This window comes from Pseudomonas sp. BIC9C (assembly GCF_034541995.1).
GTDB classification, from domain to species: Bacteria; Pseudomonadota; Gammaproteobacteria; order Pseudomonadales; family Pseudomonadaceae; genus Aquipseudomonas; species Aquipseudomonas fluorescens_CC.
This window is the reverse complement of sequence record NZ_JAWDGM010000005.1, coordinates 230,687-343,215: the sequence shown is the minus strand read 5'-3', so window position 1 is coordinate 343,215 and position 112,529 is coordinate 230,687. Positions and strand designations below refer to the sequence as shown.

Annotated in this window: 113 protein-coding genes and 9 pseudogenes (1 of these 122 cut by a window edge); 61 read left to right on the top strand and 61 right to left on the bottom strand. The window is 59.3% G+C overall.

The window, feature by feature from the left end:
- The 9 genes from RS887_RS22465 to RS887_RS22425 all read right to left on the bottom strand — a co-directional run.
- Window positions 1-849: the 5' portion of an MFS transporter gene (locus RS887_RS22465; protein WP_322617086.1), read on the bottom strand. Its footprint begins 450 nt before the window's first position; the window shows 849 of its 1,299 coding nt (coding positions 1-849); it begins with the start codon at window positions 847-849; the stop codon falls past the left edge of the window.
- Between the two features lie 71 nt (window positions 850-920).
- A complete protein-coding gene (locus RS887_RS22460; protein ID WP_322617085.1) occupies window positions 921-1,955 on the bottom strand; it encodes a sugar kinase in 1,035 nt (344 codons plus the stop codon).
- The gene (locus tag RS887_RS22455) at window positions 1,948-2,730 is read right to left on the bottom strand and encodes a sugar phosphate isomerase/epimerase family protein (RefSeq protein WP_322617084.1); all 783 of its coding nucleotides are present in this window, start codon (window positions 2,728-2,730) and stop codon (window positions 1,948-1,950) included. Before RS887_RS22455 ends, RS887_RS22460 begins: the two co-directional genes overlap by 8 nt.
- A gap of 169 nt (window positions 2,731-2,899) precedes the next feature.
- Complete coding sequence (locus RS887_RS22450) at window positions 2,900-3,925, bottom strand: LacI family DNA-binding transcriptional regulator (RefSeq protein WP_322617083.1); 1,026 nt, start codon at window positions 3,923-3,925, stop codon at window positions 2,900-2,902.
- A gap of 140 nt (window positions 3,926-4,065) precedes the next feature.
- Window positions 4,066-4,674, bottom strand: a complete 609-nt coding sequence (locus RS887_RS22445; RefSeq protein ID WP_322617082.1) for a LysE family translocator — start codon at window positions 4,672-4,674, stop codon at window positions 4,066-4,068.
- Window positions 4,675-4,726: 52 nt separating this feature from the next.
- A complete protein-coding gene (locus RS887_RS22440; RefSeq protein WP_322617081.1) occupies window positions 4,727-5,566 on the bottom strand; it encodes an AraC family transcriptional regulator in 840 nt (279 codons plus the stop codon).
- A gap of 77 nt (window positions 5,567-5,643) precedes the next feature.
- Complete coding sequence (locus RS887_RS22435) at window positions 5,644-6,285, bottom strand: DUF1345 domain-containing protein (RefSeq protein ID WP_322617080.1); 642 nt, start codon at window positions 6,283-6,285, stop codon at window positions 5,644-5,646.
- A gap of 193 nt (window positions 6,286-6,478) precedes the next feature.
- Window positions 6,479-9,577, bottom strand: coding sequence for an efflux RND transporter permease subunit (locus RS887_RS22430; protein ID WP_322617079.1), 3,099 nt, complete (start codon window positions 9,575-9,577; stop codon window positions 6,479-6,481).
- A 15-nt stretch (window positions 9,578-9,592) separates the two neighbouring features.
- Window positions 9,593-10,750 carry an efflux RND transporter periplasmic adaptor subunit gene (locus tag RS887_RS22425; RefSeq protein ID WP_322617078.1) on the bottom strand — a complete coding sequence of 386 codons (1,158 nt, stop codon included), beginning with the start codon at window positions 10,748-10,750 and terminating at the stop codon, window positions 9,593-9,595.
- A gap of 291 nt (window positions 10,751-11,041) precedes the next feature.
- Between RS887_RS22425 and RS887_RS22420 the strand changes: the two genes are divergently transcribed.
- Window positions 11,042-11,743, top strand: coding sequence for a response regulator transcription factor (locus RS887_RS22420; protein ID WP_007985461.1), 702 nt, complete (start codon window positions 11,042-11,044; stop codon window positions 11,741-11,743).
- A 4-nt stretch (window positions 11,744-11,747) separates the two neighbouring features.
- Entirely contained in the window at window positions 11,748-13,049 is a 1,302-nt protein-coding gene (locus RS887_RS22415) for an ATP-binding protein (protein WP_322617077.1), read from the top strand.
- Between the two features lie 24 nt (window positions 13,050-13,073).
- Here the strand turns inward: RS887_RS22415 and RS887_RS22410 are convergent, their stop codons facing one another.
- The 8 genes from RS887_RS22410 to RS887_RS22375 form a co-directional block, all read right to left on the bottom strand.
- Window positions 13,074-13,835, bottom strand: coding sequence for a transcriptional regulator (locus RS887_RS22410; RefSeq protein WP_322617076.1), 762 nt, complete (start codon window positions 13,833-13,835; stop codon window positions 13,074-13,076).
- Window positions 13,835-14,317, bottom strand: coding sequence for an RNA polymerase sigma factor (locus RS887_RS22405; protein WP_376739150.1), 483 nt, complete (start codon window positions 14,315-14,317; stop codon window positions 13,835-13,837). The genes RS887_RS22410 and RS887_RS22405 overlap by 1 nt, the downstream gene beginning before the upstream one ends.
- Before the next feature lie 66 nt (window positions 14,318-14,383).
- Window positions 14,384-14,926, bottom strand: coding sequence for a tetratricopeptide repeat protein (locus tag RS887_RS22400; protein WP_322617075.1), 543 nt, complete (start codon window positions 14,924-14,926; stop codon window positions 14,384-14,386).
- Between the two features lie 317 nt (window positions 14,927-15,243).
- Entirely contained in the window at window positions 15,244-16,197 is a 954-nt protein-coding gene (locus tag RS887_RS22395; RefSeq protein ID WP_322617074.1) for a D-2-hydroxyacid dehydrogenase family protein, read from the bottom strand.
- A 13-nt stretch (window positions 16,198-16,210) separates the two neighbouring features.
- Window positions 16,211-17,236, bottom strand: a complete 1,026-nt coding sequence (locus tag RS887_RS22390; protein ID WP_322617073.1) for an alpha/beta hydrolase — start codon at window positions 17,234-17,236, stop codon at window positions 16,211-16,213.
- An 85-nt stretch (window positions 17,237-17,321) separates the two neighbouring features.
- Window positions 17,322-17,756 (bottom strand): YqaA family protein, encoded by a 435-nt coding sequence (locus RS887_RS22385; RefSeq protein ID WP_322617072.1) that lies wholly within the window; start codon window positions 17,754-17,756, stop codon window positions 17,322-17,324.
- A complete protein-coding gene (locus RS887_RS22380; protein ID WP_322617071.1) occupies window positions 17,756-18,202 on the bottom strand; it encodes a DUF411 domain-containing protein in 447 nt (148 codons plus the stop codon). Before RS887_RS22380 ends, RS887_RS22385 begins: the two co-directional genes overlap by 1 nt.
- Before the next feature lie 632 nt (window positions 18,203-18,834).
- Window positions 18,835-19,830 (bottom strand): aldo/keto reductase, encoded by a 996-nt coding sequence (locus tag RS887_RS22375; RefSeq protein WP_322617070.1) that lies wholly within the window; start codon window positions 19,828-19,830, stop codon window positions 18,835-18,837.
- 117 nt (window positions 19,831-19,947) lie between these two features.
- On the opposite strand from RS887_RS22375, the gene RS887_RS22370 reads away from it, so the two are divergent.
- A complete protein-coding gene (locus RS887_RS22370) occupies window positions 19,948-20,874 on the top strand; it encodes a LysR family transcriptional regulator (protein ID WP_322617069.1) in 927 nt (308 codons plus the stop codon).
- 7 nt (window positions 20,875-20,881) lie between these two features.
- On the opposite strand, the gene RS887_RS22365 is transcribed toward RS887_RS22370, so the two are convergent.
- Window positions 20,882-21,019 carry a hypothetical protein gene (locus tag RS887_RS22365; RefSeq protein WP_322617068.1) on the bottom strand — a complete coding sequence of 46 codons (138 nt, stop codon included), beginning with the start codon at window positions 21,017-21,019 and terminating at the stop codon, window positions 20,882-20,884.
- A 159-nt stretch (window positions 21,020-21,178) separates the two neighbouring features.
- Here RS887_RS22365 and RS887_RS22360 point away from each other — a divergent pair, with 159 nt between their 5' ends.
- Window positions 21,179-21,367, top strand: coding sequence for a hypothetical protein (locus RS887_RS22360; protein ID WP_111283688.1), 189 nt, complete (start codon window positions 21,179-21,181; stop codon window positions 21,365-21,367).
- An 8-nt stretch (window positions 21,368-21,375) separates the two neighbouring features.
- Here RS887_RS22360 and RS887_RS22355 read toward each other — a convergent pair whose 3' ends face one another.
- Window positions 21,376-21,747 (bottom strand): fe2+ zn2+ uptake regulation protein, encoded by a 372-nt coding sequence (locus RS887_RS22355; RefSeq protein WP_322617067.1) that lies wholly within the window; start codon window positions 21,745-21,747, stop codon window positions 21,376-21,378.
- A 249-nt stretch (window positions 21,748-21,996) separates the two neighbouring features.
- Between RS887_RS22355 and RS887_RS22350 the strand changes: the two genes are divergently transcribed.
- On the top strand, window positions 21,997-24,339 hold the full coding sequence (locus RS887_RS22350) for an acylase (RefSeq protein ID WP_322617066.1): 2,343 nt from the start codon (window positions 21,997-21,999) through the stop codon (window positions 24,337-24,339).
- Window positions 24,340-24,397: 58 nt separating this feature from the next.
- On the opposite strand, the gene RS887_RS22345 is transcribed toward RS887_RS22350, so the two are convergent.
- Complete coding sequence (locus RS887_RS22345) at window positions 24,398-25,399, bottom strand: FecR family protein (protein ID WP_322617065.1); 1,002 nt, start codon at window positions 25,397-25,399, stop codon at window positions 24,398-24,400.
- Window positions 25,400-25,731: 332 nt separating this feature from the next.
- Between RS887_RS22345 and RS887_RS22340 the strand changes: the two are divergent.
- Window positions 25,732-26,770 (top strand): annotated as a pseudogene (locus RS887_RS22340) (Ldh family oxidoreductase).
- 131 nt (window positions 26,771-26,901) lie between these two features.
- Here RS887_RS22340 and RS887_RS22335 read toward each other — a convergent pair.
- A pseudogene (locus RS887_RS22335) lies at window positions 26,902-27,218 on the bottom strand (DUF883 family protein).
- Between the two features lie 163 nt (window positions 27,219-27,381).
- On the opposite strand from RS887_RS22335, the gene RS887_RS22330 reads away from it, so the two are divergent.
- Complete coding sequence (locus RS887_RS22330; protein WP_057400121.1) at window positions 27,382-27,636, top strand: hypothetical protein; 255 nt, start codon at window positions 27,382-27,384, stop codon at window positions 27,634-27,636.
- Between the two features lie 9 nt (window positions 27,637-27,645).
- On the opposite strand, the gene RS887_RS22325 is transcribed toward RS887_RS22330, so the two are convergent.
- Window positions 27,646-28,554, bottom strand: a complete 909-nt coding sequence (locus tag RS887_RS22325) for a LysR family transcriptional regulator (RefSeq protein ID WP_111283700.1) — start codon at window positions 28,552-28,554, stop codon at window positions 27,646-27,648.
- 84 nt (window positions 28,555-28,638) lie between these two features.
- Here RS887_RS22325 and RS887_RS22320 point away from each other — a divergent pair, with 84 nt between their 5' ends.
- The 6 genes from RS887_RS22320 (at window position 28,639) to RS887_RS22295 (ending at window position 35,402) form a co-directional block, all read left to right on the top strand.
- Entirely contained in the window at window positions 28,639-29,562 is a 924-nt protein-coding gene (locus tag RS887_RS22320) for a carbon-nitrogen hydrolase family protein (protein WP_322617064.1), read from the top strand.
- Between the two features lie 135 nt (window positions 29,563-29,697).
- Window positions 29,698-31,362 (top strand): AMP-binding protein, encoded by a 1,665-nt coding sequence (locus RS887_RS22315; protein ID WP_322617063.1) that lies wholly within the window; start codon window positions 29,698-29,700, stop codon window positions 31,360-31,362.
- Window positions 31,363-31,378: 16 nt separating this feature from the next.
- A complete protein-coding gene (locus RS887_RS22310) occupies window positions 31,379-32,140 on the top strand; it encodes an SDR family NAD(P)-dependent oxidoreductase (RefSeq protein ID WP_322617062.1) in 762 nt (253 codons plus the stop codon).
- A 12-nt stretch (window positions 32,141-32,152) separates the two neighbouring features.
- A complete protein-coding gene (locus tag RS887_RS22305) occupies window positions 32,153-33,346 on the top strand; it encodes an acetyl-CoA C-acyltransferase (RefSeq protein ID WP_322617061.1) in 1,194 nt (397 codons plus the stop codon).
- A 141-nt stretch (window positions 33,347-33,487) separates the two neighbouring features.
- Window positions 33,488-34,615, top strand: coding sequence for an acyl-CoA dehydrogenase (locus tag RS887_RS22300; RefSeq protein ID WP_322617060.1), 1,128 nt, complete (start codon window positions 33,488-33,490; stop codon window positions 34,613-34,615).
- 13 nt (window positions 34,616-34,628) lie between these two features.
- Window positions 34,629-35,402, top strand: a complete 774-nt coding sequence (locus RS887_RS22295; protein WP_322617059.1) for an enoyl-CoA hydratase — start codon at window positions 34,629-34,631, stop codon at window positions 35,400-35,402.
- Between the two features lie 432 nt (window positions 35,403-35,834).
- Here the strand turns inward: RS887_RS22295 and RS887_RS22290 are convergent, their stop codons facing one another.
- The 3 genes and pseudogenes from RS887_RS22290 to RS887_RS22280 all read right to left on the bottom strand — a co-directional run bounded on the left by RS887_RS22290 (window position 35,835) and on the right by RS887_RS22280 (window position 39,153).
- Window positions 35,835-36,986 carry an acyl-CoA dehydrogenase family protein gene (locus tag RS887_RS22290; RefSeq protein WP_322617058.1) on the bottom strand — a complete coding sequence of 384 codons (1,152 nt, stop codon included), beginning with the start codon at window positions 36,984-36,986 and terminating at the stop codon, window positions 35,835-35,837.
- Between the two features lie 3 nt (window positions 36,987-36,989).
- Complete coding sequence (locus tag RS887_RS22285; protein ID WP_322617057.1) at window positions 36,990-38,096, bottom strand: enoyl-CoA hydratase/isomerase family protein; 1,107 nt, start codon at window positions 38,094-38,096, stop codon at window positions 36,990-36,992.
- A gap of 164 nt (window positions 38,097-38,260) precedes the next feature.
- A pseudogene (locus RS887_RS22280) lies at window positions 38,261-39,153 on the bottom strand (LysR family transcriptional regulator).
- 101 nt (window positions 39,154-39,254) lie between these two features.
- Here RS887_RS22280 and RS887_RS22275 point away from each other — a divergent pair.
- From RS887_RS22275 to RS887_RS22265, 3 genes and pseudogenes are all read left to right on the top strand, one after another.
- Window positions 39,255-40,346: a polyamine ABC transporter substrate-binding protein gene (locus RS887_RS22275; RefSeq protein ID WP_111283716.1), complete on the top strand. Its 1,092-nt coding sequence runs from the start codon at window positions 39,255-39,257 to the stop codon at window positions 40,344-40,346.
- A 21-nt stretch (window positions 40,347-40,367) separates the two neighbouring features.
- Window positions 40,368-41,327 carry an agmatinase gene (speB, locus tag RS887_RS22270; RefSeq protein WP_322617056.1) on the top strand — a complete coding sequence of 320 codons (960 nt, stop codon included), beginning with the start codon at window positions 40,368-40,370 and terminating at the stop codon, window positions 41,325-41,327.
- A gap of 251 nt (window positions 41,328-41,578) precedes the next feature.
- Window positions 41,579-42,566, top strand: a pseudogene (locus RS887_RS22265) (IS110 family transposase).
- A gap of 47 nt (window positions 42,567-42,613) precedes the next feature.
- Here the strand turns inward: RS887_RS22265 and RS887_RS22260 are convergent.
- Window positions 42,614-43,666 (bottom strand): aldo/keto reductase, encoded by a 1,053-nt coding sequence (locus RS887_RS22260; protein ID WP_322617055.1) that lies wholly within the window; start codon window positions 43,664-43,666, stop codon window positions 42,614-42,616.
- A 158-nt stretch (window positions 43,667-43,824) separates the two neighbouring features.
- On the opposite strand from RS887_RS22260, the gene zapE reads away from it, so the two are divergent.
- The 3 genes from zapE (at window position 43,825) to RS887_RS22245 (ending at window position 46,161) form a co-directional block, all read left to right on the top strand.
- Complete coding sequence (gene zapE / locus RS887_RS22255; RefSeq protein ID WP_322617054.1) at window positions 43,825-44,943, top strand: cell division protein ZapE; 1,119 nt, start codon at window positions 43,825-43,827, stop codon at window positions 44,941-44,943.
- 26 nt (window positions 44,944-44,969) lie between these two features.
- Window positions 44,970-45,551 (top strand): DinB family protein, encoded by a 582-nt coding sequence (locus RS887_RS22250; RefSeq protein ID WP_322617053.1) that lies wholly within the window; start codon window positions 44,970-44,972, stop codon window positions 45,549-45,551.
- Window positions 45,552-45,669: 118 nt separating this feature from the next.
- Window positions 45,670-46,161, top strand: coding sequence for a GNAT family N-acetyltransferase (locus RS887_RS22245; protein WP_322617052.1), 492 nt, complete (start codon window positions 45,670-45,672; stop codon window positions 46,159-46,161).
- A gap of 350 nt (window positions 46,162-46,511) precedes the next feature.
- Here RS887_RS22245 and RS887_RS22240 read toward each other — a convergent pair whose 3' ends face one another.
- From RS887_RS22240 to RS887_RS22230, 3 genes and pseudogenes are all read right to left on the bottom strand, one after another.
- On the bottom strand, window positions 46,512-46,721 hold the full coding sequence (locus RS887_RS22240; RefSeq protein WP_008023098.1) for a hypothetical protein: 210 nt from the start codon (window positions 46,719-46,721) through the stop codon (window positions 46,512-46,514).
- A gap of 160 nt (window positions 46,722-46,881) precedes the next feature.
- Window positions 46,882-47,388 (bottom strand): annotated as a pseudogene (locus RS887_RS22235) (sulfatase-like hydrolase/transferase); the annotation flags it as partial.
- A gap of 179 nt (window positions 47,389-47,567) precedes the next feature.
- Complete coding sequence (locus RS887_RS22230) at window positions 47,568-47,750, bottom strand: DUF6026 family protein (protein ID WP_111283728.1); 183 nt, start codon at window positions 47,748-47,750, stop codon at window positions 47,568-47,570.
- 272 nt (window positions 47,751-48,022) lie between these two features.
- Between RS887_RS22230 and gnd the strand changes: the two are divergent.
- Together gnd and zwf are read left to right on the top strand one after the other, a co-directional pair.
- Window positions 48,023-49,004, top strand: a pseudogene (gnd, locus tag RS887_RS22225) (phosphogluconate dehydrogenase (NAD(+)-dependent, decarboxylating)).
- A pseudogene (zwf, locus tag RS887_RS22220) lies at window positions 49,001-50,513 on the top strand (glucose-6-phosphate dehydrogenase). The pseudogenes gnd and zwf overlap by 4 nt, the downstream one beginning before the upstream one ends.
- Window positions 50,514-50,559: 46 nt before the next feature.
- Here zwf and nhaB read toward each other — a convergent pair.
- The 3 genes from nhaB to RS887_RS22205 all read right to left on the bottom strand — a co-directional run bounded on the left by nhaB (window position 50,560) and on the right by RS887_RS22205 (window position 53,983).
- Window positions 50,560-52,062, bottom strand: a complete 1,503-nt coding sequence (gene nhaB / locus RS887_RS22215; RefSeq protein WP_322617051.1) for a sodium/proton antiporter NhaB — start codon at window positions 52,060-52,062, stop codon at window positions 50,560-50,562.
- 78 nt (window positions 52,063-52,140) lie between these two features.
- Window positions 52,141-53,430: a hypothetical protein gene (locus tag RS887_RS22210; RefSeq protein WP_322617050.1), complete on the bottom strand. Its 1,290-nt coding sequence runs from the start codon at window positions 53,428-53,430 to the stop codon at window positions 52,141-52,143.
- 286 nt (window positions 53,431-53,716) lie between these two features.
- Window positions 53,717-53,983, bottom strand: coding sequence for a hypothetical protein (locus RS887_RS22205; protein WP_007983639.1), 267 nt, complete (start codon window positions 53,981-53,983; stop codon window positions 53,717-53,719).
- Window positions 53,984-54,324: 341 nt separating this feature from the next.
- Here RS887_RS22205 and RS887_RS22200 point away from each other — a divergent pair, with 341 nt between their 5' ends.
- On the top strand, window positions 54,325-55,650 hold the full coding sequence (locus RS887_RS22200) for a sigma-54 dependent transcriptional regulator (protein WP_322617049.1): 1,326 nt from the start codon (window positions 54,325-54,327) through the stop codon (window positions 55,648-55,650).
- Window positions 55,651-56,283: 633 nt separating this feature from the next.
- On the opposite strand, the gene RS887_RS22195 is transcribed toward RS887_RS22200, so the two are convergent.
- From RS887_RS22195 to pnuC, 8 genes are all read right to left on the bottom strand, one after another.
- Window positions 56,284-57,597 carry a hypothetical protein gene (locus RS887_RS22195; RefSeq protein WP_322617048.1) on the bottom strand — a complete coding sequence of 438 codons (1,314 nt, stop codon included), beginning with the start codon at window positions 57,595-57,597 and terminating at the stop codon, window positions 56,284-56,286.
- 46 nt (window positions 57,598-57,643) lie between these two features.
- Complete coding sequence (locus RS887_RS22190) at window positions 57,644-58,405, bottom strand: hypothetical protein (RefSeq protein ID WP_322617047.1); 762 nt, start codon at window positions 58,403-58,405, stop codon at window positions 57,644-57,646.
- 26 nt (window positions 58,406-58,431) lie between these two features.
- Window positions 58,432-59,112: a C39 family peptidase gene (locus RS887_RS22185; RefSeq protein ID WP_322617046.1), complete on the bottom strand. Its 681-nt coding sequence runs from the start codon at window positions 59,110-59,112 to the stop codon at window positions 58,432-58,434.
- A gap of 61 nt (window positions 59,113-59,173) precedes the next feature.
- Complete coding sequence (locus RS887_RS22180; RefSeq protein WP_322617045.1) at window positions 59,174-60,001, bottom strand: heme utilization protein; 828 nt, start codon at window positions 59,999-60,001, stop codon at window positions 59,174-59,176.
- 65 nt (window positions 60,002-60,066) lie between these two features.
- Entirely contained in the window at window positions 60,067-60,645 is a 579-nt protein-coding gene (locus RS887_RS22175) for an adhesin (protein WP_322617044.1), read from the bottom strand.
- A 1-nt stretch (window position 60,646) separates the two neighbouring features.
- The gene (locus tag RS887_RS22170) at window positions 60,647-61,093 is read right to left on the bottom strand and encodes a hypothetical protein (protein ID WP_416339998.1); all 447 of its coding nucleotides are present in this window, start codon (window positions 61,091-61,093) and stop codon (window positions 60,647-60,649) included.
- Window positions 61,094-61,592: 499 nt separating this feature from the next.
- Window positions 61,593-62,117: an AAA family ATPase gene (locus tag RS887_RS22165; RefSeq protein WP_322617043.1), complete on the bottom strand. Its 525-nt coding sequence runs from the start codon at window positions 62,115-62,117 to the stop codon at window positions 61,593-61,595.
- Window positions 62,114-62,677: a nicotinamide riboside transporter PnuC gene (gene pnuC, locus RS887_RS22160; RefSeq protein ID WP_322617042.1), complete on the bottom strand. Its 564-nt coding sequence runs from the start codon at window positions 62,675-62,677 to the stop codon at window positions 62,114-62,116. The genes RS887_RS22165 and pnuC overlap by 4 nt, the downstream gene beginning before the upstream one ends.
- Window positions 62,678-63,082: 405 nt before the next feature.
- On the opposite strand from pnuC, the gene RS887_RS22155 reads away from it, so the two are divergent.
- Window positions 63,083-63,913, top strand: a complete 831-nt coding sequence (locus RS887_RS22155) for an undecaprenyl-diphosphate phosphatase (RefSeq protein ID WP_322617041.1) — start codon at window positions 63,083-63,085, stop codon at window positions 63,911-63,913.
- Entirely contained in the window at window positions 63,910-64,341 is a 432-nt protein-coding gene (locus tag RS887_RS22150; protein ID WP_322617040.1) for a DUF1294 domain-containing protein, read from the top strand. The genes RS887_RS22155 and RS887_RS22150 overlap by 4 nt, the downstream gene beginning before the upstream one ends.
- Before the next feature lie 8 nt (window positions 64,342-64,349).
- On the opposite strand, the gene RS887_RS22145 is transcribed toward RS887_RS22150, so the two are convergent.
- Entirely contained in the window at window positions 64,350-64,709 is a 360-nt protein-coding gene (locus RS887_RS22145) for an MmcQ/YjbR family DNA-binding protein (protein ID WP_322617039.1), read from the bottom strand.
- On the bottom strand, window positions 64,706-65,614 hold the full coding sequence (locus tag RS887_RS22140) for a LysR substrate-binding domain-containing protein (protein WP_322617038.1): 909 nt from the start codon (window positions 65,612-65,614) through the stop codon (window positions 64,706-64,708). Before RS887_RS22140 ends, RS887_RS22145 begins: the two co-directional genes overlap by 4 nt.
- A 131-nt stretch (window positions 65,615-65,745) precedes the next feature.
- Between RS887_RS22140 and RS887_RS22135 the strand changes: the two genes are divergently transcribed.
- The gene (locus RS887_RS22135) at window positions 65,746-66,357 is read left to right on the top strand and encodes an FMN-dependent NADH-azoreductase (protein ID WP_322617037.1); all 612 of its coding nucleotides are present in this window, start codon (window positions 65,746-65,748) and stop codon (window positions 66,355-66,357) included.
- A 168-nt stretch (window positions 66,358-66,525) separates the two neighbouring features.
- A complete protein-coding gene (locus RS887_RS22130) occupies window positions 66,526-67,563 on the top strand; it encodes a dienelactone hydrolase (RefSeq protein ID WP_322617036.1) in 1,038 nt (345 codons plus the stop codon).
- Between the two features lie 60 nt (window positions 67,564-67,623).
- Here RS887_RS22130 and RS887_RS22125 read toward each other — a convergent pair whose 3' ends face one another.
- The 11 genes from RS887_RS22125 to RS887_RS22075 form a co-directional block, all read right to left on the bottom strand.
- The gene (locus RS887_RS22125) at window positions 67,624-68,820 is read right to left on the bottom strand and encodes an MFS transporter (RefSeq protein WP_322617035.1); all 1,197 of its coding nucleotides are present in this window, start codon (window positions 68,818-68,820) and stop codon (window positions 67,624-67,626) included.
- A gap of 247 nt (window positions 68,821-69,067) precedes the next feature.
- A complete protein-coding gene (locus RS887_RS22120; RefSeq protein ID WP_033044478.1) occupies window positions 69,068-70,654 on the bottom strand; it encodes an ABC-F family ATPase in 1,587 nt (528 codons plus the stop codon).
- Window positions 70,655-70,674: 20 nt separating this feature from the next.
- Complete coding sequence (locus RS887_RS22115) at window positions 70,675-71,868, bottom strand: tyrosine-type recombinase/integrase (protein WP_322617034.1); 1,194 nt, start codon at window positions 71,866-71,868, stop codon at window positions 70,675-70,677.
- 602 nt (window positions 71,869-72,470) lie between these two features.
- Window positions 72,471-73,013 carry a phosphohydrolase gene (locus RS887_RS22110; protein ID WP_322617033.1) on the bottom strand — a complete coding sequence of 181 codons (543 nt, stop codon included), beginning with the start codon at window positions 73,011-73,013 and terminating at the stop codon, window positions 72,471-72,473.
- Window positions 73,010-73,231 carry a hypothetical protein gene (locus RS887_RS22105; protein WP_322617032.1) on the bottom strand — a complete coding sequence of 74 codons (222 nt, stop codon included), beginning with the start codon at window positions 73,229-73,231 and terminating at the stop codon, window positions 73,010-73,012. The genes RS887_RS22110 and RS887_RS22105 overlap by 4 nt, the downstream gene beginning before the upstream one ends.
- Window positions 73,228-73,647, bottom strand: a complete 420-nt coding sequence (locus RS887_RS22100) for a hypothetical protein (RefSeq protein WP_322617031.1) — start codon at window positions 73,645-73,647, stop codon at window positions 73,228-73,230. Before RS887_RS22100 ends, RS887_RS22105 begins: the two co-directional genes overlap by 4 nt.
- 57 nt (window positions 73,648-73,704) lie before the next feature.
- Window positions 73,705-74,022, bottom strand: coding sequence for a pyocin activator PrtN family protein (locus RS887_RS22095; protein WP_322617030.1), 318 nt, complete (start codon window positions 74,020-74,022; stop codon window positions 73,705-73,707).
- On the bottom strand, window positions 74,019-74,384 hold the full coding sequence (locus RS887_RS22090; RefSeq protein ID WP_322617029.1) for a hypothetical protein: 366 nt from the start codon (window positions 74,382-74,384) through the stop codon (window positions 74,019-74,021). Before RS887_RS22090 ends, RS887_RS22095 begins: the two co-directional genes overlap by 4 nt.
- A gap of 140 nt (window positions 74,385-74,524) precedes the next feature.
- Window positions 74,525-74,809: a phage antirepressor KilAC domain-containing protein gene (locus RS887_RS22085; RefSeq protein WP_322617028.1), complete on the bottom strand. Its 285-nt coding sequence runs from the start codon at window positions 74,807-74,809 to the stop codon at window positions 74,525-74,527.
- A gap of 9 nt (window positions 74,810-74,818) precedes the next feature.
- Window positions 74,819-75,409, bottom strand: a complete 591-nt coding sequence (locus tag RS887_RS22080) for a hypothetical protein (protein ID WP_322617027.1) — start codon at window positions 75,407-75,409, stop codon at window positions 74,819-74,821.
- The gene (locus RS887_RS22075; protein WP_322617026.1) at window positions 75,406-75,582 is read right to left on the bottom strand and encodes a hypothetical protein; all 177 of its coding nucleotides are present in this window, start codon (window positions 75,580-75,582) and stop codon (window positions 75,406-75,408) included. Before RS887_RS22075 ends, RS887_RS22080 begins: the two co-directional genes overlap by 4 nt.
- A gap of 183 nt (window positions 75,583-75,765) precedes the next feature.
- Between RS887_RS22075 and RS887_RS22070 the strand changes: the two genes are divergently transcribed.
- Window positions 75,766-76,788: a DUF2806 domain-containing protein gene (locus tag RS887_RS22070; RefSeq protein ID WP_322617025.1), complete on the top strand. Its 1,023-nt coding sequence runs from the start codon at window positions 75,766-75,768 to the stop codon at window positions 76,786-76,788.
- A gap of 4 nt (window positions 76,789-76,792) precedes the next feature.
- Here RS887_RS22070 and RS887_RS22065 read toward each other — a convergent pair whose 3' ends face one another.
- Window positions 76,793-77,524, bottom strand: coding sequence for a LexA family protein (locus RS887_RS22065; protein WP_322617024.1), 732 nt, complete (start codon window positions 77,522-77,524; stop codon window positions 76,793-76,795).
- Window positions 77,525-77,603: 79 nt separating this feature from the next.
- On the opposite strand from RS887_RS22065, the gene RS887_RS22060 reads away from it, so the two are divergent.
- The 6 genes and pseudogenes from RS887_RS22060 (at window position 77,604) to RS887_RS22035 (ending at window position 82,360) form a co-directional block, all read left to right on the top strand.
- Window positions 77,604-77,864 carry a hypothetical protein gene (locus tag RS887_RS22060; protein WP_322617023.1) on the top strand — a complete coding sequence of 87 codons (261 nt, stop codon included), beginning with the start codon at window positions 77,604-77,606 and terminating at the stop codon, window positions 77,862-77,864.
- A gap of 331 nt (window positions 77,865-78,195) precedes the next feature.
- On the top strand, window positions 78,196-78,714 hold the full coding sequence (locus RS887_RS22055; RefSeq protein ID WP_322617022.1) for a phage regulatory CII family protein: 519 nt from the start codon (window positions 78,196-78,198) through the stop codon (window positions 78,712-78,714).
- Window positions 78,599-78,922 (top strand): TraR/DksA C4-type zinc finger protein, encoded by a 324-nt coding sequence (locus RS887_RS22050; RefSeq protein ID WP_322617021.1) that lies wholly within the window; start codon window positions 78,599-78,601, stop codon window positions 78,920-78,922. Before RS887_RS22055 ends, RS887_RS22050 begins: the two co-directional genes overlap by 116 nt.
- A pseudogene (locus tag RS887_RS22045) lies at window positions 78,912-81,127 on the top strand (VapE domain-containing protein). The gene RS887_RS22050 and the pseudogene RS887_RS22045 overlap by 11 nt, the downstream one beginning before the upstream one ends.
- Entirely contained in the window at window positions 81,120-81,485 is a 366-nt protein-coding gene (locus RS887_RS22040) for a hypothetical protein (RefSeq protein WP_322617020.1), read from the top strand. The pseudogene RS887_RS22045 and the gene RS887_RS22040 overlap by 8 nt, the downstream one beginning before the upstream one ends.
- 526 nt (window positions 81,486-82,011) lie before the next feature.
- A pseudogene (locus RS887_RS22035) lies at window positions 82,012-82,360 on the top strand (phage holin family protein).
- A 99-nt stretch (window positions 82,361-82,459) separates the two neighbouring features.
- Here the strand turns inward: RS887_RS22035 and RS887_RS30645 are convergent.
- Window positions 82,460-82,600, bottom strand: a complete 141-nt coding sequence (locus RS887_RS30645; RefSeq protein WP_416340006.1) for an ECs_2282 family putative zinc-binding protein — start codon at window positions 82,598-82,600, stop codon at window positions 82,460-82,462.
- Window positions 82,601-82,721: 121 nt separating this feature from the next.
- Between RS887_RS30645 and RS887_RS22025 the strand changes: the two genes are divergently transcribed.
- From RS887_RS22025 to RS887_RS21900, 26 genes are all read left to right on the top strand, one after another.
- Window positions 82,722-83,453, top strand: coding sequence for a hypothetical protein (locus RS887_RS22025; RefSeq protein ID WP_322617018.1), 732 nt, complete (start codon window positions 82,722-82,724; stop codon window positions 83,451-83,453).
- A 189-nt stretch (window positions 83,454-83,642) separates the two neighbouring features.
- The gene (locus RS887_RS22020) at window positions 83,643-84,125 is read left to right on the top strand and encodes a hypothetical protein (protein WP_322617017.1); all 483 of its coding nucleotides are present in this window, start codon (window positions 83,643-83,645) and stop codon (window positions 84,123-84,125) included.
- Window positions 84,100-86,181: a phage terminase large subunit family protein gene (locus RS887_RS22015; RefSeq protein WP_322617016.1), complete on the top strand. Its 2,082-nt coding sequence runs from the start codon at window positions 84,100-84,102 to the stop codon at window positions 86,179-86,181. Before RS887_RS22020 ends, RS887_RS22015 begins: the two co-directional genes overlap by 26 nt.
- Before the next feature lie 3 nt (window positions 86,182-86,184).
- Window positions 86,185-86,406: a DUF6148 family protein gene (locus RS887_RS22010; protein WP_085715656.1), complete on the top strand. Its 222-nt coding sequence runs from the start codon at window positions 86,185-86,187 to the stop codon at window positions 86,404-86,406.
- Window positions 86,403-87,554 (top strand): phage portal protein, encoded by a 1,152-nt coding sequence (locus tag RS887_RS22005; protein ID WP_322617015.1) that lies wholly within the window; start codon window positions 86,403-86,405, stop codon window positions 87,552-87,554. The genes RS887_RS22010 and RS887_RS22005 overlap by 4 nt, the downstream gene beginning before the upstream one ends.
- The gene (locus RS887_RS22000) at window positions 87,548-88,012 is read left to right on the top strand and encodes a hypothetical protein (RefSeq protein WP_322617014.1); all 465 of its coding nucleotides are present in this window, start codon (window positions 87,548-87,550) and stop codon (window positions 88,010-88,012) included. Before RS887_RS22005 ends, RS887_RS22000 begins: the two co-directional genes overlap by 7 nt.
- 2 nt (window positions 88,013-88,014) lie before the next feature.
- Window positions 88,015-89,367 (top strand): S49 family peptidase, encoded by a 1,353-nt coding sequence (locus RS887_RS21995; RefSeq protein ID WP_322617013.1) that lies wholly within the window; start codon window positions 88,015-88,017, stop codon window positions 89,365-89,367.
- A 40-nt stretch (window positions 89,368-89,407) separates the two neighbouring features.
- Window positions 89,408-89,824 (top strand): hypothetical protein, encoded by a 417-nt coding sequence (locus RS887_RS21990; RefSeq protein ID WP_322617012.1) that lies wholly within the window; start codon window positions 89,408-89,410, stop codon window positions 89,822-89,824.
- A gap of 62 nt (window positions 89,825-89,886) precedes the next feature.
- Window positions 89,887-90,831 (top strand): Mu-like prophage major head subunit gpT family protein, encoded by a 945-nt coding sequence (locus RS887_RS21985; RefSeq protein ID WP_322617011.1) that lies wholly within the window; start codon window positions 89,887-89,889, stop codon window positions 90,829-90,831.
- Window positions 90,832-91,101: 270 nt separating this feature from the next.
- The gene (locus RS887_RS21980) at window positions 91,102-91,314 is read left to right on the top strand and encodes a hypothetical protein (protein ID WP_322617010.1); all 213 of its coding nucleotides are present in this window, start codon (window positions 91,102-91,104) and stop codon (window positions 91,312-91,314) included.
- Window positions 91,307-91,594, top strand: a complete 288-nt coding sequence (locus RS887_RS21975; RefSeq protein WP_322617009.1) for a hypothetical protein — start codon at window positions 91,307-91,309, stop codon at window positions 91,592-91,594. The genes RS887_RS21980 and RS887_RS21975 overlap by 8 nt, the downstream gene beginning before the upstream one ends.
- Before the next feature lie 5 nt (window positions 91,595-91,599).
- Window positions 91,600-92,052 carry a hypothetical protein gene (locus RS887_RS21970; protein ID WP_322617008.1) on the top strand — a complete coding sequence of 151 codons (453 nt, stop codon included), beginning with the start codon at window positions 91,600-91,602 and terminating at the stop codon, window positions 92,050-92,052.
- A gap of 10 nt (window positions 92,053-92,062) precedes the next feature.
- Window positions 92,063-92,818 carry a hypothetical protein gene (locus RS887_RS21965; protein WP_322617007.1) on the top strand — a complete coding sequence of 252 codons (756 nt, stop codon included), beginning with the start codon at window positions 92,063-92,065 and terminating at the stop codon, window positions 92,816-92,818.
- Window positions 92,815-93,162 carry a hypothetical protein gene (locus RS887_RS21960; protein ID WP_322617006.1) on the top strand — a complete coding sequence of 116 codons (348 nt, stop codon included), beginning with the start codon at window positions 92,815-92,817 and terminating at the stop codon, window positions 93,160-93,162. Before RS887_RS21965 ends, RS887_RS21960 begins: the two co-directional genes overlap by 4 nt.
- A gap of 65 nt (window positions 93,163-93,227) precedes the next feature.
- Window positions 93,228-93,419, top strand: a complete 192-nt coding sequence (locus RS887_RS21955) for a hypothetical protein (protein ID WP_143492081.1) — start codon at window positions 93,228-93,230, stop codon at window positions 93,417-93,419.
- An 82-nt stretch (window positions 93,420-93,501) separates the two neighbouring features.
- Window positions 93,502-93,732, top strand: coding sequence for a hypothetical protein (locus tag RS887_RS21950; RefSeq protein WP_322617005.1), 231 nt, complete (start codon window positions 93,502-93,504; stop codon window positions 93,730-93,732).
- Window positions 93,708-96,275: a hypothetical protein gene (locus tag RS887_RS21945; protein WP_322617004.1), complete on the top strand. Its 2,568-nt coding sequence runs from the start codon at window positions 93,708-93,710 to the stop codon at window positions 96,273-96,275. Before RS887_RS21950 ends, RS887_RS21945 begins: the two co-directional genes overlap by 25 nt.
- Before the next feature lie 8 nt (window positions 96,276-96,283).
- The gene (locus RS887_RS21940) at window positions 96,284-96,934 is read left to right on the top strand and encodes a DUF2460 domain-containing protein (protein WP_322617003.1); all 651 of its coding nucleotides are present in this window, start codon (window positions 96,284-96,286) and stop codon (window positions 96,932-96,934) included.
- Window positions 96,931-97,794: a DUF2163 domain-containing protein gene (locus RS887_RS21935; protein ID WP_322617002.1), complete on the top strand. Its 864-nt coding sequence runs from the start codon at window positions 96,931-96,933 to the stop codon at window positions 97,792-97,794. The genes RS887_RS21940 and RS887_RS21935 overlap by 4 nt, the downstream gene beginning before the upstream one ends.
- Window positions 97,791-98,249: an NlpC/P60 family protein gene (locus RS887_RS21930; RefSeq protein WP_322617001.1), complete on the top strand. Its 459-nt coding sequence runs from the start codon at window positions 97,791-97,793 to the stop codon at window positions 98,247-98,249. Before RS887_RS21935 ends, RS887_RS21930 begins: the two co-directional genes overlap by 4 nt.
- Window positions 98,233-100,770 (top strand): phage tail protein, encoded by a 2,538-nt coding sequence (locus RS887_RS21925; protein WP_322617000.1) that lies wholly within the window; start codon window positions 98,233-98,235, stop codon window positions 100,768-100,770. The genes RS887_RS21930 and RS887_RS21925 overlap by 17 nt, the downstream gene beginning before the upstream one ends.
- Window positions 100,771-100,782: 12 nt before the next feature.
- On the top strand, window positions 100,783-103,737 hold the full coding sequence (locus RS887_RS21920; protein ID WP_322616999.1) for a hypothetical protein: 2,955 nt from the start codon (window positions 100,783-100,785) through the stop codon (window positions 103,735-103,737).
- 98 nt (window positions 103,738-103,835) lie between these two features.
- On the top strand, window positions 103,836-104,261 hold the full coding sequence (locus RS887_RS21915; RefSeq protein ID WP_322616998.1) for a cell wall hydrolase: 426 nt from the start codon (window positions 103,836-103,838) through the stop codon (window positions 104,259-104,261).
- Between the two features lie 120 nt (window positions 104,262-104,381).
- The gene (locus RS887_RS21910) at window positions 104,382-104,540 is read left to right on the top strand and encodes a hypothetical protein (RefSeq protein ID WP_322616997.1); all 159 of its coding nucleotides are present in this window, start codon (window positions 104,382-104,384) and stop codon (window positions 104,538-104,540) included.
- Window positions 104,541-104,802: 262 nt separating this feature from the next.
- On the top strand, window positions 104,803-105,597 hold the full coding sequence (locus RS887_RS21905; protein ID WP_322616996.1) for a DNA adenine methylase: 795 nt from the start codon (window positions 104,803-104,805) through the stop codon (window positions 105,595-105,597).
- Window positions 105,598-105,677: 80 nt separating this feature from the next.
- Window positions 105,678-106,196, top strand: coding sequence for a hypothetical protein (locus RS887_RS21900; RefSeq protein WP_322616995.1), 519 nt, complete (start codon window positions 105,678-105,680; stop codon window positions 106,194-106,196).
- A gap of 131 nt (window positions 106,197-106,327) precedes the next feature.
- On the opposite strand, the gene RS887_RS21895 is transcribed toward RS887_RS21900, so the two are convergent.
- The 6 genes from RS887_RS21895 to RS887_RS21870 form a co-directional block, all read right to left on the bottom strand.
- On the bottom strand, window positions 106,328-106,993 hold the full coding sequence (locus tag RS887_RS21895) for a hypothetical protein (protein ID WP_322616994.1): 666 nt from the start codon (window positions 106,991-106,993) through the stop codon (window positions 106,328-106,330).
- Window positions 106,993-107,868 (bottom strand): nucleotidyltransferase, encoded by an 876-nt coding sequence (locus RS887_RS21890; protein WP_322616993.1) that lies wholly within the window; start codon window positions 107,866-107,868, stop codon window positions 106,993-106,995. The genes RS887_RS21895 and RS887_RS21890 overlap by 1 nt, the downstream gene beginning before the upstream one ends.
- A 430-nt stretch (window positions 107,869-108,298) precedes the next feature.
- Complete coding sequence (locus tag RS887_RS21885) at window positions 108,299-108,547, bottom strand: helix-turn-helix transcriptional regulator (protein WP_322616992.1); 249 nt, start codon at window positions 108,545-108,547, stop codon at window positions 108,299-108,301.
- 382 nt (window positions 108,548-108,929) lie between these two features.
- Window positions 108,930-109,586 (bottom strand): MAE_28990/MAE_18760 family HEPN-like nuclease, encoded by a 657-nt coding sequence (locus RS887_RS21880; RefSeq protein ID WP_322616991.1) that lies wholly within the window; start codon window positions 109,584-109,586, stop codon window positions 108,930-108,932.
- Window positions 109,587-109,596: 10 nt separating this feature from the next.
- The gene (locus RS887_RS21875; protein WP_322616990.1) at window positions 109,597-110,703 is read right to left on the bottom strand and encodes a DUF262 domain-containing protein; all 1,107 of its coding nucleotides are present in this window, start codon (window positions 110,701-110,703) and stop codon (window positions 109,597-109,599) included.
- 45 nt (window positions 110,704-110,748) lie between these two features.
- Window positions 110,749-110,949: a hypothetical protein gene (locus RS887_RS21870; RefSeq protein WP_322616989.1), complete on the bottom strand. Its 201-nt coding sequence runs from the start codon at window positions 110,947-110,949 to the stop codon at window positions 110,749-110,751.
- 357 nt (window positions 110,950-111,306) lie between these two features.
- Between RS887_RS21870 and RS887_RS21865 the strand changes: the two genes are divergently transcribed.
- Complete coding sequence (locus RS887_RS21865; protein ID WP_322616988.1) at window positions 111,307-111,870, top strand: hypothetical protein; 564 nt, start codon at window positions 111,307-111,309, stop codon at window positions 111,868-111,870.
- A gap of 303 nt (window positions 111,871-112,173) precedes the next feature.
- Window positions 112,174-112,443: a hypothetical protein gene (locus tag RS887_RS21860; protein WP_322616987.1), complete on the top strand. Its 270-nt coding sequence runs from the start codon at window positions 112,174-112,176 to the stop codon at window positions 112,441-112,443.
- Window positions 112,444-112,529 lie beyond the last annotated feature (86 nt).

Here is a 112,529-nt window from a genome sequence, read left to right as displayed (position 1 = left end):
ACCGATCACCGCCGCCAGGTACGGCAGCGCCGACAGCCAGCCGGCCTGGACCATGTCCATCTGCGCGCCGGCCTTGAGGATCGACGGCAGCCACAACACGAAGCCGTACACGCCAATGCTCCAGCAGAAAAACTGCAGGGCCAGGATGATCACTTTGGGCGAGCGGAACGCTTCGGCGTAGTTCTTCACGGCCTTGATGCCCACCTGTTCAGCGGCCAGTGCGCTTTCCAGGTCCTGCTTTTCCTGATCGTTGAGCCACTTGGCTTGTGACGGACGATCATCGGCCAGGCGCCACCAGATGAATGCCCACAACACCGCTGGCAAACCTTCGACGATGAACATCCAGCGCCAGCTGTAGTGCTGCACCAGATAGCCCGAGACCACCGACATCCAAAGCATGGTCACCGGGTTGCCGAGGATCAGGAAAGTGTTGGCCCGCGAGCGTTCGGCACGGGTGAACCAGTGGCACAGGTAGATCAGCATCGCCGGCATCACTGCCGCTTCGACCACGCCGAGCATGAAGCGGATGACGATCAGCCAATAGGCATTGGAGACAATCCCGGTTAACGTCGCCAGGCTGCCCCAGAGGATCAGACTGACGAAAATCAGCTTCTTCACACTGTGTTTCTGCGCGTAGATCGCGCCGGGTACCTGGAAGAAAAAGTAGCCGAGGAAGAACAGCGCGCCGAGCATCGACGACAGGCCTGGTGTAATCATCAGGTCCGCCGCCATGCCGGACGCGGCGGCGAACCCATAGTTGGCGCGATCGAGATACGCCAGGCTATAGGTGATGAACACGATGGGCATGATGTACCACCAGCGGCGGGTGGCGAGCGTTGCGGTTTTCATGGTGGTGCTCCTGAGCTTGTTGTTTTTGTCGCAGCAGGTAACGGTTCTGAATATTCAGTGACTGTGCCGGCCTATTCGCGAGCAAGCCCGCTCCCACAGGGGATTTGTGTCGGACCTAGATCCAATGTGGGAGCGGCGGTGCGGCGACCCGACTTGCTCGCGAAGACGGCCTCGAATTCAATGGACATTTCGGATCTGCTGGGCAACCCCTCCATATCCCCCCGGCTCTGCACCGCACGGCTGCCAATCCAGTTGGCGCGTTTCACGGCGTCGGCGATGCTGTGGTTTTCCAGCAGCGCGCTGATCATGCCGACGGCAAACCCGTCACCGGCGCCCACGGTGTCGACCACCGTCTCCACGGGCACGCCCGCCACGAAGCCTTCATCCAGCTGCGTGCGGTAATACGCCCCGTGTGGGCCAAGCTTGATCGCCACGGCTTCGGCGCCTTGGTCGAGGTAGAAGGCGGCGATGTCGGCCGGGTCCTCGAAACCGGTGAGCAAGCGACCTTCGCTCAATCCCGGCAGCACCCAGTGGGCGAGGGCAGCGAGGCGGTTGATCTCAGTGATCATTTGTCGCTCGCTGGCCCACAGGCTCGGGCGCAGGTTCGGGTCGAAGGACACACTGCGCCCGGCCTCGCGCATGCGGGTCATCAATTCGAACGACATCTGCCGTGCCGACTCCGACAGTGCCGGGGGAATGCCGGTGGCGTGCAGGTGTCGGGCCTTGAGCAATTCGGGCACGATCGAGTGCGGCGACAGGTGACTGGCCGCCGAGCCACGGCGGAAGTACTCGACCACCGGATCGCTGCCATCGTCGGTGCGGGACTTGAGTTGAAAACCGGTCGGGTGGGCGGTGTCGATGTCGACGTGGCGGCAATCCAGGCCTTCTTTTTCCAGGGTGTCGACCACGAACCGACCCAACGAATCGGCACCGACACGGCTCAGCCATGCCACGTTGAAGCCCAGCCGGGACAGGCCAATGGCGACGTTGCTGTCAGCCCCGGCAATGCGTTTGTGGAAAGCGCCGACGCTGGCCAGATCACCCGCCTGCTCGGCGACGAACATCGCCATGGTTTCGCCGAAAGAAAGAATATCGATCTCAGACATGAGCACTCTCCAGCTGCGATTGGCCGAGGTGGGCGAGGGCCGCGACGTGCTCGGTGGTCAGTTGCACCAGGTCATCACCTTGCAGCGGATACTCCGCGGCCCGCATGACGCCCTGGGCCATGTGCCGCAGCAGGTGTTCCCACTGTTGCAGATCACTGACGGCGGGCGGGATGGCGACCAGTTTGCCGTCGGTACGGCGCGTGACTGCTTTGCAGTGCACATAACCGACATGGCGACCGAGCAACCGCGCGGCGCTGGCGGCGGACTGGTCCTGCCAGTGCCAATTGCCGATATCGAAGGTCATTTCGATCGGCAGCTTGTGCTGCTCGACGTCCGCGAAAAAACGCTGGAAGGGTTCGATGCGGCCGCCGTGCAGGGTCTGGTCGTTTTCCACCAGCAACTGCACGGCGCTTTCGCCCAGCACACGGGCAAGGGTTTGCAGATCGCAGTTGTCGGTGAAATAGCCCAACGACACTTTCAGCCATTTGGCGCCGAACGCCTGGGCGCGTTGCAGGGCGATAATCAGTTCGGGGTTGGGCAAGGATTGCCCGGCCAGCCATAGCTCCAGGGGCGACGAATACACACTCTCCAGGCCTTCTGCTTGAGTGGCATCGGCCAGTTGAGCGGGGTCCTCGGTGGTCAGCAATTCTTCGCGCCACTCAATACGCGTGGCACCGGCGGCGGCCAGTATTTCGATGAAGCTGCCCTGGCCGCGTTGACGCACGAGGTCGGCACCGTAGCTGGAAAGGCTGATGGAAACGGCTGGTTTGCTCATTGTTGTTTTACCTCTGAAACCGGTTTCATTTTTGTTCAAAAAAATAGGTGGTGATCTTTCGGGCCTCTTCGCGGGCAAGCCCGCTACCACAGGAGTCTCTGCTCTGCACTGCACTTGTGCACGACACAAAACACTGTGTGCGGGCTTGCCCGCGAAGGCGTCGGAACATTCACCGAAAAACTCCACGGGTCGACCCACGAACGATCAACCGCGCCGAAAAATCCAGCGTCCGCACCGCCCCGTCATCCCCGCGCAGCCGCTTGAGCAGACACTCAAACGCACTGGCGCCCATCTCGGTGGTCGGCTGCGCGAGTGCGGTAATGCCAGTGCCCACCAACGGGTACCAATCCAGGTCATCGAGGGCGATCAGGCCAACGTCTTCAAACAGATTGCACTGGAGTTCACGCAACGCATGGGTGCTGGCCAGCGCAGCGATGCCGTTGGCACAGAACAGCGCTTTCGGGCCGGGGCCGGATGAATCGAGAAAGGTTCTGATGTTCGCGGTGAGTTCGCTGCCTGTTTCGCTGATCGTCCCTCGCAGCGTCGGGCGTTGTCCGATTTGTGCCTTGAAGCTGTTGACCCGCTCGATCCGCGAACTGGTGCCATCGAACGGCTCGGTCACCAGCAGCACATCGCGATAGCCTCGCTCCTCAAGGTGAGCAAGGGCCATTTCGACGGCTGCCGGGTTATCCAGCCCGACCATATCGCTTTCAAGGTGCTCCACCTTGCGATCCACCAGTACCAGGGGCATTTCCCGGTGCAGTTCGTGCAATTCGTCAGGGTGATGACCGAGGGTGTTCACGATCAGGCCCTCGATGTTGTACGAGCGCAGCAGGGCCAGGTGCTGGCGCTCCTGCTCGTCGTCGCGGTCGGTGTTGCACACCACCAGGCTGTAGCCGTGCTGACGGCAGGCGGTTTCCACCCCGTGCATCACGGCAATTGAATAAGGGTTGCGGATATCGGCCACCAGCATGCCAATCAGGCGGGTGCGCCCGCGTTTCAGGCCCCGGGCCATCTGGTTCGGGCGATAGCCGAGTTCGGCAATGGCTTGTTCGATGCGCTGGGCGGTGGCATCGGAGAGCAGGGCGCGATCATCGCCAATGAACCGCGAAACGCTGGCCTTGGAGACCTTGGCGTATTCGGCCACGTCGAGCATGGTCACGCGGCTGCGTTGGGCGGCGGAGAAATCGTTCACGGTCTGAAACCTTCTTATTGGATTTATAAGGTCGAGCACTTTGTGAGATAGTGCTGAAACCGGTTTCAGGAGACACCAAAAGCCAATTCGCCGTCAAGCCCCGGATGATGGATTGTCGAACAATGATCGAGAAGTGGCTGTCAGGCCAGCACGCTCAACCATGCCGAACCCAGCAGCAACAGCGCCATGCAGCGATTGAAGCGTTGCATGGCACGGGATGAGCGCAACCAGCGGCTGGAACCGGCACCGAGCATTGCCCAGACCGTGAGACATGGCAGGGAAACCAGAAAAAACACCAGCGACAGATACACCACCCGCACAGCGCGATGCTCGTCACCTGCGGCGAATACGCTGACCACTGCCAGTGCCATCATCCAGGTTTTCGGGTTAACCAGTTGCAGGCTGGCGGCGCCCATCCATCCGAGGCGTGCTTCGCTGTTGCGGGCGGCAATGGCCGTCGCCGGGGCACTGTAAATCTGCCAGGCCAGATAGCTCAGCCACGCCACCCCGACCCACTGCATGGCGCTTTGCACGGCGGGCCATGCGCTGATCGATGAGCCAACGCCTGTGCCCACCAGCAATACAAGGGTCGCCGCGCTGGCCCAGGCGCCGAAGATGATCGGTACGGCCGCGGCCAGCCCATGGCGGGCGCTGTTGCTCAGTACCAGAATGTTGGTCGGGCCGGGGGTGATCGAGGCCACGAAGGCAAACAGCAGGAACGGCAGCAAGGTCGGGAACGAGGGCAGCATCGCGGGCTAACTCCAGTGAAGATCAGTGAATCCGATCTTCACAATCCGCAGGCTACCTGTCTGGAAGATTTGAGCAGCGTTTGCGGTACAGCGCCGGCGTCAGGCCGTAGGCGCGCATGAACCAGCGCCCCAGATGGCTCTGGTCGGCAAAGCCCAGTTGCATCGCCACCGCCGCCGGTTGTTCGCCACGGGCCAGCAGGCGTCGGGCGGTTGCCAGGCGCAATTGCACCAGATACGCGTGAGGCGCCATGCCGTAAGCGGCCTTGAACGCGCGGGTCAGGCGGAAGCGGTCGACGCCTGTGGCGGCTGCCAGATGATCGAGGCCGATGTCGTATTGCGCGTTGGCATGCAGGTATTCCCGGGCCTTCTGCGCCACTCGCGGCAGACGCGGATCCTCGCCATAACGGGCGCGCCAGTGTAGATGGCTCGTCAGTCGTTCAAGCAGGCCGTCGAGGGCTGTTTGACGGACAATCTTGAGTTCGCCGTGATGCAGGGTTTCAAAGGCCAGGCTGGTGGCCTGAGCCAAACGTACGTCACTGGCCAAGGTGTTGGCGAAACTCAATTCACTGTTGTCCGGGGCGTTGTCGAACACTGCGCCGAGTTCGCGCTGCAACCACTGCGGGTCGAGGTACAGCATGCGGTAGGTGAAACCGTCGGCGGTCGGCGCTTCACCGTCGTGAATGTCCCCTGGCTCCAGTAAAAACACCTTGCCCGGCGTGCTTTGATGTTTCGTCCGCCGACAATTGAATTGCTGGACCCCTTGCTCGGTGACGCCCACCAGATAGCTGTCATGCCAGTGCGGGTCATAGGCGTGACCTTCGAAATGCGCGCGCAGGGTCTCGATGCCGGTATCGGCATCCTTGGCCAGATCGAGCCAATTGTGAGAAATCATGCTGCACCTGCACGGCAAATTGACCGCCCCATTTAACGCCCGCGCCGAGGGCGATGACTAGAACGTTTGTGCAGCTTTCAATTGAACAGCCCGGCGGCGATGTTGATCGAGAACCCGAGAATGGCCGTGTTGAACAGAAAACCGATCAACGACTGTGCCAGCACGATCTTGCGCAAGTCACGGGTGGCCACGCCGACATCCGAGGTCTGCACCGCCACGCCGACGGTGAACGAGAAGTACAAAAAGTCCCAGTAGTTGGGTGTCGTCAGACCTTCGGCAAAACGCAGTGCCGGCTCCTTGCCGTCCCAGGTGTAAAACAGGCGCGCGTAGTGCACGCTGAAAATCACCCCGATCAGCAGCCACGAACCGATCACCGTCAAAGCAGTGAAGCCGTAGTGGAGGAGCTTGCGCGTGGTTTCCAGGTCTTTGCTGCCGGCCAGTTCGAAGGTAATGGTCGCCAGGCTGGCCAGAGCCGCAATGCAAACCAGCGTCAGCACCAGCCCGGCGTTTTCGTCTTCGATTTCGGCAATGCGTTTCACATCAGTGGCTTTCGAACGAACGACGAGCCAGGACATCAGGATCAGGTAAGTCCAGACCCCGGCATTCCAGCCGATGAGTATTTTGCCGATGACCGAATCGGCCGGTACCAGGATACCCGCTGCGATACCGAGCGTCGTGGCAGCGGACAGGCGAGGGTGGGTGCGGGTGAGGAAGGACATGGAGGCTCGATGGGTCGAAGTATTGCAAATACCTTAGCCCAGCGTGGTCAATCGTGACCACAATCCTGAGGCCAATGAAATCGGATGTGGGAGCGGGCTCGCTCGCGAAGGGGCCATCACATTCAACATCCATGTCGACTGACCATCCGCCTTCGCGAGCAAGCCCGCTCCCACATTGGGTAGGTGCTGTTTGCTAAATTTCTTTATGGCGCTTGCGCACCAGCTTCATCACCACCACAAAAAACACCGGCACGAACACCACGGCCAGGGTCGCCGTGATCATCCCGCCGATTACCCCGGTGCCGATGGCCTGCTGGCTCGCCGAGCTGGCGCCGGTAGCCATCGCCAACGGCAATACGCCAAGGATGAACGCCAGCGAGGTCATGACAATCGGTCGCAACCGCAGGCGTGCCGCTTGCAGCGTCGCGTCGATCAGGTCATGGCCTTCGTCGTACAGGCTCTTCGCGAACTCGATGATCAGAATCGCGTTCTTCGCCGAAAGGCCGATGATGGTGATCAGCCCGACCTTGAAGAACACATCGTTGGGCATCCCGCGCAAGGTCACGGCCAGCACCGCGCCGAGCACGCCCAGCGGCACCACCAGCAGCACCGAGGTCGGGATCGACCAGCTTTCGTACAGCGCCGCCAGGCACAGGAACACGATCAGCAGCGACAGCCCCAGCAGGATCGGCGCCTGGCTGCCGGATAGCCGTTCCTGCAACGACAACCCGGTCCATTCCTGGCCCAGGCCTGCCGGGCCTTGCGCCACCAGGCGCTCGATCTCGGCCATGGCCTCACCGGTGCTGTGGCCCGGTGTCGGTTCACCGGAAATGCTGATCGCCGGGTAGCCGTTGTAGCGGGTCAACTGCGCCGGGCCCTGGGTCCATTTGGCCCGGACGAAGGCCGACAGCGGCACCATTTTTTCTTGGGTGTTACGTACGTGAATGTTCAGCAGGTCTGCCACCTGACTGCGTTGATCGCCTTCGGCCTGCACCACGACGCGCTGCATCCGTCCCTGATTGGGGAAGTCATTGATGTAGGCCGAGCCCACGGCCGTGGACAGCACGCCGCCGACATCGGCAAAGGACACACCCAGCGCGTTGGCCTGCTTGCGGTCGACGATCAGTTGCACCTGCGGTGCCTCGGCCAGGGCGCTTTCCCGCACGTTCATCAGGATCGGACTTTTTTCGGCCGCTGCGAGTAGCTCGGTGCGGGCCGCCATCAACTTCTCATGACCAAGGCCACCGCGATCCTGCAGGCGGAACTCGAATCCGCTGGACGTACCCAGGCCATCCACGGGCGGCGGCAGTACGGCAAACGTCACCGCATCCTTGATCTGGCTGAGGGCGACGTTGGCCCGGTCGGCAATCGAGGAGGCCGAGTCGTCGCTGCCGCGCTCGGACCAGTCTTTGAGCGTGCTGAACGCCAGTGCCGCATTCTGACCGCTGCCAGAGAAGCTGAATCCGAGAATCACCACGCTGTCGCGGATACCCGGTTCCCCGGCGTTGTGCGCTTCAACCTGCTCGGCCACCTGCACCGTGCGGTTCTTGCTTGCGCCAGGCGGCAACTGGATGTCGGTGATGGTGTAACCCTGGTCTTCCACCGGCAGGAACGACGAGGGCAGGCGAGCGAAGCACACGCCTAGACCTACCAGCAACACGCCGTAGATCAGCAGGAAACGCCCGCTGCGTTTCAGTGCATGGGCGACCCAGCCCTGGTAGCGCTCGGTCAGTCGCTCGAAGCGACGATTGAACCAGCCGAAGAACCCGGTCTTTTCGTGGTGTTCGCCTTGGGCAATCGGCTTGAGCAACGTCGCGCACAGGGCCGGGGTCAAGGTCAGGGCGAGGAATGCCGAGAACAGGATCGAGGTGGCCATCGACAGCGAGAACTGCTGGTAGATCACCCCGACCGAACCCTGCATGAACGCCATCGGAATGAACACCGCGACCAGCACCAGGGTGATGCCGATAATGGCCCCGGTGATCTGCTGCATGGCCTTGCGCGTGGCCTCCCTGGGTGACAAACCCTCGGTGGCCATGATGCGCTCGACGTTCTCCACCACCACGATGGCGTCGTCCACCAGAATGCCGATCGCCAGCACCATGCCGAACATGGTCAGCACGTTGATCGAAAACCCGAGGGCCAGCATCGTCGCAAAAGTGCCCATCAACGCCACCGGCACCACCAGCGTCGGAATCAGTGTGTAGCGGATGTTTTGCAGGAACAGGAACATCACCGCGAACACCAGCAGCATCGCCTCGCCGAGGGTGTAGACCACTTTGGTGATCGAGACCTTGACGAAGGGTGAAGTGTCGTACGGAATCGAGTACTCGACGTTCGCCGGGAAGTAGCGCTTGAGTTCGTCCATCTTCGCCCGCACCAGGGTCGCGGTGTTCAGCGCGTTGGCGCCAGGCGACAACTGCACGGCGACGGCGGTGGACGGTTTGCCGTTCAGGCGCGTGGAAAACTGGTATTCCTGGTTACCGATCTCGACCCGGGCCACATCGCTGATGCGCACGGTCGAACCGTCCGGGTTTGCCTTGAGGACGATGTCGGCAAACTCTTCGGGGGTCGACAACTGGCCCTTGACCAGAATGGTCGCGGTGATTTCCTGGGTGGTGCGGGTCGGCAGATCGCCGATGCTGCCGGCCGATACCTGGGCGTTTTGCGCGACGATGGCGGCGTTGACGTCCGCCGGCGTCAGGTTGAAGGCGAGCAGTTTGCGCGGGTCGATCCAGATCCGCATCGCCCGTTCGGCGCCGTACAGCTGCGCCTTGCCGACGCCGTCCAGACGCTTGATCTCGTTCATCACGTTGCGCGCCAGGTAGTCGCTGAGCGCCACGTCGTCGAGTTTGCCGTCGCTTGACGTCAGGGTGATCAACAGCAGGAAACCGGAGGAGACTTTCTCCACCTGCAAACCTTGCTGGTTCACGGCTTGCGGCAGGCGTGACTCCACGGCCTTGAGGCGGTTCTGCACATCCACCTGAGCCAGCTCCGGGTTGGTGCCCGGCTGGAAGGTGGCCTTGATGGTGGCGCTGCCCAGGCTGCTCTGGGATTCGAAGTACAACAGGTGGTCGGCGCCGTTGAGCTCTTCCTCGATCAGGCTGACCACGCTCTCGTCCACGGTTTGTGCCGAAGCGCCCGGGTACACGGCGTAGATTTCGATCTGTGGTGGCGCCACGTCGGGGTATTGCGCCACTGGCAGTTGCGGAATGGCCAGTGCCCCGGCCAGCAGGATGAACAGGGCAACCACCCAGGCGAACACCGGGCGGTCGATAAAGAACTGCGGCATAAAAAAGCGTCCTGCTTACTGACCAGTTACCTGGGCAAGTGGAAGAGGGGTGTCGTCGATCTGCACTTTCTCGCCGGGGCGGGCGTGTTGCAGGCCCTCGATGACAATGCGGTCGCCTGCCTTGAGGCCGCTGGTGACGATCCAGCGATCGTTCTGCACGGCCCCCAGCTCGACCGGTTGCTGCCCGACGCGTTGTTCGGCGTCGAGCAGCAGCACTTGGGCGACACCGGCGCTGTCGCGCTGGACGGCACGTTGCGGCACGCTGATGCCCTGCTGGTTGACCGCTTGTTCCAGGCGCACGCGCACGAAACTGCCGGGCAGCAAGTCGAGGTCGGGGTTGGGGAACTCGCTGCGCAGGATGATCTGGCCGGTGCCCGGGTCGACGGTGATGTCGCTGAACAGCATTTTGCCCGGCAACGGGTAGAGGCTGCCGTCATCCTGAATCAGCGTGGCCTTGGCCTGGTCCTGGCCGACCTGCTGCAACTGGCCGGAACGGAAGGCGCGGCGCAGTTCGTTGAGTTCGCGGGTGGACTGGGTCAGGTCGGCATGAATCGGGTTCAGTTGCTGGATCAGCGCCAGCGCAGTGGTTTCGTTTTGCCCGACCAGTGCGCCTTCGGTGACCAGCGCCCGACCGATACGCCCGGAAATCGGTGCGGTGACGGTGGCGTACCCAAGGTTCAACCGGGCGCGCTCCACCGCAGCCTTGCTGGCCGCGACGTCGGCGGCGGTCTGCCGTGCGTTGGCCCGGGCGTTGTCGTAGTCCTGACCGCTGATGGCCTTGTCGTCGATCAACTGGGCGTAGCGTTGCTCCTGCAATCTGGCCTGGAACGCGTTGGCTTCGGCCTTGCGCAACGCTGCTTCGGCGCTATCCAGGTCAGCCTTGAACGGCGCCGGGTCGATGCGGAACAGGACATCACCCTGTTTCACGTCACTGCCTTCACGGAAGGTCCGCTGCAAGACCACGCCGGCCACGCGCGCGCGTACTTCTGCCATGCGCGGTGCGGCAATCCGTCCGCTCAGTTCGCTGCTGATGGTCAGCGGCCGCGCTTCGATGGTTTCGATGCGAACCGTGGCCAGCGGCGCCTGTTCCTCGGCGTTCGAGGACTTGTCACACGCGCCCAGTGTCATCGCCAGCGCAATTAGGCTGAGCCTGGCAAGCAGATTCTTCGACATGTAATACCCCAATAATGACTCCCGGCATCCTACCGGGCGCAGGCGAGGGTAGCGGTTAAGCTTTGTTGGCGCTGTGTGAAAATGTGTAAGGGTTTTAGTCATGGACGAGTGAGGGCGTATATCCTTCAGTCCTTGAATTTTATTGCGTCTGTCAGGCCTCTTCGCGGGCAAGCCCGCTCCCACAGTGGTCAGTGCTGTTCACAGAGGCTGTGTCCACATCAAATCCCTGTGGGAACGGGCTTGCCCGCGAAGAGGCCGGTACCGGCGCTACTGCACTTTCTGGAAACACCCATGCCCAACATCCTCCTGGTCGAAGACGACACCGCCCTCGCCGAACTGATTGCCAGCTATCTGGAGCGCAACGGTTATTCCGTCAGCGTGATCGGTCGCGGTGATCATGTGCGCGAACGTGCGCGGCTCAATCCACCGGACCTGGTGATCCTCGACCTGATGCTGCCCGGCCTCGACGGCTTGCAGGTCTGTCGACTGCTGCGCGCCGATTCGGCGACCTTGCCGATCCTGATGCTCACCGCCCGCGACGACAGCCACGACCAGGTACTGGGCCTGGAAATGGGCGCCGACGACTACGTCACCAAGCCGTGCGAGCCGCGTGTGCTGCTGGCCCGGGTGCGGACCTTGTTGCGCCGCAGCAGCCTCAGCGAGCCGCAGACCGCCAATGACCGCATTCTGATGGGCAACCTGTGCATCGACTTGTCCGAACGCACCGTGACCTGGCGCGAGCAATTGGTGGAACTGTCCAGCGGTGAGTACAACCTGCTGGTGGTGTTGGCCCGGCATGCCGGTGAGGTGTTGAGCCGCGACCAGATCCTGCAACGCCTGCGCGGCATCGAATTCAACGGCACCGACCGTTCGGTGGACGTGGCGATTTCCAAGTTGCGGCGCAAATTCGACGACCACGCCGGCGAGGCGCGCAAGATCAAGACCGTGTGGGGCAAAGGCTACCTGTTCAGTCGTTCCGAGTGGGAATGCTGAGCCGATGTTCAGAATCCTCTTTCGTCTTTATCTGGTAACCATTGTCTCGTTCAGCGCAGCGATCTACCTGGTGCCGGATCTGGTGATCAAGGTGTTCCACGAGCGCTTTGTCACCTACAACCTCGATTACTCCCGTGGGCTGCAAACGCTGATCGTCAAACAGTTTCACGCGGCCCCGACCGAACAGTGGCCAGCCCTGGCCGCTGAAATGGACAAGGACTTCAATCCACTGCACATCGTGCTCAGTGCCAATGACGACAGCAGCCTGACGCCTGATGAGCAGCAGCGCTTGCGCCGTGGCGAGAACGTCGTACGCGTGGGCGATTGGGGCTGGAGAACGCTGGCGGTCGCGCCGCTGAATGAGCGCACCGTGGTGCAAATGGTCGTGCCACCGGATCCGCTGGACGTCAACCTGTTGTACTGGAGCATCAACGTCCTGATCGGCGCGACCATGCTCGCTTGCCTGTTGCTGTGGCTGCGCCCGCACTGGCGTGACCTGGAGCGCCTCAAGGGCGCGGCCGAGCGCTTTGGCAAGGGCCACTTGAGCGAGCGCACGCAAATTTCCCCGAGCTCTAACATCGGCAGCCTGGCCAGCGTGTTCGACACCATGGCCGGTGATATCGAGAACCTGCTCAACCAGCAGCGGGACTTGCTCAATGCGGTGTCCCACGAGTTGCGCACGCCGCTGACGCGCCTGGACTTCGGCCTGGCGCTGGCGCTGTCCGACGACTTGCCGGCGGCCAGCCGCGAACGCCTGCAAAGCCTGGTGGCACACATCCGGGAGCTCGATGAATTGGTGCTGGAGCTGCTGTCCTACAGTCGCCTGCAAAACCCGGCGCGGCTAACGGAGCAGGTCGAGGTGTCGCTGGATGAATTCATCGACAGCATCCTTGGCAGCATCGACGAAGAAATGGAGTCCCCGGAAATCGTCATCGACGTGCTGCTGCACGGCCAGCTCGAACGCTTCAGCCTGGACCCGCGTCTGACTGCCCGCGCCTTGCAGAACCTGCTGCGCAACGCCATGCGCTATTGCGAGAAGCGTATTCAGATCGGTGTGCAGGTGTACGCCGGTGGCTGTGAGATCTGGGTAGACGATGACGGCATTGGCATTCCGGATGACGAACGCGAGCGGATTTTCGAACCCTTCTACCGCCTCGACCGCAGCCGCGACCGCGCCACGGGTGGTTTCGGATTGGGTCTGGCGATCAGCCGCCGCGCGCTGGAGGTCCAGGGCGGCATGCTGACGGTAGAAGCCTCGCCGCTGGGCGGGGCGCGGTTTCGCTTGTGGTTGCCGCCTTCAGCCTGACGCGTCCAGGTGAAAAAACCACTATCAAGCGCTCAACCGACTGCGCAACAGTTTGGCCATCTCTTCCAGATCCGTCATCGGCTGATGCCCGATCAGCATCCAGGCGTGTTCCATGTCGGCCCAATACACGATGTTCAGCTCGCGCCGCCGTTCCCGGGCAAATTGGCGACTGCCGCTGTTGGAGCGGGTGACGCACAGCGCCATGGGGCCGTGCGCCGGATCGAGGTAGGTGATCTGGGCGATGGGGGCACCGTCGTACTCGAGGATTTGCGCACGCTTGAACTCGGCACGGGGCAGGCTCAGTTTTGCCGGCGCGAGGTCAAGGCCCAGGCGCGCATCGATGGTCCGCAGTTGTGCCCGTTGGCTGGCTTCATCAGCGGGTAAGTGATCCAGGGTTTCCGGCACGTAGAGCGCCATGTAATCGGCCACCAGGCCGCGCCAGCTGTGTGTCTGCTGGCTCGCTTGCCAGCCGAGGAACAAACGGTCCGCCAGCACGCCGCCGGCCAACAGTCCGGCCGCCGCGGCAAGGAACCAGCGTCGATTGAGCGCAGGGCGGACGGGAGAGGGCAGTGTGGCGAGCATGGCTTGCAGGCGGTCCACCGGGGCCTGCCGGGCCAGTTCATCGTAGGCGTCCTTGAACGGCAGGCTGCTGCGACCCAGCCATTGCAGGCGCAGGCCGAGCATCGGGTCGGCGATGATGGCCGCGTCGATGCGCGAGCGCTGCTCGGCATCGAGTTGGTTGTCGAGGTACGCCACCAGTTGTTCGTCCGAGGGTCTGGCGCTCATCAATGTTCTCCTCGGTTAGGGTTGGGCACCGTGTGCAACGGTGGGTATTCGGCCAATTTCGCACGAGCGGTGGCCAGGCGACTCATGACCGTGCCGATGGGCACTTGCAGCACATCGGCGACTTCGCGGTAGGACAACCCTTCGACGTAGGCGAGAAACACGGTTTCGCGCTGGGCCTCGGGCAATGCATCGACGCGCCGGATGACCTGTGCCGCCAACACGTGGGTCTGCGCCACGGATTCTCCATCGAACGACAAGGCCTGATCGGCATCCACCTGGCCCTGACCTTGACGCACCCGTTGGGCGCGGACTTCGTTGAGCCAGATCGAATGCAGAATGCTCAGCAGCCAGCGGTCCATACGCGTCCCCGGCTCGTATTGCCCGGCCCGTTCAAGCGCCCGCACGCAGGTGGCCTGCACCAGGTCATCGGCGACATGCCGTTGTCGGGACAACAGCAGGCCGTAGCGCCATAAACGCGCCAGGTGCTGGTACAGTTCCGTTCGTATTGTCTGATCGCTGGCGATGGCGACCTCCGTCCGCTCGGGTTGTCAGGTTTTCGATGAACCGTTGATGGCTTCGGCCAGGTCCTGGTACTCCTCGCACTGGGTATTGCCGCAGATGGCTTTGATCTGCTGCAGTTGCTCCTGTGCAAGATCCAGCCGGCCTTTGATCACATAGGCCTCGCCGAGGTATTCACGGACTTGCGCGTATTGCGGGTCGAGTTTTACCGATTGCAGGTAATAACCGATGCCTTCGTCGGTTCGCCCCAGTTTACGCGTGGCGTAGCCGCGATAGTTCAATGCTTTTGCCGTATTTGGCTGTTTCAGTGTGTCGAGCAGGGCCAGGGCTTCTTCGTAACGCCCGTCCTTGGCCAGTTGATAGGCATAGTTGGTGCGGTCTTCGTCAGGCACCAGGTTGCTGGTCTGCCTGACGCACCGATGCGATCGGGTATCCAGCACCTGACCTTTCGGGCAGTTGGGCCTGGTGGGCATGTCGTCACCGCCGCCACCACCGTTGGCCAGGGCGAGGGAACCGGACAGCGCAACGGTCAGCAACAGCGGGGTCATCAGCACAGCAAAACGAATATTCATGGGCTTGGCTCCATAGGTTCATGCGTTTCAGGTCAGGTCGCGCCCGCCGGATGCAGCGCAAGGTCGAAACAGCCAACGGCTTGAACAATTGAAGGGGGCTGACTGCCCCGGCAATCTCATGTTCACGGTTGATGTCATGAGAACACCGCAGCAAGAACAATTATTCATTGTGGGAGCGGGCTTGCTCGCGAAGGCGGAGTGTCAGGCAGCATTAATGTTGATTGACCCAATGCCTTCGCGAGCAAGACCGCTCCCACAGGGATTGTCGTCGAGCAAAACATCCGGGCGGCGTTCCGACGATGAGCGGCGACTGGCTATCAGCCCAGCAAACGAATGGCTGAACCGGCAGACCAGGCCTGGATGTCCTCGATCATTTGCGAGAAAAACAGCTGGTAGTTCTGTTGGCTCACGTACCCGACATGGGGCGTCGCCAGCACGTTATCCAGCGTCCGGAACGGATGGTGGGCGGGCAGGGGCTCCTGTTCGAAGACGTCCAGGGCGGCGCCGGCCAGCCGCTGTTTCTGCAGCGCCTTGATCAGTGCCGCTTCATCGACAATCGGTCCGCGAGCGGTATTTACCAGCAGCGCCGTGGGCTTCATCCAGCTCAGTGCCTCTGCGTCCACCAGGCCCCGACTGCGGTCGCTGAGCACCAGGTGCACCGACAACACGTCGGCCTGTTCGAACAGTTCCTGCTTGCTGACATAGGTCACGCCGACTTGCGCCGCACGTTCGGCGGTGAGGTTTTCACTCCAGGCGATGACGCGCATGCCGAACACCTGACCGAACTGCGCAACGCGCTGACCGATGCTGCCAAGGCCGAGGATCGCCAGCGTCTTGCCGTGCAGGTCGCCGCCCAGGCCTTGTTGCCACTGGCCGGCACGCAAGGCATTGGCTTCAACCACCAGGTTGCGGGTTGCGGCCATGATCAGCGCCCAGGTCAGTTCCGGTGCGGCGTGTTTGTAGCTGTCGGTGCCGCAGGCCTGAATGCCCAGCCCGGCGGCGGCTTTCAGGTCGAGGGCCGCGTTGCGCATGCCGCCGGTCACCAGCAGTTTGAGCTTCGGCAGGCGGCGCAGCAGGTCCTCATCGAAGCGGGTGCGCTCGCGCATCACGCAAATCACCTCAAACCCGGCCAGACGCTCGGCCAGGGATGGGTTATCGGTGGGGTAGTCATGGAGAAAACTCACCTGGCCGACGCTGTCCAGCGCCGACCAGTCCACCACATCCCGCGCCACATCCTGCCAATCATCAAGCACTGCAATCTGTACAGGCATCAGCCTTTCCTCTTCAACGCACGGGGTTGGTCTTGTTCAGCCAGGCGAGCAGGGCCTGGTGGAATTCTGCCGGCTCTTCCATCTGTGGCGCGTGGCCCATGCCAGGGAATTCGACCAGCGTGGACTGGGGAATCAGCCTGGCCACTTGTTTGCCGAGGACGTCGTAGTGCCCGATCTTCGCCTTGACCTCGGGAGGGGCGATGTCACTGCCGATGGCGGTGGTATCGGACGTTCCGATCAACAGCAGGGTCGGCATCCGCAGGTTGTGGAATTCGTAGTACACCGGTTGGGTGAAGATCATGTCGTAGATCAGCGCGGAGTTCCAGGCGACTTGCGTATGCCCCGGGCCTTTGTTCAGGCCGGCGAGCATGTCGACCCAGCGATCGAATTCAGGTTTCCAGCGGCCGCCGTAATACGTGGTGCGTTCGTAGTTGCGGATACCGTCGGCGCTGAGTTTGAGTTCGCGTTCGTACCATTGATCAACCGTGCGATAGGGCACGCCGAGGGCTTTCCAGTCTTCCAGGCCAATGGGGTTGACCAGCGCCAGTTGCTCGACCTGATCGGGGTATTGCAAGGCGTAGCGAGTGGCGAGCATGCCGCCGGTGGAATGCCCCAGCAGGGTCGCTTTCTGGATGCCCAGCGCCTTGAGCAATTGCTGGGTGTTCGATGCCAGTTGCTGGAAACTGTACTGATAGTGCGCCGGTTTGCTGGAGGTGCAGAAGCCGATCTGGTCCGGGGCGATGACCCGATAGCCGGCGTCGCTGAGGGCTTTGATCGAGCTGTCCCAGGTGGCGCCGCAGAAGTTCTTGCCGTGCATCAGTACCACGCTGCGACCGTTGGCCTTGCCGTGGGCGGCGACGTCCATGTAACCCATTTGCAGGGACTGGCCCTGGGATTCGAGCGCGAAGTGCTTGAGTGTGTACGGATAGTCGAAACCCTGGAGTTCGGGGCCATATGCCGGTCCTTCGGCGTGGGCGATGGCGGGCAGTGCAGCGGTCAGCAACAGGCCGGGTAACCAGCGGGAGAAGGGGCGCGACATGGGGCAACTCCACGGAACATCCGCCGATGCTGCATCGGCTCGATCAGGGCGACATTAAACACAGGCAATCGCCGCCCTTGATGGTTCAACCCATCCAGCCCAATGTCGCCACGGCCAGCACGCCGTAACGGGCGCCTTTGGCCAGCGTGACGATCAGCAGGAAGCGCCCCAGGGGCTCGCGCATGACCCCGGCGACCAGCGTCAGCGGATCGCCGATCACCGGTAGCCAACTGAGCAGCAATGACCAATGGCCGTAGCGTTGGTAATGAAGTCGGGCCTTTTCCAGATGCCGGGGGCTCACCGGGAACCAGCGCCGGTCGCGGAACCGTTCGATCCCACGCCCCAGCCACCAGTTAAGCAGCGACCCCAGGACGTTGCCGAGCGTTGCCACCGCCAGCAGCGCCCAGAGCCAATACCGATCGCTGAGCAGCAATGCGACCAGCACGGCTTCGGATTGCAGCGGCAGCAGCGTGGCGGCACCGAATGCGGCAAAAAACAACCCGAGGTACGCGCCGGACATCAATGGGCGGGGTAGTCCGCAACCACCACGTCAGTGCCGTTCTTTTTCAGGCCAATGACCTGATAGGCATCGCTCATGCCATCCATTTCCATGCCGGGCGACCCCATGGGCATGCCGGGGGCGGCGACGCCAAGCAGATCGTCGCGCTTGCTCAGGGCCAGGACCTGGTCGGCCGGGACATGACCTTCGACGAATTTGCCGTTGATCAATGCGGTGTGGCACGACGCCAGGCGCGGCGGTACACCATGCTGTTGCTTGAACTCACTCATGTTGGCTTCGACGTGGTCTTCGACCTTGAAGCCATTGGCCTCCAGGTGGGAGATCCATTTTTTGCAGCAACCACAATTGGCGTCGCGATGAACCTCGATCGGGATGAGGTCGGCGGCCTGGGCCAGGGAGGAAATGAACAGGGCGCTCAGGGCGATCAGACGCAGAGGGTTTCGCATGGGATTCGTCTCGGCTAACGGGCAAAAAAACGCATTCTGACCATTTTTTCCGGTCAGGCATTCAAGGAGTGTTTCGAAGTGCTACAAAGATCCGCCGTTCGATGATGGTGGATCAACGCTGTCAGGCAGATGAGGGGCACATTACAAAATCGTCAGGTTGAAATGCCGAAGGCGCGTGTCTACTTGATCCCCGGGTTCAATAAAGGTTCTTCACGCAATCCCGGGGAACACCGATACCTGTAGGAGCCGGCTTGCTGGCGATGGCGGCCTCATGGCTGGCGTATTTTGTTGGTGGTGTACATATCCATTTCTGCGGTAACGGCCGCCTAGGGTTCCGCTTTTACGGGGCACTTGGAAGAGCCTGTAGGAGCGAGCTTGCTCGCGATGGCGGTCAACGATGACGCGGGGCGCCTGATACCCCGCGGAGCTCTCAGGTTTTTCGCGAGCAAGCTCGCTCCTACAGAGCCCGTCGCGATCGGCCATCCATGGCCGTGCGCGGCTAACCCGGCATCCATGCCGGGTTGCCCACTGCGCAGAACCTGCGCTCGGCCTCTCGAGGGGGCGTGCACCGCAAAACCACCGCGAGGCGAGCTAACGCTCGACCTCGTTGTTTGGTGGTGCACGCGTTCCCCTTACCGGTCGAGCAGTTTCATGACTTCTTCCGGATAACGCAGGCCAGCGGTTGCATTCGCCGCAAAGATCGCCTCGAGCGCGTGCAGTTCTTCGGCATTCAGCGTCACCTGAAGTGCAGCCACGTTTTCTTCCAGGTATCGACGTTGCTTGGTGCCTGGAATCGGGATCAGGTAATCACCCTGGGCCAGCACCCACGCCAGCGCCAATTGGCCGGCGGTCACGCCTTTCTCTGCCGCGAGCGCCTGAACCTGCTGCACCAGCAGCAGGTTCTTCGCGAAGTTTTCGCCCTGGAAGCGCGGGCTGAAACGGCGGTAATCGTCTGCCGCGAAATCATCCGGACTTTTCAATGCGCCGGTCAGAAACCCCCGGCCCAACGGGCTATAAGGCACAAAGGCAACGCCCAGGCGCTGGCAGGCTGCCAGGCAACCGTTTTCTTCCTGATCACGGCTCCACAACGAATATTCACTTTGCAACGCACTGATCGGATGAACCTTGTGCGCCCGTTCCAGTGTCGTCACCGAGGCCTCGCTCAATCCCAGGTAACGGACTTTGCCGGCACTGACCAGCTCGGCCATGGCGCCAACGGTTTCTTCAATCGCCACCTGCGGGTCGATGCGGTGTTGGTAATACAGGTCCAGGGTGTCCACGCCGAGGCGTTTCAAGCTGCCGTCGATGGACTGGCGAATGTATTCCGGCCGACCGTTGACGCCCCGGGCGCCGGGGTTCGCCGGGTCGCGGACGATACCGAACTTGCTGGCCAGGAACACCTGGTCGCGCTTGCCGGCAATGGCCTTGCCAATCAGTTCTTCATTGGTATGCGGGCCGTACATGTCGGCGGTATCGAGCAGGTTGACGCCCAGTTCCAGCGCACGATGCAGGGTGGCGGTGGCTTCGCGGGTGTCCGTGCCGGTGGTATAGAAATCGGTCATGCCCATGCAACCCAGGCCGATGGCCGAAACCTGCGGACCGTTTTTCCCCAATTGACGTGTGTGCATGAAATCAGCTCCCTGTGAAGTGAATCGCCATTGTTAACCTCGACAGAAACAAGATAAACCGGCTAAAACGGCTATCACTATTCGTTAAATCTAAACAATCTGCCGGTGGAACCAGCAATGGACCGTTTCAACGCCATGCGTGTCTTTACCCGAATCGTCGAGCTGGGTGGCTTTGCCAGGGCTGCCGACAGCCTGCAACTGCCCCGGGCCTCGGTGACCATCCTGATCAAGCAATTGGAGGCGCATCTGGGGGTACAACTGCTGCAACGCACCACGCGGCAGATCAGCATGACGCTCGACGGTGCGGCCTATTACCCGCGCTGCGTGCGCTTGCTGGCGGACCTTGAAGAGACCGAAGCGGTGTTCAGTGCTGCACGCCACAATCCCAAGGGGCTGTTGCGCGTGGACATGCCGGCGGGCGTGGGGCGCCTGGTGGTGATTCCGGCACTGCCGCAATTCACGGCCCGCTATCCCTTGATCGAGCTGGAAATCGGCTTGAACGACCGGCCGATCGACCTGATTCGCGAAGGTGTCGATTGTGTGTTGCGCGGTGGTTCGCCACTGGACGATTCGTTGGTGGCGCGGCCACTGGTGATGATGGATCAGGTGACCTGTGCCAGCCCCGACTATCTGCAGCGACACGGAACGCCAAGTACGCTGGATGACCTGCACGGGCATCAGGTGGTCGAGTACTTTTCCAGCAGCAACGGAAAACGCTATGGGCTGGAGTTTGTCGTGGATGGCCAGGTGCAGTCGGTCGACCTGCCCAAGCAGGTGGCGGTCAACAGTGCCGATGGCTATCTGGCGGCGTGCGAGGCCGGATATGGTCTGGTGCAGACGCCGTATTATCACGTGGCGCGGCAACTGGAGGAGGGGCGTTTGTGTGAAGTGCTGAGGCAACTGCCGCCACCGGGCATGCCGATGACGGCGCTTTATCCGCCGCACCGCCAGTTATCCCGGCGGGTGCGTGTGTTTGTCGATTGGCTGGTAGAGCTGTGTGCCCAGCCCGGCAATGATTTTTACAGAAAGGACTCGGGACGTTAAGCCGCCGTTAACGATGTTGGTAGTAACCCGGTCCGCCATGGCCGTAGTAGTGATCGTGGTGCCGGCCCCCATGGGGGTAAATAATGCAACCGCTCAGGGTCAAGAGGGCAAGCAGGGGAATCAGCGGTGTGATTCGACGCAACATTTTGGAAATCCTCATGGTTATCGCCGTAATGAAGCCAAAACTCTTCATCGGCTGTAACATGAGACCCCTGCTTATAGCGGATTACTCCCGAAACAGGGTAAGCGCTTGGCATGCATGTCGATACAAGCCGGATACATTTTTCAGATTCAGGAACCCGCAATGACTCAGTCGCAACGTTTGAAATACTCGATTCTGATCTCCCTGGTGGTACTGGGGATCATGTTTGGCCTTTCCTGGTTGCAGAACACCGGCGTCATCAGCGAAAAAGTGTTCCAGTACATCGCCATCGGCGTGGCGGTGGTCGTGGTGGTCATCAATGGCGTGATGCGCCGCAAGGTCAAGCCCTGATCATTCGATCATGGGTTGCGCAGGATGGCAGCAGCCTGAGGATGCAGGCTGTAGCTTTTGTCGGGGTTCAGGACAATCACGCCTTCGCTGCACAAGCGCTTTAGCACTTCACGCACACTGAGAAAGGACAGGGGAACATCCAGGTCCAGCAATTGGCTGTGCACGCCACGCACGCCAAGGCTGCGGTCGCTTTCGGCGGCCATCAGCAAGGCATCGATGACTTTCAGGCGGATCAGGCTGGTTCGAAGGCCATAGCTCTTGAGCAAGACTCTGATTCGCTCGTTGGCGTGGCGATCGGTACGTGGCTCGAATGCGCTGACTCCCATGGAAGTACCCTTTGGCGCATTGCTACCGTCCATTGGCAGTTGCGAGTTGTACATTGCAAAACTCCTTTTCAGAGCCTGATCAGGAAAAAGTGGGCGCTCTTACATGACTAGACGTATGAGCAGCGCAAATCATGAAGGCTCAAATGTAGAAATTTTGTCGCCTACGTGTGATCAACCTGTCAGACCCTGTGCCAATGGGCGGTAAAACCCTAAATTTTTGATGTGAGCTTCGTCCCTACAGGGAGGCACACTGCGTGTGGGTATGCGCAGCAGTGGCCATCGTTTTTTCGATCAGGAGCGAGCGTGATTATTTCCAGCCAGTTAGCCAGGTTGAGCCTGGCGAGTGTGACACTGGGGTTGAGCCTGGGGCTGAGCCTTGCTGCGAGCGCCAGCGGTACGCCTGTGCAAACGAGCGCGGACATTCGCCGAACCAGTTTCGGCGTGCCGCACATCCGCGCCGACAACGAGCGCGGGCTCGGCTACGGCATCGGCTATGCCTACGCCCAGGACAACCTGTGCCTGCTGGCCAACGAGATCACTACGGTGAACGGCGAACGTTCGCGGTATTTCGGGCCGGATCAGTTCACCGTCGAAGAGCGGGGGAACCTGGTCAGCGATGTGTTTTTCACCTGGTTGAATACACCAGAGGCCGTGGCCGGTTTCTGGCAGGCGCAAACTCCGCAAGTCCACGAACTCATTGAGGGTTACGTGGCGGGTTATAACCGTTCGCTGGCCGAACGTCGCGCACAGGGTTTGCCGGTGCAATGCCAGGGTGACTGGGTGCGGGATATCACGACGATGGATCTGGTCAAGTTGACCCGGCGCCTGCTGGTCGAGGGTGGCGTCGGGCAATTTGCCGAGGCCCTGGCCGGGGCCGCGCCTCCTGAGGCGGTTACTCAGGCGTCAAACGCAGGTTTCCAGGTGGCCGCCACGCGGATGCAGCGCTTTGCCCTGGACCGGGGCAGCAACGCCGTCGCGGTCGGCAGCGAGCGTTCTTTCAACGGGCGCGGCATGCTGCTGGCCAATCCGCACTTTCCGTGGGTGGGCGGCATGCGTTTTTACCAGATGCACCTGACCATTCCCGGCAAGCTGGACGTGATGGGCGCGGCGCTGCCCGGCCTGCCGGTGATCAACATCGGTTTCAATCAACATCTGGCCTGGACCCACACCGTGGACTCGTCCAGGCATTTCACCTTGTACCGTCTGCAACTCGACCCCAGGGATTCGACCCGTTACCTGCTCGACGGCCAGTCCTTGCCGATGGATAAGCAAACCCTGACCGTCAACGTCAAACAGGCGGACGGGCAGGTCCGGGCGATTTCCCATGTGATCTACAGCTCGAAGTTCGGCCCGGTGGTGCAATGGCCAGGAAAGCTGGATTGGGACCAGCAGTACGCCTACAGCTTGCGCGATGCCAACCTCGATAACGACCGCGTTCTACAGCAGTGGTACGCGATGAACCGCGCTGAAAACCTCAAGGATTTCCAGGATTCGGTGCACAGGATCCAGGGCATTCCGTGGGTCAACACGCTGGCGGCGGACGATCAGGGGCAGACGTTGTACATGAACCTGTCGGTGGTGCCCAACGTCAGCGCCGCCAAACTGGCGCAGTGCAGCGACCCGCGGATCGGCCTGCAGATGATCATCCTCGACGGTTCCAGCAGTGCCTGTGCCTGGGACGTCGACCCGCTGGCCGCGCAGGCCGGCATCTATGCCTCGGACAAACTGCCGCAATTGCTGCGCAAGGACTTTGTCCAGCACTCCAACGATTCGGCGTGGATGGCCAACCCGGCGCAACCGCTGACCGGCTACTCGCCATTGATCAGCCAGGACAGCCAGCCATTGGGCTTGCGTTCGCGTTTTGCGCTGGATCGCTTGCATACGCTGGCCAAGGTCGGGTCGACGGACTTGCAACACATGGTCATGGACGATCAGGTGTACCTGGCCGTTCAAGTGATGCCCGATCTGCTGCAGTTTTGCGCGAAAGATCTCGGCACCGACGCAAAAGTGCTCGCGCCCCTGTGCGCCAGCCTCAAAGCGTGGGATCGCACGGCAAACCTGAACAGCGGTCTTGGGTTTGTCCACTTCCAGAATGTCATGGAGGCGTTGGAGCAGGTCCCGGACGCCTGGCGCGTGGCGTTCGATCCGCTGGACCCGCAACACACCCCGCGTGGCCTGGCGATCGATCGCCCGGACGTGGCGCAGGCGCTGCGGGCGGCGATGCTGGCCTCGGTCGAACAGGTCAGCGCTGCGGGCCTCCAACCAGACAGCCGCTGGGGCGATATCCAGGTGGTCAGCAGCGGTAGCCAGCAAACACCGATTCACGGCGGGCCGGGCACGCTGGGGGTCTATAACGCAATCCAGAGCGTGCCGAGATCCGACGGCAAGCGTGAAGTGGTCAGCGGCACCAGTTATTTGCAGGTGGTGACCTTTGATGAGCAGGGGCCACAGGCCAAAGGGTTGTTGGCGTTCTCGTTATCGAGCGACCCGGCGTCGAAGTATTCCCGGGACCAGACCCAGGCGTTTTCGAACAAGCAATTGAGCGTGTTGCCGTTCACCGAGCAACAGATCATTTCCGATCCGCACTATCAGGTGCAGACAATTCGTCAGCAGGATGAAAAGCCCGCCAAGGTGGCCGCGCAGTGATCTGAAGGGGTGTTGAAACGAACGAGAAAGGCCGCACCCCGCAAGGGTTGCGGCTTTTTCAGCTTTTCGGGGTCTTTTGCGGAATCGCGTTGACCACCAGGTTGCCGTTGGCATTGCGCGTCAGGTAGACCGGCAGCACCCGGGGCAGGGACTTCACCAGGCCGTTGATCTCTTTGATGTTGTAGATGCCGCCGATGTGGATCGAGCCGGTGCTGTTGTCAGCGACCATCAACGGTTTATCCAGGTAGCGATTGATCAGGGGCAATGCATCGGTCAGCGCCAGATCGTCGAGCACCAGTTTGCCCTGGCGCCAGGCCAGCGAACTGTCGTTGTCATAGGTATCGCTGATGCGCGGAGTGAAATCGCCGCGGCGATAGCTCGCCTGCATCGCCGGACCCAGCCGCAGGCCGTCGTCGGGCAGGTCATCGTTGCTGCTGACCAGTACCGAGCCTTCGATCAGGTTCACCTTCACCTGGTCTTCATACATCCAGACGTTGAATTGGGTCCCGGTCACGCGTATGCGGCCCTCGGCCGCCTTGACGATAAACGGGTGACGAGTGTCGTGGCTGACGCTGAAGAAAGCCTCACCTTTTTTCAGCGTGACTTGCCGCTGATCCTTGTAGTTGCTGTACGTCAGTTCGCTACCGAGGTTCAGTTCGACCTGACTGCCATCGTTCAAGGTGACCGTGCGGACGTGGTCGGTCGATTCAAAATGCTGGTACGAATTGGGTAGCCAACCCAGGTGCCAGCCGCTGAACGCGGCCAGCGGCAACGCCAGGGCACACACGGCGGCAGCGATGCCCATGGTGCGCCAAGGCGTCTGAGGCTTGGCGCGAACCATCGTCACGACGGGGGCGGGGGAAGGCAGGTCCCCGGCGACATCCCAGATTTCCAGCATCGCCTCGTACTCGAAGGCATGGAGCGGATGCGCATCCCGCCATTGCGCGAACGCCTGGCGCTCTTGCTCAGTGCAATCATTGGCGTGCAGACGCATGCACCAATGCGCAGCGGCGTCGGTGATGGCGTCGTATTCGGCTTCCGAGTGCGTGTGTTCGGTCATTGGCTCATCCTGATTTCGTGCATTCTAACCTTGGGGGAAGTCTGCGAGAACATCAGTCATGGCAATTACCCATCAAAGTGCGTTTATTTTTCGTCAGAGCGCCGCGTTCCTTTCGGCTGGGAGAATTCGCGGACCTGCCCGGTGGGCCAACGCTGAAGGCGGTTGTACTGCAAAACGGCATTGCTGAGCGAAAGGCTTCGGGGAAAAACAGTGGAGCAGGTGAGTCAGGCATCCCTGCGCAATCGAAGGGTTGACAGCTCGCTCCCGGCGCGTTGTTAATCGGCGGTCTACGTACGCTGTTGCCCCCTCCAATAATTAGTCTGGAGCTTCAGATGTCTGCGCCACACGATCATGCCTCCACTGCGGTCTCGCAACACTTGTCCCTTGAAGCGTTGAGCGCTTTGCTAGAGAAGATTTTCTTGCGTCACGGCACCTCGGCCGATGTCGCCAGGGTGCTGGCGCAAAACTGCGCGGGCGCCGAGCGCGACGGCGCGCACAGTCACGGCGTGTTCCGGATGCCGGGTTATGTGTCCACACTGCAAAGTGGTTGGGTCAACGGCCAGGCCGTTCCGATCGTCGAAGATGTGGCTTCGGGTTTTGTGCGGGTCGATGCCGCCAACGGTTTTGCGCAACCGGCCCTGGCCGCCGCACGCGAGCTGTTGGTGGAGAAAGCGCGGAGCGCCGGAATCGCGGTACTGGCGATTCGTAACTCACACCATTTCGCTGCGCTGTGGCCGGATGTCGAACCTTTTGCCTATGAAGGCCTGGTGGCCTTGAGTGTGGTCAACAGCATGACCTGTGTCGTGCCCCACGGTGCCGACCGGCCGCTGTTCGGCACCAACCCGATTGCCTTTGCCGCCCGCGGGCCGACGGCGAACCGATTGTCTCGACCTTGCCACCAGTGCCATTGCCCATGGTGATGTGCAAATTGCCGCACGCGAGGGTGAACGCTTGCCGGCAGGGATGGGCGTCGACAGCCTCGGCCAGCCGACCACAGACCCGAAAGCGATTCTTGAGGGCGGCGCGTTGCTGCCTTTTGGCGGGCACAAGGGCTCGGCGTTGTCGATGATGGTCGAGTTGCTCGCGGCGGCGCTGACCGGGGGGAATTTTTCCTTCGAATTCGACTGGAAGAACCACCCCGGCGCCAAGACACCCTGGACCGGCCAATTGCTGATCGTGATCGATCCGAGCAAAGCGGCGGGACAGAGTTTTGCCGAGCGCAGCCAGGAATTGGTGCGTCAAATGCACGGTGTCGGCTTGAAGCGCTTGCCGGGTGACCGACGTCATCAGCAGCGCGCCAGGTCGCAGGTCAACGGCATCGAGCTGGATGCCCGGACGCTGGCGAACCTGCGGGAGCTGGCCGGGGACTGATTTTTGAGATAGCCGCAACCATGGAGCGAGCTTGCTCGCGATGACGTCAGCCTGTTCAACTCAGATGTTGACTGGATTGCCGCCATCGCGAGCAAGCTGCCCCACAGGTTGGGGTGTTAGATCTGAAATATTTACCGACGTCCCAGCAACAACCCCACCACCAGGCCGAACCCGGCAGAAATCGCCACGGTTTGCCATGGATGCCCGCCGATATAGGTTTCAGTAGCCTCGACCGCAGGCAGGGTCCGGTCGCGTACGCGGGTTACCGAGTCCCTGGCTTGCTGGAGTTTCAGCGCGATTTGTCCGCGAAGGGTCTCTGCTTCTTCCCCGACCAGTGAGGCGCTACGTTTCAGCAGTTTTCCGACTCCTCGATCAGCGATTGAAGTTCGCTGAACGCTAGATCCTTGATTTGATCTTCGGTGGCTTGCGCGGCGGTTTTGCGGACCATTGAAGTACCCTTGCAGGTAAGTGGACAGTGAGCAATGGAGTCTGCCGTTGTCGGAAAAGTTGCAGCTATTTTGCCCGGAGAGGTCATCCTGCTGAAAAACCGGCGCAGGACATTTCGTCCTACAGTGTAAGATGTCGCCTATTTTACGCAGCAGGAAATTCCCATGAGCTTCAATCTGGCCGACAAACCCCTCGCCGAGCGCGCTGCGCTTGAAGACGAGAAATCCCGTCTGTTCGAACTCTGGCAAAACAACCTGGGCAAAGCCAAGGGCGAGGCCGCACGGTTGTTCGGTGAACGGGCCAAGCGCAAAGGCAAGTGGGCGGAATGGGTGCGCGCCGAGCTGGACGGCATGTCGCCCCCGGAATTCGCCAACATGGTGCGCAGTGAAGTCAATCGCCTGATGGCCGCCAACAAGTAACATCGGCTGTCACGCGAAACTCGCGACAATCGCTTCACGCACTTTCAACACCACTGGATCGAGCTGGGTGCTGGTGCGCCAGCCCAGCTCGATCGGGTAACGCGGCAACGCCAAGGGGCAGGGTAGCAACGCCAGTCCGCTGAGCGTTGCGATGCTTTGCGCCGCATGGGCCGGAATGGTCGCAACGGCCTGGCTGCCCTTGAGCAAATGCGGCAACGCGGCAAAGTGCGTGGTCGAGGCGCACACCCGCCGACTCAGCCCCAGCGCCGCCAATCCTTCATCGGTAATCCCGATAAAACCGCCGGACGACACCAGAATGTGTTCACGGGCGACAAACTCTTCAAGACTGATGCTCTGCTGGCCCGCGCCCAGGCTCGATGGGTCCGCCAGACACAGGTATCCGCCTTCTCCCAGTACCTGACGGCTGAGCAGCCGCTCGGCAAACCCGCCCGCGGTAATCGCCAGGTCGATGCTGCGTTCCATCAATGCATGGGCGACGATCTGGCTATGGGTCTGGCGGAAAATCAGCCGCAGTTTCGGCGCGGTACGGGCGATTTCTTCAATCAGCCGCCGGCCGTAGGCAATTTCGAAATCATCCGACATGCCCACGGTGACCGAACGACCGTCGTACTGCTGTGCGGCCGGATCGACCATCGCCAGGCTCTGCCGGCATTTGTTCAGGGCATCGCTGACCACCGGTTTGAGCTGATTGGCCTTGAGCGAGGGGGCCAGGCCTCGTCCGGTGCGCACGAACAGTTGATCGCCATACACCTCGCGCAACCGACGCAGGGCTGCGCTGACCGCCGATTGCGTCACACCCAGGCGCAAGGCGGCGCGGCTGGCGCTGGACTCCTCGTGCAGTGCTTCGAAGACTTTGAGCAGGTTGAGGTCGATGTCGGTGATATTCATTTGGCTCATATCATTCAGCAGTGAATCGGTCTTTATTGATGATTGCGTGACGCCGGAGAATGAGCAACACCTGATGCGAATGGAGTGTGTGCGATGCCCAAATCAATCGTTGCTGCCCTGCAGATCGGCGCATTGCCCGGTGGCAAGGCTGAAACCCTGGAACAGATCCTGTCTTATGAAAACGCGATCATCGAAGCCGGCGCCGGGTTGGTGGTGATGCCGGAAGCGCTGTTGGGTGGTTATCCCAAAGGCGAGGGCTTTGGTACGCAGCTTGGTTATCGCCTGCCGGAAGGTCGCGAAGCCTTTGCCCGCTATTTTGCCAATGCCATCGACGTACCCGGCGCGGAAACCGAGGCACTGGCGGCACTGTCCGCACGCACCGGGGCCAATCTGGTGATCGGCGTGATCGAGCGTGCAGGCAGCACTTTGTACTGCACTGCGCTGTATTTTGATCCGCAGGCCGGTCTGGTGGCCAAACACCGCAAACTGATGCCCACCGGCACCGAACGGCTGATCTGGGGCAAGGGCGATGGTTCGACGCTGCCGGTGATCGACAGCCAGGTCGGGCGCGTCGGTGCGGCGGTGTGCTGGGAAAACATGATGCCGCTGCTGCGCACGGCGATGTATGCCAAGGGCGTGGAGGTGTGGTGCGCGCCGACCGTGGACGAACGGGAGATGTGGCAGGTCAGCATGCGCCATATCGCCCATGAGGGTCGTTGTTTCGTGGTCAGTGCCTGTCAGGTCCAGGCCTCGCCCCGGACCCTGGGCCTGGACATCGCCAACTGGCCGGCGGATCGGCCACTGATTGCCGGCGGCAGCGTGATCGTAGGTCCCATGGGCGACATCCTCGCCGGGCCTTTGCGTGACAGCGCCGGTCTGCTCACCGCGCCAATCGACACGGACGACCTGGTACGCGCCCGCTACGACTATGACGTGGTCGGCCACTACGCGCGGCCGGATGTGTTCGAGCTGACCGTGGACGAGCGCGCCAGACCGGGGGTGCGCTTCATCGCTTGATACCCAGCGGGCTTTGGCCAAAGCAGTCAGACAACTTGATAACTTTGACCATTGCCCGACACCCCGCGCAGAGCGAGTATTTCCCTGTTGATTACGGTTCCCCCAACCCAATAAAAACACAGAGGGATTCTGGCAATGCGCGATTACTTGTCTGCTACTTCTCGGTTCAATTATCAGCACACCGTCGACGCCGCACTCGCAGGCGACCTGACAGCCCTCAACGCCTGTGTCGAATGCTGTGACCGGCATGCCTTGCCGGGCCGCATCGCGCTGTTCTGGGAAGGGCGCGACGGCACCAGTGCTACCTATACCTTCACCGAACTGCAGGACAAGGCCGCGCGTTTCGCCAATTACCTGCTGGCCCAAGGCGTGAAGAAGGGCGACAAGGTGGCCGGCCTGTTGCCACGCAATATCGAACTGTTGATCACCGTGTTCGCCACCTGGCGCATCGGCGCGGTGTATCAACCGCTGTTTACCGCATTCGGCCCCAAAGCCATCGAGCACCGCCTGAGCTGCTCTGGCGCCAAAGTGGTGGTCACCGATGCGGTGAACCGGCCGAAACTGGCCGAAGTTGCCGATTGCCCGACCACGGTGACCGTCACCGGCCCCAAAGGACAGGGCCTGGTTCGCGGCGATTTCAGTTTCTGGGCCGAACTGGCCAACTATTCTGCCGACTGTGAACCGGTGCTGCTGACCGGGGAAGATCCGTTCCTGCTGATGTTCACCTCGGGCACCACCGGCCCGTCGAAAGCCCTGTCGGTGCCGCTCAAGGCCATCGTTGCGTTCCAGAGCTACACCCGCGATGCGGTGGATCTGCGCCCGGAAGACGCCTTCTGGAACGTCGCTGACCCGGGTTGGGCCTACGGCATCTATTTCGGTGTCACGGGGCCGATGTCCATGGGGCATCCGATCACCTTTTACGATGGCCCGTTCACCCTCGAAAGCACCTGCCGGGTGATCAACAAGTACGGGATTACCAACCTCACCGGTTCGCCGACGGCCTACCGATTGCTGATTGCCGGTGGCGAAGAATTCGCCAAGTCGATCAAGGGCAAGCTGCGCATCGTCAGCAGCGCTGGCGAACCGCTGAACCCGGAAGTGATCCGCTGGTTCGCCGACAACCTCGACGTGGTGATCCACGACCATTACGGCCAGACCGAACTGGGCATGGTGCTGTGCAACCACCACGGCCTTGAACATCCGATTCACATGGGCGCCGCCGGTTTTGCCTCGCCGGGCCACCGCATTGTGGTCCTGGATGACCAATACAAGGAACTGGGCGTTGGCCAGCCGGGCATTCTGGCGATCGACCGCAGCCAGTCGCCGATGTGCTGGTTCGCCGGCTACGAAGGCGGGCCGACCGAGGCCTTCGTCGGCAACTATTACCTGAGTGGCGACACCGTCGAGTGGAACCCGGACGGCAGCATCAGTTTTGTCGGTCGCAGCGATGACGTGATCACCACCTCCGGCTACCGGGTCGGTCCGTTCGACGTGGAAAGCGCACTGATCGAACACCCGGCCGTGGTCGAGGCCGCCGTGGTCGGCAAACCCGATCCGGAGCGCACCGAACTGGTCAAGGCCTTCGTCGTGCTCAACCCGCAATACCGCGCGGAACCTGCATTGGCCGAAGAACTGCGGCAACACGTGCGCAAGCGTCTGGCGGCGCATTCCTATCCCCGCGAAATCGAATTTGTCAGCGAGTTGCCGAAAACCCCAAGCGGCAAATTGCAGCGCTTTATCTTGCGCAACCAGGAAATCGCCAAGGCTCAAGAGGCCGCGGCGAAGAACGTTCCAGCTTGAATCCAGGGAAACAATGATGCAGATCGAGAACAAGATATTTATCGTCACCGGTGGCGCTTCCGGCCTCGGTGCAGCCACTGCCGAGGTGCTGGTTGGCGCTGGCGCGAAAGTGATGCTGGTGGACATGAACGCCGAAGCCGTTGCAGCCCAGGCCCAGCGCCTTGGCGCGCACAGCGTGGTGGCGGATATCAGCGACGAAGCGGCAGCCGAAGCCGCCGTGCAGGCGACGGTCAAGGCCTTTGGCGGCCTCAATGGCCTGGTCAATTGCGCGGGCATCGTGCGTGGCGAGAAGATTCTCGGCAAGAATGGCCCACATGCGCTGGCGAGCTTCAGCCAGGTGATCAACGTCAACCTGATCGGCAGCTTCAACATGCTGCGCCTTGCGGCAGCGGCGATTGCAGAAACCGAAGCGGATGCCGATGGCGAGCGCGGCGTGATCATCAATACCGCGTCTGCCGCGGCTTACGACGGTCAGATCGGCCAGGCGGCTTACTCGGCGTCCAAAGGCGCGATTGTCAGCCTGACCTTACCCGCTGCCCGCGAACTGGCGCGTTTCGGCATCCGTGTCATGACGATCGCCCCCGGCATCTTCGAGACGCCGATGATGGCTGGCATGACCCAGGAAGTGCGCGACTCCCTGGCCGCTGGCGTGCCATTTCCGCCGCGCTTGGGCAAACCGGGCGAGTACGCCGCGCTGGTCCGGCATATCATTGAAAACAGCATGCTCAATGGCGAGGTGATCCGTCTTGACGGTGCCTTGCGCATGGCTGCCAAATAAGGAGGATTTTTCATGACAATGTCCAACGATCCGATTGTAATCGTCAGCGCCGTCCGCACCCCGATGGGTGGTTTTCAGGGCGAACTGAAAAGCCTGACTGCGCCGCAACTCGGCGCTGCCGCCATCAAGGCCGCCGTTGAACGTGCCGGTGTTGCCAGTGATAGCGTCGACGAAGTGCTGTTCGGCTGCGTACTGCCGGCAGGCCTTGGCCAGGCCCCGGCGCGTCAGGCGGCGCTGGGTGCCGGGCTGGATAAATCGACCCGCTGTACCACCCTGAACAAGATGTGCGGTTCCGGTATGGAAGCGGCGATTCTGGCCCACGACATGCTGGTGGCCGGCAGTGCCGACGTGGTGGTCGCGGGCGGCATGGAAAGCATGTCCAACGCGCCTTACCTGCTGGACCGCGCCCGTGCCGGCTATCGCATGGGCCATGGCCGGGTGCAGGACTCGATGTTCCTGGACGGCCTCGAAGACGCCTACGACAAGGGCCGCCTGATGGGCACCTTCGCCGAAGACTGCGCCGAAACCAACAGCTTCAGCCGTGAAGCCCAGGACGCGTTTGCCATCGCCTCGACCACTCGCGCGCAACAGGCGATCAAGGACGGCAGCTTCAGGGACGAAATCGTGCCGCTTACCGTGACGGTCGGCAAAGAGCAGGTTGTGATCAGCAATGACGAGCAGCCACCCAAAGCCAAACTGGACAAGATCGCCTCGTTGAAACCGGCGTTCCGCGAAGGCGGTACGGTGACGGCGGCCAACTCCAGTTCGATCTCCGATGGTGCTGCCGCGTTGGTGCTGATGCGCCAGTCGCAGGCACAGAAACAAGGCCTGAAACCCTTGGCGGTGATTCATGGCCACGCCGCGTTCGCCGACACCCCGGGCCTGTTCCCGGTGGCACCGATTGGCGCCATCAAGAAGTTGATGAAGAAAACCGGTTGGTCGCTCAATGACGTCGATCTGGTGGAAGTCAACGAAGCCTTTGCCGTGGTCGGCATGGCCGCGATGACTCATCTGGAAATTCCCCACGAGAAACTCAACGTGCACGGCGGTGCTTGCGCCCTCGGTCACCCGATCGGGGCATCCGGTGCGCGGATTCTCGTGACCCTGCTCTCGGCCCTGCGCCAGAAAGGCCTTAAACGCGGCGTCGCGGCGATCTGCATCGGCGGCGGTGAAGCGACGGCCATGGCCGTGGAATGCCTCTACTGAAACTGACGCTATCCCATGTGGGAGCGGGCTTGCTCGCGAAGAGGGCGTGTCAGTCGACATCATCGTCGGATGACACACCGCTTTCGCGGGCAAGCCCGCTCCCACAGGGTTCTGCGTCGTAACCAGATTCAAGGATTCACCATGATCCCCAATGACGACCAACAACAGATCCGCGACATGGACCGGGACTTTGCCCAGGAACGGCTGAAACCCTTCGCGGCCGAGTGGGACCGTGAGCATCGCTTTCCCAAGGAAGCCATCGGCGAGATGGCCGGGCTGGGCTTCTTCGGCATGCTGGTGCCGGAGCAGTGGGGCGGATGCGACACCGGTTACCTGGCCTACGCCATGGCGCTGGAAGAAATCGCCGCCGGCGATGGCGCCTGTTCGACCATCATGAGTGTGCACAACTCCGTGGGTTGTGTGCCGATCCTCAACTACGGCACCGATGAGCAGAAAGAGCGCTTCCTCAAACCGCTGGCCAGCGGCGCGATGCTCGGCGCTTTCGCCCTGACTGAACCCCAGGCCGGTTCCGACGCCAGCGGCCTGAAAACCCGTGCGCAACTGCAGGGCGATCATTACGTGCTCAACGGCTGCAAGCAGTTCATCACCTCCGGGCGCAATGCCGGGGTGGTGATCGTGTTTGCAGTGACCGATCCGGGCGCTGGCAAACGCGGCATCAGCGCCTTTATCGTGCCGACCGATTCGCCGGGCTACACCGTTGCGCGGGTCGAAGACAAGCTCGGTCAGCATGCGTCCGACACCTGCCAGATCCTTTTCGAAGACGTGAAGGTACCGGTGGCCAATCGTTTGGGCGAGGAGGGCGAAGGCTACAGGATTGCCCTGGCCAACCTTGAAGGCGGCCGCGTCGGGATCGCTTCGCAATCGGTGGGCATGGCCCGCGCCGCATTCGAAGCGGCCCGTGACTACGCCCGTGAACGCGAGAGCTTCGGCAAGCCGATCATCGAGCATCAGGCTGTGGCATTCCGCCTGGCGGACATGGCGACCCAGATCGCTGTGGCGCGGCAAATGGTGCACTACGCCGCCGCCCTGCGCGACAGCGGCAAGCCGGCGCTGGTTGAAGCGTCGATGGCCAAGTTGTTCGCCTCGGAAATGGCCGAGAAGGTATGCTCCTCGGCGCTGCAAACCCTTGGCGGTTACGGTTACCTCAACGACTTCCCGCTGGAGCGCATCTACCGCGACGTGCGGGTCTGCCAGATCTACGAAGGCACCAGCGATATTCAGCGCATGGTCATTTCACGCAATCTATAAGAAGGAGTTCCCTGTGAGTTACGAAACGATTTTGCTGGAAACCCATGGCCGCGTTGGCCTGATCACCCTCAACCGCCCACAAGCGCTGAATGCGTTGAACGCACAGATCGTCAGTGAACTGAACCAGGCCCTCGACGGCTTCGAAGCTGACTCGAACATTGGCTGCATCGTGCTGACCGGTTCGAAAAAAGCCTTCGCCGCCGGTGCCGACATCAAGGAAATGGCTGAGCTGACCTATCCGCAGATCTATATCGACGACCTGTTCAGCGACAGCGATCGCGTGGCCAACCGCCGCAAGCCGATCATCGCGGCGGTCAACGGTTTCGCCCTGGGCGGCGGCTGTGAGCTGGCGTTGATGTGTGACTTCATTCTGGCCGGCGACAACGCCAAATTCGGCCAACCGGAAATCAACCTCGGCGTGTTGCCGGGCATGGGCGGCACCCAGCGCCTGACTCGCGCCGTGGGCAAGGCCAAGGCCATGGAAATGTGCCTGAGCGGCCGCTTGATCGATGCCGTGGAAGCGGAGCGCTGCGGCATCGTGGCGCGTATCGTGCCGAGCGATGAGCTGCTGGATGAAGCGCTGAAAGTCGCCGCGTTGATCGCTAAAAAGTCGCTGCCGATTGCGATGATGGTCAAGGAAAGCGTCAACCGTGCCTTTGAAGTGAGCCTGGCCGAAGGCGTGCGCTTTGAGCGTCGGGTGTTCCATGCGGCATTTGCGACGCAGGATCAGAAGGAAGGGATGGCGGCGTTCATTGCCAAGCGTGAGGCGGAGTTCGTCGGGAAGTGATGCGGCGTTTTCGCTGACGTCATCGCGAGCAGGCTCGCTCCCACATAGGGTCTCAAGTACTCCAGGGATCCTCTGTGGGAGCGAGCCTGCTCGCGAAAAACCCAAGGGCACCGGGTTGATTCAGGCACCCCGCGTCATCGTTGGCCACCATCGCGAGCGAGCTCGCTCCTACAAGGGATCTTATAAGCACCGAGATCCAATGTAGGAGCGAGCCTGCTCGCGAAAAAACCAAGGGCACCGGGTTGATTCAGGAGCCCCGCGTTATCGTTGACCACCATCGCGAGCGAGCTCGCTCCTACAAGGGATCTTATAAGCACCGAGATCCAATGTAGGAGCGAGCCTGCTCGCGAAAAAACCAAGGGCACCGGGTTGATTCAGGTGCCCCGCGTCATCGTTGACCACCATCGCGAGCGAGCTCGCTCCTACAGGGCATCACACCAGATAGTTTTTCAGCTCGCGGGCAATCACCATCCGCTGTATCTCGCTCGAGCCTTCGTAGATCTGCGTGATCCGCGCATCCCGGTAGTATTTTTCCACCGGATAGTCTTCCAGGTAACCATAGCCGCCATGAATCTGAATGGCGGACGAACAGACCTTTTCCGCCATTTCCGACGCAAACAGCTTGGCTTGTGAGGCCTCCGACAGACAGGGTTTGCCGGCCGTGCGCAGGCGTGCGGCGTGCAGGATCATCAACCGTGCGGCGTTCAGTTGCATGTGCATGTCGGCCAGCAGGTTGGCGATGCTCTGGTGTTCATTGATCGTTTTGCCAAACTGCACACGATCACGGGAATAGGCCAGTGCCGCTTCAAACGCAGCGCGGGCGATGCCCAGCGCCTGGGCGGCGATGCCGATTCGTCCGCCTTCGAGGTTGGACAGGGCGATGGCCAGACCCTTGCCGCGCTCACCCAGCAGATTGGCCTCGGGGATGGTGCAATTGTCGAGGGTCACGGCGCAGGTATCGGAAGCGCGGATGCCCATCTTGTGTTCGGTGCGATCAACGATAAAGCCGGCGGTGTCGGTCGGTACCAGGAACGCCGAGATGCCACGTTTGCCCAGGTCCGGATCGGTCACGGCAAACACAATCGCCAGCTTGGCCCGCTTGCCGTTGCTGACGAACTGCTTGGCGCCGTTGATTACCCACTGGCCGTCGCGCAGTTCGGCGCGGGTGCGCAGGTTGTGCGCCTCGGAACCGGCCTGGGGTTCGGTCAGGCAGAAGCAGCCGATGACCTGGCCGCTGGCCAGATCCGCCAGCCAGGTCTGTTTCTGTTCTTCGCTGCCGTAGTTGAGTACCGGCCCGCAGCCCACGGAGTTGTGGATGCTCATGAAGGCGCCGGTCGCACCGTCGCCGGCGGAAATCTCTTCTACCGCCAGCGCGTAGGCCACGTAGTCGACATAGGTGCCGCCCCATTCCTCGGGGACCACCATGCCCAACAAGCCCAGTTCGCCCATCTTCGCCACCAGACCGTCATCGATCCAGCCGGCCTTTTCCCAGGCCTGGGCATGGGGCGCGATTTCGCCACGGGCAAAATCCCGGGCCATGTCGCGGATCATGACTTGCTCTTCGCTCAATTCGATATCGTGCATGGCTCAGCTCTCGCTCCGGTCAAACCCGCTGAAGAAGCTCGCCACGTGTTCGGCGTCCAGCGCCTGGAGGGTGGGCGGGTTCCAGCGTGGTGTCTTGTCTTTGTCGATCAGCAAGGCGCGCACGCCTTCGATCAGGTCGCCGCGTTCGAACCACTGGCGGTCCAGATGCAGCTCAAGGGCGAAACATTGCTCTAGCGGCAGCTCGCGTCCGCGACGGAGCATTTCCAGGGTCACGGCCATGGCCAGCGGCGAGCGGGTTTCCAGCAGGTCGGCGGTGGTGACAGCCCACGCATGGCTGTCGGCAACCGTTACCTGGCGCAGTTGTTCCACAATACTCGGCACATCGGCTTGGGCGAAGAAGTGGTCGATGGCCGGGCGCAACGTTGCCAGTGGCGCATCAGGCAGTTGCTGCACGGCGAGTTTGGCCAGCAGGCCTTGCAGGTCCTTGAGCGGCGTGTCGTGCCATTCGAGCTGGTCAAGTTTCTGGTCCAGGTCGCTCAGTCTGTCGCTTTCCAGGTACCAGTCGGCCAGGCCGCAATATAGGGCATCGGATGCGCGGATTTGTACGCCGCTGACGCCGAGGTAAATCCCCAGTTCACCGGGAATGCGCGGCAGGAAGTAACTGCCGCCGACGTCGGGGAAGTAGCCGATGCCGACTTCCGGCATTGCCAGGCGGCTTTTTTCGGTGACCACACGCAAGTCTGCGCCTTGCACCAGGCCCATGCCGCCGCCGAGGACAAAGCCATCCATCAGGGCCAGCACCGGTTTGCGGTAGTGGTGGATCGCGAGGTCGAGGGCGTATTCCTCGACGAAGAAATCTTCGTGCAGTGTGTCGCCGCTTTTGAAACTGTCATATAGCGAGCGTATGTCGCCGCCAGCGCAGAAGGCTTTTTCGCCGGCACCACGCAAGACCACGGCATGGACTTGCGAATCCTGGGCCCAGGCGTCGAGCTGGCGGTGCAGATTGCGGACCATGTCCAGGGTGAGGGCATTGAGGCCGGCGGGGCGGTTGAGGGTCAGATGCCCAATGTGGTTGCGAACCTCGGCCAGCACTTCGTTTTGCATGGCATCCGTGGACTGCGCCCACTTCGATGAAACCTGAGCAGTCATCACTAACTCCCTGCTTTTATTGTTCTTTATCGAGATGCTCGCGCGCGAGCGATGACGGATCGTATCAGTGCAAATTTGCCTTGTACAACCCGGATAAGTGCAGGTTATCTGTGCATTTTTGCATGCTGATGACCTGCACTGTTGCAGCGTAGACCACGGCGTATTCAGGCAAACGCCGCGAGCAGATCCTCTTCGAATGCCTTCTGCGCATCGCCGGCTACCTGTGCCCGGTGCCGGGCCAGATGAAACGCGACATCGAAACTCATGTCGTTGCGCCGCACGGCCCTGAGCAAACCCTTGTCTTCCCAGCTACGGGCAAAGTGATTGGGCAGGTAGCCGACATGCTTGCCGGAAAGAATGAAGGCGAGGGTGCCTTCGACCTGTTCCGAGCGCGCCGAACACCGCTTGCCCTGGAAGGGTTCGTCACTGCGCAGGAAACGGTAGGGTGATCGACCCGGTCGCTGGCCTGTAGATCCTGATCACACGGGTCCGGGTTGGTGAACAGCGGATGGCCGGGGGCGCAATACAGATGCTGGGTTTCAATGAACAACTGGCGGTAGTCGAACGCGCTTTGCACTTGCGAGAAATAGCCGATGGCCAGGTCCAGCCGCTGTTGCAGCAGCAAGCGTTCCATTTCGCCGGGCATGGCGCTGATCAGTTCGATGCGCACTGACTCGTCCCGCTCACGGAAGCGCCGGATCGCCTCGGCCACCCGTTGCAGCACCGATTGGTCCAGGGCTTCGGAAAGACCGAGGCGCACTTCGCCGATCAAGCGTCCGGCCACGCCGTTCGATTGATGACGGAAGGCTTCGATGGACTCGAACAATCCACGGGTGGCGCTGAGGAGCTGTTCGCCCTTCGGCGTGATCCTGAACCCTCCCTTGCCGCGACTGCATAGCCGATAGCCAAGGCGGGTTTCCAGTTTGGCCATTTGCTGGCTGATGCTCGACTGGCTCAACCCCAGTTCGCCCTGGGCTGCGCTGAAACCACCGCATTCCACCACGCTGACAAACAGTCGCAACAATTGCAGATCCAGATCGTGGAGTTGGCCGAGCATCAAACATTACTCCGTCATAAAGTCAGGTTAATTAACTTGATATTTTACCAATGTATCCGACGACGCATCCTGCAACCACTTCCTCTGGTCAGGTGTTCGTCATGGCTCCCATGTTCAAGCTGTGTTTACCCGCGCTGTTGCTCGCCGTTGCTGTTTCGGCCCAGGCCGAGGACAAGGAGGTCAATCTGTACAGTTGGGCCGATTACGTCGCCCCCGAAACCCTGCAGCGGTTCGAGCAGGAGACGGGCATCCATGTGCGCTACGACACCTTTGATTCTTCGGAAGTGCTGGAGACCAAGTTGCTCACGGGCGGCAGCGGTTATGACGTGGTGGTGCCGTCCTCCAGTGTGCTGGCCCGGGGGCTTGCGGCCGGGGCGTTGAAACCGATTCCCCACGAAGGACTCAAGGGCTACGCCAACCTAGATCCGGACTTGCTGGAAAAACTCGCCGCTGTCGATCCGGGCAACCGCTACGGCGTGCCATACACCTGGGGCACCCTGGGTTTGGGCATGAACGTCGAGGCGGTCAAGCAGCGCTTGCCGGGCGTGCCACTCAATAGCCTGGACCTGCTGTTCAAACCCGAGTACGCAAGCCAGTTGAAAGACTGCGGCATCGCCATTCTCGACTCGCCCCAGGAGGTCATCGGACTGGCGCTGCATTACCTGGGTAAAGATCCCTACAGCACCGACAAGAGCGATCTGACAGCCGCTGAGGCGTTGCTGCATCAGTTACAGCCGAACGTGCTGTACGTCGCCACCGGGCGGCAGATCAGCGATCTGGCCAATGGCAGCGTATGCCTGGCGCTGACCTACAACGGGGACGCGAGCATGGCCGCCGACCAGGCGCGCAAGGCCAACAAGCCCTATGAAGTTGCCTACCGGATTCCCAGGGAAGGCACCCTCGTGTGGCAGGACAACCTGGCGATTCCCAAGGACGCGCCGCACCCCGAAGCCGCTCGCGCTTTTATCGAATTCATGTTGCGCCCCGAGTCCGTTGCGGCACTGACCAACACCTTGTTCTTCGCCACGGCGAACCAGGCCGCCACGCCGCTGGTGGATGAAGCGGTGCGCACCGATCCGGACATCTACCCGCTGGCCGAGGTGCGCGAACGGCTGTATGCCGACCGCAGCATGAACCTCAAGGACATGCGTCAGCGCACCCGCTTGTGGACCACTTTCCGTAGCCGCCAATAAGAAAAAGACAAGGAGCCTTCAATGGACGTCCCGATGCAGAACGACCAAGCCCTTACCCGTGACAGCCTTTACGGCACGGCCGCCGAAAGTACCTACGCCGGTATCACCAGCTTCATGCGTCGGCGCTATAGCCGTGACTTGCGTGGAGTCGACGTGGCTGTCAGCGGCGTGCCGTTCGACACCGCCACCAGCAACCGCCCCGGCGCACGCTTCGGACCACGGGGCATTCGCGCCGCCTCTGCCGGGATCGCCTGGGAACGGCACTGGCCGTGGACGTTTGACCCGTTCGACCACCTGGCGGTGATCGACTACGGCGATTGCGATTTCGATTACGGCTCGCCGCAGTCGACGCCCGAAATGATTGAGGCCCACGCCGAGCACATCCTCAATGCCGGCACGGCGATGCTGACGTTTGGCGGCGACCATTTCATTACCTATCCACTGCTCAAGGCCCATGCCCGCAAGCACGGGGCGTTGTCGCTGATCCACTTCGACGCCCACAGCGACACCTGGCCGGACGAGGAGGGCAAGCGCATCGACCACGGCACCATGTTCTGGCACGCGGCCAGGGAAGGGTTGGTCGCCCCGTCGCGCTCGGTACAAATCGGCTTGCGCACCACCAACGATGATCATCAGGGCTTTCAGGTGCTCGACGCGCGGCAGGTGCATCGCCGTGGCTGCGAGGCGATTGTCGAGGCGATTCGCGCGCGGGTCGGCGACAACCCGGTGTACCTGACCTTCGACATTGACTGCCTTGATCCGGCGTTCGCGCCTGGCACTGGAACGCCTGTATGCGGCGGCTTGAGCACGGTACAGGCACTGGAGATTCTCGGCGGTCTGCGCGGCATCAATCTGGTGGGCATGGACGTTGTGGAAGTGGCTCCGGCCTATGACAGTGCGGAGATCACGTCACTGGCGGCGGCGACGCTGGCGATGGAGATGCTGTGTCTGTATGCGGCAAGACATAAGGTCGACCGGTAACAACGATTTTCTGTGTCCCCACTGACGCCATCGCGGGCAAGCCCGCTTGTATGGTAGGACTTGAAGGGAGGAGGAGGGACAAAGCCCGATTCTGACTGTTGACGCAGTACAGATCCGTGGGAGATTTCGCCCCTCCTCCTTTCACCCAAGCGCCGATAAAGAATGCATCTGGCTAGACCGACGATAGGAACAAGCCTGCGCCTCTGGGTGAGCCCTTCAAGTGCTCAAAACCATATCCCGGAGGAAATTTAATGGCAATGCCGGTTTCTGTCTCAAAGCCGATCGCAGGCGTGGATGTCGCCAAGAATGAACTGGTGATTTATCACGCCGAACTTGACCTGCTTGAAACGATTCCCAACAACAAGGCAGCCATCAAGCAGTGGCTGAAGGACTTGCCGAGGACAGTGGCCATCGCCATTGAGTCGACCAATATCTATCACCTGGAGTTCGCCGATCTGGCCTACGAGGCCGGCTGCGTGATTTACATGGTGGGTGGCTATGAGCTGAGCCATTACCGCAAAGGGTGAATGTCCGCGCCAAAACCGACGCGCTGGATGCCAGGCTGCTCGCTCGCTACCTGAAGAACGAAGGTGACGATCTTCATCCCTGGACCCCGCCATCACCGCTGTACCGTCAGCTCTTGAGCCTTTTTCGCCGCCGGGCGGCTCTGGTTCAGGCACGAGTGGGCCTGGTGCAAAGCTGGGCGAATGAACCGCTGTTGAAGACCGCTTTCGCCGAGCAAGTGAAATCCATGCAACAGCTTGAGGCGCTGGTCGAAAAGACGATTAAGGATTATCTGAAAGAAGCCGGTTTGCTCGGTCAGTTGAAGCGCTGTCTGAAAGTTGAAGGCATCGGATTTTTGACCGGAGCCCGCTTGATCGCAGCATTCCAGCGAGGCGATTTCAGAAACGCAGATGCCTTCATCGCCTTTCTGGGAATGGATTTGCGGGTGGCGAAGTCAGGACAAAAGACGGTCGCCGAAGCTTGACCAAACGAGGTGATCCGGAAGCTCGCCGACTTCTGCACAACGCAGCCATGTCGGCCAGTCGTACACCAGCCTGGAAAGATTTTTACGCGGCACAAAGAGCTCGAGGGTTCAGCACCACTCAGGCACTGGTGATACTGGCTCGCAAACTTGCTCGGGTCGTATTCGCCTTGCTCAAGGGGCAAAGCGAATACCAGCCAAAGTCGGTTGAGGGCTTCCCCTCAACCATAGAATCTCCCACAGGATCTACATAGGACCTGTGGGAGCGGCGGTGCGGCGATCCGACTTGCCCGCGATGCTTTTAGGCCACTGGAATGATTGGCAGGTCGAGGATCTGCCCCCCACTGAAGCGTGCGAATGACCCGCTGATGGATTCGTGTGGCACGCCTTTGGCCACATCACTGACGCCATCCAGTCGTGCCAGTTGGTCGGTGCTCAACTGCACATTCAGCGCGCCCAACGTGGCATCCAGTTGTTCACGGGTCCGGGAGCCGAGGATCGGAATCAGTGCCGTGGTCGAACGCTTGGCCTTTTCCCGCAGCCAGGCAATGGCCACGTGGGTCGGACTGGCTTCGAGTGTTGCGGCGATATCGATCAAGGTGTCGAGCAGGGCGGTTTCGCGGGCGCTCTTTTCAGCGTGAATCAGCACGCCGAGCTTGTTCGCGCGGTTGTCGCCTTCACTGTTGCGATACTTGCCGGTCAGGAAGCCGCCACCCAGCGGCGACCATAAGGTCGCGGCCAGGCCCAGGGCTTCGGCCATCGGCAGTTGTTCACGCTCAGCCGTGCGTTCGGCCAGGCTGTACTCGACCTGGATCGCGGCAATCGGCGCAAAACCACGCACCTCGGCCAGCAGGTCGGCGCGGGCGATGCGCCACGCGGGGAAGTTCGACAGCCCGGCGTAATGAATCTTGCCGGCACTGACCAGGTCGTCGAAGCCGCGCAGGATCTCCTCCATGGGCGTGATGCCGTCGCTCATGTGGGCCCAGAACAGATCGATATGCTCGGTCTTCAGCCGTTTAAGGCTTTCTTCGACGGCGCGCACCATGTTCTTGCGGCTGTTGCCAGTGTGGGAAATACCGGCCGCCGGTGTAGTCCCCAGGGTGTATTTGGTGGCGATGACCAGGCTATCGCGCTCCGTGGCGATGAATTCGCTGAGCATGGCCTCGGATTGCCCGCCCTGATAGCCATTGGCGGTATCGATGAAGTTGCCACCGGCTTCCAGGTAGCCATCAAAAATGCGCTTGGCTTCGTCACGCTCGGCACCATGGCCCCAACCGGTACCGAAATTACCGGCGCCCAGCGCCAGCTCGGAAACACGCAAGCCGGTTTTACGACCGAAAACTTTGTAATGCATGGGATGACTCCAGAGGGATGACGGCAGGGTTTATATATGTCTAACGACATCTATTAAATATGATGATGGTAATTTAAATCGTCAAGGTGCTTTTCCCTTTCGTACAAAACCGCCGATCACTGGTCGCGATATCGATGCGCAATGGCATACTGCCGCCCATGACTATCGATTCCCCCTTAAGCGCCTGGCAGCACGCCATTGAACAAAAGGGCTTCGTCCAGGACGAGGCCCAGGAACATGCCGTGTGGGCCCTGCAAAAATGCCACGAAGCGCTGCACGAAGGCCGTTCGCCCATTTCCGGTGTGTACCTGTGGGGGCCGGTGGGGCGGGGTAAAACCTGGTTGATGGACCAGTTCTACCAAAGCCTGCGAGTACCGGCGCGGCGCCAGCACTTTCACCACTTCATGGGCTGGGTGCACCAGCGCTCGTTTCAACTGACCGGCACCGCCGATCCGCTCAAGGCGTTGGCCCGTGAATTGGCCGAAGAGGTTCGCGTGTTGTGTTTCGACGAGCTGTTCGTCAATGACATCGGCGACGCGATCATTCTCGGGCGCCTGTTCCAGGTGATGTTCGAACAGGGCGTGGTGGTGGTCGGCACCTCCAATCTGCCACCGGACCAGCTGTACGCCGACGGTTTCAATCGCGACCGTTTCCTGCCCGCTATCGCGGCAATCAAGCAACACATGCAGGTGATTGCAGTGGATGGCGGCGAAGACCATCGCCTGCATCCAGGTGCCGTTTCACAACGTTATTGGGTGGCCGAGCCTGGTCAGCCGGATGCGCTCACCGAGGTGTTCTCGGGTTTGGCCGTGAATCAACCGGTATCGAACGAACCGGTCAAGGTCGGTTACCGCTCCCTCGAGGTGGTCAAGGTCAGCCCGACCGTGCTCTGGACCCGTTACGCCGCACTGTGCGAGCAACCTTTCGCCGCCATGGATTTCATCGCCCTGTGCGATACCTACAGCGCTATTCTGTTGGGTGACGTACCCAACCTCAGCGCGCAAAAACGTGCCGGGTGCATTGCCCGCGGCACCGAGGACGGTGTCGAGCGGGTGGCAGCGGGGGATCGCGAGCTGCCGCAGTTGTCGGTGCATGACGACGGTGTGCGACGGTTCATTGCCCTGGTGGACGAGTGCTATGACCGCAAGGTGCCGCTGTACCTTGAAGCGCAAGTGCCAATGGCGTCGCTTTACACCGAGGGTTATCTGGAATTCCCGTTCCGCCGCACCCTCAGTCGATTGCAGGAAATGCAACTGCAACGGTTTGCCGAAGTTTGATCGGGATTTGATCGGGAGCAGCGAACATGAATCAGCCCCTGTCGCACCATTTGCTGACCATGGCCTATCAGAACGCCTGGGCCAATCACCGACTGGCCAAGGCCTGGCGTCAGTTGAGCCCGCAGGAACTGACTGCGCCGCGGGTCAGCTTCTTCCCGACCATTCGCGCCACCCTCAACCACATCCTTACCTGTGACTGGTTTTATGTGGACGCCCTGGAGCGCGAACTGCGCGGCGACGATCCGCATCCCGATTGCCGGGTATTTTTCAAGGAAGACGAGCCCTTCCTCACGGCGACGGACCTGGCTGGCGAACAGGGCCACGTCGACCGCCGGCTGATCGCCTACTGCGAGCAGATGCGCGACACCGACCTTGGCAAAATCGTGACCATCGCCCGCGACACCCCGCAACACGACAGTCGTTTGCGCCTGTTGTCTCATTTGTTTGAACACCAGATCCATCACCGCGGCCAGATTCACGCCATGCTCAGTGGCACCTCGGTCCAGCCACCGCAACTCGACGAGTTTTTCTGCGCCGGTGAGTCGCACCTGCGGGCCGGGGATTTTGCCGAGCTGGGATGGACGGAAGCCTTGATCTGGGGCGCTTGAGCGCCAAAAGAATTGCGCGGTTGCGATTGTCGATACCACGGTGCTCGCGCTATGGTCAGCGGGCACTTCAGCGTGAAATACATGCTGGGGGCTACTTCATGTGTGATCGAGGATGGAAATGGACTCCGCAGAAATACTTGTGCTTCAGGCCAGTTACACCAATCCGGTGCATGCCGAGGCTATTTGTCTGGTGTTGAACCACTACGCCGAGGACCCGATGGGGGGTGGCCAGTCATTGCCAGCTCATGTACTGACGCAACTCCCGGCAGAGCTTGCCCGGCGTCCCCACGCCTTCAGTGTGCTGGCCTTTGTCGGGGGCGAGCCGGCCGGGCTGGTCAATTGCTTCGAGGGGTTCTCGACCTTTGCCTGCCGGCCGCTGGTCAATGTGCACGATGTGTCGGTGGTGAAAAAATTTCGCGGGTTGGGCTTGAGCCAGAAGATGCTGCAAAAGGTCGAGGACATCGCCCGTCAGCGTGGTTGCTGCAAGCTCACCCTGGAGGTGCTGGAAGGCAATGCCGTGGCGCAGGGCTCCTATGAAAAGGCCGGCTTCGCCGCCGGCATGTTCGATCCGGCCCATGGACGCATGCTGTTCTGGACCAAGAGCTTCTGACTCAACAGGCAAAAAAAGGGCGTCCATCAGGACGCCCAAACGGTCTTCTCCAACCCTAGGGGGCGTTCTCAATTAGTTTCCCCACCGCGCCGGGTCTGCTGTTGAGCAGGGCAAGGCGCGAGAAGCGCAGTTTGGTCATTCCAAATCAGCTTCGAGCAACGCAGCCCTGCACAACAGCAGGCCCGGCCCTTCGGGTTGTGCCTTAAAGCGGGCCATGCTGCGTTGCAGGCCTTGGAAAGGGAACAACCATTCCCAGCGGCCTACGCCTTGCCTGGCCCGCTTTAAGGCGACAACGCGGTGGGGAAACTAATTGAGAACACCCCCTAGAGCCGCAGTCAGAGGTCCATGGATCATTTCGGTCTGTAGGTCTCAGTCATTTGTGCGGTTTGATCGTCGGGCACCCGCAGCTCGGTGCTTTGGATCGGATGGCCCAGGGCTTGTTGCTGGGCCAGTCGCAGACTTTCGTAGTAATAGCGCATGCGTTCGGCGCCCCCCTCGGCAAATGCGCTGGCCGAGCCCAGTGCCATCAGGCCGGCGAGGATCACGGCGGTGCGTTTCATGGTATGCCTCCCACTTGAGTTGTCGGATGCCTTTCGTCAATGCATCAGTGTCGAAATGGAATTATCCGCCGATTCGGTTAAATGGGAATTAACTTCACCAATGGCATTCATGGCTGCCGCGGGAGCATGAAAAAGGGGCCGGAATCGGCCCCTGGAAGGATTACTGCTGAGCGACCGCGGGTGGCGTTTTCGGCTTCATCAGGCTGAAGTCGATCAACGCGCGTTGCTCACGCTCATAGGGGTTGCCGATCATCAATGGCCGGGCCTTGAAACTGTCGCTGACCACACTTTTGCTGCGATCGAGCTCGTCGAAGCTCGGGCCTGCCAGATCGGCCCGGGTGTGGATCAGGTGTGAGCTGCTGTAAGGGCGCGAGTGATCAGGGGCGAGGTCCCAGTCATGGGTTGCTCGCCATTTCGGCGAAGCCCAGGCCATGATCGGAATGGTGTACATCGGTGCCGTCGGCTTGTTCTCGTTGCGCCCCAGGGTGCTGTGACCTGCAGAGTCGAACACGTCTTCGCCATGGTCGGACAGGTACAGCAGGAAGCCGTTCGGATCGGTCCTGGCGTAGTCCTTGATCAGGCTGGACACCACGAAATCGTTGTACAGCATGGCATTGTCATAGCTGTTGTATGTCGGCAACTGGTCATCGCGAATGCCGGTCGGTACCAGCCGAGAGTTCACTACCTCTGCCGGGATTTGGATATCGCAGACGACGAATGAGGGACGCGCGGAATCGGGCGACCTTAAACGAGTAATTATTGTGAAAATTTTGTGAGTTGCCGAGGATGGCAGGGCGTGAGCCGGTGCGGAAGCAGTGCAGGCTGCTCCCGCTTGAAACGAGGGAATCAGGCGAGTGGGGCGCGTTGCGTCACAGCCAGGGGCTGTGTCTGACCGGATTGCAGCAGCAGCCGCAATTGCGCCAGCTCCTGTTTCAACTGATCGCGTTCGTCCTTCAACTGACGCAATTCATCACGACGGATAGTGACGTAAAGGGTTTGTGCTGGCAGTGCGGTGTGTACTGTGCCCATTGCTCACCTCGCAAATGGCGTGTCTCAACTGTAGAACCGCCTCGAAATCAACGGCTGATCTACTATCGGCGCCAATTTTGATTTCTTTTGCCCTGGAAGGGAACTTTTTTATTTTTAATTGTCGTTGTGTCTTCGGCTTGATTCCCGACGTTATCCATCAGGATCGGGCACAATGCCCGGAAACTTCGTGCCAACGCTCTGGACTAACCTCATGAGTCGCGTTGGGCTATAACCTTTGACACACATTTATTTGTAGTAGGGAGCATCAGCACATGCAACTCGGGATTATTGGACTGGGCCGCATGGGCGGCAATATTGCACGGCGCCTGATGCTCAACGGGCACACCACCGTTGTTTACGACCGCAATACCGCCTTTGTCGAAGCCCTGGCCATAGAGGGTTCCACTGGCGTCGCCGATCTGCCAGCGCTGGTTGCTGGCCTGGACAGGCCGCGTGCGGTGTGGGTCATGCTGCCGGCCGGCGCGCCGACCGAAGAGACCATCGACACCCTGAGCACTTTGCTCGAAGCCGGCGACACCATCATCGACGGCGGCAACACCTTCTATAAGGACGATATCCGCCGGGCGAAAACCCTGTCGGAAAAAGGCCTGCATTACATCGACGTTGGTACCTCCGGCGGCGTCTGGGGCCTGGAGCGTGGTTACTGCATGATGATCGGCGGCGATGCCGAGACCGTCAGGCGTCTTGACCCGCTGTTCGCCACCCTGGCCCCGGGCCTGGGTGACATCCCGCGCACCAAGGACCGCAAGTCCGACGACGATCGTGCCGAGCGTGGCTACATCCACGCCGGTCCCGCCGGTGCCGGGCATTTCGTGAAGATGATCCACAACGGCATCGAATACGGAATGATGCAGGCCTTCGCCGAAGGCTTCGACATCCTGCAAACCAAAAACAGCGAGAGCCTGCCGCAAGACCAGCGCTTCGACCTGAACGTCGCCGACATCGCCGAAGTCTGGCGTCGTGGCAGCGTGGTGTCCTCGTGGTTGCTCGACCTGACCGCCGACGCCCCTGGCCAGTGATCCGAAACTCGACGGTTTCTCAGGCTCCGTGGCCGACAGCGGTGAAGGTCGCTGGACCATCGAAGCCGCGATGGAGCAAGCGGTGCCGGTGCCGGTGCTGTCGAACTCGCTGTTCTCCCGCTACCGCTCCCGTGGGCAAGGTACCTTTGGCGACAAGATCCTCTCGGCCCAGCGCTTCGGCTTCGGCGGCCATGTGGAGACCTCGAAAAAATGACCCATGCGATCCGCAGAAAATCCAAGGCTGAGCCCGCACCACCAACGACGCTGTTTCTGTTTGGCGCCCATGGTGACCTGGTCAAGCGTCTGTTGGTACCGGCGCTGTATAACCTCAAGCGCAACGGCCTGCTCGGGGATGGACTGCGGATCATCGGCGTTGACCACAACGCCATCAGCGATGAAGGCTTTGCGCAAAAGCTCGAAGACTTCATGCGAATCGAGATGGCTGGCAAGGGTGGCCACACCCTTGATCCAGCGGTCTGGTCCAAGCTCGCCAAAGGCATCAGCTACGTCCAGGGCGACTTCCTGGACGACAGCATATCAAGCGCTGGCGGCGAAAATCGCCGACAGCGGAACCGGCAATGCGGTGTTCTACCTGGCTACCGCGCCGCGTTTCTTCAGTGAAGTGGCACGCCGCCTCGGTGCTGCCGGCTTGCTGGAGGAAACCCCTGAGGCTTTCAGAAGGGTAGTGATTGAAAAGCCCTTCGGCTCCGACTTGCAAACGGCCGAGGCCTTGAACGCCTGCCTGCTCAAGGTGATGACGGAAAAGCAGATCTACAGGATCGACCATTACCTGGGTAAGGAGACCGTACAGAACATTCTGGTCAGCCGGTTCTCCAACAGCCTGTTCGAAGCGTTCTGGAACAATCACTACATCGATCACGTGCAGATCACTGCCGCCGAAACCGTCGGCGTGGAAACCCGTGGCAGCTTTTATGAGCACACCGGCGCGCTACGGGACATGGTGCCCAATCACCTGTTCCAGTTGCTCGCGATGGTGGCGATGGAACCTCCCGCCGCGTTTGGTGCCGACGCGGTCCGTGGCGAGAAAGCCAAGGTCGTCGGCGCGATCAGGCCCTGGACGGTCGAGGAGGCCCGCGCCAATTCGGTGCGTGGCCAATACGTCGCGGGCGAGATCGACGGTAAGGCACTGCCGGGCTATCGCCAGGAAGACAAGGTCGCGCCTGACAGCAAGACCGAAACCTATGTGGCCCTCAAGGTCATGATCGACAACTGGCGCTGGGTCGGGGTGCCGTTCTACCTGCGTACCGGCAAGCGCATGAGCGTGCGCGATACCGAGATCGTGATTTGTTTCAAGCCGGCGCCCTATGCGCAGTTCCGCGATACCGAGGTCGATGAATTGCAGCCGACCTATTTGCGCATTCAGATCCAGCCCAACGAAGGCATGTGGTTCGACCTGCTGGCCAAGCGGCCGGGTCAGGCCCTGAAGATGGACAACATCGAGCTGGGGTTTGCCTATAAGGACTTCTTCGAGATGCAGCCGTCCACCGGCTACGAAACCCTGATCTACGATTGCCTGACTGGCGATCAGACGTTGTTCCAGCGCGCCGACAACATCGAAAACGGCTGGCGCGCCGTGCAGCCGTTCCTGGATGCCTGGCAGCAGGATTCCAGCCTGCAAAGCTATTCTGCCGGGGAAAACGGCCCGAAGGCCGGCGAAGAGTTGCTCATCCGTGACGGTCGCGTCTGGCACCGTCTCGGATAACACGTATCTCCTGTGGGAGCGAGCTCGCTCCCACAGGGTTGGGGGGTTACAACCAGTAACTCACTGCATACCAGCCCAATGTCCCCATCACCACGGTGTACGGCAGGGCCATCCACACCATCCGCCCATAAGACAGGCGCACCAGCGGTGCGATCGCCGAGGTCAGCAAGAACAGAAATGCCGCCTGACCGTTGGGCGTCGCCACGCTCGGCAGGTTGGTGCCGGTATTGATCGCAATGGCCAGCGTCTCGAAGTGCTCACGGGTCATCTCACCCGCCATGAATGCACGCTTCACTTCGGTGATGTAAATGGTTGCCACGAACACGTTGTCGCTGATGGCGGACAACAGGCCGTTGGCAATGAACAGCATGCCCGGCTGTTGGTCCGCCGGCAGTGTCAGCACCCAGTGGATCAGTGGGGCGAACAGCTGCTGATCGTGAATCACCGCGACCACGGCGAAAAACACCACCAGCAAGGCGGTGAACGGCATGGCGTCCTTGAACGCGGTGCCAAGGCGGTGTTCGTCGGTGATGCCGGTAAAGGCGGTGATCAACACAATCACCATCAGGCCGATCAAGCCCACTTCGGCGATGTGGAACGCCAGTCCGGCAATCAGAATCAATGCGGCAGCGCCTTGCACCAGGAGTGCTGCACGTTGACGACTGGTGCGCTCGGCATTGTCTTCGGCGGCGTAGTTGGCCAGCACCGCATGGACGTTATCCGGCAGCAGCGTGCCGTACCCGAACCAGCGCAGCTTTTCCAGCAGGACGCACGTTACCAGTCCGGCAACCAGTACCGGCAGGGAGACCGGCGCTACCTGGGTAAAGAACTCGGAGAAATTCCAGCCCATTTCATGGCCGATCAGCAGGTTCTGCGGTTCACCGACCAGCGTACACACACCGCCTAGAGCGGTGCCCACCGCACCATGCATCAGCAGGCTGCGCAGAAAGGCACGGAACTGTTCGAGATCACCCTGATGCAGGGTGGGCAGATGTTGGTCGTCGCTGAACTCGCTGTCCTGACGCGGATCGTTACCCGAGGCGACGCGGTGATACACCGAGTAAAAGCCTACGGCGGCACTGATAATGACGGCGGTCACGGTCAAGGCATCGAGGAACGCCGACAGAAAGGCTGACAAAAAGCAGAACATCAGGGCCAGCAGGGCCTTGGAGCGAACCCCCAACAAGAGGCGCGAGAACAAGTACAGCAACAAGTCCTTCATGAAGTAGATACCGGCCACCATGAACATCAGCAGCAGGATCACCGGGAAGTTGTGCAGCAACTCCTCGTACAGCGCCTGGGGCGTGGTCATTTTCAGCAGCAGGGCTTCAATCAACAACAGGCCGCCGGGCATCAGCGGATAACACTTGAGTGCCATGGCCAGGGTGAAGATGAACTCCAGCACCAGCAGCCAGCCTGCAGCCACCGGGCCTGCGGTCCACAGCACCAGGGCATTGAGAATCAGAAAGCCGACGATGCAGGCCTTGTACCAACGGGGCGAGTTCCCGAGAAAGTTGTGCGCGAACGCCTGGGCCATTGAGCCGGACATCGGTTGCTCCTTGTTTTAAGAAGCGCGCAAGTTGCCGTAAGCCGCCGAGAAGATCAAGCGCAGCAAAACTGCATCGGTTCAGCCCAGATATCGCGTGACGACTGCCTTGTAGCCGCCATGTAACGAATAGCCGCCGGCTACGATGTTGCCATTGGCCTGCACTGCGACACAGGTGGCAGTATCCAGGCTGGGGCCGACGCGGGTCCGGGCAAAGCCGCGGCCGGCGCCAAAGCGGCCATCGAGACGGCCATTGGGCAGGTACCTTCCGACAATGAAGTCTGCTTCGACGCCGCCGATGGTCGCGCCCGCCGTAATCAAACAGCCATCGGGCTGTAATTGCGCGGCGTTCCACTGGCAACCGCTGCGGCCAATTTCCAGGCATAGCGGGTGGCCACTGTTGCAGTGGTTGTCGGGGCGGCCGTCGCCGTGCATTTTAAAGGTCAGGCAGTGCATCGGCTCATGACTGCTGCCCACACACAGGATATCGCCAGTGTCCTGCTGGACCACCTGACTGACCTGGGCACCATGCCCATGCGCCTTGAAGGTCATGAATCCATCCACGGCAAAACGCTCGTCGAGGCGACCATCCGGGTGATAGCGGGCCAGCAAGCCTTCTTCAGGGAAGTTGATCGATCCACCCACCAGAATCCGACCGTCGCGTTGTACCGTCAGGCTGCTGAGCCAGGTATTCATCAGGAGGTGACGTACCACGACAAAGCCGTGGCCATTGAACGAGCAGTCCAGCGAGCCTTCGACATCCAGCCGTATCAACAGGCCCACGTGATCGGCCAGTTCGAAGTAATGGTTGGCCAGGATCAGGATCCGGCCGTCTTGCTGTACGTCCACATCGCAGGCTTCGGCGCCCGGCACACCGGGAGGCAGCCAGATATCACGCATGCCCAGGGACAGACCGCCTGGCAATCGCACGACGCGGCGGCCATTATCGCCAAAGCCTTGAACCAGGCGGCCCTGCTGATCCAGCAATGCGAGGGCCGGGAGCGTGCGGTGCGCGTTTTCGTAGTGCAGGCCGGCCAGCAGGATGTTGCCGTTGGGCATGACCAGAACCTTGGCGCCCATGGCTTCGAACCCCGGTTCGAATTGCCCGATGATGCTGCCTTGCTTGCCGAACGTGAGGTCCGCGGAACCATTCTCCAGCAAGCGAGCCAGGCCAAAGCAGTTGCCATCGGCCATGGTGACCTTGGCAGCCACCAGCAAACGGCCCTGGGCATCGATTGTGACGTCGTTGGCCATGCTGGAAAGGCTGTCGGGGAAATACACTTGGGTTTTGCCATTGGCGGCAAACGTCGAATCGAGGGTGCCTGCGGTGTTCCGGGTAGTGGAGTGGGCAATAGCGGGCTGGATTGACATGAACCGCATCTCCTTGCGAGTCGTCCGGATCCGGAAGTTTGGGTGGCGACGTTATAAGGAGACTATTCAATCCCTGAATGGGGAGATGCACAACGGCGAGAAGTAACAGACGGAGAGTCACTGTGTGCCACAACAGTGTCTTTGCGAACCAATGGCGAGCCTGCAAAGTACCGGGTGCCTGAAAGTTCGAACTTGCGGGGGTAATAGGTACGCAAGGGCGAGAACGTTCAGCCCAACTAATGACAGGGTGAGGGCGCGGATTACCCCGGGGTAATCCGCAAAACGATTAGTGCGGCATCGACCACGACTGCAGTGTGTAACCTTCCTGGCTCAATTCGGCGCGGGCCTGTTCCAGCAGCAGTTCGAGTTGTGCCGGATCGGAATAAGCGCTGCTTGGGATCTGCTTGCGGCCAATGCTGGTGCTGGTGCGGTCGATAACGGTCAGGCTGAGTTCGCCATTACCGTCTTGTGGAGCCCAGGCCACGCATTTGAATGGTTTGAATGCGCGGTCGGCAATCAGAAGTGCTTCGTTGATACGCAGCGGGGCGTTCATAGGTCTTCTCTCTGTATGCCCAATCAAGTGATGTGCCGACGGTTGGGCTTACCGTTCGGCTGGTTACTTGTACTGATGCCCGCAACCGGGGGTTGGGTCACACACAATCAAAAGAATTTTCCACTTTATTTCATATACTCAAGTATGAGCCTGACATTGAAAGCTGAATGAAAGGAAAGAGTCGTTAGGTAACTATCAAAAGTGCTTCTTATAACCGGTTTTATGACAACGCTATAGTCAAACAGTTCAAGGGCCTGTCAAATTCTTGCTAGTGTTACAGCCAGGTCCGCCAAATGACTGTTTTTAATAATTTTTCTTAAATTTGGCGCCAAGGAACAGTCATGAGCGATGCGCCTGCTTTACGACGTTTACTAGTGGTGGACCCCTGCGACGATTGCCATCGTCTGATCCCGGGACTGCGCGAAGTCGGTTGGGACGTTGATAGCTGCACGCTGGAGAACGCCGCGGACCGAACCTGTGACGTGGGTTTGTTACGCTTGCAGCCCTTTCACCTTGAGCACCCGGAAGCTGTCAAAGAGTTGATCAGCCGCAGTGGCACCGAGTGGATTGCCGTACTCAATCAGGAAGTGCTGCGACTGCAAAATGTCGGCGACTTTGTCTGTGAATGGTTTTTTGACTTTCATACCTTGCCATTCGATGTGTCCCGGGTCCAGGTAACACTGGGGCGGGCGTTTGGCATGGCGCGCTTGCGCGGGCAGGGCACGGTCTATGTCGACCAGCCCGAGCACGAACTGCTCGGCGACAGCAAACCTATTCGTGAACTGCGAAAGCTGTTGAGTAAACTGGCTCCGACTGAATCTCCGGTGTTGATTCGGGGTGAAAGCGGTACTGGCAAGGAGCTGGTCGCACGAACCCTGCATCGCCAGTCCCAACGTCACAGCAAACCCTTCATTGCGATCAATTGTGGTGCGATTCCCGAACATTTGATCCAGTCCGAGCTGTTTGGCCATGAGAAAGGTGCATTTACCGGCGCGCACCAGCGCAAGATCGGACGGATAGAAGCCGCCAACGGCGGCACCCTGTTTCTCGACGAGATCGGTGACCTGCCACTGGAGCTGCAGGCCAACCTGTTGCGGTTCCTCCAGGAAAAACACATCGAGCGGGTGGGTGGCAGTCAGCCGATTCCGGTGGATGTGCGGGTTCTGGCGGCAACGCATAGCGACCTTGAAGCCGCCATCGAGAAGAAGCGCTTTCGCGAAGACCTGTATTACCGCTTGAACGTACTGCAAGTGGCGACCGTACCGCTGCGCGAGCGCCATGGCGACCTGGCGACGCTGGCCAACCACTTCTCCCATTTCTACAGCCATGAAACCGGACGCCGCCCACGCAGTTTCAGCGAAGACGCGTTGATTGCCATGGGCAAGCACGACTGGCCAGGCAATGTTCGCGAACTGGCCAACCGCGTTCGTCGCGGGCTGGTGTTGGCCGAAGGCCGGCAGATCGAGGCCCGTGATCTGGGATTGATCAGCCCGCATACAATCGCCACGCCGATGGGAACCCTCGAAGAATACAAGTCCCGGGCGGAACGCCAGGCTTTGTGCGATGTATTGAATCGTCACAGCGATAACCTGAGTGTCGCCGCCAAAGTATTGGGTGTCTCGCGACCGACCTTCTACCGCTTGTTGCACAAGCACCAGATTCGCTGAACCGCTGCCTGAAACAAAAACCGTTGCGATTGGAGTTGCAGCGGTTTTTTTGGTTCTTTACGCAATCCCGGGGAACACCGATACCTGTAGGAGCCGGCTTGCTGGCGATGGCGGCCTCATGGCTGGCGTATTTTGTTGGTGGTGTACATATCCATTTCTGCGGTAACGGCCGCCTATGGTTCCGCTTTTACAGCGGGTTACTTGGAAAAGCGCCAAGTAACCAAACGCTTTTGCCCCTGTCGTTCGGTGCCTCGCCCAGGCTCGGCATGCCCTCGCTCCGGTCCTGCTCCGTGGGCCCGCCGCGATCGGCCATCCATGGCCGTGCGCGGCTAACCCGGCATCCATGCCGGGTTGCCCACTGCGCAGAACCTGCGCTCGGCCTCTCGAGGGGGCGTGCACCGCAAAAGCACCGCGAGGCGAGCTAACGCTCGACCTCGTTGTCTGGTGGTGTACGCGCTCCCCTGTAGGAGCTGCCGAAGGCTCGGGCCGCGTTCGGACGATCTTTTGATCTTGCTTTTGCGATCTGGATATTGCTGAAGATCAAGATCCAAAAGATCGCAGCCTGCAGCAGCCCCTACAGATACTTCGTTATCTGTGTTCCCCGGGATTCCGTGAAGTACCTTTTTTTTCGGGTCAGAAGTAGTAAGGGAATTTCAGGCTGAACTGGAAGTCCGGAGCATCGTCCGTCATGCCGATGGACAGGTTGGGGACAATGGTCAGGTTGTTGGTGGCCGCAATGGTCATGCCGATGTTGAAGTAGCCGGCGTTGGCATCGCTGGACACCACCGATTGCCAATCCCCGCCATCTTCCTTGAGTTTGCTTTTGCGTTGCACCAGGTCAGAGACCGAGAACGACATACTCATCTTTTCGTTCAAGGCGAACGCAATACCGGCGCCGATCTGGAAACTGTCGCCAATGCGGACTTTGCCTGGTGTCTTGACCGCCGGGTTGGAGCTGATGTCGTCGAAAGACTCTTCCAGGTTGTGCGTGTAGGACAGGCTGCCGAACAGCACCGCCGGATCGAACGTCTTGACCAGAGAGATCCCCGGCGTAATCGACCAGACGCCATTACCGGTGGGCAAGGATTCAGGCACGGCCAGGTTGGAGTTATCGGCCACCCGAATCAGCTTGATGCCGAACGGGTCTTTGCCGGTCGGTGCCTTGACGCGCAACGTCACCACGGCATCCGGCGTGTTGTCCGATTCGTCGAGGAATTTGTAGGCGATACCGAAGTTGACGTCACCAATGGTCGGGTCTTCTTTGACGGTATCTTCGGTCGTGACGTTGGCGGTGCCGTTATTGCCGCCACCGGACTGATACGTGGACTCACGGTAGACCACCGGCACGTTCAGGTCGAACTGCCAGCGATTGTTGAAGTTGTAGCGGCCGGTGAGGTCAAGCGTCCAGGTGTCGGCCTTGATCCGGTCCAGGTTGATGGCGCCCAGGAAGATCGAGTCCAGGGCGAGAAAGCCGTTGAGGATCAGTTGTCGGGTATCGTATCGGGAGTAGGTTATCCCGGTTTCGAAGCTGAACTTGCCACCGCCGAAGAACCCGCTGGCCTCGTCATACAGGTTTGAAACGCTTTGCGCCGGTTGTGAGTCATCGGCCAGCGATTGTCCATAAGAGCTGCCGCTGCCGCTGCCGCCGGCGGCGCCCCCTGAAGCCGCCGCGGCGCCGGTGCCGGTGGCCACTTTTGGATTGCCTTTCAGGTCCGCAGGCGACTTGACCAGGCGTTTAGGGGGGGGCGAAGCGGGCTGGTCTTCTACCTGGCGGACCCGCTGTTCGAGAACCGCCAGGGCCTTTTGCTGTACTTCGTATCGCTGCTTCAACTCTTGAAGTTGTTGTTTGAGAGCCTCCACATCCGCGTCAGTTGCCGCCTGTAACATCGTCGCCGGTAGTAGAGTGCTCAGGCATATGACTGCACGCAGTGATACTGATCGGTACATGAAATAAGCCGTCCATTTGTGCCCAATGCTCCAGACTCAGCGTAGTTCAATACCCCTGGGTCCGTAATGCAGCGAGTTGGTTCAGGTTGCAGTCCAATACACCAGCACTCGGGCCATTATTGTTGAGCACTACGTTGAGTTGAGTCATGTTTTCGACCACATTGCTGCTGCCCAGCAACCGGGTGTTTTGCAGCAACCCGCCTTGGGCGACCTGTTGCAGGCTTGTGCCCTGGTTGTTGTTGGCGGTAATGGCCATCTGAACACCACCGCTCGTCGCGGATACCGCGACACTGCCTGCAGCATTGCTGCCGGTAATGGTTTGACCGGCTACCAGCGCCTGGCCCTGGCTCGGCACCAGTGCAGGGGCCGTGCGGGCCTCTTTGACGTTGATGGCGATGTTGTTGTTTGAGCGGTTGCCATCGCCTGCGGCCCGTGTGACCTGGGTGATGCCCCGAGAGGTGTTCAGTTCGGCGCCACCCATCACGTTACCGGTACCCTCGTTGTGCGAACTGCCTTTACCGGATTGCTTGATGGTTGAAACATAGAACTCGGGCTTGACCGTTGCGGCTTGTAGCTGCATCGAGCTAGAGGCCCCGATCAGATCATCACTGGCGTTGCGCCAGGTACTGCTCATGACAACACCGAAGCTGATGATCCGCCCCGGCATTACATACCGGCCACGCAACTCGGCCAGTTCCTGGTCATTGATTTCGATGGGTCTGAACTCATCAGCAAAACCTGAAGTGGTCGCTGCCAGACAGGCAGCGACCACCCAATACGAGGTTTTCATTTGCTGCTCCCGGAGCATCCTGCCCCCTATCATCTTATTGGCGATTAAAAGAAGTCGCTCTGTATGAAGCCAAAATCCATCAACTCAGCATCTTTGACCGGGTTGAAATTATCCAGCTTGTTCTTGGCTGTCAGCGGTTCCGGTGGACTGCGTAACGCATTGGTTTTGTCGTAACCGGGACCGATGATTGCGAAAATAATGCCATTCCAGCCTTTGACAAAGTCATCATGGGAGTAGCGTTTGTGTCCGAGTACCGGGTCGCCGATATAGACCCAGTTCTTGTCCGCCCGCTGCAACACCACGAAGTGCTTGTAGCCGCGAATTTCCATCAGTACCACCACCGGAATCGTCACTGCATCGAGTCTTTCAGGCGGGATCTTGTAGCCCCGGGCGCGCATGCCGATGCGTTCTATGTAGCGCCTCATGTCCAGCATGGAAAAACCCTGGGTACGCACAAGCTCCTGGTCTGCGGTGACCAGCATGCCTTTGATGATGTGCTCCTCATCGACGTCGAGCCAATAGGCCTGGCGCAGTATCGTTGCCAGCGCGGCGGCGCCGCAGCTGAAATCGGTTTTTTGTTCGACGATGTCGCTGAACTTGCGCTCACGCAAACTCTGTACGTGCTTGTACACCAGCACGCCACCCGGCAGGGCGGCGACCGGCATCTGTGCAGCCTGGGTCAGGCCAGACAGGCAGAGCAGGGCGAAAAGGGCCGTCTTACGCATGGACGATACGCCTTCAGACCGAGGAAAAGCGTCGTCGCCGAGGCTTTCATGACGGTCGCGATTATGGGCATGATTTGCAGCCTGCGGCGATGGACAGCGAGTTGCTTTGCTGGTTGCCGACGCCGGACGATACGTTGGCTCCGCCGTTGCCGGAGAAGCTGTTCATCGAGCCCGTGATCGAAGCATTGTTGGTTACAGGCGGTCTCCAGCCTTCTGGCGTCATCACTTGTTGTGTGGTTATGCCGGACAGACCGAGTACACCTACGGGTACGAAATCAGTCCTGGCGTTGTTGGTGACTTTCAGCCCGGACGTGCTTTGGTTCGCCGCCGCCGCGGCTACTGCTACACGGCCGCCGGAAACGGCAATCGCCAGGTTGTTTTTCTGTTGGTTGAAGTCGCCGGTGGTCACGTTGATGCCGATGTTGCCGGAACCGCTGTTGCCAGCGTTATTGAGCGTTGTGTTGTTGGTGTTGGAGTGGTTCCTGGCGGTGTTGCCGGTGCTCTTCTGAGTCGCGCTGGAGACGGTGACGGCGGAGCCGAAGATGAAGGCTTCGTCAGCCGTGGCAAGGGCGGCGGCGTTGTCTTGCTGGTTGCCGTTACCGGCTGCAACGTTGGCGCCCATGTTGCCGTTGGAGTTGTTCAGGGAGTTATCGATTTTGGCGTCGTTTTTGGTGCCCCGGTTCACTACCCCGCTGTCACTGCTTTCCTGCGAGTCCAGCACGGCGGCCCCGGCGCCTGCGGTAATCTGCAGAATCTGATCCAGCGATGGGCCATTAGGCGGTTGGTTGCTGCCCTGTCCATTGCCCTGCACGGGATCAGCCTGAGCTGCGAATGCCATCAATGCTGCCAGGGCGAAAGCCAGTGGTTTGAGAGCAGTTGTCGGGTTCATGGTGTTTCTCCGTGCTCATTAGTTGGTCAAGTGTTGGTGCTTCCCTAATCGCACTGTATCGGGGGTCAGTCAGCGACCCGGATGGTCAGGGTGTTCGCCATTCGGTTCCCCACCCCGGCACTCTGGTTCACCTGGATCACACCCCGGCTGCCGGTGAAGGCCTGGTCGCTTGTCACGACCTGGCGACTGCCGTTTGGGGTGCCAGTTGCTCCCGAGTTCGGTAACAACGCCACGTTCTGTTGAGAAAGGGCGCTATCGTCAACGGCTTGCGGTGCAGCGCTGATGCTGATGCGCATCGCATTGGCCATCTGGTTGTTCGCCCCGGCGCCCTGGTTGACACCCAGCACGCCGCTGCCATTGCTGAAGGCGGTGCCGCCGATTGTGGCCGTTGCGTCCATCGACGGATTGGCGGGCGAGGTGATTTTCTGCTGGACACTGGTGGTCGCACCGGCTTGGGTACCAATGGCGATCGCGCGGACGTTGGCCTGCTGCTGTTGATCGCCAGCCGCCTGGTTGACGTTGAAGTTGCCGCGGTATTGAGCACCGGAATCCTGGAGGGTGGCGTTGTTCACCGAACTGACGCCCGAATCGGCCATCACGCCGGTGCAGCCGAGCAGGGCCAGTAACAGGAGGGAACGAATCATCTCATTGGCCTCCGGCCATTCTGCCCAGTGAGCCGAGGCCGCTGTTCATGGCACGATTGATGGTTCCGGAAATTGCGCCGCCACTGCCACCGCCGTGGCCGACGGACATGCCGGGCATACCATTGGGGTTGGTGACGACGTTGAGACCTTGCAGGCCACCCAGGCCTTGCCCGTTGTTGTGGTGAAGGGCCGCTCCGGTGGTGACCCCGGCAATGTCGGCGTCACTGAGTTCGCCGGTGACGTGGGCCGACGGGTTGGTATTGACGGTGGTCGGGGTCGGATCCCGGCCGCCGCTGCGTCCGATAGGCGTTGGGTGAAGGGTACGATCAAGCACGATGACACCGTTGCCTTCGGCTTGTACGTTCAAGCTGAGAACAGTACTGGCAACACTCGCGATCAGCAGGAGGCACATCAAGCCTCTTTTATTGAGAATCCCCACAGTGGTCATTCCTTCTTTCCTGGCTGGCCCTGGTCAGCCGTGAAAGGGAAAGAGCGAAAGCTGTGCCGGTTTTTGAATATGGCTTTGATTCAACGGCTTAGGGAATTTGTCAGGGAGCGCTTTGTCGGGGATGTTTCATCGCTGAGACAGCGCCCATCGCGGGCAGCCCGGAAATACAGATGCACCCCCTCTAATGACCCTCTGTAGGAGCGAGCTTGCTCGCGATGGTCGTTAACGATGCCGCGTGTTAACTGACTAAACGCAGCGCCCTTGAGTCCATAGTCGGAACGCCGCCCGGAGCAAGCTCGTTCCTGCAGAGACCTTGACTGAACAGCATTACCCTCTGGAACGAGGGTTCCAGTGATGCTGTATCAATGCCTTAACAAATCCGCTGGCCTAACGATGAAGGGCGTTGAAATGGGCGGTCTGCGAGAGGGCGGGTGTTTCAGGAACGGACATTTTTCCCCAAAACAGGTGGGGCGAGTAGGGAAATTGCCCCAAACACCGGTCAGGCGTCGAGCAATCGGGTCACGGCGTCCAGAGCCTGGAGTCGGCGTTCTGTCCAATCTCCATGCAATACTTTAACCGGTTGTGCGTGGTGTTCAAGCCAGGCGAGGGTCTGGTCGAAAAAAACCTGGCGCTCACTCAGTCGGGGCTGACAACGCTGACCGTCGTCAGTCCATTGGACGTGTTCCGGCGACAGCAGCAGGTGCAAGTCGTAATGCCGGGCCAGGAGCGCTTGTTCAATCCAGGCGGGGCAATCGCCAAACAGGGTTTGGCTCCAGAGGATATTGCTCAGCAGGTGCGTGTCAAGGATGAGCAAAGACGGTTGTTGCGCCCGCGCTTCGTCTTCCCACGCCAACTGACCGCGGGCGATGTGCGTAATGTCCGCCAACGTGGTGTCCCGCGGGTTCTGCTCGATGAACCAGCGCACATACTCGTCAACCAGAAGCCCGCCGAAACGCTGTTGCAACTCGGCCGCCAGCCAGCTTTTACCGCTGGATTCGGGGCCTGTGAGTACCAGGACTTTCATGCGTGCAAAGCCGGATCGGCGCGCCATTCGCGCCAGCCCTGCACGGCGATAACGGTGAACAACCCGTACAGCGTGGCGGTCAGGTACAGGCCTTTATAGATGAACAACCCGACGAAAATCACATCCAGGGCGATCCACAGCGGCCAGCACTGGATACGTTTTTGCGCCATCCAGACCTGCGCCACCAGGCTGAACCCGGTCAGCGCAGCATCGAGCCAGGGTTGCGCAGCGTCGGTCCAGCGGACCATGGCCGCTCCCAGCAACAGGCTGCCGAGTGCGCCAATGGCGAGGCTCAACGCCACGGACCGGCCATCGAGCCGACTGACTTCGCGGCCATGCGTGGTTTCACCCACCCGTGTCCACTGCCACCAGCCGTAAAGCTGCAAGGCGGCATAGACGACTTGCAGCAGCATGTCCGAATACAGCTTCACCTCGAAAAAGATCCAGCTATATAGCAGCACCATGACCAGGCCGATGGGCCAGCACCAGGGGTTCTGTTTGACCGTCAGCCAGACGGCAATGACACCGAGGGCGGCGGCAAACAGTTCAAGCCCGGACATGGAGGTTCCTTGGGGAAATCGAAGAGGGGGGCCGATTGTAACCGGATTGGCGTGCGCAATCTCGTTGCGAGGGGCGTGCCCCACTGAAACGTGAAGCGCTCCTGAAATATGCCGTGGCTTGCCGGTTTCATCGGGTTCGATCGCCGCGGATTCTTGTTCCTGTCATAAACCATTGCCAGCATCCAGCCACGCGATGTCGCACGAGCCTGTGCGAGCGTCGCCCGGACTTGTCTGATAGGATTTCGGCCCCGCGCGGGCAAACCTGATTCAGGGTGGTTTTTTCACAGGATTTTTACGCTGCTGTGGTGATCCTTGGCGCGTGGGGCTTCAGTACGCTGACCGCAATGAAGGCTTTTGAAAAATACTAACGGGGCATGCCGACGCGCATAGCCTTTTGGGGGATTGATGGATCTTTGGACCGCCTTTCAGGCATTGATTCTTGGGGTTGTAGAAGGGCTGACCGAATTCCTGCCCATTTCCAGTACCGGCCACCAGATCATCGTCGCCGACTTGCTCGGCTTCGGGGGCGAACGGGCGATGGCGTTCAACATCATTATTCAGCTGGGTGCCATCCTGGCGGTGGTGTGGGAGTTTCGACGCAAGATTTTCGACGTGGTTATCGGTCTGCCGACCCAGCCGAGTGCGCGGCGGTTTACCGCGAACCTGTTGATCGCGTTCTTGCCGGCCGTGGTGTTGGGCGTCATCTTCGCCGACCTGATCCACAAGTACCTGTTCAACCCGATCACCGTGGCAACGGCGCTGGTCGTGGGCGGGTTCATCATGTTGTGGGCCGAGCGCCGCCAGCATGAAGTACATGCCGAAACGGTGGATGACATCACCTGGAAAGATGCCCTGAAAGTCGGCTTCGCCCAATGCCTGGCGATGATCCCGGGCACTTCGCGTTCGGGCTCGACGATCATCGGCGGGTTACTGTTCGGCCTGTCGCGCAAGACCGCTACCGAGTTCTCGTTCTTCCTGGCGATGCCAACCATGGTCGGCGCAGCGGTGTACTCGGGCTATAAGTACCGTCACCTGTTTGTCCCGGCGGATTTCCCGGTATTCGCAGTCGGCTTCGTCACGGCGTTCGTCTTCGCGATGATTGCGGTTCGCGGGTTGCTCAAGTTCATCGCCAACCACAGCTATGCAGCATTTGCCTGGTATCGCATCGTTTTTGGCCTGTTGATTCTGGCAACCTGGCAATTCGGCTGGGTTGACTGGAGCGCGGCCAAGCCGTGAGTGACTCGCGCTCGCGCAATAACCCCGGACGCCAGTCCGGGGGACAGGTCCGCCATTCACGGCTGAAGTGGCTGGTGTTTGCAGCCCTGTGCGCGTTGCCGCTGTCCGGTTCGGTGTCGTCATGGCTGCATGGGGCGTCGCTGATTCCCCTGGGGGCCTACGGTATCGTCAGCGTCGTGACGTTTTTCCTGTACTGGAGCGACAAGCGCAAGGCCCGCGCCGATCAATGGCGCACGCCGGAGAATGTCTTGCACGCGCTGGAGTTCGCCGGAGGCTGGCCCGGCGCGTTGCTGGCCCAGCAGGTGTTTCGGCACAAAACGCGCAAAGTCTCGTTCCAGTTGGTGTTCTGGATCATCGTGCTACTGCACCAGGTGTTCTGGATCGATCACCTGTTCCTCGGCGCGCACCTCTTAGCCTTGTTCCAATAAAGAACGCCCTAAAGCAAGAGTCCGACTTGAGTGCGCTTTGGCAGTCTGCTCACCACCAATTGGTGGGAACGCTGCAGCAATTCCTGTAGTTCTTCGCTGCCGAGCGGGTAGGGCGTTTCCATGATGATCCACTGGGCGCGCGCCAGATAAGGCGCCGGGTGAATCCCCGGGCGGTCGCAATGACCAAGAAACACATCCTTGTCGACCTTGAAGGCCAGGGAATCACCCCGCAGGCCCTGCAAGGCGAACATCTTGTTCCCGGCAATCGAAAACACCCGTACGCCTCCCCATTTGTAATCTTCCCGCGCTCCAGGCAGGGCGAGGCAAAATTGCGCGACATCCTCTTCGCTCATCCGTCCAGCGCTCATAACAATCGTTCCCCACAGGCATTGAAGGATTCAACCAGATGGTCAATCCAGGCGCGTACCGCCGGCATCACCCCGCGTCGATGAGGATAGACCGCTTGCAGCCAGCCACCGGGCAACGACCAGTCGGGCAACAACTGCACCAGTGAGCCGTTTTCCAGTTCCTGCTCGCAATACATCATGGGCAGCATCGTAAAGCCCTGGCCGGAGAGGGTGCTGGCCTTGCGCACGATAAAGTCATCGATGCCCAGCCGGGCCTCGAGCGCGAGCTCACAACTTTTGCCTTTTTGATCCAGCATGCGGATGTGCACCATACGGTCGGCTTCCAGTGCGCCGAGCACCGGCAGGCTTTTCAGATCCTCGGGATGGTTGATCTCACGGCCGACGAGAAAACCGGGACTGGCGACCATCAGCATCTGCGCCTGACGCAGCCGGCGGGTGACCAGCAGCGGGTCTTCGTCGCCCGGTTCCCGCACACGCAGGGCAACGTCAATGCCTTCGTTCACCAGGTCAACCCGCCGGTTGAGCAGCATGACCTCCAGCTGGACTAGTGGAAACCGTTCCAGAAAGTCGCTGATCACCCCCGGCAATATTTCGTGGGCCAGCCCGACCGGGCAGGACACCCGTAAACGCCCGCGGGGCTCGCTGGACATGCTGGCCACGGCCTCGTCGGCCATTTCCGCCTCCAGCAGCATTGCCTGGCAGTGCCTGAGGTAGCGTTCACCCACGGCGGTCAGCTTCAGCTGTCGAGTGGTGCGTTGCAGCAAGCGCGCGCCAAGGCGTTCTTCCAGTTCGGCGATGCGGCGTGACAGTCGTGACTTGGGGATGCCCAGCAATCGTCCGGCTGCCGCGAATCCCCCGGCTTCCACGACTTTGGCGAAGTAATACAGGTCGTTGAGGTCTTGCATGATGTGAGCCTGATTGTTCTATCTGTGAGACGAACTATCGCATTATTGCCGTCTAATCAGCTATTGGTTTCGTATGTAGGATTAGTCCCATCAGATCGCCCTTGTGGGCGATCCTCACTTGGAGATCCCACATGAAACTGCTGCATATCGATTCGAGCATTCTTGGCGACAACTCGGCTTCCCGTCAGTTGAGCGGCGAAGTCGTTAAAGCCTGGCAAACCGCCGAGCCAACTGCCGTGGTGACTTACCGCGACCTGGCCGCCGACGCGATCAGCCACTTCTCCGCCACCACTCTGGTCGCCGCCGGCACCACCGCTGAACTGCGCAACGCTGCACAACAGCACGAAGCCGAACTGAGCGCCTCGACCCTGGCCGAATTCCTCGCTGCCGATGCCGTGGTGATTGCCGCACCGATGTACAACTTCACCATCCCGACTCAACTGAAGGCCTGGATCGACCGCATCGCCGTTGCCGGTCAGACCTTCCGTTACACCGAAGCCGGTCCTGAAGGCCTGTGCGGTGGCAAGAAAGTCGTGATCGTCTCGACTTCCGGCGGCATGCACGCCGGTCAGGCAACCGGTGTTGCCCACGAAGAATATTTGAAGTTGCTGTTCGGTTTCATCGGCATCACCGAGATCGAAATCGTCCGCGCCGAAGGCCTGGCTTATGGTGACGACGTTCGCAACAAAGCCATGAGCGCTGCTCACGCGCAAATCAGCGAGCAACTGTTCGCCGCTGCGTAAGGCTTGCGTAAAAAACACAACCGTTCAGGTAACACCCTAAAAAACTCTGTATTCTGGCTACGCAAGTACCAGCTACGGAGTTTTTTGTTTCTGGTCGTTTCAGATTGTGGCCTGACTTATGCAGTCAAGGGTTCACGTCTCAAGTCCGGTAACAGGGTGGGGCATCCCATGATGCGACTTTGTGCAACTTTACTGATTTGTCTGCTCAGCAGCCTGAATACAGTGCACGCCGCGCCTGCACCGCATCCTCACTGGAGCGTCGGCTTCCATGAGATGACTTTTCTTGACCCGCTGGACCTGCAGCCGATGCGCGCCATCGCCTTCTATCCTTCCAGTGACCGGGAGCACACCAGCAAGCTCGAGGGTTACACCGTCGAAGCCGGGGAGGACACCAAAGTCGCCATTGGCCGGTTCCCGATGCTGATGCTGTCCCACGGTAACACCGGCACCCCGCTGGCCCTGCACGACCTCGCCACGTCGCTGGCACGCAAAGGCTTTGTCGTGGTGGCGGTGATTCACCCCGGTGACAACTCCAGGGACCACAGCCGCCTCGGTACTTTGAGTAACCTGTATGGTCGGCCGATCCAGATTTCTGAAGCCATCACCGCTACCTTGGGCGACCGTATGCTGTCGCCGTTCGTCAATGCCGATCAGGTGGGCGTCATTGGCTATTCGGCCGGTGGCGAGACCGCATTGATTCTGTCCGGCGCGACCCCGGACCTCGATCGCCTGCGCCGTTACTGCCAGGAGCGTCCCGATGACCGCGATGCCTGCAACACCCGGGGTGAATTGATTGTCGACCGCGACGACCTGCAACCGGTGGCTGATCCTCGTGTCCACGCCTTGATGCTGATGGCGCCCTTGAGCCTGAAGTTCGGCCGCCACACCCTGGCCGATGTGCATGTGCCGGTGCTGCTTTATAGCGGCGATGGCGACAAACTGGTGGCTGTCGACAAGAACGCCGCAGCACTGGCGCGCAAACTGCCGACGGCGCCTGACTTCAAGTTGTTGGCGGGAGCAGGGCACTTCGTCTTCATGGCGCCGTGCAATGACGAGCAGATCGTGATCATGCCCGCGCTGTGCACCGATGCCGACGGCGTCGATCGGCAAGACATTCACCGCAATCTGATCTCTGAAGCCGGAAGCTTCTTCTCGCGAACCCTGGGCAGGGCGACCCGGGCCGGGATGCAGACCGCTGATCAGTAATTCCCCCCCCCTGTAGGAGCGAGCCTGCTCGCGATAGCGGTGGAACCTGCACCACATAAGTTACCGTCGGAGCGATATCGCGCGGTGCTTGAGCAGCAGGGTCAGCCCCAGGCCCGTCACCGACAACAATGCCGCACTGAAGAAAATCCACGCATAACCCAGGTTCAGCGCCACTGCGCCCATCAATGGGCCGGCGATGGCCAGCGCCAGGTCGAAAAACACCGCATAAGCACTCAAGCCTGCGCCCCGACTGGAGTCGGGTACCTGCTTGATGGCCTCGACACCCAGTGCCGGGTACACCAGGGACAGGCCAAATCCGGTCAGGCCGGCACCAATGAGCGCATACCCGGTCGAAGGCGCCAGCCACAGCAGCACCAGGCCAACCGTCTCGATGCACATGCAGGCAATGGCCGAGGTAAACCCGCCGAAACGGCTGATGGCGGATATGAACAGTAGCCGCGCCAGAATGAAACACGCCCCGAACACGGTCAGGCAGTAGGCCGCGCCGGTCCAGCCGCGATTGACGTAGTACAAGGTGATAAAGGTCGTCAGGGTGCCGTAGCCAATGGACGCCAGGCTCAGGCTCGCGCCAAACGGCGCAATGCGCCCGAACACCGCCCAAAACGGCAGGCGCTCACCGCGTACCACGGGTACTGAGGGTTTGTTGCGAATCAGCAGCAGTGCGGCCAGGGCCAGCAGCGACAGGGAGATGCCAAGGCTGGCGAAACCGAGTTGTTGCACCATTACCACGCCCAGCGGTGCACCGATGGCAATCGCACCATAGGATGCGATGCCGTTCCAGGAGATCGACCGCGCGGTATGTTCAGCGCCCACCTGGCCCATGCACCAACTGATGGTGCCGACGCCGATCAACCCTTGGGCCATCCCCAGCAACAGGCGCCCGGCGATCAAGATCAGCAGGCTGAGCAAGGGAAAGCCTTGCAACAGGGTCGACAGCAAGGTCAACACGCCGCTGAGCACGATCCCCACCAAGCCATAGATAATTGCGCGCTTGGTGCCAACGCTGTCGGACATCCGCCCGGCCATGGGCCGGCTGAGCAGGGTGGCGAGGTATTGCGAGCCGATGGTCAACCCGGCCACGATGGCGCTGAACCCGAGTTGCTCGTGGACATAACCCGGCAATACCGCAATCGGCAAACCGATGCAGAGGAAGGCAATGAAGGTATAGAAAACGATGGAGACGATCTGCAGGGTGATCGCCATGGCGCTTTGCGGAGCAGCTTGCTGCACAGACATGAGGGCTCGTTCGCGGGCGGCGGTGGGAGAACTGCATGATGGCGCGGCGGTGCGATAAAAGAAAGCAGGCTAACTAATTTTTGCAGTCATTGATGGCCTCTTCGCGAGCAAGCCCGCTCCCACGGGTTGCGCATTCAAATTGTAGGAGCGAGCTTGCTCGCGATGGTCGTCAACGATAACGCGTGTCTACTGGTTAAACGCGGTGATCTTGACTCCATCGCGAGCAAGCTCGCTCCTACAGCTGCCTTTAGAACACCACACCCTGGCTGCGCAGGTAGTCGTCGTAGGTGCCGCTGAAGTCGGTCACGCCGTTAGGGCTCAGCTCGATGATGCGGGTGGCCAGGGACGATACGAACTCACGGTCGTGGCTGACGAAGATCAGCGTGCCCGGATAGTTTTCCAGCGCCAGGTTCAGCGCCTCGATGGATTCCATGTCCAGGTGGTTGGTCGGTTCGTCCATCACCAGTACGTTCGGCTTTTGCAGGATCAGCTTGCCGAACAGCATGCGGCCTTGCTCACCACCGGAGATAACCTTGACCGACTTGAGGATCTCGTCGTTGGAGAACAGCATGCGACCCAGTGTGCCGCGAATGATCTGCTCGCCCTGAGTCCACTGGCCCATCCAGTCGAACAGGCTGACGTCGTCTTCGAAGTCATGGGCGTGGTCCTGAGCGTAGTAGCCCAGCTCCGCGCTTTCGGTCCACTTCACGGAACCGGCGTCCGGGGTCAGCTCGCCCATCAGGGTGCGCAGCAGGGTGGTCTTGCCGATACCGTTCGGGCCGATGATCGCTACGCGCTCGCCGGCTTCGACGGTGAAGCTGAAGTTCTTGAACAGGGTCTTGCCGTCGAAGCCCTTGGACATCTGCTCGATGGTCACGGCCTGACGGTGCAGCTTCTTGGTCTGTTCGAAGCGGATGAACGGGCTCACGCGGCTCGATGGCTTGACTTCGGCCAGCTGGATCTTGTCGATCTGCTTAGCGCGGGAAGTGGCCTGCTTGGCTTTCGAGGCGTTGGCCGAGAAGCGGCTGACGAACGTTTGCAGTTCGGCAATCTGGGCTTTCTTCTTGGCGTTGTCCGACAGCAGTTGCTCGCGGGACTGGGTCGCGGCGGTCATGTACTCGTCGTAGTTGCCCGGGAACAGGCGCAGCTCACCGTAGTCCAGGTCGGCCATGTGGGTGCAGACGCTGTTGAGGAAGTGACGGTCGTGGGAAATGATGATCATGGTGCTGTTACGCACCGTGAGAATGGATTCCAGCCAGCGAATGGTGTTGATGTCCAGGTGGTTGGTCGGTTCGTCGAGCAACAGCACTTCCGGATCGGAGAACAGTGCCTGAGCCAGCAACACACGCAGTTTCCAGCCCGGAGCCACTTCGGACATCGGACCGAAATGCTGTTCCAGTGGAATCCCCAGGCCCAGCAGCAGCTCACCGGCGCGGGATTCGGCGGTGTAGCCGTCCATTTCGGCGAATTCGGTTTCCAGTTCGGCCACGGCCATGCCGTCTTCTTCGCTCATTTCCGGCAGCGAATAGATGCGGTCGCGCTCGGCCTTGACCTTCCACAGCTCTTCGTGACCCATGATCACGGTGTCGATCACGGTGAATTCTTCGTAGGCGAACTGGTCCTGGCGCAATTTACCCAGGCGCACGTTCGGCTCCAGCATGACCTGGCCGCCGGACGGCTCGAGGTCACCGCCCAGAATCTTCATGAAGGTCGACTTGCCGCAACCGTTGGCGCCGATCAGGCCGTAACGGTTGCCACCGTTGAACTTGACCGAAACGTTTTCGAAGAGCGGCTTGGCGCCGAACTGCATCGTGATGTTAGCTGTGGAGATCAATTACCTTACCTATCAATGGGTTAGAGCTGGTCTTTTTTGCCTGATACCGATTTGATACCAATCTGGAGCTTTTCCAGCTCCGCCCAGTCTGAGCTTGAGTTGAGCCAACGCGCATACGTCGTCAGCAACATTTGGACGCTGTGGCCAAGCTGCTGAGCGATGAATGCGGGGTTCATGTTGGACATTAAGCATATTGTCGCATAAGTATGACGGCAGTTGTACGGCGGTCGATATAACACCGAAAGCGCTTTCAGTGCCGGCCCCCACTGTTTGTGCAGATCGGAGGTCTGTTTCACGTACTCGCTGTTCTTCGACGGCGGGAACACGTAGGGCGTGGTCTTCACCTTGCCAATGCCTTTGGCGCGGCGCTCGGCGTACTGGCGGGCGAACACCAGCGCGTGCAGCGCTCGCTCGTTTAGCAGCACGAACCGACCCTTTCCGGTTTTTGTGCGCTCTTCTACAACACCCAACGCCACTGTGCGGCAGACATGAACCTGACGCTTCACCTGGTCAACGGCATCCCAGCGGAGCGCGGCGACCTCAGACAGGCGAAGCCCGGTGAAGAACGCGAACTCAAAGAATGCGGCATAAATTCCACTGGGCCAATGTTGTGTCTGGTACAGGTGATCGATGATTCGGTTGGCTTCGTCCAGGGAAAATGGGTTGATCTCCTTGCGCCCCCGTTTTGGGAGATCGATCATCTTGGCCGGATTTTTCTTGATCAGCTCTTCAGCAACGGCCGCCTCCAAGATTGTTGAGAGCTTGACCAGGGCGTTGCGCCGGACACCTGGTGACGTCCACTCCGTGGCCGCAATGATGCGGCGTAGGAGGGTGGTGGTGATCAGGTCGATACGTACCAGTGCCAGCGGCGGAATCCAATACAGGTTGAGCGCACCCTTATAATTGTTCCGCGTGCCTTGGGCGATGACTCGGCCATCAAGCCATAACTGGGCGTACTCATGAAAAGTCGGGATGCCGCCAAGCGATAAGGTCGAGTTCGGGAACAGCTCGGCGTACTTGGCGTCATCCAAGAGGCCGAGCTTGATCAGGTTGTCTACTTGATCGCGTAATTGGGATGCAGCTTTAATGCCTTTCTGCGTCGTGGGGAAGGGGAGTGTTTCGCTTCGGCGGGTACCGTTCCAAGTAAAACGAATCCGGAGGGATTTGCGGAAGAGTTCAACTCCATCGGGCAAATCCATTGTGCTTCTTCCCATTCGTAATATCTCTTCCTGCTGTACATGATTCGGTTGCCCAGCTTGTTCCAGACGCCTTCGGGTATCTGTTTGCGAGCGCGCCGGGTTGCGAGTGCTCTAAATGAAATGCCCAGGATGTGGGCCATGACTTCTTCCGATACCTTGTCTACTTCGGGATGGGGCAGCGTCTCCGGTTCGATATTGGCCATCACTGATTCTCCTTTGCGCGCCTTACACCCGCGTCCGTGACGCCTTGGGTCAAGCCGCCAAGGGCGGCAAACAGATCAATAGCCTTGATCATGCAGTCATCCTCGGGCGGTGATCGCCCTGCATCAGCTCCATCACTCGGCCATCCTTTACCATAGGCGGTGCTTTTGCGACCCTCGAAGGGGGCCTATACCCCATGACAGGCTGCGCGAGCGGGCGACTCTGAGCGTTTAGCGTTGCTTCCTTGAGGGCTGCCCCGCGCAGCATTCGGTGGGGTATAAGTGCCTCGGCAGTGCCGCAGGGAAGAGCAGTAATGCCTGCTGCTGTGCAGCAGAGACTGTTTTTTACAGGCGTGTCGATCCCGCTATTGTTGCGGAGCAAAGCGGGCTGCACTTGCGTGTTGGCCTGTGAGTGCTTCATGCCGCTTTCCTCCGGTGTTCGATAGCGAGTTGATCCATCAGGCGCTGGTGAAACGTGAGCCGGGCTTCGGTGGCGGACCATGGACGGATGGTTTCAACCATAGGTTCAATGCCGACCAAACAATCCCAGATGGCCGGATCGGTTGGCATGAGGTCGCGGCGTTCGGTAGCTAGTGCGATCAGGTCGGCCTGGCGAACGCAAGCGGGCAGTTCGGTGGGGATGTCGAAGCGTTCACAGACGCGCAGCCAAGTCCAGTCTTCAAAGTCCTGATACGCATGCATCCATAGTTTGAGGGGGCGTGTCATGTCGCCCAGGTAGGCCTCTGTGGCGTCATGGAGTAAAGCCGCAAGCTTGTGTTCTTCCGGCACCAGCTCGGCGACGATGCAGCTGTGTTGGGCCACGCTATAAAACTCTCGGGTATGGCCGTTGAAGCGGCACAGGTGTGCGAGCGAGTGGGCGATGTCTCGTGGATCGATCATGTCGGCATCGGGCTCGAACAGGTCAAAGCGCTTGCCGGTATGGGTGAGGATGCAGTTCATGCGGCCTCCTTCACGAGATCGGCCAACAGCAGGGCGTTGTGGGTTGCCTTGTGCAATTTACGCAGAGCGTCCTTACCAATCAGCTCAGCCAACTGCTGGTCGAACTCTTTACGAAAGCGAGTCAGCTCCAGCAGCTCAGTGGTGGCTTTGGAGAATTGCTGTTGCAGTGCGCCGGCAGCTTGTGGGGTAAGACGTAGCACTGGGTTAACTCGATTCATGCTGCATCCTCCTGAACTACCGGCTCCAGAAGGGCTGCCATGGCGAGCGCTTGATCGCGAAGCGCACGAGTGTCTCGATCGAGTTTTTTGCCAGTGCGAAGTGCGCTAAACGTCTCTGCGGCGATTCGCAGTTTTTCTGCGATATCCAGCAGGGTTTGGCGTGCGGGTTCCCCCAGTTTCGAGGCGACCAACGCGCGCTCGTAGTGGGCGTGTAGTTGCTTGTGGTGATCGCGAGCCTGGTCAAGCGAGAGCGTCATTTTTTGGATCGTCTCTGAGTTTTCAGAGTTCTGAATGTCTTTGCCTTCGTCGATCCCTTCAATGCGTCCATCGATCAAGCCGCCGCGATAGCCTGCCCAATAGGTGAGGCCGACGACAAGGGTGAAAGCGATCAATGCGCAAATCTGAATTGCGGTCATGTGGTGTGCTCCTGGTGGTTTTGCTTGGCCGGTGGTGGCAGCCGTTCGGTTGTGGGGTTACTCCGTTGTTTCGTCATGCGGTCGCAGCATTTCTTCGTCGGCCTTGTAGGCACGGATATCAATCAGTGAGGCGACGTGTCGGATGTGTGCGTACTTCGGGGCCTTGCGGCTGTTGTCCAGCGTGGTAATCGGTAGTTGAATTCGGCCGTTGTTAATCTCCGCCACAAACGATTGCTCGTTGAGATTGCGGAAATATTGTTCACGCACTTTTTCCAGCGGAATAAGTACGTCGCCGAAGATGCGATAGAGCAGCTCTACAGTCACCGATTCCGGTGCCGGCATCAGGCGCAAGGGATTTTGGCTGACGTCCTTCATGCTGCGTCCTTGCTCGTGTTCACTGGGTGTAGATCTTTAAGCGCCTCTTCTGCTGTCTTGCCAAAACCCATCAAGCGCAAGCCATCAGGATTGCCGTACATAAATGCAGCAAGCGAGTGCGACTGGGATTCGCGAATGCAGAGGGTGGTGTCATGCATATTCATGCCCAGCTCCGCCGCCAGAAATTCGACAATGGCCGCCAGCTTGCTGTGTTCCTGGTGCGCCAGAATCAGTGGCACCGTATCGAGCAGGGCGACGGCGCGGATCTGGTTCATCGCTTCGGCAATGTTTGCCTGGGTCCGTTGCTCCGCAGGAATGCGCAGTAGATCGATGAGGTGTTTATCAATCAGGTTGCTGTTCATGTGGGTTCTTCCTTTTGGGGTGATTCCATGCGTTCAGGCAGTGCGTCTTGGTCAGCTCCCGCAGATGCTCCGGCACTTCGAGGAGCGCGGCGTTGCGCTCCTCGCGTGTGCGCATGGCAACGATCTGGCGGGCGTACTCCCTAGGCCACGTCACGGTTGTCGGCCGGAATGGCGGGCAGTTCGAGCCCCAACTGCTCGGCCAGCCAGCGCATGCCGGCTTGTCGGATCTTGGTCGACTGGCTGTATTGCATGCCGGCGGTTTCGTGATACCAGGTGCCGTCCTTGATCCGCAGATACTCGCGGTCGCGAACTGGGAATGCCGGCAGGCGACGGTCGTTGAGAAGGCCTTTCTCGCGCATGAGCGCGATCAGTTTGGGTCGAGTGATGCCGAAGTACTTCGCGGCTTTTTCCAGGCTACGTTCCATCTCGGCCTCCTAGGCAGCATGCGCAGCGGGTGTCGCCAGCGCAGCTAGGTGGTTGATGGATTCGGCCACTTGCTCGTAGATCTCGGCATCGTTACCGCACACGGTGAAGCACTTTGTGCGCGGACGTTTCACGCCGATGCTCATGATGGTGGTGACGCCTGGACGGGTTTGTGTGCGATGGATGGCAACGTGGATGGGAAGATCGAAGCCCATGTCGAGGCTCAACGAGCCGCCGGTGCGCACAAGCGCGAACACTCTCTGCCTGTTCTCGATATTAAACCGAGCATATTGGCGACTTGCGTGAGGGAGATTCAGTGGGTCGGCGGTGTTGCTGGGGTCGATAGGGCCGTTGGCGATCTCTTCGATAAAGTCCGCCAGCTTGAGATGCATCTTTTTTTCGTTCTGCAAGGTCAGCGTGTGGCGCTCGCTGCCCAGTTCGACGGTGAAGAGGGTATCAATTGGGCTGCGTTCAACCTTCAGGCGAAACGCCAGTGCTTCGCGTTGTTGCGTCGACCGTAGGGTGTGATTGAAGGTCTCGCTCAGATTGACCTGGGCGTTGAGCAGTTGCAGGGTGCGATTGTCGAGTTTGAACTTGCTCATGCTGCGTGCCCTCCGCCATTCGGATCGAAGGGCGCAGGTGTTGCACGGGCTTTAAGCTTCGGTTTGGTGGCGACAAACGCACACCCGTATTCGCGGGCTAGACGGCGGATTTCAAAGATGTGAAACGGACTGGCAGCGGCCGGATGGACGTGCAGGGTGGCGGTGGTGTGCATGGTATTGCCTCGCTCTGTGGTGGAAGAGTGAGGCAAATATCAACCAGTGGTTGATTTGTGTCAACAACCATTGATTGATTTTTTGTCGATTCGCATCGTTCAGGGGTAAATTGGGATGCAAACGAGACCGATCGAGCAAGCGGATACGGTTATAAAAGGCTCCAGTAGACTAAGGAATTTATAATGGGGTGGCCGGGTGAACAGCTGGTAAGCCGTCTTATTGAAACGTTGTCAGAAAAAGGCATAGGGAATCTTCTTCGACCCGGACAAATAAAAAGGGAGGGCTTAGCAAATATCACGGTTGATAGAGCCAAAGCACTCGTAGGCGCTCAAACTGAAAGGGAAATTGAGGAGATAAGATCGGGAAAGAAAGATATTTCCGAGTTTTCATTGGAACTAACGTTTGCCAAATCGGGACGTGCTCACTCCAATGTTGATACGCGAATTGACCCTGTGGTTGATGTTGAATCGCTGAGGCTGATTGGCGAGTCTAGAATTCTGAGTGACGCTATACGTCGCGAAGTAAATACCGCAAGCACTATCTTGTATGCAGAGGAAATATTGCGTGAGGATAGTTCAGAACCTCCTGAAGATAAAGTCGATGAGGACTGGTTGTTTCGCTGGAGAGATTGCGCAGGTGAGGTGTCTGGAGAGGATTTACAGATTCTTTGGGGCAGAGTGCTTGCTGGTGAAGTAAAGTCACCTGGGACGTATTCTTTACGGTGCCTTGAGTTTTTGCGCAATCTTTCGCAATCTGAAGCAAAACTTATTGAAGTAATGTGCAGTCTTGCTATCAGTGATTTTATCTGGCGACCAGACAAAAACAAATATCAACTTCCGCTAAGTTTTAAGCAGCTTCTCGAGCTCGAAGAGCTTGGGGTCATAGGAGGAGTTACAGGCGGTCTAAGTCTTGACCTGCATGACAGCGATGAAGAAGGTTCTGAGTGGCTTGCGCTCATTATTTCAAATGGTAAATGTCTGATTGTTAATCATTCGGATAAAAAAGTAAATCTGCGAATATCAGCTTATGCAATTACAAAACTTGGTATGCAGTTATTGAGCTTGGGTAGTTTCAAACCAAATTTGGATTATTTGGAGGCGATGGGGAAAAGTTTTATAGGGAGTGGGTTCAAAGTTAAAGTGGCTGATGTTGCAGAGGCCACACCTGAATACACTTCTTGGGTTAATGCGGTGGATCTTAAATAGGGTTCTACTCAGGTATAAAGGAGCCTACTACCTTTCCACAGATATGAGTCTCTTCCGTGATATCAATGATTGGATATTGCGGATTAATTGGTCTCAAGAATTGGCGCCCTGCATCCTCAACCAGAATCTTAAAGGTAGCTTCATTTGTGCGAGGTACTCGAGCGATCACTCGATCACCAGTTTTGGTTTCCGCTTCAGGGTCAACGAAAATAATACAGCCTGTTGGATAGCTGCGACCTGGCCCAGGATTCGTCATCGAATCACCCAACACCTTTAAAGCATATCCTTGGTTACTAATCGGAACAGGGCATGATAGCCAAGAGTCTGCATCGTGGGCTTCAAAATTCGAGATGGCCTCACACCATGCACCAGCCTGTACCCAGGAGATTAAAGGAACCTTGCCAAAGTGCTGACTGATTACGCTTATGTTGCTCCCACTCCCATAAGGAAGTTGCTGAACGTCGCGTTCGCTAGTCTGTTCTTTCGGCAGTACACCGTATTCCAACCATTCCCGACGAACCTTAAGCCAAGAGCAAAGCGCTGAAATGCTGTCAGCCTCGGCCATCGCTTCGCCATTCAGCCATTTGCTGATGGCCTGAGTAGTCTTATCAACTCCCAAACTCTTCAATTGGCGATGAATGTCCACCCCGCGGCCTCTGCTGCGTACGCCGGCATCGTTAAGGGCTTCGTGTAGGCGCTCGCTGAAAGCTGCGCGGAGTGTATTTTTATCAACCATGAGTTGAGAGTCTCATAAAGGTTGCGCAATAGTCAGTTGATCTATAACATCAACCACGAGTTGATAAATGGAGGTTTCCATGTTGGACCCCGCAGATTTTCCGAATGCCATCGCATTCGCTTTTGAAGCCGTAGGCGGCATTGGGGCCGCCGCCAAAATTTGTGATCGGAGCTATCAAGCGCTGAACAAGTGGCGTCAAGCGGCATGCTTGCCGCGAACCGATTACACCGGTGAAACCCAATACGCTTCTCTTCTGGCGACAGCTGCGAAGCAAAAGGGGAATGTGTTCGAAGCCACTTGGCTTTTGCATGCTGCCGCACCTCATAGGGCTGCAGCATAGTTAGAAAAAAGGCGACCCAAGGGCCGCCCAGTTTCTCCCAGCACGCACCACCACAGCGCTGTTGGGTCGCAGTAAAGGTAGGCGGGCACACCACATGCTAACCACCTATCTTAACTGCGCTTTCCAAGGCACGGATGCCTTGGTGTTGCTGCCTTTTCCACCACAGATTGGGCAGCTGTTGCGCCAGGGGTGAGCAACGGATTGCTCGCCTCGGCACGGTGCCGGTGTCGATCCCTAAGATCTAACCGGCGTTTGGGCCTCTTCAAGCCACGCGGCAAATGTATCACCACTGCACGCCGCGCGGCACTGGCAACATATAAGGATTAATGCCATGAGCCGAATTGTTCTGAGTTCTGTTGAGCGAGCGCAGCGGGAAGTTCTGCCGCTTGATCTAGCGCTTTACCATGCCGCAAGGGACTACCCAGGTGGCGCAGCTGCCATCGCCGCCACCACCGGAAGAAACGCCACCACGCTGCAGCACAAACTCTCCCCAACCCATCCCAGTCACACGGTGAACATTCAGGAGTTCGGCGAGATCTTGGAACTGACCAAGGATCGCCGCATTCTGGATGCGGTACATGCATTGGTCGGTGACACGACCTGGCAGGAACTGGCTGAGGCTTACACCAACGACATGCCCGAAACGTTGACCACTGGCATCGCCGAGTACTTTCGACAGGTGGCGGATCTGGCTGATACCTGGGCCAAAAGCATCGGCGATGGGGTGGTGTCCGATGAGGAGCTCGCCGCGATTCGTCTGCAGGTGTTTCGTGGGATTCAGGGGCTGCTGGGTATGTTCAACCGCGCCACGTATGTCAACCAGACAACGCGGGGTACTGACCGTGGCTGATTGGGCGGATATGGCGGGCGAAATTCTTGAGCGTTCTGATGAAGCCTTTGCAGCGCGCAAGCCTGCGCCGGTGGCAGAGTCTCTGAAGAGTTGTATCGACTGCGACGAACCTATTTCTCCGGCGCGTCGGATGGCCTCAAGAGGTTGCAAGCGTTGCACTGAGTGCGAAGAAATCAAGGCCAAGCAAGGAGCTCACTATGCTCGATGAAGTCTTGGGTCAATTCGCAGACTACGGGCTGGAACCTGAGCAGCCGCTGGTATTTGGCAAGCTGACTCGCTGCAAAACTTCCCAAGACAAGGGGAAGGAAAAGAATGGTTGGTATGTAGTCCATGAGCACCGCACCGAAAAAAACGAAACGCTGATCTTTGGCAGTTTCGGTGACTGGCGTTCTGGCGAGTCACAGAAAATCAAAGTCAAGGCAGGGCGCATGAGCCCCGAGGAGCGCGAAGTCATGCGCGCCCGGCAGGAAGAAGCCAAGCGTAGGGCCGCCGAAATCGCAGCAAACGCTTCACGGCGTGCGGCCAGCCGTGCGGCCGGTCTGTTCAAACGCATGCCAGAAAAGGGCAAAAGTGCTTACCTGGATCGAAAGCAGATCGTCGGCTTCAAAGTTCGCTATGCGCCCCGTACAGGCGCATTTTTGGTGCCCATGTGTAACGTGCGGGATCAGATCGTTGGTCTGCAGGTAATCTTTCCGGCAAAGCAAGAGGACACTGGGCGCGACAAGGCCTACTGGCCCTACGGCATGTCGAAAGAGGGCGCTTTCCATTTGATCGGCCCGCACCCGGAGCCGGGTGAACCGGTACTGGTGTGTGAGGGATACGCCACGGGCGCTAGCCTGCACATGGCGACCTCGCTGACGGTCGCTATTGCCTTTGATGCGGGCAACTTGCTGCCGGTCTCCAAGGCCATGCGGGAGCGTTTCCCCGGTTGCCCACTGATCCTTTGCCGGGACGATGACTGGAAGACCAAACGTCCGAATGGCGAGCCCTGGAACCCGGGTGAAGAGAAGGCGAACAACGCCGCTTTGATCGTCGGTGGCCAAGTGGTCGCGCCAGTCTTCTCGGGCGAGCGTGAGGCCAAATGGACCGACTTCAACGACCTACAAATTGCCGAGGGATTGGAGGCGGTGCGTCGCCAGGTGTTGGCGGTGGTCAAACCTCCAGCAGCTGGTGGTTGGAAGGACCAACTGGCCCGCACCGAAAACGGCTCTTTGATCGCTCACATGCAGAATGTCGAGCTGATCCTGGGCAATGACGAGCGCTGGGCCGGCGTGATCGGTTACAGCGTGTTCAGCTCCAAAATCGTGAAACTGCGATCCGCACCCTTTGGCGGCGGTGCCGGCGACTGGGCCGATATCGATGACATGCGGGTGATGAAGTGGCTCGCCCAGCAGTACAACTTGCGGGTCAAGGCGTCCCATGTGATCGAGGCGGTCAGCGTGGTTGCCCACGACCATGCTTTTCACCCGGTGCGCGAGTACCTGGAGAAGCTGGAGTGGGACCGCGTGCCCAGGCTGGAAAGCTGGTTGACCGATGTCCTGGGCGTCCAGGCCAGTGAGTATTCTGCCAAAGTTGGCAAGCGCTGGCCGATTTCGGCGGTGGCTCGGGTGATGCGCCCGGGCTGTAAGGCTGACTCGGTAATGATCCTCGAAGGTGGGCAGGGTGAAGGTAAGTCCACGGCCATGGGTATTCTCGGCGGCGAGTGGTTTATGGACACGCCTTTTGCCCTCGGCGACAAGGACAGTTTTCAGGCGATTCGCGGCAAGTGGATTGTCGAGCTGGGTGAGCTGGACAGTTTCAACAAGGCTGAGAGCACGAAGGCCAAGCAGTTCTTCTCGGCGTCCACCGACACCTATCGCGAGAGCTACGGCCGCAGAACAAATGATGTGCCACGCCAGTGTGTGTTCGTGGGTACCACCAACCAAGAGGAATACCTCAAGGACGCCACCGGCAATCGCCGTTACTGGCCGGTGTTCTGTAATAAGGTCGACCTGGAAAAACTACGCGAGATCCGTGATCAGCTGTGGGCTGAAGCGGTGTTCTGCTTCGAGGCTGGCGATATCTGGTGGGTGACGAAGGATGAGTCATGGATGTTCGCCGAGGCGCAGGACGAACGCTTTGTTGTGGATGAGTGGGAAGGACCAATCCTGACCTGGTTGGAGGAATCGCAACTCGGCGAAACCGCCACCGGCAACGAGATCCTGACTCAGGCTCTCAAGCTCGATTTCGGCCACTGGAGTAAGCCTGAACAGATGCGAGTCGGCGCGATCATGCACCGGCTGGGCTGGCGTAAGAAGCGTATGCCGGCGTTGGCAAAAAGCGGTGTCCGGCAGTGGGCCTATCAGAAGCCCGAAACGTGGGGCGAGTGTCTGCATTGCAGCAGACGGTGGTAGAGGAGCCTTGCTTTGATTAAGCGAATCGATGAGATGCTCAAGCTCTGGGCGCAGGATCTGCACTCGCCGATTCCTGAAACCTATGGCGGAGCGAGTGGAGGCAACATGATTGCCATGCTGATGGAGTGCAAGGGTGAGCTGATACGTGGCACGCGGGGTAGTCGGGTGCTGTTGGATGAGTCGGCGGATATCGAGCTGATCGTCAACAAGCATTTGCCGGCGCAGCTGTCGCTAGTGGTGTGGGAGCACTACTGCAACCACGAAAGCTTTCTGTCGCAGAAGTACACCCACTGCGGTTGCAGTCGCGATACCTATTATCAGCGTCTGCATGAAGCGCACCTTCACATCGCAGGTCTGTTGATGGGGAAGGCTGCATGACCCCTGGCGTCACTCCGCATACCCTTGTCCTACTGTCCGGCCTTGTCCGACTGCCATTTAATGCGGTCGGACAAGTGCAGGCCGCGCCGTTGCAGGGCTGTCCTACTGTCCAACCTTTGACCGCACCATGCACACGTAAGCGTAGCGGGCACGTAGTCGCGCCCATGGCGCGCACGCGTGCTTTTAGCTTTCTCTCTATACACAAGGAAAAGTTAAGTAAGGTAGGACAGTAGGGCAGAGCCCCGAATTTAAGGGGCTGTAGCTGTCCTACTTCAATTTTGAATGGTGGGACAGGTAGGACAGGGCAATAGAAGCGCAAGCCGAGGTGATGTATTCACCGACATTCGCTAGGCGTTCACCCTGCGTTACCCACTTATTCACCGGGTGGCATTAAAGTAGGGTTGCTGCCACCGGAATCCACCTGTAAAAAGTATTCATCTTCGATAGGTGCGGCCGCAGAGAGCGGCAGGCACCACACACCAAACCCGGCCATTGCGCCGGGTTTTTGCGTTTATGGAGTAGGGCGATGACGAACGAGCAGCAAGCGCTGGCAGAGATGCCCATCTGGTTAGTGATCGTCCTGGCCCTGGTCGGAGGCGTATCAGGAGAGATGTGGCGAGCGGACAAGGATGGGGCGCGAGGGTGGGCTTTGCTGCGTCGCTTAGCCCTGCGGTCCGGTGCCTGTATCGTCTGCGGCGTGTCGGCGATGATGCTGATGATCGGCGCCGGCATGTCGATCTGGACGGCGGGCGCCTTGGGGTTGCCTGACCGCCATGGCCGGTGCCGACGTCGCCATCGGGTTGTACGAGCGCTGGGCCGCCAAGCGTCTTGGTGTCAGCGAATCGTCGGCGGCTGGCGGTGAACAAGGGCAGTAAATCGCGACATCGGAGGCTTACATGGATATCGAACTACAAATCGTGGCGAGCACCTCCGATACGGGAGATGCTTTTGATCCACTGTTCAAGGTGCTGCAATCACTTAAAGATCTTCCCGAGTTTCCGTTTGACGTCTTCTACAGCCTTATCCTCGAGTCGCTTGAACATCTTTCCGTAAGTATCGACGGCTCCGCACTTGCTGCAGGTCACCTTCGAGGCGTTGTTGGGCCTGGCCGGCATCTCGAACTTGTCATTGCCGCACTTACTGCACTTGACACTTATCTTCATCGTTTCAGGTCCTGAACGGTTTGGGTGTTGGCACTCCTATCCTAGTTCAGGACCATCGATAGGGGCGGCAACCATGATGCGGCTTGAGATGCGCGACAACATCGACAAGATCGTGAAGAGCATGCGAGGGCTCGCCCGTAACAAGGTGCCCATTGCAGCGGCCAAGGCGCTGACCTTCACCGCCGAGCGGGTGCGGATCGCAGAGAAAGAAGAGATAGCTCGCGTGTTTGATCGTCCCACTCGCTGGACGTTGAACTCGATTTACAAGCGAAGTGCCACGGCCACCCGATTGTTCGCCCGCGTGTGGGTCAAGGATGAGGCCAGTTCAGGTGTTGCGGCATCGAAGTATTTGCCGGTGCATATGGATGGCGGCAATCGTCCGCACAAGCGATTCGAGAAGGCGCTGATCCACTATGGCCTGTTGCCTGCTGACATGTACGCAGTGCCAGGCCGGCGCGCTCGAATGGATGGCAACGGCAACATCAGTCGTGGGCAGATCCTCCAGATACTCTCCGCCCTCGGTGCCGCCGAACGTGTGTCGGGCTTTATGGCCAACCGCACGGCTCGCAGTAAACGCCGCAATCGCAATGCCCCTGACTACTTCGCGGGTCGCCCGGGCAATGGCACTGGCCCATTGGGTATCTGGCAACGCATTGGCAACGGTGCGCGGCCCATCCTGATCTTCGTTAAGCGTCCGACCTATCGTCGTCGCTTCGACTTCTACGGAGTGGCCAACCGCGTCGCCGCTACCGAGTTCGAACCGCTGTTTCGCCGGGCATTGGCCCGTGAGATGGCTCGCGACTGAGGCCTTCGTCGATTTTTCAGCGTTTTCGCCCGGTTTTGGGGCGAATCGGACACGGATCGAGGCCTCATGCCCTTTTTCAATGGGTCCTTCCGGAGACCTAAGAGATTGGGGTAATTCGAACCCCGACTTTTTCACAGATTCAACTCGACATAGGGGGTTCCGCTTCCATGCCAGCCACAGGACCAGACCATGCCAACCCAACGTGAAATCGCCGAACACTTAGACATGAGTGAGCGCAATGCCCGCGACGTGCTCAAGGGGTTGGACCTGGATTGGCAGGCGGCGCCCCTTGATGAGATCCGCACGGCTTACATCCGCGACCTGCGTGGAAAAGCCGCGGGGCGCGGAGGCAGCCAGCTTGAACAACTCAACAGAGCGCGGATCGATGACTTGCAACAGAAGTCGGCGAACGGGCGGTTGGCGTATCACGAAAAACTGCGCTCATTGATCTCTGCTGCCGAGGCTGAGCGGGTGCTGTCCGACTGGGCCGGCTTCGCCAACCGGGAATACCTGGGCGGCCTTGAACGAATCCTTCAGGAAATCGAAAACGTGCAGAAACTCACGATTGATCGAACAGTGGTGGCCAAAGTTGCTGGACCTACAACCGAGCGAATTGCAGGCTACGCGCGAAAACTTGGCGCGGAGCTTGTTGGCAGCAGCGGGGAAATTTAACCCGCCGCGTGACATTCCGACCGCGCACTACCTGAGCACCGAGTTTTACCTGCCCTCAGAGAGTGGCGTGTTGCACGGCCTCTACGACTTCCAGTACACGCCTTACTTTCTCGGCGTTGCCGCCGCCCTGGATGATCCGCGGGTCAGTGAAGTTGACCTGATGAAAGCCGCGCAGATCGGCTGGACGTGGTTCCTGATCGGCTACCTGTTCAAGTTCATTCACAACCTGCCGCGTCCGATCATGATCCTGTTTGCCAAGGAAAAGGACGGCAAGAACTTCCACGACGAAAAGCTCAAGTTCGGTGTCACGGCGAACACGGAAGTGGCGAAGCTGATGCCGGTTGACGTCAGCCGCACTTCCGGCAATCGCTGGGACCATAAGACCTTCCCGGGCGGGTTCCTCAAGCTGGTAGCGTCCAACTCCCCCGGCAACGTCAAATCCACATCGTCTGTCGGTCTGTCGGTGGTCGAGGAACCGGACGATACCAGCGACGACGTGAAGGGGCAGGGGGATGCAATCGCCCTGCTCGAGGAGCGTGGCAAGCGTTATCCCGGCTCCAAGATGCTGGTGGGCGGTACGCCAGCCATCAAGGGCGCGAGCAAGACCGAAGCCAGGCTGGCCCAGACCGATTGCCGGGTGTTGCCGATCATCTGTCACACCTGCGGCCAGGCTCATGTGCTGGACTTCGCGCACATCAAGTGGCTCGACATCGAAGAGGAAGCTCAGCCCCATGAAATCTACGGGCGTGCGGATCCGGCAACCGCTGGTTATGCCTGCCCGCACTGCGGCGAGATCTGGGACGACTACCAGCGCAAGGAAAACATCCGCAACACGGTGTTCAATGCCATTGACGCAGGTGACCCGAACTGCGGCTGGGTGCCGACCAAACCCTTTGCCGGTCGTGCCGGGTTCATTGAGTTGAACGAGCTCTACGCCTGCCTGCCGGGCACCAGCCTGGCCGATATCGTGCGCGAGAAACTCAACGCCGAGCACCAGGCGTCGATGGGCAACCTGTCGCTGCTGATCAAGTTCGTCAACCAGAAACAGGGCCGCGCCTACGAGTACAAGTCGGACCTGCCCGAGGCAGACAAACTGGCAGAGCGGGCGGAAGACTACCCCGAACTGTTCGTGCCAATGGGTGGCCTGGTGGTCACGGCCGGCGTGGACGTCCAGCATGACCGCCTCGCGGTTGTCATGCGGGCTTGGGGCCGCGGTGAGGAATCCTGGTTGCTGTACTGGGGCGAGATCTACGGCGAGGTGGTGTTGCCCGATCAGGGCGTGTGGCTGGACCTGGAGAAACTGCTGTTTGCTCCCATCACCCACGCCTGCGGTGCCAAATTGAAGGTGCTCGCGGTGTCGCTTGACACCTCGGACGGTACCGTTACCCAGGACGCGGCGTATGCGTTTTGCCGTAAACACCAGCGCAATGGCGTGATGGCGATCAAGGGCGCTAGTGAACGGGGCAACAGCCGGGACGATGAGCGAAAAGAAATATTCAGTGCGCCTCGGCAGGGTGTCGACACCGACAAAGAGCAGAAGGCCTCGAAGTATGGCCTGCGCCCCTACATCGTCGGTACCTCCCGAGCCAAGGACCTCTGGATTGAAGGTCGGTTACCGCTAGCTGGCGACGGGCCGGGCCGCATGCACTTCTACAAGACAGTGCGGCCCGACTACTGGCGGCAGATCACCGCCGAAGTGAAAGCCCCCAGCCGCCGGCATCACTACCGCAAGGTGTGGCAGAAAAAGGCGGGTGAGCCGAACGAAGCCACCGACTGTGAAACCTACGCCCTCCACGCGGCTCGTTCGCTGAAAACTCATCTGCTGCAAGAGCACGACTGGGCGGCGCTTGATGCCCAGATTCGGCAGGGGGCGTTGTTCTTCGATGCACCGCCGGCGATTGAGCCGGCTCACGATCCAGATCCTGAGCGTGATGCAGCTGCTGAGCCACCGGCGCCGGTCGCACCTGTTGAACCACCTGAACTCCCGCCATCTGGCGGGAGAGTTATTTCTGGGCGCCGCAGTGCAATGCGTGTGCTCTCCCAACGCAGGAATTAACCCATGGCCATCACACTGGAACAGGCGCAGAGCCAACTTCAAGCGTGGCTCGACGCAAGCATCAAGGTCAGCCAGAAACAGAGCTATCGCATCGGCACCCGGCAGCTGGAATATGCAGATGCCGCTGAAATCACGCGGATGATCGACTACTGGCAAGGCCAGGTTGATCGGCTGGCCAGCGGACGGCCTCGGGGTATAACGCTGCGTGGGATTACGCCGCTATGAGCCGCGCACCGAAAGCACCTGAACCGACGCTGTTGGACAAAGCCATCAGTTGGATCAGTCCAGAGCGCGGTGCCAAGCGGATGCATGCACGCATGACGATGACCGCATTGGGCGGTTACACCGGAGCCTCCAAGGCGAAACGCTCGTTGAGTGCCTGGAATCCTACGGCGGGCAGTGCCGCGGCGGACCTGCTGCCTGACTTGCCCACGTTGCGCGAGCGCTGTCGCGACTTGGAGCGCAACAACCCCATCGGCGGTGGCGCGATTAACACGGTGACGACGAAAACGGTTGGTACCGGCTTGGCCCTCAAGTCGGTGGTCAATCGTCAGATCCTCGGGTGGGATGAAGAGCAGGCCCGCAACTGGCAGCGCAATACCGAATCGCTGTTCAAGTCTTGGGCCGAAACCAACTGCTGCGACATTACCCGAGAGCAGAACTTTTATGGCCTGCAGGAGCTGGCGTGGCGGTCGGTGCTGAGCAGCGGGGATGTGTTCCCCCTGCTGACACACAAGGTTCAGGCAGGCCATCACTACTCGGCGTGCATTCAACTGATCGAGGGCGACCGGGTCTGCAACCCCGACGGCAAGGCCGACACGGAGATACTCACCGCCGGTATAGAACGTGATGCGGACGGGGCGCCGGTCAAGGCGCACATCCTGCGCAGCCATCCGGGTGCGCTGGGGGTGAAAGAGCGGAAGTGGGATGAACGTCCGTTCTTCAATGAGCGGGGCGGCCGGGTCCTGCTGCACCTGTACCGGCGCCGTCGTGTGGGTCAGCCCCGCGGGGTACCGTACCTGGCGCCGGTGATCGAAAAGCTCAAACAGCTCGACCGCTACACCGACGCCGAGCTGGAAGCGGCGGTGGTGTCGGCGTTCTTCGCGGTGTTCATCAAGCCAGGCAATGGTGGCCAGCTCAGCCCTTTGGCTTCGGCCGCTACGGGCAATACGCCGGTGGGCGGTGATGGTCCGGCAGGGCGCGCTTCTGGCGGCTGGGACGGTGCGCTCAGCGGTGGCATCGTGGCCGAGCTGGATGACGGCGCCTCCATCGACACCGCGTCCCCGGGGCGTCCGAACATGGCCTTTGATCCTTTCGTGCTGGCCATGCTGCGGCAGATCGGTATGGCCCTGAGCTGCCGTATGAGGTGCTGATCAAGCACTTCACTGCCAGTTATACGGCGGCCCGGGCTGCCGTCATGGAGGCCTGGCAGTTTGTGCGCGGGTGCCGCGACTTTTTGGGGCACAACTTCTGTCAGCCGGTGTACGAGCATTGGCTGGAAGAAGCCGTTGCTCAAGGCGATGTCGAAGCGCCGGGCTTTTTTGACCATCCGTTGTTGCGCTATGCCTACTGCGGGTCGCTGTGGGTCGGGGATGGCCCGGGCACGGTGGACCCCCTGAAAGACGTCAACGCCGCGGAAAAGCGTATTGATATCGGCATCAGCACACTGGCGAAGGAATCGATGCTCTATGACGGCAGCGACTGGGAAGAAAACCACGAACAGCGGGCGCTGGAGGTAAAGCGCCGCCTTGACGATGGCCTTTCTGCAACGCCTACAGCACGTCCGGAAAATGAGCCTGCCGTAAACCCCGACCTTCCTGAACGGACATAACTATGAGCGACAACCCAACCGATGCACCTCCCGTGCACCGGGTGACGGCGTTCGACCTGGTGTCACGCGAGCCCTGGGCCATCACCCCGGACATGCTGCAGACCATCACCGCTATCGCCCGCCGCGAGAATGAAGGGCCAGAAGCCTTGGAGGCTCGGCAAGGCAAGCCCTTGCAGAACACCCGAACGGTGACACAGCGCGGCAACGTGGCGTTGTTGCCGGTCACCGGCCCGGTGTTCCGCTACGCCAACCTCTTTACGGCGCTGTCCGGTGCGACCTCGTTGGACGTGCTGGCCAAGGAGTTCACCACGGCGGTGGATGACCCGCGAACCGACACCATCATCCTGGTGATGGACACGCCCGGCGGCATCGCCAGCGGCATCGCGGAGTTCGGCCAAATGATCCGCGCCTCGCCCAAGCGGGTCGTGGCCTACGTCTCCGGCAACGCGGCCAGCGCCGGTTACTGGATGGCCGCGGCAGCCCATGAAATTGTCATGAGCCGCACGGGCGCGGTCGGCTCTATTGGCACTGTGTTGACGGTGCAAAAAAACGGCGACGACGGCAGTTTCGAGATCGTCAGCAGCCAGAGCCCCAAAAAAAGGCCGGACTTCGGCACCGAGTCAGGCCGTGCGCAGGCCCAGGCCCATGTCGATCGATTGACCGACATCTTTGTCGAGGACGTCGCCAACTATCGCGGCCTCAGTGTTGAAACCGTGCTGGCCGACTTCGGCCAGGGCGACATGCGGATTGGTTCTGATGCCGTTGAACTGGGCATGGCTGACCGTGAATCCACCCTTGAAAACCTTATCGCCGAATTCAATGGCAGCTCTTCTGGAGATCGATCCATGTCCACGCCAAACAGCAGCACTGCACCGACCCCAACGACTGACAAGCCAGCCATGACCCGCGAGTACCTGGCCGCGAACCATGCCGAGCTGCTGGCCAGCCTGGAACATGACGCACACGCAGCCGGTGCCCGTGCTGAGTGTGACCGCATCAAGGCTGTCGAGGCGGCTGGCTTGCCGGGCCATGAAGAACTGATTGCCAGCCTCAAGTTCGATGGAAAAACCAGTGGTGCCGAAGCCGCCGCACAGGTGATCAGTGCCGAGAAATCGAAGCGCGTAAACGCACTGGCCGATATTCGTGGCAGTGCTGCCGAGCCCGTACCGGCTGTCGCTACACCGCCAGCGGCTCCAGCGGCTACCCAGGAAGATCCGGACGCGCCGCTGGAAGAGCGCGCCAAAGCAACGTGGGACCGCGACAAGGAGTTGCGCACTGAATTCGGAACGTTCGAGGCCTACCACGGCTATCGCCGCGCTTCCGACAAAGGGCTGATCAAGGTCCTGAAAAAGTAAGCACCTGGTAATCCTCTAACCCCTGGCCCTGGAGAATCCTATGCCACTTACCCTCGACACCCCACGCGCTTACGAAACGGGGGATATCAACGATCTGCCCGTCGCTGGCGGCGCTCAAATCTTCGAAGGCTCGGCGGTCGGCATTGTTGCCGCCAGCGGCCTGGCTCGACCGCTCGCCGCCGGTGATCTGTTTGCCGGCTTTACTGATTGCGGTGCTGACAACCGCATCGGCGGCGCCGGTGCGATCCGCGTGCGCACGCGTGAACACGGCAAGGTTCAGCTCGCTGTCGCTGCGCTGGCGATCACGGACATCGGCAAAGCTGTCTACGCCAGTGACAGCGGCACCTTCGTGCTGACTGCGGCTGGCAATAGCCGCGTCGGCCATGTGCACCGCTTCGTCAGTGGCGGCGTGGGCATCGTCAAGTTCGCTGCGCAGGCCATTCCGGTCGCTCCGTAACATCCCCCGTAACTGGCGCAACTCCATTTTTTCCATTTCATCCTTCTTCGGGAGAATCACCCATGGGTGCTGAAGTACTGTCCAGTCGTGCCGTGATCGGTACGTTTTACGAGCTGCTCGAACAAAATGTCGGCAATACCTGGATCGATGCAGTCTCCAACCTGTTCGACTCTGACCAGGCCAAAGAAACCTATCCTTGGATCGGCATGGTGCCAACCCTGCGCGAATGGATCGGCGGGCGTCATGCCAAGGGCTTCAACAGTGCTGACCTCGAAATCGAGAACCTGCACTTTGAAGCGACCATCGAAGTCCTGGTCAAAGAACTGCGCCGCGACAAAACCGGTCAACTGCGCATTCGTCTGGGCGAACTGGCTGACCGTACCAACGCGCACTGGGCGCGCCTGTTGTCGGTGTTGCTGCTCAACGGCGAGAGCCAGGTCTGCTACGACGGGCAGTACTACTTCGACACCGACCACCAGGAAGGCCAAAGTGGTGTCCAGTCCAACAAGATCACCACCGCCATTGCCAACCTGCCTGCCGAAAAGCACGGTACACCGACTGCCCCCAGCGTCGAAGAATTCCAGCAGGCCGTAGCCAAGTCGGTCACCCAGTTGACCAGCCTGAAAGACGATCAGGGCGAGCCGATCAACGAACTGGCTCGCGAGTTCTTGGTGATGGTGCCGTTCAACCTGCTGAGCGTTGCCCAATCTGCGTTGAGCGTGCCCCGCGGTACCAACATCAACGAAATCGTCATGCCGGATAACGTCGTGGTGCGCGTGGTGGGTAACGTTCGCCTCAACGCCTGGCAGGACCAGTTCGTCACCCTGCGTACTGACGGTCGCCTGAAAGCGTTTATTCGTCAGCAGGAAACCGACGTGGTGATGAAGGCCAAGGCTGAAGGCTCGGAGTACGAGTTCGACAACGATGCCCACCAGTACGGTGTCGACACCTGGCGCAACGTGGGCTTCGGTCGTTGGCAGTACGCCGTCCTGAACAAACTGGTGTAGGCCAACGGGCCTACACGTCATCGAGGACATTGATATGCCGAAGTATCACGTTGATCAGCCCATCACGCTGTACAGCGGTGAGTTGATCTTGACCGCTGCCCAGGCTGCTGTGCGTGCGCATAGCCTGGAAGCGGTCCAGGGAAAAAGGGACGCTACATCATTCTGGATGCCGTTCAGTTCAAGGCGGGGAGGTCATCGTTATCCCTGGCGAACCGGACAAGGCGTTGGTGCAGCGCGTGAGTAAGGTCGAGAAAGCAGCCGGGGGCAGTGATGGCGAATAAGTCCTACACGGTTGTGTCCGGAACGTTTCGCGGTCCGGATAACAAGGTGACCGGGCCCGGTGACCAGATCGAATTGCCGGCCGACGTAGCTGAACGTTTTCGCCATCAGCTGGTGGAGGTGAAGGTGGAGACCGCCGCCCTACCAGTTCAGGAAAGCGTCCCACGTAAAGGCACCCAGGCCAAGGATGGCGACAGTGCTTAATGAGGATCTCGCGGGCTTTCTGGAAGATTTCGACGTGGGCGGGGTGATTGATGGTCAATCCTTTCTGGCGGCCCGGGATATGCCCGACGAGATCGTTGGAATGGGTGGGCTGAACAGCCAATCCACCAGCTACGAGATCCTGGTTATCACCGCCGAGGCCGAACGCCTTGGCATCGACAATCCCAAGTTGATCACCGTCGGTGGCGTCACTTTCAGGGTGCGCGATCGCCGCATGATCGATGACGGCGCTTTCAGTCTGGCCTCTCTCACCAAGGTTTAAATCCCATGCCTTCGATTCAAGAACGCATCGTCGAAAAGGCGAGGACGCTGATTTCGGCTGCCGGTACGTTGGCAGAGGATCGTGTGTTTCGCAGCCGTACTGAAGCGCTGACGCGAGGCATGACCCCGGCCATCGTGCTGCGTCCTGATCTGGAAACCACCGAGCGCGAAAGCGCCTCGGTGGACCGCAACCAGTTTGAACTGTCAGTTGAAATTCTGGCGCGGGAGAACACCACCAGCGGTGAGGCCTGGGACCAGGTTGCCGATCTGGTCAAGGTCGCGGTCCATGCCGTCCTGCTGGCAGAGGATGCGTTTGTTGAGGCGGATCGGGTGCAACGTTTCTACATCGATTGGATCGAGGAAGACGGGGACAACACAGCCGGTAACTGCATGGTGCGTTACCGCTTTACCTACCTGTGCAATACCGGCGACTTGACGTCCGGCCCTACCTTTTACTGAGGAACACACTATGCAAATTGCATTCGGCAGCGGGTTGTTTTATGCCACCCCGCTGATGGACGCCTATGGCAACTCGCTGGTCGCACCGACCCCCATCCTGCTCGGCATCATGCAGGAAGCCTCGGTCGATCTGTCCTATGACTCCAAGGAGCTGTTCGGTAGCGAACAGTTCGCGGTCGACGCCGCTCGTGGTCAGGGCAAGCTGTCCGGCAAGGCAAAAGCGGCGCAGATCAGCCTTGCGCAGTGGAATGCTCTGGTTTTCGGCCAGCACCTGCAGCCCGGTCAGGTGCTGGTGCATCACGCGACCACGCCGACGCCTGTGCCGGCAGGCGGCAAGATCACCGTGACGCCGCCCGTTGGTGGTCTATTGGCGGGTGATCTGGGGGTACGTGGTGCCGGAGCGCTGCCTTTTGAGCGAGTGCTGGCCGCTCCTGCAGTAGGTCAGTACACCTATAACGCCGTGACGGGCGAGTACAGTTTCGCGGTTGCCGATGTCGATAAGCAGGTGTTTATCGACTACCGCTATTCCGTTTCTACGGGTAAGAGCCTGTCGGTTCGAAACTTGCCCATGGGCGATATGCCGGTGTTCCAGGGTGAGCTGTACCTGAAGTACAAGGGCAAAGCGATCTATGTCCGAGTGCCGAACTTCGTCAGCAACAAGCTGGGCTTCGGTACCAAGCAGGACGACTACACCATCCCTGACTTTGAATTCACGGGCTACGCCGATGAGTTTGGCGAGGTCGTGTACTGGAGTACCAGCGAATGACGGTCGTGAATGTTCCGGGTGTGGAGTTCCCGTTTCCCGGGAAGGTATTGGTTATTCCGCCGCTGGCTCTGGGTGATCTGGAGCAGTTGCTGGACCGCATCAACTCGGTGATGGCGGGCAACATGGACAAGGACAGCATCGCGACCGTGATCGATGCGACGCACGCGGCATTGCGTCGTAACTATCCCGATATCGAGCGCGCTGAGGTTGCCGCGCTGTTGGACCTGAGAAACATGCGTGATGCTCTCGATGCGGTGATGAGCGCCTCGGGTCTGGAAGTCCAGGATGCGGCGCCGGGGGAAGCGGTGGCCCCTTCGACTGGGGCCAGCTCTACGCTCACCTGATTGCTAGCACCGGTCAGAGCCCGGTCACGCTGCGACGTGACTGGGACATGATCATGGTGGGGCACATGACGGACTACTGGCACCACCATCCGCCTGTTCATGTGCTGGTTGCCGGATATCTGGGGTACAAGCCAACGCAATCGGACCGTGGGGCGCCAGACCTGGCGACCAACATGGCTGCACTGGCTGCAGATATGCGCGACGAACTGCCTGAGCATTTGCGTGGCGCTTTGGATGCCTTTGTCGTACCAGGCTGAGGCAGCGCCGAGCGTTCTCTCGTCATCAACAGAACTCCGCTCAGGCGGAGTTTTTTATTTTCTTGCACAGTGAGTGTCCGGCATGGATAGAAATATCGCGTACCAGTTCACTGCCGGCACCCAGGGTTTTGACCGCGCAGTCGAAAGCATCGAGCGCAATATGCGTGACGCCCGAACAACGCTCAGCCGAGAGCTGCGGGCCATCAACACCGACATGGTGGGTAGTCAGGCCCAGCTCGGAAAGTTTGGCCCGGCGGTGAATGACGCCTTTCGGGTGTCGCGAGCGTCATGCGCTCTGGATTGGGGGGCGTAGCCGCGGGCATTTTGGGCGTATTTGGGATCGGCGCCTTCAAGCTGGGCCAGTTGGTCAGTGACAGCAAGGAAGCGGCGATCCAGCAGCAGGCGGCCTATCGCGGTTTGGAAGCGGTGGCCAACCATGCTGGCGTCGGAATCGGGCGGGCCATGGATGAGGCCAACAAGCTGGCAGCGGATGGTTTGATTAGCGTCGGGGATGCGGCCAAGGCGCTGCAGAACCTGCTGAGCCGTGGTTATAGCGTTGACCAGGCGGTGTCGATCATCAACCGCTTGAAGGACGCTGCGGCGTTCAACCGACAAGCCAGTCTCAGTATGTCCGAAGCAGTGGTGACCGCAACCGAGGGCTTGAAGAACGAAAACTCGGTGCTGGTCGACAACGCCGGGGTAACGAAAAACGTCGCCAAGATGTGGGATGAGTACGCCAAGAGCATCGGCACCACGCGCGACAAACTGAGCGATTCGCAGAAGATCCAGGCCGAATACAACGGAATCATGAAAGAGACCGAGGCCCAGGTCGGCAATGCGAAGAAGGCGGCCGATGGGCTGACGGGTAGCCAGGCGGAGCTTGACTCGAGGAGCAATGAACTCAAAGTCACCATTGGCACAATCCTCGAGCCTGTTTTTATCAGCCTGAACAAGCGTCTGGCTGAAACCGCCGGTTGGTTCAATGGCATTCTCAAAGGCATGACGGGGGTGGGGCTGACCGTCGAGGAAGTGTCGGCGAATGTCGCTCGCTATGAGGCGATGCTGGCAAACGTTGGCAATAAAGGGCCACGGGGTGGGGGTGGCAAGGCCCAGCTGGAGGGCTCGTTACAGGAAGAGCGCCTGTTGCTGGAAAGCATGCAGCTCACCTCCACTAAGATCGATCAGGTAGATGCCGGCATGCGGTCACGCATGGCGCGAATCGAGGCACAGCGAGCCAAGGTCGCGGAAATGGCGGCGACCGGTGACACCGCGTTGACCAAGCCTCCCCAGCAAGGGCGCGTCGCTCCAACAGCCTATGGCATTGAAATAGCGCGCCTCACTAAGCTTGAACAGGCATACGCCGCTGCCGTCGAGCATCGCAAAAATCTGGTTCAAACCACCACGCCGCCACCGGCGAAAACGGACACTCCGACCGCACCGACTGGACCTACAAAATCCCGGGTCAGCCAGTGGTCTGAAGCGCTGGATGCGCAGAAGGTCGCACACGCGCAGATGCAGTCGGAGCAGGGGACCTTTCTGAAGTTCTCGCAACAGAAGGAAATGGACTACTGGCAGGCCATCCTTAAACGTACTGATCTCAGCGCGTCCGAAAGGCTCACCGTGCAACGCAACTACCTCGGCGCCTTGAACGGGCTTCGGCGTCAGGACGAAGGCAAAGCGTTTGCAGACCTGCAGGCTCAGGCCCAGCAGTACCGCCATAACATGGACGCTCGGCTGCAAATTGCTCAGCAGGTGCTGGATCGCAGCCGGCAGTTGTATGGCCAAGACTCCCAGGAGTACCAGCGGGCGGCTTCTGAGGTTGTTGCTATCGAGCGGGAGAAACAGCAGCAGATTGCCAACATGAAGCAACAGCAGGTTGCTGCTGATCAGCAAACCCGGCTCACGGACATTGCCCATGCTGAACAAATGGCCCAATTGGACCTGCAGGCCAACCTGATCACCCAAGGTCAGTTGTTGCAGGCGCAAGCCGAGTTCGAGCAACAACGCTACGCGATTGAGGCCCAGGCTCTGGTGCAGCGTAAGGCTTTGCTGGAACAGGACCCTGACCGCAACCCAGTTGCCCTGCAGCAGGTTCAGCAACAGATCCTGGCGCTGGAGCAGACCCACCGCAACAGCATGGCCGTCATCGGTCGGCAGCAAACCCTGGAGTCCCAGAGCAACTGGTCCGGCATGCTCGGCGGCATTCAGTCGAGCTGGAGTAGTGGCCTCAACGGCATCCTGACCGGGACGATGAGCACTCAAGGGTTGCTGCAGGGCATCTTCGGCAGCATCGGCACCGCGTTCATCGAGAACATGGTGACCAAGCCGTTGATGGCCTGGATGTTTGGGGAAACCGCTAAGACTGGTGCGACGGTGGCCGGCGTCGGTGTGCGTACCGCCGCCGAGGCGGGTGGTGCGGCCATGTCCGTAGCGATCTGGGGTGCAGCCACGATGAAGAACATCATCGCCAGTGCCTGGCAAGCGATGGCGGGTGCCTTCGCGGCCATGTCGGCGATTCCTATCATCGGTCCCGTGCTGGGTGTCGCTGCCGCAGCGGCGGCCGGCGCCTTCGTGTTCGGCATGGTGAAAAACGTGGCGTCAGCCGAAGGCGGTTACGACATTCCGGCGGGTACCAACCCGATGACCCAGCTTCACGAACAGGAAATGGTTCTGCCCAAGCAGTACGCCAACGTCATCCGCCAGGCGGCGAATGGCGACGGGCAACTGGGTGGCGGTGGCACCTACCACTACAACGATTACAGCGGCCGGATGACGCCGGCAGACATCCGGCGCAATGCCCGGGCGTTTGCCGAAGAAATGCAAAAAATGCGGCGCAACGGTGCCATCAAGGCATAGGGGGAATCATGCCATTAGGTCCGTTCTGGCCAGCACGCTGGATCGCCAGTTATCCAGACGTGGGTGAGGTGAGCGATGGGGTGTTGCCGCGCATGCCGGGGCAAACATTGCTGTCGAAAAAGGCACCGGAGTGGAGCACGGGGGTACAAAAGGCGGCCAGCGGCCGGCGGCGCACCACCGCGTACTACTCGGCGCCCCTGTGGTCGTTCCAGATTAGCTATAACGCGGTGCGCAAACGGCCGGGTCTGGATGAGTGGACGCGGCTGATGGACTTCTTCAACAGCCGCAAAGGCCAGTTCGGCGAGTTCCTGTACTTCGATCGCTCCGACCACCTGGTGAAACTTCAGCGGTTCGGTACCGGCGACGGTACCACCGTCACCTTTCAGCTTTCCCGTGCCATCGGCAGTTGGGTCGAGCCGGTGTATGGCGTCGTCAACATTGATGCGCTGACGGTCGGTGGAGCACCGGTTTCGAGCTACAACGTGGACGAGCTGGGACGCATCACTTTTGCCGTGCCACCTCCCAACGGGGCGTCACTGGTGTGGAGCGGCGCGTTCTATTTCCGCTGTGCCTTCGATGCCGACTCGCTGGATGGCACCCAGCCGTTCCGGACGATTTGGGAAATGAAGAACATCGCCTTTACGAGTATCAAACCATGATCGATGCCAGCCCAGAGTTGAAACAGTTCCTGGCCACGGCGCGCAGCTTCGTGATGGCCGACCTGTACACGATTGCCTTGGCCAGCGGCCAAGTGCTGCGCTACACCGATGCCGGCCTGCAGATTTACCACGCCGGACAGAACTACTCGGCCAGCGGCCCGCTGATCAAGCGCACTGGCGTGCGTGCGGTGCGTGGCATTGAGGTGGATACCCTGAACGTCACCTTCACCGCCGGCCTGAACGACACGGTGTTGGGGGAGTCGGTGCTGCCCTTCATTGCCGGCGGCGGCTTCGATGGCGCGACGTTGATTCTGGCCCGGGCTTTCATGGCGGATTGGGGCCAGCCGGTGATTGGAACGGTGACGCGCTTCATCGGCCGGGTGGCCGAGGTCGATCCCGTCGATCGTGAGCAGGCAACGGTGACGGTCAAGTCGCCGATGGAGTTGCTGGATACCAAAGTCCCTCGGGGCGTGTATCAGCCGTCGTGTTTGCGCACGGTGTACAGCACCGATTGCGGGGTGAATCGGGCGCTGTTCCAGACAGCCGGCACCGTCCAGGCTGGCAGTAATACCGTGCTGCGGATCAACTCCAACGTGATGGCGGAGCAGGGTTGGTTCGACCAGGGTGTGATTCGCTTCGTCAACGGCGCGAATGCCGGTGTGGCCCGCACGGTGCGCCGCCAGACTGGAGACGGCGCGGTCACGATGATCCTCGGCGTGCCGGCGGTGCCTGTCCCAGGTGACCAGTTCCTGATTTATCCGGGCTGCCCGCGCACGCTGGATGCCTGCACCAATAAGTTTGGCAACCGCGCACGTTATCGCGGCATGCCCTTCATCCCGGTCGCGGAGACGTCCATATGAATGCGCTTGAAACTAAGCAGCGCGCTGCAGTGGTGGCCGAGGCCCAACGCTGGCTGTGCACGCCGTACCAGCACCGTCAGCACTTGCTGGGTGTTGGTGTCGACTGTGCCTGGCTGCTGATCGAGGTCTACAACGCGGTCGGGCTGATGCCCTTGATTGACCCCGGGCCCTATGCCCAGGACTGGCACCTGCATCGCAGCGAGGAACGCTACTTGGACTGGCTCGACCGGTACGGCCACCCGGTGGAGACACCGCAACGCGGTGACATGGCGGTGTGGCGTTTCGGCCGCACGTACAGCCACGGCGCGGTGGTGATCGATGAACACCGGGTCATCCATGCCTACCGCGATATCGGCGTGGAATACGCGGACATGCGCGAGGAACGGCTGGCCAGCCAGCTGGTGCGTTATTACACACTCAATCTATATGGAGTCAGCGATGGGGGGCAGCAGTAGCACCATTTCCACCAGCGCCACGCGCATCAATGCGCTGCAAGTGCAGAGCAGTGCCAGCGGCAAGCCGATCGCCTGGATCGCCGGCCGAAATCGCATCAGCCCCAACCTGATTTACTACACCGACTTCGAAGCCGTGGCGAAGACCACGAAGAAAAAATCGGGCGGCAAGGGCGGCGGCGGGGCGACGCAAAAAGACACCACCTACACCTACTACGCGGCGCTGATCCTGGCGATCGGTCGTGGGACGTTGGGTGCGGTTCACCGCGTTTTTCGTGACAAGGAAGTGTTTACTGAAACGGTCATCAACGGGGTGACTCAGTCGGCCTTGGCTCAGGCGGGGTTCAGCTTTGCCCGAGGCGACCGGGACCAACCGGTGTGGGGCTTTCTTCAAACCAAGCATCCCGCCGAGGCCATCGCCTACGCGGACACCGCCTATGTGTATGCCGGTCGGTACCTGCTCAACGACAGCGCCGGGGTGCAGAACCACACGTTCGAGGTGGACGGTCCCTATCAAGTGCCGGGGTTGCCGGACGCCAATCCCGGGGAATTCTTGCCAGGGTTACTGCTCGATCCTTTGGACGGCATTGGATTCCACCCATGGTGGGTTGCCGACCTGAGCAATTATCGCAATTACTGTCTGGCTGAAAACCTGTTGTTGAGCCCGGTACTCGATGAGCAGTCACCGGCCAGTGAAGCGATCGCTCGCTGGCTGCAACTGACCAACAGCGAGTTGGTCTGGTCGGCCGGTCAGCTCAAGATCATTCCCTATGGCGATCAGGTCGTGACCGGCAACGGCGTGACCTGGTACCCGGATATCACGCCAGTAGCAGATCTGACCGATGATGATTTTCTGGCCGAGGAGGGCGAGCCACCGGTCTCACTCAAGATCAAGAGTCAGGCCGACAGCTACAACGAAGTCTCGCTGGAGATCCTCGATCGCGCTCACGAGTACAACACCGATGTGGTGCGCGGCACCGATCAGGCGGCCATCGAGCAGTTCGGCTCGCGACCGATGGAGACGATCAAGGCCTATGAGATCTGCGATGTGGCGATCGGCGCGCATGCCGCGCAGTTGCTGGTGCAGCGCAAGCTGTACGTGCGCAATGAATACCAGTTTTCCCTGGGCTGGCAGCATGTGCTGCTGGAGCCGATGGATCTGGTCACCATCACCGAACCAGGCTTAAACCTGCAGCAGCGCCTGGTCCGTTTGATCTCGGTCGAGGAGGACGAAGAGGGCAAGTTGGCGGTGGTCGCCGAGGATGCGTTGTTGGGTGTCGGCAGCGCGCCCAATTACCCGGTGCAAAGCAAGAGCGGCTTTCAGGGCAATCAGAACGCCGCACCCGGTCCGGTACTGGCGCCGATCATGTTCAATCCACCGGAAAGCCTGTTGCTCTCCGGTGAGTTGCAAGTGTGGGGCGCCGTGGCCGGTGCGAGCCCCAACTGGGGTGGCTGTGAAATCTGGATCAGTGCCGACGGTGACAGCTATCGGATGGCTGAAACCATCTATGGTCGGGCGGGTATGGGGCAGCTTTCCGCTGCCCTGGCCGTCGGCAGCGATCCGGACACGGTCCATACCTTGTCCGTGCAACTGGCGGTACCGGACGAACTGACGGCCGCGACTACCGCCGAGGCTGACAGCGGCGCCACCCTGTGCTGGGTGGACGGAGAATTGCTCAGTTATCGCGATGCCACGCTGATCGGCGTGGGGGCTTATCAGTTGGGCTACCTGCGACGCGGGCGGCTGAGTTCGGCGGTGGCCAGTCATCCCAGTGGAGCACCGTTTGTGCGCCTGGACGACGCGGTCTGGAAATACAGCTATGCCCGCGATCAGATTGGCAGAACGGTGTGGGTCAAGTTTCGCTCGTTCAACGTGTACGGTCGGGCGTTGGAGGATCTGGCGGACGTCACGGCGTACAGCGTCACCTTGTCGCCGGCGCGGGTGGTACCTGCGCCGGCGCAGAACCTGGCATTGGTCGGCACATTCGAAGCGCCGTATTTCACCGTCAGCTGGACGGCGGGGGCTCAGGCGGAGGATCGGTTGGTGCGGATCCGCAACGCGGGCAGCAATGCGCTGCTGCGTCAGGTGACGACCACCAGCACGGCCTTCACCTACCAACGTGAGGATGCGCTGGTCGATGGTGCGCTGATTCGCAGCTACCGCGTCGAGATCATCGAGCGCAATGCCGCCGGCAGCGCTCCGCTGGCCTCGCTGTTGGTCACCAACACAGCACCGGCCGCTGTGAACGGGACAGCGGCCACCGTCAGTGGTACCACGGCTGATGTGAGTTGCGACGCAAGCAACGCGGCAGACGCTGCCGGTTACCTGTTTGTGTACTCAACGGCCGCCGATTTTGATCCGGCCATTGCCGGAACCGTTGGCTACCAAGGCGTGTCCCGAGCGGGGCAGATCACTGACTTGACCGCCGGTACCACCTACTACCTTTGCGCCGCCGCTTACGACACCTGGAGCAGCACCCGCAGTCAGCTCAACTTTGCCCCGGCAATTACCTTCAACACTTGATAGAGACTCGATATGCAACCTATTCAATTCTTCGCCGCCAGGGCTGAGGACGGTGCTCTGCTGCCTGGTGCAACGATAAACGTGTACATCAGCGGTACCTCGACTCTGGCGAGTTTGTACAGTGACGAGAACACGTATGTGCCGCTGGCGAATCCTGCGTATGCCGATGCCAATGCGGGAGTGTTCTTCTATACGAAAGAGCGAAAGATTGATGTTGCGATCAGTCGCGGTGGTTATGTGGCGCCGTTGTTGCGAGGGATCGTCACCACCGACCCCGGCGACGTTTTGAACGCGGCGCTGTCCGCTGCCGACCGTGCGGAGGCCGCCAGGGATGCAGCCCAGCTGTCGTCGGGGATCTACCCCAATACCTCAACGGGCATCAGCAACACCGCATCCGGTCACTATTTCAGCGTGCCAAGCCCTGAGTGGAGTCAGTCGCTGATCCTGTATTTGAACAACGGCGGCGTGCCACTTGAAATTAAGCGTTACCCCAGTAGCGCCATTCTGGAGATTGCCCGGCGGGGTAACTACCAGTTGTCGGGACGCACGACGAAGGTTGAGAAAGGTGCCTCGAGTCTGGACTACACGGTGAGCTGGGGCCGGCTCTACCTCTTCACCGGCACCGGCAAGGCCCGAGCCAACGTTCAGGCCGTGACTGACCTGGTGGTGCCGGACGGTAAATGTGCTTATGTGGATCTGGCCGAGCCCTTGGTCGGCGGCGAGTACCTGGTGCATGTGTCCTCACTCCCGCTGACGGCGATTGCTAACCTGCCAGGGTCCTACATCGAAGACAGCAAAATTATTCTGTTCACCTGCCTGAACGGCATCGTCGGTGGGGCGCTGTATCCCCAGTACCACTCGGTGGGCGATGGGGTGGTGTCGCGTGCGGCCTTGACCGGCGCGTTGCAGAACAACTTGGACCGGGCCGGCTGGCACGTGGTCGGCCGGGCGACCAAACTGCAGCGCAACGTAGGAACTCCAAGCACCTACTCAATCAGTTTTTCGGAACTGACGGTCACCGGTGGTTTGACCTTCTCGTCGAAAAAGGTAGCCCCAGTCAGTGGTCAGAATGTGCCGCTCGGGGAAGCGATCTATGTGGATCTTGACAGTGCTCCCAATGAGAGCGGTCAGCTGGTTCCGCAAGTCACGACCGGTGGTTTTACGGCGGGGATGCTGGCCTCTGGTGCGTTCGTCACGGATCGCAAGGTGTATCTGCTCATCAACGGCACCTCCGGGCTGGGTGGACCTCTGGCCCGGCAGGAAGCCTCTGTTGATTCCATTGATCAAACGTTGAAGAACCGCACGGTGCGTGCGGCCTATCAGGTGATTGGTGACATTAGCCGGTTCCTTCTCAGCGGAACGGCTTGCGTCATGTCGTTCGGCGATCTTCGTGTTGCGCGGGGAGTGGGCAACACTACGCTGGTGATCGCGGGTCTCACGGATGTGACGGTCCCCCTAGGTCAGGCGCTTTACGTCGATCTGGGCGCCGAGCTGGTCGGCGGGAAGTTGGTGGCCGAGGTCACCACCGCCGGCTATTCGAGTGTTGGCGGTAGCATCGCTTCCGGCGCATTCGTCGATGACAACAAGCTTTACCTGTTTATCAATGATGCGACCGGGTATGGCGGTGCGCTGGCCAACCGAAGGCCGCTGAACACGTACCTGGGCGAAGTCTGGCTGAAACAGGCGCCGATCAATATCACCTTTGACCCGACTACCCGAACGCTGGCCTGGGACAACTATTTGATTCTGCCCACTAACAGTGGGCAGGGGCGCATCAAGATCGCCCCAGGCTCGTTTTCTTTCACCAGTACCGGCTTCAATGTGGCCTACCTTGACCTATCGGCCACGGTAACGACCGGCGACACCCCGGCTACGGCAGTGAAGGGCGGGGTGTATTACGAGTCTCCCAGCCCTGACCGCTTTCGAGGCCTGTCCAATCAGCTGCCGATGTTTTACTGGAACGGCGCTAACGACTTCGGCTCGCTCTGTGGGTTTCCGCGTGCATCCGAGCCGGGCGCGACGGTGGTTTCGACGCTGGCGAATGATGATGTGGTGGTGAAGGTGGGGGTAAACACGGTCAGCACTTTCGTGAAGGGCGCCAAGTCCGGTTCGAAAAAGTACCTGGAACAAACCATCGGCTATGAAAACAAGCCGTTCGACCCAACGGGCGCGGATGCTTTCGGCAACTCCGACCTCTGGCGGCTGAAACATGGCTATGAGTGCGATCTGCTGGTGGAGGCCATGAGCTTTACTCGAACCCGGGCGGGCCTGGCGGTGGTGAATGGTGGCGAGATCGAAGGCGCGTGGTTGGAGGAGGGCGCCCCGGATTACTTCGGTGGCTACCATGGCGACGAGATCAAGACCCATGCCGCGCTGTTTCTGGACGGCGTGCAGATCCCCTTCAACACGGTCGCCACGTATGTCGGCAAGAAGCTGCAGCTTGTTCAGTACTCCAAGCTGTTCAAGTGCAATACCCAGACGGAGGTGGCCACCCACGCCAAGCGTGTGACCATTAGTTATGCCGAAGGTGGCATGCGGATCGAACTGTCGCAGCAAGTGGTGTGGTCGCAGGCCTTGATGCTCAAGGCGGCGATGATGACCATGTTGCCGATCAAGCGGCTGCTGGCCGACACGAGCGGGGACGTCATCACCAACACCGCCATGCGGGCGCCTTATGCCTCGACCGAGGATGTGTCCACGACGGGCTTCGCTCAGGTGACGACCTTGGGGGCGCTGCCGGCTTCCCAGCTCTGGGGGCCTACCGGAATCTCCGCGAGTGTCGAGGTGCTGAAGCATCCCGGCTTTGCCGACTGCGGCTTCTTCGTGGCCAATGCGCCGTTCTACAACAAGATTTATTACAGCGTTGCCGGCAGTGCGGTGAGCACCATGGGCGGCGTAACACACACCACTCAACCCGGAGAAACCTGGAACGTGGACAGCGTCATCAAGATGACCACCAATCTCTGATCTAGCGCCAGACAAGGACGGAAGTCCGTCCTGCAGTGCCGTTTCGTAGAAGAGCCATGCCCGCCGAATGCGGGCTTTTTTTCGCCTGGAGAAAAGTGATGACTGCAACAGAAAGAGACCGCGACATCCTTGCACGCACGCTGTGGGGGGAGGCCCGTGGTGAAAGCCTGGCCGGCCAGATCGCGGTGGCCTGGACCATCCGCAACCGAGTGAACGATGGCAAGACCAAGTCGTGGTGGGGTGAGGGCTATGCCGGTGTGTGCCAAAAGCCCTACCAGTTCAGCTGCTGGAACAGGAACGACCCGAACTTCGCTTACCTGAGTGGCGCGAAACAGATTCCTTTCCGCGAGTTTGCCCAGGCGCAGATCGCTGCCGACCAGGTGATGGCGGGCAAGGTGTCAGATCCGACCGGCGGGGCGACCCATTACTACGCGACCACCATGTCAAAACCACCAACGTGGATTAAGGGCGCGAAGGAGACGCTAAAGCTCGGGCGCCACATTTTCTTCAAGGATGTGCCGTGAGCCACGGCACTGATGTTTGCGTATTACCAGGTCGCGATGACGTCGCTGGGCTGAAATTTTCTCAACCATCCGAGGCAACAAAACATGCAACTGATTAGTAATTGGAAAGACGCTTTGAAAATGTCCAGCGTTCAGACTGGCGGTGCGGTTGCAGCGCTGGGTATTGCTGAGCAGATGCTGCCTCAGTTGCAGGCGGTACTGCCGCCTGTAACCTACGGCGTTCTGGGCATCCTAGTGATGCTGGCTCGGGTGATCCTGCAGCCAAAGCTGAGCAACTAAGTTGGGGCGGCGGAAGCTCAAAATGACGCCGCCATTCCCTGCAAGGCGAACAGGGAGCGATCGCCTTGATGGCCTTTCAGGCCTGCTTCAGTGAAGCTCAATATCGAAGAAAAAAGAGCGGCCGGATTGGATGCGTCAACATCCAATCCGGTCGCCGTCCCCGCAGAATGTCCCTGCAAGTCCAGCCAAGGCTCCCGCTTCGTGCACAAAGCGGAGCGAGTCTAGCACCTGTTTATCCATACAGTAAAAGGTCTTGCTATCCATGTCCTCTCCCATCATCCCTTGGATGGGCGGCAAACGCCGCCTGGCCGATCGCCTCATCCCGCTTTTTCCGCCTCACGAATGCTACGTCGAAGTCTTTGCTGGCGGTGCCGCGCTGTACTTCATGCGACCCCAGGCCGCGCCAGTCGAAGTCCTCAACGACATCAACGGCGACCTGGTGACGCTGTATCGTGTCGTGCAGAACCACCTCGAAGAGTTTGTGCGCCAGTTCAAATGGGCACTCAGTTCGCGTCAGGTGTTCGAATGGCAGAAGATGACCCGCCCCGAAACCCTCACTGACATCCAGCGCGCCGCCCGATTTTTCTACCTGCAGCACCATGCCTTCGCCGGCAAGGTCACCGGGCAGACCTTCGGTACCGCCACCACCGGCCCGGCCATCAACTTGCTGCGGATCGAGGAAAATCTCTCGGCCGCTTGGCAGCGCCTGTCCGGCACTTATGTGGAAAACCTTCCCTGGCTGGAATGTGCCGAGCGCTACGACCGCGCGCACACCTTCCACTACATGGATCCGCCTTACTGGCAGACCGCGGGTTACGGGGTGGATTTTCCGTTTGAAAACTACGAACGCATGGCTGATTTCATGCGTCGCTGTAAGGGCAGGGTGATGGTCAGCATCAACGACCACCCGGACATCCGACGCGTGTTCGATGGCTTTCACTTTGAGACGTTGGACATCCGCTACAGCACGACCAATCAGCGGCAAGGGCAGGCTGGAGTTAGCGGTGAATTGGTAATCATGAACTGGAAGCCTGCTGACTTTGGAGGTCTTTTTTAATTTTCGGGCGGGGCTATCTATGTTAAAAAATGAGGTAGCCTTTATCGATTTTATTAGAAAAATGGCAAGGGAGGTGCAGAGTGGTGATTGATGAATGGTGGGCAATTATTTGGAACTTCGTTACACATATTTCTTATAGTGGTTGGGTGTCCGTCGCTGCTTTATTGGTTTCAATATTAAATTTCGTTGGCTTGTATAATGCCCGAAAAAAATCAAATGATATGGCCATTTTTAATTTGAGGAAGGATGCTTTGTTGCAGGCAAGACTAAGCGAGATTGAATGGCAGAAAGTAATAAATGAAATGCGTGGATTCAAAGTTGATGTCGAGGTAGATGTCGATCTGAGCCCCGAAAAAAGGGAGTACATTCTTAGCTGGATTTCAAATGTAACAGAATCCTTTGATATCTCTTTGTTGGATGCGCGAGCTGTATCTGAGCATATTTCAGCTAGCCAATCCTCTATGAGTGAAAAGGAAGTTAAAGAATATCTTGTTGCATTTGCGGATACGCATGCGAAAATTGCTTCCAATAGAGAGCAAATTGGCATAAAAAACGCCAGCTTGTTAAGAGTTGCGAAAAACCCTAATAGAGCTAGTTGATGACTCTCGGCACCAAGGCCGGGCATTTAGCGCGGCCTCGTTTTTTTCTAGTTCTTCATTCAATTGCACAAGCTTTTCGAGCCGGCTAACGCCAAGCTCTGCGGCGATTTTGGAGCGCAGCTAGTAACGCCTTATTGGCGTCGATTTTCATGTTCTGTTACGGGATGCTCACCCAAGTCTTCTGGAAGCTCATCTAGAAGTTCTTTTGAATGATACTGAAGAATTATTTCACCTTTTGTTAATCTTTCCGTCCAATACCTACCCACTAGCTTTTGTTTTGGCTTCTCAATGATCTGGAATACTGCTGCTCCATCATGGGGAATACTCCGCTCGTTCAAGCTTAGTCTGGGCTTGCTAGTAAAGGTATATGCTAGGCTTTTAATCTGTCGATCAGGGTCAATAAGAAAGCCCTCAGAATACGAAGAGCTTTCCATTTCACTCGTACGCATCATGCAGCTGATGTGGAAGAAGGACTGATTCACACTCAGCATTACTGGTATAGGAGGTGGCTTTTCTCCTGTCTCTGGATTTTTCCAATCTGAATAAATAAAGCCCACCCAGCTTCCGTTTAAATTCGGAAATGGGACAAGCCATCCTCTAAATATTTTAAGTTTCCATCCCCATTTAACAAATACTGCTATTGCCAAAAGATCAATGCTCACAACTTTTGGAATAAGCCCAAAAAAATCTAGTACCTTTGATAAATCTAGCTCGCTAAAGTAGGCAATCGAAAACCAAGCAACTGCTGAGGTTCCGACTAGCAGATACACCGAGTTTTTAAGTGTCACATTGCGCATTATTTAAATCCAAAGTAGTTCCAAGCTGCTTTTGAAAACTCGCACCCATCTTCACGAGTCCATTTTTGATTTGGATGAAACAGGAAAAAACATTCATTCACTTCTACCCAGCGACCAGAGTCCGGCTCAGCACCTTGAAGATTATCCCAAATATGAAAAAGCATTGCTCTGAGGCATTCTGTCCAGGTTGAATGAGTAAACACAGTGTCCGGACAGTTGTAGGCTAGGCACTCCATAAAAAAGGATGGCAGTTCGCGAAATATTTTATCTTCTGCCATTGCGTTTTCAATGCGCTTTAAAAGTCGCGCCCCTTTTTTATAGGTATTACCAGTTCGCTTGTTCTTGGCTATCCCGTTTTTCATTTGCTGGGCTGGATAGTTAACGATACTACTGCCATCCGTTTTGAATATTTTAGTTCCATCTCTCGTCTCATCGCTCAGGTAATATTGAAAGCTAAAACATGGAACGACATCAGCATCTACGCGCGCTGAACTCGAATTTATCTGTATTGCGGTAGATCCCGTGGAGTCTACTTGGCCGGGGAACTTTGCATTCATGGCTGAAAGAAGCTCGGCTCTCAGCTTTGCTGGTGTCCAAATCCCCTCGTATGGTTTGCCAGGCGTATAATTCCCTTTTTCATGCTCCTGCCAATATAGAGCTTCTGTACACTCCACAGCTATATCGACATCACTATCTGAGCGCACATTAGTGTTGTTGGCGTAAGATCCTTTCGCGTAAACCTTCAACGAGCAATTGTTGAATGGTTCGTGTGAATCTATCGCTTGGCGAATCATTCGCTCCGTTCTATCCTGCTTGTCCTGCTCGGTGTCACTCGAAGGGCCAGTCCATCCGGACAATTTATCTTCTAGGCTCATTGCTTATCCTTTGAAAACGCTAACTATAAGTAGGCGACACACGTAGCGTAATTTTTACGCCACATGCATCGTCTAACGTTCCTTGTCCATGCGTAATCCCTTGGCAATTGAGTCCCGCGTTAAAGACGCGACATAGGCATAAGAGAAAAGCGACAAGACCTGCACGTAGGTTACGAAGTCGTTGACAGTGTGTCTATGGCAGGCTTGGCAAGTCAGTGAGCTGAAAATAACAAAAAGCCCTACAGCCTGATCAGGCTGTAGGGCTTTTTTGTTTGTGTTTTCGAGGGGAAGTGCGTATGGATGGAGGCCGAGAGAGGAGGCGATCGATACCAATTTTGATACCAATCACTGCATTTTTGGGCGTATTCCTGTGATCCTGTGCGGCACAAGCCCTTGAATTTACTACGCCTGACGCTACACAGCGTCGCCCTTAAGATCGCAACGTGACCTGGCGTAATGGTCGCCGATTTTCTTCAAGGTCTCTAATCGCTCGAACTGAAACGCCAGAGCGGAATGCGAGGGCCTCTACTGACCAATCCAGCATGGCGCGGGCAACGGCGCAGTGGTCTGTCGAGAAGGCGAGCGGCAGGTCATTTATTGAGAAGCCAGCTCCCCATTCGATTCCCATCTCCTTTAATGCTTTGATCTGCTGCAGGTCGATGATTTTTTTTCCGGGCATCACACGAGCCTCCTGATACTGTTTATTTGTACAGTAAAACATGAGGAAGAGGCCGAGGATAGTGCGTCATGCTAAAACTGGACGAATCCCGGCAGTGCGGAAGATCTATACAGCCAGGCGAGATCAGGTGGGGAAAGTGGCGTGTAAATAGTGATGCGGTGATCCGCCGGTAGGACGCGAGATGGTCTAAAGCGGGCTGATGATCGTAGAAGTGCTGGTGTCTGTTTTTGCTTGTGTCGAATCTGAGAAAATCAGAAACAGACACCTTAACAGACACCTAATCGAAGCGGGGAAGGCTGGAGGCCTTGAAATACGTGGAGCGGGTGAAGGGAATCGAACCCTCGTTATCAGCTTGGGAAGCTGATAACGAGATATTCGCGGGTCAATTTACAAGCGGAATCGGCCTTTTATACGCTTCTATAGAGGCGGCGTTCAGCAGGTCCGTCTTGTAGTCACGCATTAGTTGAAGGATTTCATCGACTAGTTCGCCGAACTCCCTTCCCCCCAGATCCATGTATTCGCCATGTGCAACCTGATTACGTCGTTTCACAAGGCTTTCATCGATGAGATTAAATTTTGTCTTGTACTTTTCTACGTTGAGATCAAGTGAAGCAGCGATGTTGGTGAATACTTTGGAGGTAAGGTTCGATTCGGTATCAATCGCTGAGGCCATTTGCATATGGGCTGGTTGACCCATTTCGGAAATAATGAAGTCGAAAGCCTCTATGTTCGGACTAGACTGTCGCGATTTAGATAGCATTTGCAATTTGCTTTTCAAGCCGAATACGGCAAAGCAACTCTTCAATTCGCGGTATGTGTGACCTCGATAGTGGACGAAACTCAAGTACTGTTCAGAGGATGCCTTGATGAAACCTTCCCAGTGCGCATATACAAGTGCGACACCCGCTCGGATGAAGAATTTTTTTTCGGGGCTGCCACTCTTTGATGCCACGATGAAGGCCCCAATCTCCTTCACTCGCCAGCCCATTTCCGAGTCCAAGGTTTCTTGCAGTTGGATTAAAGTACGGATGTTTGGCATCAGTTTTGCCTCACGGCTTCAACAAGTCGGCTGCGATTGGTAGCAATCGCGACAACCGTGTGGTGCCTCTAACACCCGCTCCAGAGTTTTGATTGAAGATCTGGTTTTTCCAAAGATCTTTGGCCGCCTGCTGAATGAAATCGTTTCGCTGTTGTGGCGATAGTGCTTCGAGTTCATTCGCGTTATAGGACACGCCGGTGGACATGACCTCAAAGACGGACATCAAGAATTTTCCGGAAAAGTTATGTCCATTCCAACGTTTGAATGCCGTCTGACCAAGTGCTTCGGATAGGAACTTGAAAGTTTTGGTGAAAATCTCACGTTCTGTATTCCTATCGAATTCTTTCTCTGTCGCCAGCTTCATCAATGCGTCATCGAGATACTCGTGAACATCCATGCCCGCATTATACGGAACATTGCGGAAAGCAAAGAAGCGCAACGCTAACTCCACCCCTGCCTGTGACTCTAGAGCTGTATCAGTTTGATCTGTAGTGGCAACGAACGAGTCATCTTTAGAGCACTCGATAAGCCATGTATAAAACTCTCGATCTAATGACACCGCGATGCTATTCCTAACTTCCTGTTCCGTCAGGCTCGCACCGCCAGTGTTAAGGCGTTGAAATAGTTCAAATTTCGCTGAAACGTCACTGTCAGATTTGAGTATTTCGACCCTAACTCGTGCGCGTTTAATCTCAATCTGCAAGGCTTGGCTGATACCATCATCGGCCCCATTGGCCGACTCCTTCCACCGCTTTCCATTTAGGCTTGGTAGAAATCGCGTACCGTTAAGCACCAGGAGGCCGAGTTCGTCGGCGCGATCACCTTTTAGGTCTCCAGTGAGTTGCAGAACGGTCGAGAGACGCTGTAGCCCATCGATAAGCTCCCATACTCCGTTATCGTCCTGATAGACGAAAATTGGCGGAATTGGGATACCAAGAATGAGGGACTCGATGAAGCGGGTTTTGCGTTCGTCGCCCCAACGATATAGCCGCTGAAAAACTGGATCGATCACCAACTCGCCATCTTTGTAGAGATTGATAATCTCGCCCATTGACATCTCATATCCGTCGGTGACTACCTTCTTCCGAGCGGTTTGAATCTCTTCTGCCAAAGCCATGATTTCTCCAGATTATCGGCACGTAGCCGTTCAAGATCTCGCAATCTATTGATCGATGTCCAGTCTCTTCAGTCGAGCTAGACCTTGTTTGATGTGGCCAGCGTTTTCGCCAATTGATTGCAGCGCCCCTCGCACGTTTTCACCTACTTCCATTGAGCCACGACTTTTCACCCACGGGGTCAGCTCCATAACCGCGGCCTCCAGCGCCAGCTGGTTGTGATAGATCCTTTCCAGCACATGTGCCATGCGAATACTCGCTTACCACGGCTGCTCTCCTTTTATTGAAAGAACTCAAGCATAGCAGCGACAGTGCTCGCGATTGGAGCCACAACCGGCCGATAAAAATTTGGTTCATCACGGATTGCCGGGAAAGTCGTTCTTGATCTTCAAGCACACACCGGGCCACGAGCCTTGCACCGACATAGAGCCTGACATGTTTTCCAAGGCATGTGTGCCGCCATCAAAGTAGTTGCAAGCGTTTTCAGATTGTGCTTTAAAGGATGACCGCGAGCCGAAGGGTTCGTGGTGTGCTCCTGGAAGGTGCGCTGTTCGAGTGAGGCTGTCTCCAGGTCTTTTCGAAAAAACAAAAAGGATTTTTTATATATGACGTCTTTTCAAGATGTAAAACCTGAGCAGGTCGATGCGCTCAAAAAGCAATCACAGGCTGCCTTTGACTCTCAAATCAAACGCCAGGAAGAGGTTGCCAGTGCGAAGCCGGCGCTAGAAGAGGTTCTCCATCAGAAGGTGCACCCGCAATCGTTGTGTGGATGCGGATGCCAGCAGAACATTTGCGGCTACTTCTCCTTCGAAGGTTGCGGTTGCGGTTGTTATCCTCAGACCGAAACCATCCAGATTAGTGCGTCACCCGCCGATATCGGACCATATGCTCCTCAGCAAGGAACTAGAGTGCGGTTCGTTGGCCAGGCGACAGGTACGGGTACCAATATCAACATTTCCAGTCTCTACCTGCAGGGCACCGTGCCTGATGCTGAGAACCTCATCGGCGTCCCGTTGTCGCTGCAATTGTCGATTAGTCCAGGTTCGCTCACTCTGTACCTTTTTGAAGGGCCGCGTCTGCTGGCCGCACTGGTCCATCCAGCGCAGTATGCCGGGAACATTAGTGGGCAGTTCTCCGGCAGTGGAACCGGCTTTTTCCAGCCGGCGTGATGTAGTCGACCAGGAGTAATCAGCCCGACGTCGGGCAAGAAAGCCCTAGCCTCAAACACTAGGGCTTTTATTTGCCACAGCTGGTGGGAAAGGAGAGGTGGAGGGGAATGCGTGCGAATAGCACTGGTACGAAAATGGTACTGGAAAAATAAAAAATCTATTTGAGCCTTTATTTACGGTGATTTGGCGGCTAGTCGGTCCAATCCATCATTGGATCTCATCGTAGAGGTTCGCCGTATTGGAGGTTCCGGGGTGATCCTGATACCAATTCTGATACCAAACGGCGTGTTTTAAGGTGTTTTGATGCGATCCGATGCGGCTCAAACCCTTGATTTTCCAGCGCTTGACGCTACATCACGACGCCCGGAAGATCGCATCGTGATGTTAGCTGTAGAAATCAAAGGTTTTTCCTGCGAAGCATTCAGAGTAGCTAGGGTTGCGGCAGTACCGGTTCAGTACCCGTTTCCACTGTCCGGACCCCGGGACATTCATCCCGATCGGCAGTGGAAGATCCATCTGGCATTAAGTGGACAGCAGCATGTGGTGCGCCTGGCCCGAGTCAACGTGCGCTGAAAGGGCAGGTTTCCCGCTCTCAACCTGGGGGGGCGCGTAAAGTTTGGCGGCGATTGTACTGGTCTGGCTCTTTAAACGATAGGGTG

Coding starts and splice junctions, on each gene's coding strand:
- RS887_RS22080 (WP_322617027.1), bottom strand. CDS start 75,409: ATGAGCAAGTTCAAACTCGACAATCGCACCCTGCAACTGCTCAACGCC.
- RS887_RS22055 (WP_322617022.1), top strand. CDS start 78,196: ATGAGCCGAATTGTTCTGAGTTCTGTTGAGCGAGCGCAGCGGGAAGTT.
- RS887_RS22005 (WP_322617015.1), top strand. CDS start 86,403: ATGAGCCGCGCACCGAAAGCACCTGAACCGACGCTGTTGGACAAAGCC.
- RS887_RS22435 (WP_322617080.1), bottom strand. CDS start 6,285: ATGTCCTTCCTCACCCGCACCCACCCTCGCCTGTCCGCTGCCACGACG.
- RS887_RS21885 (WP_322616992.1), bottom strand. CDS start 108,547: ATGCCCGGAAAAAAAATCATCGACCTGCAGCAGATCAAAGCATTAAAG.
- zapE (WP_322617054.1), top strand. CDS start 43,825: ATGACTATCGATTCCCCCTTAAGCGCCTGGCAGCACGCCATTGAACAA.
- RS887_RS22190 (WP_322617047.1), bottom strand. CDS start 58,405: ATGCTCCGGGAGCAGCAAATGAAAACCTCGTATTGGGTGGTCGCTGCC.
- RS887_RS22090 (WP_322617029.1), bottom strand. CDS start 74,384: ATGAACAGCAACCTGATTGATAAACACCTCATCGATCTACTGCGCATT.
- RS887_RS22455 (WP_322617084.1), bottom strand. CDS start 2,730: ATGAGCAAACCAGCCGTTTCCATCAGCCTTTCCAGCTACGGTGCCGAC.
- RS887_RS22170 (WP_416339998.1), bottom strand. CDS start 61,093: ATGACCACTGTGGGGATTCTCAATAAAAGAGGCTTGATGTGCCTCCTG.
- RS887_RS22380 (WP_322617071.1), bottom strand. CDS start 18,202: ATGCGAAACCCTCTGCGTCTGATCGCCCTGAGCGCCCTGTTCATTTCC.
- RS887_RS22375 (WP_322617070.1), bottom strand. CDS start 19,830: ATGCACACACGTCAATTGGGGAAAAACGGTCCGCAGGTTTCGGCCATC.
- RS887_RS22020 (WP_322617017.1), top strand. CDS start 83,643: ATGCCAACCCAACGTGAAATCGCCGAACACTTAGACATGAGTGAGCGC.
- RS887_RS22085 (WP_322617028.1), bottom strand. CDS start 74,809: ATGGAACGTAGCCTGGAAAAAGCCGCGAAGTACTTCGGCATCACTCGA.
- RS887_RS21875 (WP_322616990.1), bottom strand. CDS start 110,703: ATGGCTTTGGCAGAAGAGATTCAAACCGCTCGGAAGAAGGTAGTCACC.
- RS887_RS22275 (WP_111283716.1), top strand. CDS start 39,255: ATGGCTCCCATGTTCAAGCTGTGTTTACCCGCGCTGTTGCTCGCCGTT.
- RS887_RS22410 (WP_322617076.1), bottom strand. CDS start 13,835: ATGAGCGCCAGACCCTCGGACGAACAACTGGTGGCGTACCTCGACAAC.
- RS887_RS22050 (WP_322617021.1), top strand. CDS start 78,599: ATGAGGAGCTCGCCGCGATTCGTCTGCAGGTGTTTCGTGGGATTCAGG.
- RS887_RS22305 (WP_322617061.1), top strand. CDS start 32,153: ATGACAATGTCCAACGATCCGATTGTAATCGTCAGCGCCGTCCGCACC.
- RS887_RS22260 (WP_322617055.1), bottom strand. CDS start 43,666: ATGCATTACAAAGTTTTCGGTCGTAAAACCGGCTTGCGTGTTTCCGAG.
- RS887_RS22285 (WP_322617057.1), bottom strand. CDS start 38,096: ATGACTGCTCAGGTTTCATCGAAGTGGGCGCAGTCCACGGATGCCATG.
- RS887_RS22400 (WP_322617075.1), bottom strand. CDS start 14,926: ATGAATATTCGTTTTGCTGTGCTGATGACCCCGCTGTTGCTGACCGTT.
- RS887_RS22240 (WP_008023098.1), bottom strand. CDS start 46,721: ATGAAACGCACCGCCGTGATCCTCGCCGGCCTGATGGCACTGGGCTCG.
- RS887_RS21865 (WP_322616988.1), top strand. CDS start 111,307: ATGACGTCTTTTCAAGATGTAAAACCTGAGCAGGTCGATGCGCTCAAA.
- RS887_RS21990 (WP_322617012.1), top strand. CDS start 89,408: ATGCCACTTACCCTCGACACCCCACGCGCTTACGAAACGGGGGATATC.
- RS887_RS22135 (WP_322617037.1), top strand. CDS start 65,746: ATGAAACTGCTGCATATCGATTCGAGCATTCTTGGCGACAACTCGGCT.
- RS887_RS21980 (WP_322617010.1), top strand. CDS start 91,102: ATGGCGAATAAGTCCTACACGGTTGTGTCCGGAACGTTTCGCGGTCCG.
- RS887_RS22205 (WP_007983639.1), bottom strand. CDS start 53,983: ATGAACGCCCCGCTGCGTATCAACGAAGCACTTCTGATTGCCGACCGC.
- RS887_RS22140 (WP_322617038.1), bottom strand. CDS start 65,614: ATGCAAGACCTCAACGACCTGTATTACTTCGCCAAAGTCGTGGAAGCC.
- RS887_RS22425 (WP_322617078.1), bottom strand. CDS start 10,750: ATGTCGAAGAATCTGCTTGCCAGGCTCAGCCTAATTGCGCTGGCGATG.
- RS887_RS21870 (WP_322616989.1), bottom strand. CDS start 110,949: ATGGCACATGTGCTGGAAAGGATCTATCACAACCAGCTGGCGCTGGAG.
- RS887_RS21995 (WP_322617013.1), top strand. CDS start 88,015: ATGAGCGACAACCCAACCGATGCACCTCCCGTGCACCGGGTGACGGCG.
- RS887_RS22360 (WP_111283688.1), top strand. CDS start 21,179: ATGACTCAGTCGCAACGTTTGAAATACTCGATTCTGATCTCCCTGGTG.
- RS887_RS21905 (WP_322616996.1), top strand. CDS start 104,803: ATGTCCTCTCCCATCATCCCTTGGATGGGCGGCAAACGCCGCCTGGCC.
- RS887_RS22165 (WP_322617043.1), bottom strand. CDS start 62,117: ATGAAAGTCCTGGTACTCACAGGCCCCGAATCCAGCGGTAAAAGCTGG.
- RS887_RS21910 (WP_322616997.1), top strand. CDS start 104,382: ATGTCCAGCGTTCAGACTGGCGGTGCGGTTGCAGCGCTGGGTATTGCT.
- RS887_RS22330 (WP_057400121.1), top strand. CDS start 27,382: ATGAGCTTCAATCTGGCCGACAAACCCCTCGCCGAGCGCGCTGCGCTT.
- RS887_RS22210 (WP_322617050.1), bottom strand. CDS start 53,430: ATGTCAATCCAGCCCGCTATTGCCCACTCCACTACCCGGAACACCGCA.
- RS887_RS21935 (WP_322617002.1), top strand. CDS start 96,931: ATGATCGATGCCAGCCCAGAGTTGAAACAGTTCCTGGCCACGGCGCGC.
- RS887_RS22440 (WP_322617081.1), bottom strand. CDS start 5,566: ATGATTTCTCACAATTGGCTCGATCTGGCCAAGGATGCCGATACCGGC.
- RS887_RS21955 (WP_143492081.1), top strand. CDS start 93,228: ATGACGGACTACTGGCACCACCATCCGCCTGTTCATGTGCTGGTTGCC.
- RS887_RS21890 (WP_322616993.1), bottom strand. CDS start 107,868: ATGAGCCTAGAAGATAAATTGTCCGGATGGACTGGCCCTTCGAGTGAC.
- RS887_RS21895 (WP_322616994.1), bottom strand. CDS start 106,993: ATGCGCAATGTGACACTTAAAAACTCGGTGTATCTGCTAGTCGGAACC.
- RS887_RS22060 (WP_322617023.1), top strand. CDS start 77,604: ATGTTGGACCCCGCAGATTTTCCGAATGCCATCGCATTCGCTTTTGAA.
- RS887_RS22355 (WP_322617067.1), bottom strand. CDS start 21,747: ATGTACAACTCGCAACTGCCAATGGACGGTAGCAATGCGCCAAAGGGT.
- RS887_RS22095 (WP_322617030.1), bottom strand. CDS start 74,022: ATGAAGGACGTCAGCCAAAATCCCTTGCGCCTGATGCCGGCACCGGAA.
- RS887_RS21915 (WP_322616998.1), top strand. CDS start 103,836: ATGACTGCAACAGAAAGAGACCGCGACATCCTTGCACGCACGCTGTGG.
- RS887_RS22155 (WP_322617041.1), top strand. CDS start 63,083: ATGGATCTTTGGACCGCCTTTCAGGCATTGATTCTTGGGGTTGTAGAA.
- RS887_RS21860 (WP_322616987.1), top strand. CDS start 112,174: ATGCGATCCGATGCGGCTCAAACCCTTGATTTTCCAGCGCTTGACGCT.
- RS887_RS22075 (WP_322617026.1), bottom strand. CDS start 75,582: ATGCACACCACCGCCACCCTGCACGTCCATCCGGCCGCTGCCAGTCCG.
- RS887_RS22430 (WP_322617079.1), bottom strand. CDS start 9,577: ATGCCGCAGTTCTTTATCGACCGCCCGGTGTTCGCCTGGGTGGTTGCC.
- RS887_RS21970 (WP_322617008.1), top strand. CDS start 91,600: ATGCCTTCGATTCAAGAACGCATCGTCGAAAAGGCGAGGACGCTGATT.
- RS887_RS21985 (WP_322617011.1), top strand. CDS start 89,887: ATGGGTGCTGAAGTACTGTCCAGTCGTGCCGTGATCGGTACGTTTTAC.
- RS887_RS22370 (WP_322617069.1), top strand. CDS start 19,948: ATGGACCGTTTCAACGCCATGCGTGTCTTTACCCGAATCGTCGAGCTG.
- RS887_RS22200 (WP_322617049.1), top strand. CDS start 54,325: ATGAGCGATGCGCCTGCTTTACGACGTTTACTAGTGGTGGACCCCTGC.
- RS887_RS22110 (WP_322617033.1), bottom strand. CDS start 73,013: ATGAACTGCATCCTCACCCATACCGGCAAGCGCTTTGACCTGTTCGAG.
- RS887_RS22130 (WP_322617036.1), top strand. CDS start 66,526: ATGATGCGACTTTGTGCAACTTTACTGATTTGTCTGCTCAGCAGCCTG.
- RS887_RS22385 (WP_322617072.1), bottom strand. CDS start 17,756: ATGTCCGGCGCGTACCTCGGGTTGTTTTTTGCCGCATTCGGTGCCGCC.
- RS887_RS21950 (WP_322617005.1), top strand. CDS start 93,502: ATGGATAGAAATATCGCGTACCAGTTCACTGCCGGCACCCAGGGTTTT.
- RS887_RS21930 (WP_322617001.1), top strand. CDS start 97,791: ATGAATGCGCTTGAAACTAAGCAGCGCGCTGCAGTGGTGGCCGAGGCC.
- RS887_RS22345 (WP_322617065.1), bottom strand. CDS start 25,399: ATGACCGAACACACGCACTCGGAAGCCGAATACGACGCCATCACCGAC.
- RS887_RS22070 (WP_322617025.1), top strand. CDS start 75,766: ATGGGGTGGCCGGGTGAACAGCTGGTAAGCCGTCTTATTGAAACGTTG.
- RS887_RS22010 (WP_085715656.1), top strand. CDS start 86,185: ATGGCCATCACACTGGAACAGGCGCAGAGCCAACTTCAAGCGTGGCTC.
- RS887_RS21925 (WP_322617000.1), top strand. CDS start 98,233: ATGGGGGGCAGCAGTAGCACCATTTCCACCAGCGCCACGCGCATCAAT.
- RS887_RS22325 (WP_111283700.1), bottom strand. CDS start 28,554: ATGAGCCAAATGAATATCACCGACATCGACCTCAACCTGCTCAAAGTC.
- RS887_RS30645 (WP_416340006.1), bottom strand. CDS start 82,600: ATGCCGGCCAGGCCCAACAACGCCTCGAAGGTGACCTGCAGCAAGTGC.
- speB (WP_322617056.1), top strand. CDS start 40,368: ATGGACGTCCCGATGCAGAACGACCAAGCCCTTACCCGTGACAGCCTT.
- RS887_RS22105 (WP_322617032.1), bottom strand. CDS start 73,231: ATGAATCGAGTTAACCCAGTGCTACGTCTTACCCCACAAGCTGCCGGC.
- RS887_RS22320 (WP_322617064.1), top strand. CDS start 28,639: ATGCCCAAATCAATCGTTGCTGCCCTGCAGATCGGCGCATTGCCCGGT.
- RS887_RS22415 (WP_322617077.1), top strand. CDS start 11,748: ATGTTCAGAATCCTCTTTCGTCTTTATCTGGTAACCATTGTCTCGTTC.
- RS887_RS22180 (WP_322617045.1), bottom strand. CDS start 60,001: ATGAACCCGACAACTGCTCTCAAACCACTGGCTTTCGCCCTGGCAGCA.
- RS887_RS21965 (WP_322617007.1), top strand. CDS start 92,063: ATGCAAATTGCATTCGGCAGCGGGTTGTTTTATGCCACCCCGCTGATG.
- RS887_RS21940 (WP_322617003.1), top strand. CDS start 96,284: ATGCCATTAGGTCCGTTCTGGCCAGCACGCTGGATCGCCAGTTATCCA.
- RS887_RS22300 (WP_322617060.1), top strand. CDS start 33,488: ATGATCCCCAATGACGACCAACAACAGATCCGCGACATGGACCGGGAC.
- RS887_RS22460 (WP_322617085.1), bottom strand. CDS start 1,955: ATGTCTGAGATCGATATTCTTTCTTTCGGCGAAACCATGGCGATGTTC.
- RS887_RS22100 (WP_322617031.1), bottom strand. CDS start 73,647: ATGACCGCAATTCAGATTTGCGCATTGATCGCTTTCACCCTTGTCGTC.
- RS887_RS22115 (WP_322617034.1), bottom strand. CDS start 71,868: ATGGGAAGAAGCACAATGGATTTGCCCGATGGAGTTGAACTCTTCCGC.
- nhaB (WP_322617051.1), bottom strand. CDS start 52,062: ATGTCCGGCTCAATGGCCCAGGCGTTCGCGCACAACTTTCTCGGGAAC.
- RS887_RS22065 (WP_322617024.1), bottom strand. CDS start 77,524: ATGGTTGATAAAAATACACTCCGCGCAGCTTTCAGCGAGCGCCTACAC.
- RS887_RS22290 (WP_322617058.1), bottom strand. CDS start 36,986: ATGCACGATATCGAATTGAGCGAAGAGCAAGTCATGATCCGCGACATG.
- RS887_RS22310 (WP_322617062.1), top strand. CDS start 31,379: ATGCAGATCGAGAACAAGATATTTATCGTCACCGGTGGCGCTTCCGGC.
- RS887_RS22025 (WP_322617018.1), top strand. CDS start 82,722: ATGATGCGGCTTGAGATGCGCGACAACATCGACAAGATCGTGAAGAGC.
- RS887_RS21920 (WP_322616999.1), top strand. CDS start 100,783: ATGCAACCTATTCAATTCTTCGCCGCCAGGGCTGAGGACGGTGCTCTG.
- RS887_RS22390 (WP_322617073.1), bottom strand. CDS start 17,236: ATGTCGCGCCCCTTCTCCCGCTGGTTACCCGGCCTGTTGCTGACCGCT.
- RS887_RS22185 (WP_322617046.1), bottom strand. CDS start 59,112: ATGCGTAAGACGGCCCTTTTCGCCCTGCTCTGCCTGTCTGGCCTGACC.
- RS887_RS22395 (WP_322617074.1), bottom strand. CDS start 16,197: ATGCCTGTACAGATTGCAGTGCTTGATGATTGGCAGGATGTGGCGCGG.
- RS887_RS22250 (WP_322617053.1), top strand. CDS start 44,970: ATGAATCAGCCCCTGTCGCACCATTTGCTGACCATGGCCTATCAGAAC.
- RS887_RS22245 (WP_322617052.1), top strand. CDS start 45,670: ATGGACTCCGCAGAAATACTTGTGCTTCAGGCCAGTTACACCAATCCG.
- RS887_RS22195 (WP_322617048.1), bottom strand. CDS start 57,597: ATGTACCGATCAGTATCACTGCGTGCAGTCATATGCCTGAGCACTCTA.
- pnuC (WP_322617042.1), bottom strand. CDS start 62,677: ATGTCCGGGCTTGAACTGTTTGCCGCCGCCCTCGGTGTCATTGCCGTC.
- RS887_RS21945 (WP_322617004.1), top strand. CDS start 93,708: ATGCGCTCTGGATTGGGGGGCGTAGCCGCGGGCATTTTGGGCGTATTT.
- RS887_RS22445 (WP_322617082.1), bottom strand. CDS start 4,674: ATGCTGCCCTCGTTCCCGACCTTGCTGCCGTTCCTGCTGTTTGCCTTC.
- RS887_RS22145 (WP_322617039.1), bottom strand. CDS start 64,709: ATGAGCGCTGGACGGATGAGCGAAGAGGATGTCGCGCAATTTTGCCTC.
- RS887_RS22365 (WP_322617068.1), bottom strand. CDS start 21,019: ATGTTGCGTCGAATCACACCGCTGATTCCCCTGCTTGCCCTCTTGACC.
- RS887_RS21960 (WP_322617006.1), top strand. CDS start 92,815: ATGACGGTCGTGAATGTTCCGGGTGTGGAGTTCCCGTTTCCCGGGAAG.
- RS887_RS22125 (WP_322617035.1), bottom strand. CDS start 68,820: ATGTCTGTGCAGCAAGCTGCTCCGCAAAGCGCCATGGCGATCACCCTG.
- RS887_RS22315 (WP_322617063.1), top strand. CDS start 29,698: ATGCGCGATTACTTGTCTGCTACTTCTCGGTTCAATTATCAGCACACC.
- RS887_RS22230 (WP_111283728.1), bottom strand. CDS start 47,750: ATGGGCACAGTACACACCGCACTGCCAGCACAAACCCTTTACGTCACT.
- RS887_RS22175 (WP_322617044.1), bottom strand. CDS start 60,645: ATGATTCGTTCCCTCCTGTTACTGGCCCTGCTCGGCTGCACCGGCGTG.
- RS887_RS22420 (WP_007985461.1), top strand. CDS start 11,042: ATGCCCAACATCCTCCTGGTCGAAGACGACACCGCCCTCGCCGAACTG.
- RS887_RS21880 (WP_322616991.1), bottom strand. CDS start 109,586: ATGCCAAACATCCGTACTTTAATCCAACTGCAAGAAACCTTGGACTCG.